At 43.2% G+C, this 115,343-nt stretch carries 71 protein-coding genes (2 of these 71 running past the window's edge); 52 read left to right on the forward strand and 19 right to left on the reverse strand.

The genetic code is table 11. The features are described 5' to 3' along the window. The 8 genes from AC3WS5_RS03420 to AC3WS5_RS03455 form a co-directional block, all read left to right on the forward strand. Positions 1-2,136 carry the 3' portion of a glycoside hydrolase family 95 protein gene (locus AC3WS5_RS03420; protein WP_492465811.1) on the forward strand. The gene continues 426 nt to the left of window position 1, outside the view, so 2,136 of the gene's 2,562 nt are visible here — the last part of the coding sequence; the start codon falls outside the window, past its left edge; it ends in the stop codon at positions 2,134-2,136. Positions 2,137-2,142: 6 nt separating this feature from the next. Continuing rightward, a complete protein-coding gene (locus AC3WS5_RS03425; RefSeq protein ID WP_492465812.1) occupies positions 2,143-4,287 on the forward strand; it encodes a glycoside hydrolase family 31 protein in 2,145 nt (714 codons plus the stop codon). Between the two features lie 8 nt (positions 4,288-4,295). Continuing rightward, positions 4,296-5,474 (forward strand): alginate lyase family protein, encoded by a 1,179-nt coding sequence (locus AC3WS5_RS03430; protein ID WP_492465813.1) that lies wholly within the window; start codon positions 4,296-4,298, stop codon positions 5,472-5,474. Between the two features lie 34 nt (positions 5,475-5,508). Further along, positions 5,509-5,721, forward strand: coding sequence for a hypothetical protein (locus AC3WS5_RS03435; protein ID WP_492465814.1), 213 nt, complete (start codon positions 5,509-5,511; stop codon positions 5,719-5,721). Then, entirely contained in the window at positions 5,718-6,917 is a 1,200-nt protein-coding gene (locus tag AC3WS5_RS03440) for a glycoside hydrolase family 88 protein (RefSeq protein WP_492465815.1), read from the forward strand. The genes AC3WS5_RS03435 and AC3WS5_RS03440 overlap by 4 nt, the downstream gene beginning before the upstream one ends. A 206-nt stretch (positions 6,918-7,123) precedes the next feature. After that, the gene (locus AC3WS5_RS03445; protein WP_492465816.1) at positions 7,124-8,548 is read left to right on the forward strand and encodes an alpha-L-fucosidase; all 1,425 of its coding nucleotides are present in this window, start codon (positions 7,124-7,126) and stop codon (positions 8,546-8,548) included. Positions 8,549-8,825: 277 nt separating this feature from the next. Further along, positions 8,826-10,865, forward strand: a complete 2,040-nt coding sequence (locus AC3WS5_RS03450; protein WP_492465817.1) for a glucosidase family protein — start codon at positions 8,826-8,828, stop codon at positions 10,863-10,865. 348 nt (positions 10,866-11,213) lie between these two features. Continuing rightward, on the forward strand, positions 11,214-13,478 hold the full coding sequence (locus tag AC3WS5_RS03455; protein ID WP_492465818.1) for a DUF2961 domain-containing protein: 2,265 nt from the start codon (positions 11,214-11,216) through the stop codon (positions 13,476-13,478). A 148-nt stretch (positions 13,479-13,626) separates the two neighbouring features. On the opposite strand, the gene AC3WS5_RS03460 is transcribed toward AC3WS5_RS03455, so the two are convergent. The 4 genes from AC3WS5_RS03460 to AC3WS5_RS03475 form a co-directional block, all read right to left on the reverse strand. Beyond that, entirely contained in the window at positions 13,627-14,322 is a 696-nt protein-coding gene (locus AC3WS5_RS03460) for a VIT1/CCC1 transporter family protein (RefSeq protein WP_492465820.1), read from the reverse strand. Positions 14,323-14,619: 297 nt separating this feature from the next. Next, positions 14,620-15,600: an MlaD family protein gene (locus tag AC3WS5_RS03465; RefSeq protein WP_492465821.1), complete on the reverse strand. Its 981-nt coding sequence runs from the start codon at positions 15,598-15,600 to the stop codon at positions 14,620-14,622. Beyond that, a complete protein-coding gene (locus AC3WS5_RS03470; protein WP_492465822.1) occupies positions 15,601-16,374 on the reverse strand; it encodes an ABC transporter ATP-binding protein in 774 nt (257 codons plus the stop codon). Next, positions 16,374-17,159 carry an MlaE family ABC transporter permease gene (locus AC3WS5_RS03475; RefSeq protein ID WP_492465824.1) on the reverse strand — a complete coding sequence of 262 codons (786 nt, stop codon included), beginning with the start codon at positions 17,157-17,159 and terminating at the stop codon, positions 16,374-16,376. The genes AC3WS5_RS03470 and AC3WS5_RS03475 overlap by 1 nt, the downstream gene beginning before the upstream one ends. 448 nt (positions 17,160-17,607) lie before the next feature. On the opposite strand from AC3WS5_RS03475, the gene AC3WS5_RS03480 reads away from it, so the two are divergent. From AC3WS5_RS03480 to AC3WS5_RS03510, 7 genes are all read left to right on the forward strand, one after another. After that, a complete protein-coding gene (locus tag AC3WS5_RS03480) occupies positions 17,608-18,036 on the forward strand; it encodes a hypothetical protein (RefSeq protein WP_492465825.1) in 429 nt (142 codons plus the stop codon). Next, on the forward strand, positions 18,020-18,709 hold the full coding sequence (locus tag AC3WS5_RS03485) for a sigma-70 family RNA polymerase sigma factor (protein ID WP_492465826.1): 690 nt from the start codon (positions 18,020-18,022) through the stop codon (positions 18,707-18,709). Before AC3WS5_RS03480 ends, AC3WS5_RS03485 begins: the two co-directional genes overlap by 17 nt. A gap of 106 nt (positions 18,710-18,815) precedes the next feature. After that, positions 18,816-19,529: a GTP cyclohydrolase I FolE gene (gene folE / locus AC3WS5_RS03490; RefSeq protein ID WP_492465828.1), complete on the forward strand. Its 714-nt coding sequence runs from the start codon at positions 18,816-18,818 to the stop codon at positions 19,527-19,529. Then, positions 19,483-20,151, forward strand: coding sequence for a ferredoxin reductase domain-containing protein (locus AC3WS5_RS03495; protein ID WP_492465829.1), 669 nt, complete (start codon positions 19,483-19,485; stop codon positions 20,149-20,151). Before folE ends, AC3WS5_RS03495 begins: the two co-directional genes overlap by 47 nt. Positions 20,152-20,199: 48 nt before the next feature. After that, positions 20,200-20,337, forward strand: a complete 138-nt coding sequence (locus tag AC3WS5_RS03500; protein ID WP_492465830.1) for a hypothetical protein — start codon at positions 20,200-20,202, stop codon at positions 20,335-20,337. 203 nt (positions 20,338-20,540) lie between these two features. Further along, positions 20,541-23,834, forward strand: a complete 3,294-nt coding sequence (locus tag AC3WS5_RS03505; RefSeq protein WP_492465832.1) for a SusC/RagA family TonB-linked outer membrane protein — start codon at positions 20,541-20,543, stop codon at positions 23,832-23,834. Positions 23,835-23,869: 35 nt separating this feature from the next. Then, a complete protein-coding gene (locus tag AC3WS5_RS03510; RefSeq protein WP_492465833.1) occupies positions 23,870-25,405 on the forward strand; it encodes a RagB/SusD family nutrient uptake outer membrane protein in 1,536 nt (511 codons plus the stop codon). 137 nt (positions 25,406-25,542) lie between these two features. Here AC3WS5_RS03510 and AC3WS5_RS03515 read toward each other — a convergent pair whose 3' ends face one another. The 3 genes from AC3WS5_RS03515 to AC3WS5_RS03525 form a co-directional block, all read right to left on the reverse strand. Next, positions 25,543-26,754 (reverse strand): vitamin K epoxide reductase family protein, encoded by a 1,212-nt coding sequence (locus AC3WS5_RS03515; RefSeq protein ID WP_492465834.1) that lies wholly within the window; start codon positions 26,752-26,754, stop codon positions 25,543-25,545. Between the two features lie 166 nt (positions 26,755-26,920). Then, positions 26,921-27,262 carry a hypothetical protein gene (locus AC3WS5_RS03520; RefSeq protein WP_492465835.1) on the reverse strand — a complete coding sequence of 114 codons (342 nt, stop codon included), beginning with the start codon at positions 27,260-27,262 and terminating at the stop codon, positions 26,921-26,923. A gap of 328 nt (positions 27,263-27,590) precedes the next feature. Continuing rightward, a complete protein-coding gene (locus AC3WS5_RS03525) occupies positions 27,591-28,250 on the reverse strand; it encodes a phosphoglycerate mutase family protein (protein WP_492465836.1) in 660 nt (219 codons plus the stop codon). A 345-nt stretch (positions 28,251-28,595) separates the two neighbouring features. Between AC3WS5_RS03525 and AC3WS5_RS03530 the strand changes: the two genes are divergently transcribed. The 4 genes from AC3WS5_RS03530 to AC3WS5_RS03545 are packed head-to-tail and all read left to right on the forward strand — an operon-like array spanning position 28,596 to position 34,621. Continuing rightward, entirely contained in the window at positions 28,596-29,966 is a 1,371-nt protein-coding gene (locus tag AC3WS5_RS03530) for an adenylate/guanylate cyclase domain-containing protein (RefSeq protein ID WP_492465837.1), read from the forward strand. After that, on the forward strand, positions 29,963-31,132 hold the full coding sequence (locus AC3WS5_RS03535) for a Pycsar system effector family protein (protein WP_492465838.1): 1,170 nt from the start codon (positions 29,963-29,965) through the stop codon (positions 31,130-31,132). Before AC3WS5_RS03530 ends, AC3WS5_RS03535 begins: the two co-directional genes overlap by 4 nt. 11 nt (positions 31,133-31,143) lie before the next feature. Beyond that, positions 31,144-32,001: an SdiA-regulated domain-containing protein gene (locus AC3WS5_RS03540; RefSeq protein WP_492465839.1), complete on the forward strand. Its 858-nt coding sequence runs from the start codon at positions 31,144-31,146 to the stop codon at positions 31,999-32,001. 19 nt (positions 32,002-32,020) lie between these two features. Further along, a complete protein-coding gene (locus AC3WS5_RS03545; RefSeq protein WP_492465840.1) occupies positions 32,021-34,621 on the forward strand; it encodes a BamA/TamA family outer membrane protein in 2,601 nt (866 codons plus the stop codon). A gap of 8 nt (positions 34,622-34,629) precedes the next feature. Here AC3WS5_RS03545 and AC3WS5_RS03550 read toward each other — a convergent pair whose 3' ends face one another. The 4 genes from AC3WS5_RS03550 to AC3WS5_RS03565 form a co-directional block, all read right to left on the reverse strand. Next, positions 34,630-35,937, reverse strand: a complete 1,308-nt coding sequence (locus AC3WS5_RS03550) for a sialidase family protein (protein ID WP_492465841.1) — start codon at positions 35,935-35,937, stop codon at positions 34,630-34,632. 19 nt (positions 35,938-35,956) lie between these two features. Next, positions 35,957-38,263 carry a TonB-dependent receptor gene (locus AC3WS5_RS03555; protein WP_492465843.1) on the reverse strand — a complete coding sequence of 769 codons (2,307 nt, stop codon included), beginning with the start codon at positions 38,261-38,263 and terminating at the stop codon, positions 35,957-35,959. A 162-nt stretch (positions 38,264-38,425) separates the two neighbouring features. Next, a complete protein-coding gene (locus tag AC3WS5_RS03560; protein WP_492465844.1) occupies positions 38,426-38,731 on the reverse strand; it encodes a hypothetical protein in 306 nt (101 codons plus the stop codon). A 183-nt stretch (positions 38,732-38,914) separates the two neighbouring features. Further along, positions 38,915-39,226: a hypothetical protein gene (locus tag AC3WS5_RS03565; protein ID WP_492465845.1), complete on the reverse strand. Its 312-nt coding sequence runs from the start codon at positions 39,224-39,226 to the stop codon at positions 38,915-38,917. Positions 39,227-39,614: 388 nt separating this feature from the next. Here AC3WS5_RS03565 and AC3WS5_RS03570 point away from each other — a divergent pair, with 388 nt between their 5' ends. From AC3WS5_RS03570 to AC3WS5_RS03605, 8 genes are all read left to right on the forward strand, one after another. Then, positions 39,615-41,255 (forward strand): DUF3863 domain-containing protein, encoded by a 1,641-nt coding sequence (locus AC3WS5_RS03570; RefSeq protein ID WP_492465846.1) that lies wholly within the window; start codon positions 39,615-39,617, stop codon positions 41,253-41,255. A 189-nt stretch (positions 41,256-41,444) separates the two neighbouring features. After that, positions 41,445-42,029, forward strand: coding sequence for an RNA polymerase sigma factor (locus tag AC3WS5_RS03575; protein WP_492465847.1), 585 nt, complete (start codon positions 41,445-41,447; stop codon positions 42,027-42,029). Positions 42,030-42,205: 176 nt separating this feature from the next. Beyond that, positions 42,206-43,306: a FecR family protein gene (locus tag AC3WS5_RS03580; protein ID WP_492465849.1), complete on the forward strand. Its 1,101-nt coding sequence runs from the start codon at positions 42,206-42,208 to the stop codon at positions 43,304-43,306. 500 nt (positions 43,307-43,806) lie between these two features. Then, a complete protein-coding gene (locus tag AC3WS5_RS03585) occupies positions 43,807-47,208 on the forward strand; it encodes a TonB-dependent receptor (protein WP_492465850.1) in 3,402 nt (1,133 codons plus the stop codon). A gap of 22 nt (positions 47,209-47,230) precedes the next feature. Continuing rightward, positions 47,231-49,168 carry a RagB/SusD family nutrient uptake outer membrane protein gene (locus tag AC3WS5_RS03590; protein ID WP_492465851.1) on the forward strand — a complete coding sequence of 646 codons (1,938 nt, stop codon included), beginning with the start codon at positions 47,231-47,233 and terminating at the stop codon, positions 49,166-49,168. 38 nt (positions 49,169-49,206) lie between these two features. Continuing rightward, positions 49,207-50,421 carry a DUF5000 domain-containing lipoprotein gene (locus tag AC3WS5_RS03595; RefSeq protein WP_492465852.1) on the forward strand — a complete coding sequence of 405 codons (1,215 nt, stop codon included), beginning with the start codon at positions 49,207-49,209 and terminating at the stop codon, positions 50,419-50,421. 47 nt (positions 50,422-50,468) lie between these two features. Next, positions 50,469-51,593: a DUF4998 domain-containing protein gene (locus tag AC3WS5_RS03600; RefSeq protein ID WP_492465853.1), complete on the forward strand. Its 1,125-nt coding sequence runs from the start codon at positions 50,469-50,471 to the stop codon at positions 51,591-51,593. 130 nt (positions 51,594-51,723) lie between these two features. After that, positions 51,724-54,399: an alpha-L-rhamnosidase gene (locus AC3WS5_RS03605; protein ID WP_492465854.1), complete on the forward strand. Its 2,676-nt coding sequence runs from the start codon at positions 51,724-51,726 to the stop codon at positions 54,397-54,399. A 63-nt stretch (positions 54,400-54,462) separates the two neighbouring features. On the opposite strand, the gene AC3WS5_RS03610 is transcribed toward AC3WS5_RS03605, so the two are convergent. The 6 genes from AC3WS5_RS03610 to AC3WS5_RS03635 form a co-directional block, all read right to left on the reverse strand. Continuing rightward, a complete protein-coding gene (locus tag AC3WS5_RS03610) occupies positions 54,463-56,178 on the reverse strand; it encodes a hypothetical protein (protein WP_492465855.1) in 1,716 nt (571 codons plus the stop codon). Positions 56,179-56,195: 17 nt separating this feature from the next. Continuing rightward, positions 56,196-57,485 carry an MFS transporter gene (locus AC3WS5_RS03615; RefSeq protein ID WP_492465856.1) on the reverse strand — a complete coding sequence of 430 codons (1,290 nt, stop codon included), beginning with the start codon at positions 57,483-57,485 and terminating at the stop codon, positions 56,196-56,198. Then, on the reverse strand, positions 57,478-58,542 hold the full coding sequence (locus AC3WS5_RS03620; protein WP_492465857.1) for a glycoside hydrolase family 130 protein: 1,065 nt from the start codon (positions 58,540-58,542) through the stop codon (positions 57,478-57,480). The genes AC3WS5_RS03615 and AC3WS5_RS03620 overlap by 8 nt, the downstream gene beginning before the upstream one ends. 68 nt (positions 58,543-58,610) lie before the next feature. Continuing rightward, positions 58,611-60,089: a RagB/SusD family nutrient uptake outer membrane protein gene (locus AC3WS5_RS03625; RefSeq protein ID WP_492465858.1), complete on the reverse strand. Its 1,479-nt coding sequence runs from the start codon at positions 60,087-60,089 to the stop codon at positions 58,611-58,613. Positions 60,090-60,119: 30 nt separating this feature from the next. Next, positions 60,120-63,251, reverse strand: a complete 3,132-nt coding sequence (locus AC3WS5_RS03630) for a SusC/RagA family TonB-linked outer membrane protein (RefSeq protein ID WP_492465859.1) — start codon at positions 63,249-63,251, stop codon at positions 60,120-60,122. 316 nt (positions 63,252-63,567) lie between these two features. Continuing rightward, positions 63,568-67,674 (reverse strand): hybrid sensor histidine kinase/response regulator transcription factor, encoded by a 4,107-nt coding sequence (locus AC3WS5_RS03635; RefSeq protein WP_492465860.1) that lies wholly within the window; start codon positions 67,672-67,674, stop codon positions 63,568-63,570. A gap of 293 nt (positions 67,675-67,967) precedes the next feature. On the opposite strand from AC3WS5_RS03635, the gene AC3WS5_RS03640 reads away from it, so the two are divergent. The 12 genes from AC3WS5_RS03640 (at position 67,968) to AC3WS5_RS03695 (ending at position 90,771) form a co-directional block, all read left to right on the forward strand. Next, positions 67,968-68,540 carry an RNA polymerase sigma factor gene (locus tag AC3WS5_RS03640; protein ID WP_492465862.1) on the forward strand — a complete coding sequence of 191 codons (573 nt, stop codon included), beginning with the start codon at positions 67,968-67,970 and terminating at the stop codon, positions 68,538-68,540. A gap of 69 nt (positions 68,541-68,609) precedes the next feature. Beyond that, the gene (locus tag AC3WS5_RS03645; RefSeq protein ID WP_492465863.1) at positions 68,610-69,545 is read left to right on the forward strand and encodes a FecR family protein; all 936 of its coding nucleotides are present in this window, start codon (positions 68,610-68,612) and stop codon (positions 69,543-69,545) included. An 18-nt stretch (positions 69,546-69,563) separates the two neighbouring features. Continuing rightward, positions 69,564-72,695 (forward strand): SusC/RagA family TonB-linked outer membrane protein, encoded by a 3,132-nt coding sequence (locus tag AC3WS5_RS03650; protein WP_492465864.1) that lies wholly within the window; start codon positions 69,564-69,566, stop codon positions 72,693-72,695. A 145-nt stretch (positions 72,696-72,840) separates the two neighbouring features. Further along, on the forward strand, positions 72,841-74,298 hold the full coding sequence (locus AC3WS5_RS03655) for a SusD/RagB family nutrient-binding outer membrane lipoprotein (protein WP_492465865.1): 1,458 nt from the start codon (positions 72,841-72,843) through the stop codon (positions 74,296-74,298). Positions 74,299-74,310: 12 nt separating this feature from the next. Further along, a complete protein-coding gene (locus AC3WS5_RS03660; RefSeq protein WP_492465866.1) occupies positions 74,311-75,555 on the forward strand; it encodes a hypothetical protein in 1,245 nt (414 codons plus the stop codon). Positions 75,556-75,596: 41 nt separating this feature from the next. Beyond that, a complete protein-coding gene (locus tag AC3WS5_RS03665; RefSeq protein ID WP_492465867.1) occupies positions 75,597-78,209 on the forward strand; it encodes a bifunctional YncE family protein/alkaline phosphatase family protein in 2,613 nt (870 codons plus the stop codon). Between the two features lie 262 nt (positions 78,210-78,471). Further along, positions 78,472-80,079, forward strand: coding sequence for a glycoside hydrolase (locus AC3WS5_RS03670; protein ID WP_492465868.1), 1,608 nt, complete (start codon positions 78,472-78,474; stop codon positions 80,077-80,079). Positions 80,080-80,122: 43 nt separating this feature from the next. Then, the gene (locus tag AC3WS5_RS03675) at positions 80,123-82,903 is read left to right on the forward strand and encodes a DUF8487 domain-containing protein (protein WP_492465869.1); all 2,781 of its coding nucleotides are present in this window, start codon (positions 80,123-80,125) and stop codon (positions 82,901-82,903) included. Between the two features lie 175 nt (positions 82,904-83,078). Beyond that, entirely contained in the window at positions 83,079-84,506 is a 1,428-nt protein-coding gene (locus tag AC3WS5_RS03680; RefSeq protein WP_492465870.1) for a hypothetical protein, read from the forward strand. A 16-nt stretch (positions 84,507-84,522) separates the two neighbouring features. Continuing rightward, entirely contained in the window at positions 84,523-87,555 is a 3,033-nt protein-coding gene (locus AC3WS5_RS03685) for a SusC/RagA family TonB-linked outer membrane protein (RefSeq protein WP_492465871.1), read from the forward strand. A gap of 10 nt (positions 87,556-87,565) precedes the next feature. Continuing rightward, positions 87,566-89,143 carry a RagB/SusD family nutrient uptake outer membrane protein gene (locus AC3WS5_RS03690; protein ID WP_492465872.1) on the forward strand — a complete coding sequence of 526 codons (1,578 nt, stop codon included), beginning with the start codon at positions 87,566-87,568 and terminating at the stop codon, positions 89,141-89,143. Between the two features lie 23 nt (positions 89,144-89,166). Then, a complete protein-coding gene (locus AC3WS5_RS03695; protein ID WP_492465873.1) occupies positions 89,167-90,771 on the forward strand; it encodes a glycoside hydrolase in 1,605 nt (534 codons plus the stop codon). 55 nt (positions 90,772-90,826) lie between these two features. Here the strand turns inward: AC3WS5_RS03695 and AC3WS5_RS03700 are convergent, their stop codons facing one another. Further along, positions 90,827-92,887 carry a right-handed parallel beta-helix repeat-containing protein gene (locus tag AC3WS5_RS03700; RefSeq protein ID WP_492465874.1) on the reverse strand — a complete coding sequence of 687 codons (2,061 nt, stop codon included), beginning with the start codon at positions 92,885-92,887 and terminating at the stop codon, positions 90,827-90,829. Between the two features lie 480 nt (positions 92,888-93,367). Here AC3WS5_RS03700 and AC3WS5_RS03705 point away from each other — a divergent pair, with 480 nt between their 5' ends. The 10 genes from AC3WS5_RS03705 (at position 93,368) to AC3WS5_RS03750 (ending at position 111,029) form a co-directional block, all read left to right on the forward strand. Further along, the gene (locus AC3WS5_RS03705; RefSeq protein WP_492465875.1) at positions 93,368-93,967 is read left to right on the forward strand and encodes an RNA polymerase sigma-70 factor; all 600 of its coding nucleotides are present in this window, start codon (positions 93,368-93,370) and stop codon (positions 93,965-93,967) included. 124 nt (positions 93,968-94,091) lie between these two features. Continuing rightward, positions 94,092-95,120, forward strand: coding sequence for a FecR family protein (locus tag AC3WS5_RS03710; RefSeq protein ID WP_492465876.1), 1,029 nt, complete (start codon positions 94,092-94,094; stop codon positions 95,118-95,120). A gap of 177 nt (positions 95,121-95,297) precedes the next feature. Beyond that, entirely contained in the window at positions 95,298-98,702 is a 3,405-nt protein-coding gene (locus tag AC3WS5_RS03715) for a SusC/RagA family TonB-linked outer membrane protein (protein ID WP_492465878.1), read from the forward strand. A 54-nt stretch (positions 98,703-98,756) separates the two neighbouring features. Further along, complete coding sequence (locus AC3WS5_RS03720; protein ID WP_492465879.1) at positions 98,757-100,649, forward strand: RagB/SusD family nutrient uptake outer membrane protein; 1,893 nt, start codon at positions 98,757-98,759, stop codon at positions 100,647-100,649. 26 nt (positions 100,650-100,675) lie between these two features. Continuing rightward, the gene (locus AC3WS5_RS03725; RefSeq protein WP_492465880.1) at positions 100,676-101,914 is read left to right on the forward strand and encodes a DUF4959 domain-containing protein; all 1,239 of its coding nucleotides are present in this window, start codon (positions 100,676-100,678) and stop codon (positions 101,912-101,914) included. A gap of 35 nt (positions 101,915-101,949) precedes the next feature. Next, entirely contained in the window at positions 101,950-103,131 is a 1,182-nt protein-coding gene (locus AC3WS5_RS03730) for a DUF4998 domain-containing protein (RefSeq protein WP_492465881.1), read from the forward strand. Positions 103,132-103,141: 10 nt separating this feature from the next. Beyond that, on the forward strand, positions 103,142-105,052 hold the full coding sequence (locus tag AC3WS5_RS03735) for a glycoside hydrolase family 20 protein (RefSeq protein WP_492465882.1): 1,911 nt from the start codon (positions 103,142-103,144) through the stop codon (positions 105,050-105,052). 41 nt (positions 105,053-105,093) lie between these two features. Further along, entirely contained in the window at positions 105,094-106,011 is a 918-nt protein-coding gene (locus AC3WS5_RS03740; protein ID WP_492465883.1) for an alpha/beta hydrolase, read from the forward strand. A gap of 75 nt (positions 106,012-106,086) precedes the next feature. Next, positions 106,087-108,882, forward strand: a complete 2,796-nt coding sequence (locus AC3WS5_RS03745) for a family 78 glycoside hydrolase catalytic domain (RefSeq protein WP_492465884.1) — start codon at positions 106,087-106,089, stop codon at positions 108,880-108,882. Positions 108,883-109,013: 131 nt separating this feature from the next. Next, a complete protein-coding gene (locus AC3WS5_RS03750; RefSeq protein WP_492465885.1) occupies positions 109,014-111,029 on the forward strand; it encodes a beta-L-arabinofuranosidase domain-containing protein in 2,016 nt (671 codons plus the stop codon). A 77-nt stretch (positions 111,030-111,106) separates the two neighbouring features. Here AC3WS5_RS03750 and AC3WS5_RS03755 read toward each other — a convergent pair whose 3' ends face one another. After that, positions 111,107-113,926: a family 78 glycoside hydrolase catalytic domain gene (locus AC3WS5_RS03755; RefSeq protein WP_492465887.1), complete on the reverse strand. Its 2,820-nt coding sequence runs from the start codon at positions 113,924-113,926 to the stop codon at positions 111,107-111,109. A gap of 412 nt (positions 113,927-114,338) precedes the next feature. Here AC3WS5_RS03755 and AC3WS5_RS03760 point away from each other — a divergent pair, with 412 nt between their 5' ends. The 3 genes from AC3WS5_RS03760 to AC3WS5_RS03770 all read left to right on the forward strand — a co-directional run. After that, positions 114,339-114,569 carry a transposase gene (locus tag AC3WS5_RS03760; protein ID WP_492466466.1) on the forward strand — a complete coding sequence of 77 codons (231 nt, stop codon included), beginning with the start codon at positions 114,339-114,341 and terminating at the stop codon, positions 114,567-114,569. A gap of 6 nt (positions 114,570-114,575) precedes the next feature. Beyond that, positions 114,576-114,752 carry a hypothetical protein gene (locus AC3WS5_RS03765; protein WP_492465888.1) on the forward strand — a complete coding sequence of 59 codons (177 nt, stop codon included), beginning with the start codon at positions 114,576-114,578 and terminating at the stop codon, positions 114,750-114,752. 262 nt (positions 114,753-115,014) lie between these two features. Continuing rightward, positions 115,015-115,343 carry the 5' end (the start) of a TlpA family protein disulfide reductase gene (locus tag AC3WS5_RS03770; RefSeq protein WP_492465889.1) on the forward strand. The gene runs 826 nt beyond the window's last position, so only the first 329 of its 1,155 coding nucleotides appear in the window; its start codon is at positions 115,015-115,017; its stop codon lies beyond the right edge, outside the window.

Here is a 115,343-nt window from a genome sequence, read left to right on the forward strand (position 1 = left end):
AGCCGGGCTATCAGCACCGTTACCTACATACTAAATGGCGTGAGTTACAAGCGGGAAACCTTTATCAGCTACCCCGACCGGGTGATGGTGGTACGCATCACGACCAATAAAAAAAACGCGATCCATGCATCTCTGTCCCTGACCAGCAAATTAAAATTCGTGACTTCAGGAGCTGGAAAAAACATGCTGGTGCTGAAAGGCAAGGCCCCAAAATTTGTAGCTAACCGCGCTTATGAACCGCAGCAAATTGTCTATGACGACTGGAAGGGGGAGGGAACAAATTTCGAAGTGCAGCTTAAAGCTGTGGCATCAGGCGGAACTGTGAACATAAAGAACAATACGTTGGAAATTTCCGGCGCCAATGAAGTTACGCTGTATCTTACGAATGCCACAAGTTTCAATGGATTCAACCGTTCGCCCGGGTTCGATGGTAAGGACCCTCATGCAGAGGCCAGCCGCAACATGCAGGCAGTTTCGGTAAAAACGTATCAGCAACTCAGAGATAATCATATTCGCGATTATCAGCAACTGTTTAATCGGGTACATTTTCAAATTGCGTCCGATTCCAAAAATCAATTTCTGCCAACCGATACCCGCCTGCGCGCTTTTGCAAAAAGTCCGGATGACTTTGGTCTGCAGACCCTTTACTATCAGTTTGGCCGTTACCTGATGATCGCCGCTTCCCGGCCGGGTTCCAGGCCTACCAACCTTCAGGGGATATGGAATGATCATGTGCAACCACCCTGGGGAAGTAACTACACCACCAACATCAATACAGAAATGAATTACTGGCCGGCCGAGAATACCAATCTGTCGGAATGCCATCAGCCGCTTTTTGATTTCATGAGAGAATTGGCTGTTAACGGAGCAGTCACAGCAAAAGTGAATTATGGCATCGAAGGCGGTTGGACGGCTCATCATAATTCAGATATCTGGGCAAAAACATCACCACCCGGTGGCAAAGGCTGGAACGATCCGTCGGCCCAGCCCCGCTGGTCCTGCTGGCCGATGGCGAGTGGTTGGTTCAGCACGCATTTGTGGGAACATTATCTCTATACAGGGAATTTTTCTTTTTTGAAGGATACAGCCTATCCGCTGATGCGGGGGGCTGCCAACTTCTTGTTGCAATGGCTGGTAAAAAATCCTGTTTCGGGTTACCTGGTTACTAATCCTTCGACTTCGCCGGAGAATACCATCAAAATTGACGGGAAAGAATATCAGCTTACGATGGCCAGCACCATGGATATGTCTATTATCCGGGAATTGTTTACCGCGGTGATCAAGGCCGGCAAGGTTCTTGGGACGGATGCGGCTTTTGTCCGTTCGCTAGAGAATGCGAAAGAAAAACTGTATCCCTATCATATTGGACAGCATGGTCAGTTGCAGGAGTGGTTTAAAGACTGGGATGATCCGAAGGACAAGCACCGGCATCTGTCGCATTTGTTCGGGTTATACCCCGGTAGTCAGATTACCCTGAGTGAGACCCCCGACCTGGCTGCGGCAGCAAAAAAATCGCTTTTCTTCAGAGGCGACGTCAGCACAGGCTGGTCCATGGCCTGGAAAGTAAACTGGTGGGCACGTTTGCGTGACGGTGATCATGCCTACAAAATACTTAGCGACGCCTTTACGTATATCGATCCGCGGGAGCAAAGGGCAACCATGGGCGGAGGAGGAACGTATCCCAATTTATTCGATGCGCATCCGCCTTTTCAGATCGATGGTAATTTTGGTGCTACGGCAGGCATTACGGAAATGCTGATGCAAAGCCATGAAGGCTATATCTTCCTGTTGCCGGCATTGCCCACTGTATGGACGCAGGGCGCCATCAAAGGGATAAAGGCCCGCGGGAATTTCACCATTGATCTGGAATGGGAGAAAAATAAATTAAAGAAAGCGAGTATATATTCCGTCCTTGGCGGCCCATGTCGAATTCACACCCTGCAACCGGTGAAGGTTGTGGAAACAGGTTCGATGGTTTCAAAAGGGGAAGCCTTGAATCGTTTATTGACGCATTACGGTCAGGTCAAATTTCAGAATAACAACAAAGAAAGCCTGCCGGAGATCTCGCGGGTGAAGGGTTACACGCTGAATTTCAATACAAAGAAAGATAAAACTTATACCATCATTCCATTATAATCAGTTATGTTATACAGAGTGTTTTTGTCGTTTGTCCTGTTGGGAATATTTATGAAGTCTTATGCGCAGGAACTGTCCTGGCAGCAGGTCGCGCCAGGTGTTTGGAAAGGAGTGGCCGGAGCGCCGGAGTCTTACAACCTGCTAAGCGCTTCAGGTGCACAGCCAAACCGTGATGCCCTGGAAAAGATGGGACAGGCAACCTTTCCGCTGGACCGTGCGGATATCGTTGGTTCGATTCAGGGAGGGAAAACAGCCCTGCGTTTCCCTTTGATTAAAGGAGAACAACTTTTTGGATTGGGATTGAATTTTCAAACGGTACATCAGCGGGGTAAAATTCTGCAATTGCACATGGACCACTACGGTGGAAAGGATAACGGCCGGACCCACGCGCCGGTTCCTTTTTATGTATCCACCTCGGGCTATGGTGTGTTTATTAATTCAGCCAGGTATATCACTGTTTATGCGGGTACTGCCGTCCGGAAAGACAGTAAGCACCCGCCGGTTGAAAAGGACCGGAATACAGATAAGACCTGGAGCTCCCGGCCTTATTCCGACGCCGTGGAGATCCTGGTACCGGCAGCAGGCGTCGAAGTGTACGTGTTTGCAGGCCCGACGGCCCTGAATGCAGTTCGGAGATTTAACCTGTTTAATGGCGGTGGCGTCCTCCCGCCCCGGTGGGGACTGGGATTCACCCAGCGTGTAAGGTCATTGTTTACTTCCGACCAGGTGAAAGCGGAAGCTGATTCATTCAGGTTGAAGGGTTATCCCCTGGATTATATCGGCCTGGAACCCGGATGGCAAAGTCGCGCCTACCCGGGAACTTTCGAATGGGATAAATCACGCTACCCGCAACCTGCACAATTTGTAAAGGAAATGCTCGACAAAAACATCCGCTTAAATTTATGGATCAATCCCTATGTGTCAAAATCGGCTTCTTTCTATCATCAAATCAAACCATATACTGGTTCACATACCGTGTGGGTGGGTGAAGTTCCGGATTTCAATTTGCCAGAAGCAAGAAATATTTTCTTCGGGCAATTGAAAAAGGATCAGGTGGACCCTGGCGTAAGCGGGTACAAGATTGATGAGGTGGATGGCTATGATTATTACCTGTGGCCGGATATGGCAACTTTTCCATCCGGTTTGGACGGGGAGCAAATGCGGCAAACCTATGCGGTGCTGGCCATGCGTTATAGTCTGGATATGTTCAGGCAACACAATCGCAGGACCTATGGTTTAGTCAGGGGATCCAATGCTGGCGCCAGTGCCTTCCCTTATGTGTTGTATAACGATTATTATAATCATGAAGATTTTATAACGGCGCTGATTAACAGCGGTTATATTGGCGTATTATGGACTCCGGAAGTCAGGGCGTCAAAGTCTGCTGAGGAATGGCTGCGCCGCTTTCAAACGGTGATCTTTTCGCCGATGGCCATGATCAATGCCTGGTCCAGTGGCACCAAACCCGGGTCGTATCCCGAAGTGGCCGATCAGGTGAAGGAATTGTCGCTGCTCCGAATGAGAATGATGCCCTATTGGTATTCCGAATTTGCCAAATATCATTTTGAGGGAACACCCGTTTTTCGCGGAATGAGTTTGGAAAGCGGTTACGAGATGAACGTCAGCGGCACAATTAAAAATAATCTCGAAGACAACCCGTACCTGGAAGCGACTACCAAAGAAGCGAAAGACCAGTACATGGCGGGTGAGTACCTCCTTGTGGCGCCGGTTTTTGCGGGACAAACAACCCGTAAAGTCATCCTTCCTAAAGGCAAATGGTATGATTTTTATACAGGCGCATATGCTGGAAGCGGTGAGATCATTACGGTAACACCGGGCCTGGATAAGATTCCGGTTTATGTCAAAGATGGTGGTATCATTCCCATGATGCCTGCTGTGTTACATGCACCAAAGGCCGGTGAGAAAGTGGATCTGGAAATCAGGGTTTATGGTGATAAACCAGGAACTTATAGGCTGTATGATGATGATGGCGAGACGTTGAATTATGAAAAAGGTCAGTTCGACTGGCGGGCCATCAAAGTGGAAAAAGACAGAAAAGGAAATTTGAAAGGCAGCATCGAGGCGCCACATAAAAAGGAACTGAATTCTTATGGTAAGATCTCCTGGAAATTTATGAGTGCACAAAAATAATTGGTAGTATGAAAGTCGGATTTACAATTTTGTCTGTGTTTTTGTTGGTAAGTGCTCATGCACAGCAAGGCAAAGCGCGTCTCAATTATTACCAGTCCATTAAGGGAGTTCTGGGAAAAGCGGTAGTGGCGTGGGCGGAAAGAGCGATGAGCGAAAAGCCTGTGACGGTAACGGCGCAAACCTGTTCACGTAGCGCTGGCGGCAAACATGATTTTTACAGTGAGGGTGATTACTGGTGGCCAAACCCGACGAGTCCGGATAGCCCCTATATCCAGCGCGATGGCATGACCAACCCCAATAATTTTGTAGCCCATCGGCACGCTATGATCCGTCTGAGCCGGATCGTGGGCACCCTGGCCTCTGCTTACAGGGTCACTGGTAATGAAAAATACGTGGGTAAAGCCCTACAACATTGCAGGGCCTGGTTTACGGATACCGCAACCATGATGAATCCAAACCTTCTTTATGCCCAGGCAATCAAAGGGAGAGTGACTGGGCGAGGCGTTGGTATCATTGACGCGATTCATTTCATGGAAGTGGTGCAGGGTCTGACTGTGATGGAGAAAGCCCGCACCATGGACCGGAAAACCCTGGCCGGCGTTAAACAGTGGTTTGCCAGTTTTGTAGATTGGCTCACCACCCATCCCTATGGCAAAGACGAAATGAACGCCACTAACAATCACGCGACTTGTTGGGCTATGCAGGTGGCCTGTTTCGCAAAGTTTACAGGTAACCAAAAGGTGATGAATTTCTGCAGGGACAGGTTCAAAACGGTACTGCTGCCCAACCAAATAGCGGTGGATGGGAGTTTCCCGCGGGAATTGGGCAGAACCAAACCCTACGGCTATTCTTTGTTTAACCTGGACGCCATGACAACCCTGGCCCAGATCTTGTCCAGCTCAAAGGATAACCTCTGGACTTTTCAGTTGTCCGATGGGCGTTCTTTAAAGAAAGGTATTGAGTTCTTATATCCCTATATCGAAAATAAAAGCAAGTGGCCCTTTAAACAGGATGTGATGTATTGGAACGAATGGCCGGTAGCTCAGCCAGCGCTGGTATTCGGTGCTGTGGCATATAATAATTTGAATTGGTTTACTACCTGGAAAGGTCTCAATCAGTTTCCGGAGGTGGAAGAAGTCATCAGGAACCTGCCGATACGAAATCCTTTGTTATGGATCGGGCAATAATGCTCGTCGATTATTGAGTGAAAATCATGATTAGATGAAGAGAATAATTGGCATAGCGTTGATTTGTATGTTAGTTACCAGTGCATCAGCTCAGACAAGAGGTGATGAGAATAAGGATATGTACAACCGGGCGCAGCAGCGTGATCAGAAAGTAATTGATGAAGCGGTGAGCGGTTGGTGGGAAGGAACTCATGAAATTATTAGAAATCCAATTGATCAGACAATAGGTTTAAATAAACGATTATGATTAGACAAATCTCTCTCATTGTGTTGGCCTCGTGGCTGACCACGACCGCGGGCGCACAGAAGCTGTTTCTCCCGAAAATATTCGGGGACGTTGAAAAACAAACGAGCGTCATGCTTGGCGAAGTTGAGAAGATCAGGGATAGGAAACCTGAGCTGGTCGCGCCGAGAACGATCGAAAATAACCAGTTGAAACTCGTCAAATCGGGTGACTGGACCAGCGGCTTTTTTGCCGGTGAGTTATGGTTTATCTATGAATATACGAAAAAAGAAAATTGGAAACAAATAGCCCGACAGTTTACAAATTATATCGAGAAGGAAAAATATAATGGGACCACCCACGATATGGGCTTCAAGATCAACAACAGTTTTGGGAACGGCTACAGGCTCACAAAAGACCCGCACTACCGCGAAGTGATGATACTAGCAGCAAAAACGCTAAGCGGGCGGTTTAACGCTACTGCCGGCGTGATCCGTTCATGGGATCACAACAAACAGAATTGGGACTTTCCGGTGATCATCGATAACATGATGAACCTGGAACTGCTGTTTGAGGCATCGAAGCTGACCGGCGACAGAAAGTTTTATGATATAGCTGTGAGTCACGCTAACAAGACCATGCAAAATCATTTCCGTAAAGATTTCAGCTCCTGGCACGTGGTGGATTATGACACAACGCGGGCCGGAAAGATCAATAAGAAGACAACCCACCAGGGATATTCCGATGAATCTGCCTGGGCGCGCGGACAGGCCTGGGGATTATATGGGTTCACGATGTGCTATCGCGAAACCAAAAATCCGGCTTATTTGAAATTGGCAGAGAACATTGCCGGATTCATTCTCCATCACCCCAACCTGCCGGCTGATCTGATTCCGTATTGGGACTTTAACGCGCCAGGGATACCCAATGAGCCGAGGGACGCCTCGGCGGCAGCCATCATCGCTTCATCGCTCTTTGAGTTAAGTACATACAGCAAGAATGGCAAGATGTATAAAGATATAGCGGTTAAGATGCTGACGAATCTGACCAATCATTACCGGGCGCCGATTGGCTCAGACTATGGTTTTATCCTGTTGCACAGCACCGGATCCAAACCCGCAAATAGTGAAGTGGATGTACCGTTGAATTATGCGGATTATTATTACCTGGAGGCCTTGCTGCGAATGAAGAAGCTGAGTGAGGGAAAGAAACTCTTTTGAGTTTGCAGGTAAAACTGGATGTGCCTAACTTGTTCTAAAAGAAATCGTTATTGGTTGATTCCGTAAATGAAAGCATAAAGGAAAATGGGATATTGGAGCTGATCAGTTCAATGAAAAGCCATCAATGGTTCACCCGTTAAATGCGCAGGAGTGGGTGCCAGAAAAAAGTAGAAAACAGATTTCTTAAAAAAATAAAATAAATAACGATGAAGAAATTACTGTCTTTGGCATTAGTTTGCCTCCTGATCAGCACAGCAAATGCACAGCCTTTAAGCAAGGATGCACGCATGGAATGGTGGCGCGCCGCACGTTTCGGCATGTTCATTCACTGGGGCGTTTATTCCCAATGGGGCGGCGTATATCACGGGCATGAGCAGGCCCGGGGCGGCGCTGAATGGATCATGAACCGTTGCAAGATACCTGTGCTGGAATACCAGGATCGCGCAAAATCATTCAACCCAGTGAAGTATGATCCGGACGCCTGGGTGAGGCTGGCAAAAGAAGCAGGTATGAAATACATCATCATCACTTCCAAACACCATGACGGTTTTGCGCTCTTCAAATCCAATGCGAGCAAGTGGAATGTTGCTGACGCAACGGCGTATGGTAAGGACCTGCTTAAACCCCTCGCAGAAGCCTGCAGGAAATATGGGATGAAACTTGGTTTTTATTACTCGCAGGCTCAGGACTGGAATAACCCGGGTGGATCGGTGGCCAGAAAGGAAATGAGGGAAGGCTGGCCCAACCCCGACTCTACGAAAATAGATGCCTATACCGCCGCGCATAAAGGTCATTGGGACCCGTTGCAGGAAACCAAAACCTTTGATCAATATATTGATGATGTATCAGTACCTCAGGTAAAAGAAATATTGAGTAATTACGGGGATATTGCTGTGCTGTGGTGGGATACGCCGACGAATATGACGGATGAAGCCGCTCAGAAATTGCAGGCCGTGCTGAAGTTGCAACCCCGCATCATCACAAACGACCGGTTGAAGCGCCCCAATTTTCCCGGCGATACAAAAACACCTGAACAAAAAATCCCAACCCAGGCAGAGCTGGATGGTACCGATTGGGAAACCTGCATGACGATGAACGGAAGCTGGGGATATAAGAGCTGGGATCATAACTGGAAATCTACGGAAACGCTGATCCACAACCTGGTGGATATTGCTTCCAAGGGAGGAAACTATCTGCTGAATATCGGACCAAAGGACGACGGCACCATGCCCATCGAAAGTATTGAACGGTTAAAAGAGATTGGTAAATGGATGAAGGTAAATAGTGTGGCCGTGTATGGTACCATGGCTAGCCCACTGGCAGATCTGCCCTGGGGTCGTTGCACGGTGAAAGAATCGGGTAAGAACACTATGCTGAACTTGTTTGTCTTCGATTGGCCGGCAGATGGTAAACTGGTCGTACCCGGATTAGGTAACAAGTTGATCAGCGCGAAATTACTCGCTAATAATAAAGCGCTGAAAGGAAGGAAAAGCGGCTCAGACCTCGTTCTTGAACTGCCAGCTACGGCGCCGGACAAGATCGCGTCTGTTGTGCAGGTTCAGGTCGTTGGACGAGTGGCTAATATAAATGTTCAGGGTAGTAAGAGAATGAAAAGCGGGGCGCTGGATTAACACGCTTGTCTTACAATATCTCTAAGCCCGGTGCAAGATTAGTTAACGATACCCTCATCAAAGGCTTCAAGAAAACTAATTGATCATCACAAAACAAAAAAATTAACACATGAAACGAAGCATGAAAAATTATTTTCACACAGGCGAATTTAAATGCGAAGTTCCCCGCCCCCACTCGAATCGTCCGCCGCGGCGGACGGGCGTACCGAACGGTACGTTCGGGCAGGCATTCGACAAAGTCATTGACTGCCCAAGGCGGTGAACTAAAAATAAACGAATGAAATATTTTCTATTGTTAGTGACATTATCCGTTATCGGGTCTGTTTCATACGCGCAGGCGTCGGGCAGCCTGACCGCCAGATGGGCAATACAACCCGACGGCAGCATTCAGTGGAACATGAACGGTACCCTGCCGCATGAAGACCATATTGAAATGGCGGGACAAAAAGTTGCTTTATGGATGCAATATGCCGTGGATGCAAACAGGACGCCTTCTTACATTCGCACGTTCGTGTTCCCCACATTCAGGTTGCTACCTGCCACAACCATAGCGCACATGACGTACAGCATCGATGATAACAACTTACCCAGGATCCTGATCAACGACCGGTTGTATAAAGCGGGAGTCTATAACGCTACTGTTATGCAGTCAATGCCCGAGAAGACGCAGTACATCAACCACAAGGGCATCATGGAGATTGTCAGCCTGCTGGGTACAGATGAGAAGCTGAAGTTAAAACACTTCTTTTTTCCATCGGTGGATAAGCCGCTGGCTATAGAACAAATGGTATTCGTGAATGAGGGAGCCAAGCCCATAAAAGTTGAAATGGAGTACATGCGCCGAGAAGTGAGACCCGCCCCCGAAAGGGTAAGTGATGGGCCACATAAATTTATAATGTCCACAGTCAATGATGGTTTGAAAACACTTAACCCTGGCGATTCCGTCGTGTTTGGCATCAGTTATCAGGCCGTTGATAATCCCGCTGACTTTGTAGCCGCAAATATTTCGGGGGAAGAAACCGCGAGACAAAACAGGGTTTCTCAAATACTTTCATTACTCCGACTGGAAACACCTGATCCGGTGATCAATACGATGTTTGCATTTGCAAAGATCAGGGGTACAGAAAGCATCTACAATACCCGGGGCGGGTTGATGCATGGTCCAGGAGGTCTCAGGTATTACGCGGCTATTTGGGCCAATGACCAGGCCGAATACATCAACCCGTTTTTCGCTTTTCTCGGCGATGACCTCGGTCTGAAATCCTCCATGAATGCCTACCGCTTATTTGCCGATTACATGAACCCGGCATACAAACCAATTCCCAGTTCTATCATCAACGAGGGAAGGGGCACCTGGCAGGGAGCTGGAGATCGCGGCGACATGGCGATGATCGCGTACGGGGCATCGAGGTTCGCGCTGGCTTATGGTAATGCAGATTCGGCCAGGGTTTTATGGCCTTTGATTGAATGGTGCCTGGAGTACTGCAAGCGCAAGATCAACAGTGAGGGGGTGGTGTGGAGTAATAAAGATGAACTCGAAGGCCGCTTCCCCGCAGGGAACGCAAACCTGAACACCAGCTCGCTGTATTATGATGCACTGGTATCCGCAGCCTATCTGGGCAAGTCGCTGAACAAGCCGGCTTCACAGATAAGCGCCTATGAAAAAGAAGCGAAGACCATGCGTGCGAATATCGAAAAATATTTCGGGGCCACTGTGGAAGGGTTTAAGACTTATAAATATTACAAAGAAAATGATACCCTGCGTGCCTGGATCGCCACGCCGTTGGTCATGGATATATTCGACCGGAAAGAAGGAACTATTGCCGCACTGTTTTCCCCGCGGTTATGGACAGCCGATGGCCTCGCGAGCCTGGCGGGAAATAATACGTTTTGGGACAGGGCTACGCTCTATGGTTTACGTGGTGCTTTTGCTGCGGGCGCGACAGAGAAAGCATATCATTTTTTAAAATATTATTCCGAGCGGCGTTTGCTGGGTGAACATGTGCCTTATGCCGTTGAAGCTTACCCCGAGGGGAACCAGCGGCATCTGTCTGCCGAAAGTGGTTTGTATTGCCGGATTTTTACCGAAGGCGTTTTGGGAATGCGGCCAACCGGGTTCAAGTCTTTCAATTTGACGCCCAACCTGCCGGCAGGTTGGAATTATATGCGGCTGAAAAATATTCACGCTTTTGAAACGGTTTTTGATTTAGATCTGAAACGCATCAACAAGACCGATGTTGAGGTCAGCATCATCAGAAATGACGCCACGAAGACATACCGCACGAAAGCGGGGAAGACTATTTCAGTGAAACTATAAAAGACCGGGGATCAATGTCTGGCTGAAAGTCGAACATTTTTTTGCATCGACTTAGCACTTACCAAATTCGAGGGTTGGAAGGGCTTCGTTAAAAATTGTTGGGTGATGGCATTGCGTATCAGCCAGGAGCAAGGAGTTTTGTAAAAATGAAAGGGCTCTCAGTTGCAGACTTTAGATAATAATAGAAAAATTTATTAGAGGTATTGTCTGCGACTGCAAAAATCTACTTGCCAGGTCTATAAAGAACTGCGCAGGTGATTTTGTTGAAAGAGAAATGGATATATTTGGTTATCCATACCGCAACGGGTATTCATCACTGGAAATAATTCTAAAAAAGTAATAACGATTATGTCTACTATCCGGATCATTTTTCTTTTGTCGTCTTTGGTAATCTCTTCTTTGTGTGATGCACAGCAAACTTCCAAAAAGCAGCCCCAGGTTGATCAGCCTGTAATCCCCGTGGGTTATGACGCTTACCGCATGTGGGATAAATGGCCGCAACAACGATTGGGAATGCGTGCTTACATGCGAAGCACCTATGATCGCAGGGGAGCGAACGAGGGTGCAGATGCAAGCCATTTTCTGTTCGCCGGTAAGGAAGATGAGAATGTCTCGCTGGATGTCAAAGGGAACGGTGTCCTGTATTTTTTCAGGGCGAATCACTGGCATGGCAGTCCCTGGCATTTTATAGTAGATGGGAAAGATAATATTGTCCGGGAAAATGGTACAGAGGATCCGGTAAATGCAAAAACGAAACTAACCAATACAACCTTTATCCCTGAGAAAGCTTTTCCGCAGCCGCTCAACTGGACCTGGGCTACGACGCGCGGGGCAGACCTGATCTGGACGCCGATTCCTTTCAGTCAGTCGATGCGCATTGCCTACTCGCGCACGCATTACGGGACCGGATATTATATCTATCACCTGTTTGGAAATGAAAAAAATCTGTCGAGGCCTATCCGTCCGTGGGATATCAGCCAGGTACCTGACCAGGATGTGCTAGCATTGATTGGCCGCGCAGGAACAGATATAGCCCCACAAAATATTAAAAAGATTTCGGGGAAAGTCAAACTGAATAAAAGCAGTTTAACGCTGGCGAGGATCATGGCATCTAACAGTTCGGTGCGAGCGTTTAAACTGACGCTTCCGCTGGCAAAAGCGCTGGATCTGGAACGTGTGGGATTGCGCATTACCTGGGATGGTGCCAAGTATCCTTCGGTTGATGCGCCCCTATGCCTGTTCTTTGGCGCGGGGACGCTCTACAACCGCGATCAGCAGGAGTTCCTGGTGAAAGGCTTTCCTATCAATATCCGTTTTGATTATGAAAAGCAACAAGTGGAGCTGGCCTGTTATTACCCGATGCCGTTTTTTAAAGAAGGCAGGTTTGAACTGACGGGTATAAAACCTGATCAGACAGAAATCGGTTTTGAGATCCGATATGAGCCACTGCGAATGTTGCCCAATCAAAGCAGCTATTTCCATGCAACTTACAAAGACTTCCCTACGCCGGAGCCGGGGAAAGATATGGTCTTCCTGGACACGCGCGGTATGGAGGGACATTCGGCCTGGTCGGGCAGTTTTGTCGGCACCTCCTTTATATTTTCACATGATGCCTACCTCGGTACTTTGGAGGGAGACCCCCGGTTCTTTTTTGATGATAGTCAAACCCCTCAGGCTTATGGTACAGGTACTGAGGAATGGGGCGGCGGTGGTGATTACTGGGGTGGCAGGAATATGACACTGCCCTTTGCAGGTCACCCTTGCGGCGCACCAAAAAAGAATGAAGTACGCCATGAGAAAGATTTGATCCAATCTGCTTACAGGTTTTTGCTGGCAGATATGATGCCCTTTGGACGCAGGGCTCAGATCCAATTTGAACATGGTGGCGAAAATCTCTCTACTGAGCATTATGAGTCGGTGGCTTATTGGTACGGTCTCCCAGCGGCTTCGTTGATCCTGACGGACTCTTTGAATATCGGCGATCTGGCCAGTGAGAAAAGCCACCGTTACCAATCCCCTGAGGCTTCTGAGGTGCAAAGGATCTTATCGCGCTACGAGTGGGGTATTGATAGTTTCCCGAAAAAACACAATGCCGCCTCGGGAACACCTGCCTGGACACCTGGTGCAGAAGTTTATCCGGCACACGAGGAAACCGGCCGTTTTACAATGGGTGTTTCTGAGTTCACCGTAAAGTTGGATCCATCGAACCAGGGCGCTTTATTGCGCAGGACGCTCGATTATAGTTTTCCTAATCAGACCGCGGAGGTCTTTATCAGCGATGCCAGTGGTGGCAAGGGCAGGGAACAGGCTAAATGGGAACGCGTAGGTATTTGGTATCTGGCGGGTTCAAACACCTGTATCTATTCAAATCCCGGTGGCGAACTGGATCCAAGAAAGTTGGTTGTCCAGACTTCCAACCGAAGGTTCCGGGACGATGAGTTTTTGATTCAGGCTGAACTAACCAAAGGCCGCTCGGCAGTGCACGTGGGCGTCCGCTTCATTCCCGATACGCAGGAATTATTCCCCGGTTATCCCTTCCCGCAAAAAAGCGCCTGGAGTGAATTGCGGTACAAGGTGTATAGTTATATTTTGCCTCGGTTTAAAGAGTTGTAAAGGGTTGATGAGATCTTCCAGACGCAAGTGTCTCAATTACGAATGTTCAATGACGAATTACGAACGGACCTGTAAAGAAGGTTACCTTATTTAAAGATGTCGCCCTCGTAATTTGTAATTCCCGTAATTCGTAATTCAATCGTCTAATTTAGGCGCTGATCATTCGGGCGATGAGATACGCGCAGCCGGCCGCTATGATGCCCACGAAGGCCGTTTTAACTGCTCCATAATAAGGATTTTTGTCTGACGTGAATTTAGCTTTGAAATATCCGAAGACGAGCAGGCAGACAATAGTAATCATTGCCGACAGAATCAGGCCCTGATGCGGCGTAGCCGTAACGAAATATCCCAACAAAGGGATAATTCCCCCTACTACATACGCTAACCCTATATTCAGTGCGCTTTTTGTGGCTCTACGTTCATCGGGTTTTTCCAGTCCCAGTTCAAAACGCATCATAAAGCTGACCCATTTATCTTTATCTTTTGCGAGCTCTTCCGATATCTCGTGCTGCAATCGCTCATCAAATCCATATCCCCCAAAGAAATCCCGGATCTCTTCCTTTTCCCGCTCCGGGACCGTTTCTACCTCAGAATATTCCCTTTTCAACTCGGCCTGGTAATGTTCAATTTCAGTCTTCCCCGCCAGGTATCCCCCAAGTCCCATGGCAATAGAGCCCGCTACAATCTCCGCAACACCTGCGGTTATAACCAATCCGTTGCTGGTAACAGCTCCGCTTAGCCCTGCGGCTAAGGCAAAGGGTACAGTCAGGCCATCGGACATACCAATGACAATATCTTTAACAAGATCCGAGGATGTGAAATGTTTTTCGAGATGTTGATCCATAATCCTATTTTAAATAATATTAATAACCTGAGCCACTTTCATCTGGCCTTGGGCTTTCTCCAGAAAGTTATTTCCAATAACCTCAGAGGGACTATTACCTTGTGCACGGTCGATTGCTATCCCTTATTACCCGCCAGACTAAAAACTGCTGAGGGCCGTTAATAAATACATTCTTTGTTGTTACCCCCCACATCCGGAGGTTCAAATATACGCGGGTAGTCGAGCCTTACACAAATCTACTGCTAGCTCCAACCAATTGCTAAATAAAATAAGCGCTATAAACTGTTCCCATCCACACTATTTGTTGCTACCCTGCTTTTCCTTTTCCCGGCGCTTGAAATATCCCCTCAACAGGAAATTATCTTTCAAAGCGTCCATATTTTCATCCAGCTTTTCCGAGGCGGATTGCAGGTTCCTGAGGGTTGAACGGATCTCCCTGGCCGTCCCGGGGTCTTGTAATATCAATCCTGCCGTATTAGTTGTGTCCGACAGCTTGTCGGCTACGACTTTTAATTTTTGAAGTATTTGTCTGGATGAGATCGTTAAATCGTCTATCTGCCGTGCACCGGAACGAAGGCGTGCAAAGATCACCGTATCCTTCAGCAGGTCATAAGTCATCGTGCCTGGTTGCCGCATTTGCGCTGTGTACTGACTCAGGTCGGCGGAGAATTTATCAGCATGTGTACCCGCCGATTTGAGCACGCCAAGGGTTTGTTGTACTTCCGTATAAAGCGCCGGATCATTGATCATTTTCCCAATCGCTCCTTCGCCGTTAACCAGCTTATGACTGATTTGTTTCAGGTCGCTGGTAAGCTGTACCAGGTTTTTGTTGGTCTCCCCAAAACTGCCGATCAGATCTTCCAGCGACTCCGTACTCTCCGTTTTGAATACATGACCTTTTTTCACCGGGTGGTTATAATCCTTTCCCCCATACAATTGCAGAACCTTGCTCCCGATCAATCCGTCGTTGCCCACTTTTGCCATTGCATCCTGCGGGATGAATTTGGCTGATGCCTCTTCGATGGACAGCAATAATTCAACTGATCCGCCGGGCACAAACACAATGTCACGGATAATGCCCACTTTAACGCCTGAATACCTGATATTATCTCCTGTCTTTAATCCCGCGATATCGGCAAAAACAGCTTTGGCCGTTAGTGTTCTCCCAAAAGTGCGTTGTTTTTTGGCCATAGTTAGCAGGCCAAGGGCAAGAATGACAATGCCCACGGTAATAAAAATTCCCAGCAGTACAGGTCTGTGTGTAGAAGTAGTTCTCATCTATTGTATAAAGTTATAATCGTAAAACTTCTGGGTTCTTGGATCTTCCCCGTTAAATATTTCCGAAAAACTCCCTTGTCGAATGAACGTTCCATCCATCAACATCAGTATCCGGTCACCCGTTGCCCGCGCGCAGGCTAAATCATGCGTGATGATGATAGAACTTGTCCTGTATTGTTCCTGCACCTGGTTGATCAGCTCATTGATTTCCGTGCAAGTGATCGGATCCAGTCCGGCCGTGGGCTCATCATACAGCATGATCGCCGGTTGCATGATCAGGGTACGCGCGATTCCGATTCGTTTTTTTTGTCCGCCTGAAAGCTCTGCCGGGCTTTTGTCGATGGCTTCCAGAAGACCCACATCTTCCAGCGTTTTGCGGATGGCGCTTTCCCGTTGCCTGCTGCTCAGGTCCTTCCTGTGCCGGAGCAGAGGAAATTCAAGATTCTCCCTTACTGTCATGCTATCATACAACGCACTGTTTTGAAACAGGAATCCGATGCGCAACCTGAGCGCACGCAGTTCACGTGGATCTAATTCGGCGACCTCCTCTCCTAAAACCCTGACGGACCCGGCATCTTTTTTTAGAAGACCTGCAATGATCCGGATCAAAACTGATTTTCCCGATCCGGAGCGTCCCAACACAACAACATTTTCGCCTTCATGCAGCGTCAGGTTAATGCCATTGAGGACTACCTGGCTTCCAAAGGCCTTATGTAGGTCTTCTATCTGAATCACTGTTGGAGTTGCATGGCTATGGTAAATCTGTTTGCGCATCAGTTATTGATCAAATGAATGGAAGCTACGATCAGCATCTCTTCCAGGAACAGGAGGTACATGGCTATTACCACAGATTTATTGGCGGCCCTGCCCACACCTTCCGTTCCATGTTGGGTATGATATCCAAAAAAGCTGCCAATGATACCGATCGTAAAACCGAAAACAAGTGCCCTGAATAAAGCAGAGCCAATGTCGAAGAAATTGACTTTTTGAAAAAACCCTTCCACGAATGCCTGGAAGGAAATACTCTCCGCCTGGTAAATATCCACATAAGCTCCCAGCATACATACGAACCCGAAATAGATGGTCAGAACCGGAATCATGATGGACGTGGAGACCACACGGGTTACCACCAGGTACTTGAATGGGTTTACCGCAGATACTTCCATGGCATCTATCTGCTCGGTGACCCGCATCGAGCCCAGTTCAGCGCCGATACCAGAACCCACCTTGCCTGCACAGATCAGCGCGGTTACCAGCGGGGCCAGGGAGCGGATGACGGCAATAGCCACAATGGCCGGTAAAACCGAAGTGGCGCCAAAATCAACCAATGGCTGCCGGGACTGGCTCGTAAACACTATACCGGTGATGAATCCGGTGATCGTGATCAGCCCCACGGATTTATATCCCGTGATGTAACATTGCTTGATCAGTTCTTTAGTTTCAAACGGCGGGCGCCAGAATTCATTGAGGAATCGCGCCAGAAAACCTGTCATTTTTGCGATATCGGCAAAAAATGCATCAGCTTTTGCTGAAATGAGATAATCCTTTTTTGAAGACATGTTGTAAGCCTGGACCGCCTAGTTGTTTAACTGGCTAAAAATAAACAATATAATGGAAAACACCGTTATTCAAAGTGAAGCGCGAGATAATCAGGTGACAGAAGATCCGCGCCCGCGGAGAGTAAATCTGTAGGCGGATTCAGGGAAAAGCCCTGGTACGTTGCGGGTATAGTGCTTGATTGCGATTCGTTGAAAAGCGAAAGGTATTTTTAAAAAATTCTGACAGATGTTCTTCCGATTCTATCAGAGATTTACCGGAATTGTGCTTTCGAATGATGTCCTTCGCTTGTTTAATCTGCTGTCGGATTCAACTATAGCCTTAGAAAGTAAAAACACCCGGAAAATCGATTTACGAAGGATCTTTCAAAAAAATTTCGAAAAAATTGTAACCTTTTCGGCACTGACCTACTCCAATATGGTAAATCGTTCAAAATAAAATCAATTTGAAATGGAAACCATTCAAGCTAAATCAGGAATCAGGCCGGTGTACCAGTTGATGCACCTGACCTTTGTCGTTGTTCCAATCGTTGCTGGGCTGGACAAATTCACGGATTTGCTCACCCAATGGGAACAGTATCTTCACCCCACATTGGTGGCATTACTGCCTTTTCCGTCCCACACGTTCATGATGATTGTGGGGGTCATAGAAATTATTGCTGGGTTGCTCGTATTAGCCAAACCTCACCTGGGTGGCCTGATTGTTGCGGCCTGGCTTGCAGGTATTGCATTAAATCTGTTACTGGCGGGTCATTTCCTGGATGTTGCCGTAAGAGATCTGGTTATGTGTATTAGTGCATATTCAATGGCAAGGATCTCAGTAATGTATTCAACAAAAGAATCTAAAGAAGCTAAAAAATCTTATGAACTTAGTGTCTGAGAAAAATGCTGACAGCGAGCTGATCAGCCAAGTATTGAGAGGAGAAACCCCAAGGTTTGAAATTTTGATCCGGCGCTACAATCCACTCTTGTATAAAATAGGCAGGAGTTATGGATTTGGTCATCAGGATACGGAAGACCTGATGCAGGATACCTTCATCGATGCCTACACCAATTTATCAAAGTTTGAAGGACGATCGGCATTTAAAACATGGCTGACCGGCATCATGCTGCATAATTGTTACAGACGAAGACATAAGAAAAGTTTTACGAATGAAATTGACGGAGAAACACTCATCAAATCGAGCGCTATGACGGAAGGAAATCAAATGGAAAATCCGGTGGGACGAATCCTCAACAGGGAACTTGGCACCGTGATTGAGAAGGCTTTGGAGCAGATTCCCTTTAATTACCGGATCGTGTTCGCGCTTCGTGAAATGAACGGGTTGAGTGTCGGGGACACTGCGGGTCTGCTACACCTTACGCCGGTAAACGTAAAGACACGGCTGAATCGTGCCAGGGTGATGTTGCGAAAAGAAGTGGAAAAATTTTACAGTGTGGAGGAGATTTATGAGTTTAACCTGATCTATTGCGACGGAATCGTTGCAAGGGTTATGGAAAAAATCAACGCCATGAAGCGAAGCATGGAAAGTGATTCTAACACAGGAGAATGAATATGCGGAGATCCCTGTCTGCCTGCCTGCGGCAGGTAAACCGACAGGCAGATATTCGGCAAAAACATCAACTGCCAAAAGGCGCGAACTAAAAAATAACGAATGAATGAAGGAGGAATACATGAGCAATAGTTACAACGGTGGGGTTATAAATATGGCGCCACTCGCAAAATCGGACGATACACTAAAGGAGGATGAGAGCCTCAAAATAGGACAAATAGCCGGGCACTTCCGGGAGATCATGAGGATTCTGGAGTTGGATCTGAATGATGATAGCCTTAAGCGAACACCACAGCGCGTGGCAAAAATGATGGTAAAAGAAGCCTTCGCGGGTCTGAACCCCGGGAATAAACCTGAAGCCAGGTTGTTTGAAAATAAGTACCGGTATGATCAGATGCTGATCGAGAAGGATATAACCTTGTTTTCATATTGTGAACATCATTTCGTACCTTTCATTGGCAAAGTTCATATAGGGTATTTTTCAGATGGGCATATTATTGGTCTATCGAAGATCAATCGGCTTGTTGATTTCTATGCAAAACGACCGCAAGTACAGGAAAGGCTGACCGTGCAGATTGCATCAGGCCTGAAGGAAATGCTGGGTCACGAGAATGTGGCGGTTATTGTGGACGCTGTTCATCTGTGCGTGGCATCCCGGGGTGTGAAGGATACGAACAGTAGCACACTTACGTCTAACTACTCCGGCCGGTTCAGGGACGCTGACACCCGGGCGGAATTTATATCACTCCTTTACGGAACTAAAAATCTGAACAATGGCATATCCGGTAAAAATAACTTCGCTGTCACACCTCACCCATGATGTATTAAGAATCGTAACTGAAAAGCCGCCGCAGATACAGTATGTACCCGGTCAGGCCGTTGACGTAACCATTGACAAAGAACCCTGGCGCGAGGAAAAGAGGCCTTTTACTTTTACGTCGCTGCCCACTGAAAGTTTTTTGGAGTTCACCATCAAGACTTATCCCTCGCATCAGGGAGTCACAAACCAGTTGCTGGGACTGGTGCCGGGCGACCGGTTGATCCTGCATGACGTGTTTGGCGATATTCACTACAAGGGAACGGGTATCTTTATTGCTGGCGGCGCCGGGATTACGCCTTTTTTAGCCATCCTGCGTTCCCTGCAGGCACAACACAAGGTCGATGGTAACAAACTTTTATTTGCTAATAAAACAAAAGACGACATTATTCATAAGGAGGAGTTCGAAAAGTTATTAGGCGATCATTTCGTCAATGTACTTTCAGGGGATGACTCCCCAGGCTTTGAACATGGGTTTATAACTGCGGCTTTGATACAAAAGCACATCACTCCGCAAACAAAGTACTTTTATATATGCGGCCCGGATCCGATGATGGATGCCATGGAAAAGCAATTAGCGACCCTGGGCGTCAGCGCGGATTCAATTGTTCGGGAATCTTTTTAGGGTAACCAGGTCGGGACCTATGTTTTTATCCCATTACCATTTTGATGAATGAGAAGATATATTTTATTTGCGTTGATGTTCCTGCCGATTGCCGTTCTTGCTCAGTTGCCATTCAGCAAAAAAGAACAGATTGTTGCGAATAAGAATTTCTTTTGCACCATGCAATTGATGGAGTTGGTCCTGTAAATTGTATGTCGAATACGAATCACTACTGATAAGGCTTTCGAGCTCGAACGGATTACCCTAAATAAAGATAGGAACAGTAGGACAGCGGTTTCCTCCGAAATAAATAATATATTTTATCGTAATATTATCTGTTAACAGTTCAGTAACTGTTCGCTAACCTGCCGTTAACATTCGGAAAATACTTTTGCCGCAAATTCAGAAACATGGGGAAAGTAAAGGGAAGGCCATTGCTGCTGCTTTTTATCGGGATATTCATTTTTTCATTTGTGGGAGCAAGTTCGGGAAGTAGTATAGAGAAGATACAGGTGAGTGGTTATGTGTACGACAACCAGAACACGCCCCTTGCAGGCGTAAGCGTTATACAGAAAGGGTCGGTAAAGGGTACCAGTACCGATACTACAGGTTTTTATTCTATCGAAGTAGAGCGTGGTTCCACGATCGTTTTTTCGGCTGTTGGATTCGAGAGCCGTGAGATGCTTATGTCAGCGTCTGCGAGGCTGACGGTCGTGCTGCAAAGGATCAGCGGAACACTGGAAGAAATAGTGGCTATAGGGTATACCCGGGTGAAGAGGGCCGAGTTTTCGGGGGCAGTTAGTAGCGTTCAGGCGAAGGATCTGAATATATCAACCCCAACAGTTGGCCAGGCTTTGGTGGGCAAGGTGGCGGGTGTTCAAGTATTGCAGGTTAGCGGAGCACCGTATGTAAGTACCAAGATCAGGGTGAGGGGCATAGGTTCAATAAACGCGAGTTCGGATCCGTTATATGTGATCGATGGGTATCCGGCGGGAACGAATATTTTTATTAATCCAGAAGATATTGAAACAATCGATATATTAAAAGACGCTGCATCCGCAGCAATTTATGGTTCCAGAGCTTCCGGCGGCGTAGTGTTGATAACAACAAAGAGAGGGAAGGCAGGGAAAGGATCATTGGTTTACGACTACCAGGTTGGTATCAATCAATTGGCAAAAAAAGTGAAGCTGTTGAACTCGAACCAATTTGCGCAGCTGATGATCGATGCCAGGAATAACACCTATCGCGATCTGATCCTGGCAAAAGGGTTGTCATGGAACGATGCGATGTATTCCGACGATAACGCCACCAGGGTGCGAAAGGTTGGAAACTCTGGTGGTGTGAGTATACTGGAATCGATATACGATTTTGCTAACCAAAAGCTTGTGCCACCAACCATAAATACCGACTGGCAGAATGAGTTGTACAGAAATGCTGTAACGCAGCGGCATAATATTTCATTTACAGGAGGGGAGAAATCAGTGCGATATGCCCTCAGTGGAGGCTATTTAAATCAACCGGGTATCATGAAGGGCACGAAGCAGGATAGAATTAATTTCAGGGCTAATATTGATGCTGATGTAACGACCAGGCTCAAAGTGGGTACCAATCTTTCACTCACCGATTTTAATAACGATGAGGCCCGGGAGGGACGCTTTCATCAGGGCCCTATTTTGGGTGCTTTGATATATATGCCCATTTTCAAAGCTTATAACGAGGATGGCTCACTGAGAAAGTTTGAGGCATCTTCATTAAACGCCTACGGATTTCAGACCATTGAGAACCCCGTTGCACTGGCTACAGAAACTAAAATGAATCGTAAGGGAGTAAGAAACACTTACAACGGGTTCGCTACTTACGACATTTTGAAAGAGTTGCAGTTCAAGGTAAATCTGGGTTATCAAACGTATAATGAGAAATACGAATTTCATAATCCGACTTCCCTGAGTGCGGGTAATTACCCGCCCTATTCAGCCCAGGCTATCGCCGCAGCGTATTCAACCGCCAGGACTATTGCACAGAAGGATCTGCTGGCAGAATACACTCTCACGTACAACAAACGTATCGGCGATCATAAGATAGACGGACTTTTGGGCTATACAACGCAGCAAACGTCGAACGATATTATCAGTGTAAACGCTTCGGGGTACACTAAAGATGCGATCCGGGAAATCACTGCCAAGGGGTCAGACCCCAGCAACTTCACCCTGAATGCCGAAACCGGCAAAGCAACCTGGTCGCTGATTTCTTACCTGGCGCGGTTGGGATACAGTTATCAGGGTAAATATTTCTTAACCGGTGCGTTCAGAACAGATGGCTCCTCCCGGTTTGGAAATGCGAATAAGTATGGCGCTTTCCCATCTGTGGCGGGAAGCTGGATTGTTTCAAAAGAATCATTTTATAACAACTGGTTCGGCTCGAAATCTTCATTCAGACTGAGAGCAAGTTGGGGCCTATCCGGAAACAACAACATCGGTAACTATAACTCCGAGCAGGTGATGGCAGATCCGCGGGGTGTTATTTTTGGGGGTAATGTGATTGCAACGGCCTACTTCCCGGGAGCAATAAAAGATTCATCTATTGGCTGGGAGTCTACAAAGCAGGTGAATATAGGGTTTGATATTGGCCTGCTGAACGAGCGGATTTCGCTTACAGCAAACTACTACAACAGTAATTCATTCAACTTGTTGTTTTATCAGTCGTTGCCTGGTATCTCCGGAGCCCAGCAATACCTTACCAATTTGCGTAATTCTAAAGTGCAGAACAAAGGCTTTGATGTTCAATTGAACGCGCTGGTCATCAACCAGGACGATTATACGCTGGGCTTCAACGGAAATTTTTCTTTAAACCGGAACAAGGTATTGAATATGGGAGGTGCCAGCACTATTTATTCAAGGGGAGCTGAACGTTCATATATCACGCATGTTACGCAGGAAGGATATCCGGTTGGCATGTTTTATGGATTTAAGGTGAAGGGGATGGTGCGCCAGAGTGATATGGCCAACATCGCTGAAGACAACAGGAATTATAACCCATCCACAAAATCTTTCCCACAGGGATATGTTTTGAAGGGCCCGCCGAGATCGCTGGCATCAACAAATCCTCTGGCGCCCGGGGATTTGTATTTTGAGGATGTGAATGGTGATGGAGTTGTGGACGACAATGATAAAACGGTTATTGGAACGCCTTATCCGAAGTTTACCTATGGTTTTGGTCTTCGCGCCAGCTATAAATTTGTGGACCTGTCTGCTTCTTTCAACGGCTCCCACGGTAATCAGGTTTTAGATGGGCAAGACTATTACCTCTTCAATATGGAGGCATCAGGAAACCAGTATAGTGTTGTTGCAGACCGGTACAGATCAGAAGCAGAGCCGGGAAATGGCTGGGTTTACCGGGCTTCACGTGGCGGGACGCAAAGCAACAGCACCCGGCTATCTACTTTTTATCTGCAGGATGGTTCCTATTTCAGATGTACAAATATAACCCTGGGTGTTAATGTACCGGGTATTTCCAAAGTAGCTAATAATACATTTAAGGCCCTCAGGATCTATGTTGCTGGCGACAATCCTTTCACTATAACCAGATACAAGGGATATAATCCTGAAGTGGACTATAATGATGGCGCCAACCTTACGCCAGGTGTGGATTACGGGAAGTATCCACTAATGCGGGCTTATAATTTTGGAATTAAGGCAACATTTTAAACTGCCGCAGAAAGTTTATCTTAAAAATAGAAGCGATGAACAGGAATATTTACATAGTTATTATTTGTTTAATGGGTTTGATGACCTTGGGATGTTCCAAATCATTTTTGGAGCAGCATGATCCCAATGCAATACCAACGAAAGACTTTTTTCAAACGGAGAATGACGTATTGCTCGCGCTTAACGGCGCTTATGAGGCATTGAGAAGCGGCAGTGGCGTGGGTGAGGGCAGCACTCTGTACAATGAGGAACGCTCCGATAACGCAGGCAGGAATGATAACCAGTCCAATGCCGGTGAGCCCTTCCAGTTCAATGATTTTTCATTGCTGCCCTCCAACACTTACATCAAAACGCACTGGTTCGCACTCTATTCAATTATCACCCGTGCGAATTTTGTGATTGATGGTGCAGACAAAGTTACCTATGCCAGCGAAGCTACCAGGAACAACTATATTGCTGAAGCAAAATTCATCAGGGCATTTATATACTTTAACCTGGTCATGAAATGGGGGGATGTACCGCTGACACTTCATCCTATTACCAGCGCTGCACGGGCAAATGAACAGAATTTCCGCGTGAAAAAATCCATCGTCTATGATTCAATCGTAGCTGATCTTAAGTATGGCGCTGAAAACAGCACGCTTCCAAATTCCAGGATCGCATCGGAGAAAGGAAGGGTGTCCAGGGCAGCGATCAACGGATTTTTGGGCAAGGTCTATCTGACCATGGCACTGACGCTTGACGCAGGAAAACGAAACGAATACTTAGCCCAGGCGAGAAAATACCTGGATGCATGTTATGCCATGAAGAGCTTCAATACCCTGAGCGATATACCTTATGCCGAGGTGTTCAATGTTGAAAGGAAACTTACGAACCCGGAGATCTTGTTTCAGATAGAATACAAACAGGGAGATCTGAATTTTTACTCATCAATCGCTGCAAGTTACCAGGCTAAAGGCGAAAAGATCAACTCTAAGAAATCGGGAACAGGAGCTGGCGGCGTAACCAAACTGGATCTCATCAAAGATTATGAACCCGGCGATTTGAGAAAAGATTTTTCGGTGAAGTTCGCGAATGACAAAACCGTCAACGACTGGTTTATAACCAAATTCAGGGATACGTCCGCTGCAGCCGGCCCCAATGGTTATGGAGGCAACGACTGGATTGTGTTACGATACGCCGATGTGGTATTGATGCTGGCCGAGGTGAACAACTATCTGGGGAACACCGATATTGCTATCAGCTTCCTAAACCAGGCGAGAACCCGGGCAGGCCTGGCGGATTATAATACCGCGATGCTGAATGCAGGTTATGTAGCGAAGTATCCTAATCTGAAACTTGCCATTTTGCACGAGAGGAGAGTCGAACTTGCGTTTGAAAACCAGCGGTTGTTTGACCTGCTGAGGACCTTTACGGCGCAGGAATTTGCCGACTATTTCAGATCTAAAAATCAGGTGGATTACGGGATAGCCAAGCTGTCCAATATTGGTGTAAAGGACTATTATTATCCTATTCCAGTGGATGAATACAAACTGGACCCTAACAAAATGTATCAGAATCCGGGGTATTAAGTCTAGCAGGTCCCGAATCCTTTTGTACATTGTGGTAATTCGGTTCTAATTTATTGGGAGGAAAGTGATAACTCCAGATATTTGATGATTGATTTATTGAAGGAAAGAATGCTGTGGAATGGTATTGTTTAAGTGTCTTAGTTCGTTTTGCTTTGTTCACTCTCTTTTCTGAGTAATTCTCTTATTAAAACCATTGTTACCACATCCTTTCTGATGTCTTTAATTTGTCGGCCATTTAAGAAAACAGTCGGCGTGCTGGTTATGTTTAATCCTTTTGCTTCCTGTATATTTTTTTGGAGGATGGATGCGGCTTCGGGGCTGTTACGAAAGTTTTCAAAAGCCGGCAGATCGAGACCGATGTTTGTGGCTATATTCGTGAGATTTGCTTTTCCTCCTGTTTTGAAAATCTCGTGATGGAAAGTGAAAAACTTTCCTTGTTGTGCTGCGGCCAATGAGGCTTTGGCGGCATCGCAGGAACCGGGGTGCAGGTTTTTTTCTAAGGCAGGGTTACATGATGTACTTAACGGGAACTGTTTAAAAACAATCGCACATTCTTTACTGAATTTCTTAATGATGCTATCCGTTTCAGCAGAGAAAAATCGGCAGGCGGGGCAGAGAAAGTCGCTAAAAATAGTGATTAGCATATGGCTGGAGGTATCACCCAGTACAGCATCGCCGGCGTTTATGTGAATTTTCCTAACAGGTTCTTTGTCGAAATCTGCAAAAACCGTGTTGAAATCGACTTTTTGCGCTGCCGCTGCTTTAAGCGCCATTACCCGCAAACCGAAAAATCCGGAGAGGGCAAAAAGCCCAACGATCAACAGGCTGAAAGCTTTCCAAAAAACTGGTGCGGAGAATATTTTTCTGATGGAGGCGGTCTGAAAAAATAGTTTTACATCATTAAAAAATTCTCTAACGTTATACTTGTTGATTTTTTCGAACAGAAAGAAGAGAATAAAATTGCATATATGAATGACCGTGCAAAATGGGCAAAAGAGTTGTGGTTGTGCTGTCATGAGGCTGATAAAGAAAATGCCCGCTAATAAAGCACACAGACTGAAGAGGAAAATTAAGAAATGCGAAACTCTTTGAAATTCTTTGCCGAACATCAGCGGCGCAAGGAACAGCAGGCCCATTCCAAGATAATATAGCAAACCCCAGCCACCGAGCGGCAGACCCAGAAACTCAGACCAAGGGCTGTTAAGTGCCCCATCGCAAGTGCTGCCGAATATTGTTGAACACACATCCGGTCCCCCTGCATGGAGGTGTTTCAAAAAAAGGAATGAGGAAGCCGTCGCTGAAGTCAACGCCAGAGAAATGGAAATAATTTTTGGTACTCCTTTCTTCATAATTTATTTTGAAAACTAAACAAGCACCCTCAAGCTAATCAGGTGCTTGTTTTTAACGGCGATCATTTAATCTTCTGCTTTGCCGGCATCATTGGGTACACCCCTATCCGGCTAAGAAAACGTTAGCTACAAGAACTTTTGATAACGCCATTAGCTGTCTGCGTTTCTATGGTCTTACTTTAACAGAAACGCTTGCATTACCACTGGCACTTACGACTATGCGTCCAACGCCCGGGCCATTTGGGGTTGAGTATGGTACATCAGCCCAAATCACTGCGCTACCCGTGGGATTGGCCACGTCTTTAACGCTACAAGTGTAGTTACCATTGCCAGATGGAGTGATTACAGCATGGCTTTGGTCTGCCCAAACCAAGTTATGATTCCCATCAAATAAACCACAGCCAAAATCGTTTAAAACAACGGCTCCGTTGTTGCTACTGGCTACCCAGCTAACCAATAACGTTGATACAGCAAATACTGCCGCCAAAAGAATGCTAGTTTTCTTCATTTTTAGTGTTTTTAAGGTAAAAAATAGGTGAAACAATCTCGCCGGTATTTGCACAATGCTATAGCATGGTAGTACTCTTGTGTTTTACACCGGTTAAATGAATTGCGAATATAGCATATCTGATTTGAGGTATCCAAATTTAACACATCGCTTATTTAAGTGATGGATGTTATTTGTTGAAATGATAGTTGTCACTGATATAACGGATAGTCATAGCTATTTCAAATTATCGCTATCACTATTTAAGAGACAATTATTGCCATCTCAAATGATAGTTTAACAAATAAGTCTTTTTGAAGCTAGCCTATGGCGGCGAACATCCTGGACTTTATTCTTTCGTATCAATGGGTTTTTCAAGACAGTTAACCGACAGATTACCGTTTCCATCCCTGGTTTTCAATTTCCATCCCTTTTTCTTAAGTATTTTTATCAGTTCACGATTAACTATGCCGTGCGCAACGACTATAGTTTTTCCATGCTCCTCCGCATACCTGATTAACTCATCTGAATAAACCTCAATACATTGTTTCCTTTGTCGATAGGTCGGTAAGGAGTCAGCGTTATTGCCTGCCTTCCATGCTATAAAGGAAGTAGCAAGCCATGCTCTCACAGGCATTTGTACAAGAGGCCATCGTACAACTTTATATTGAAATTCCATAAGGTTATTATTAGTTCTCAAAATGGCATTATGTCCGAAAAGTATGGAGGCCGTTTGAATGGCTCGCGCTTGTGGACTGGTAAAGATCGTATCGATTGAGGAAAGGTCGCCGACTTTTTTCAGTGTTGCCGCCGGGTCGAAATCCCTTATTGGCGCTTTGTTATAACGCACTCTGTAAGCATAGGCACCCTTGGACCCGGACCACCCGGGTGATTCAATATTTACTGCTCCATGTCTGATCAGGTAGATTCTCGGGCCTTCAAGCGCCATTCCGGTTGAAGGTACAAACAGGAAAACTATAAAACTTAATCTAAATATCAAATGCATCATGGGAAAGTTCAAGTTTATTTGCATCAGCCAGCCTCGGAAGGAGCAGTTGCTTTTTCTTCTGAAAGAATTGCATTCTCTTCAGGATATTATCAATCATTTTCGATATTCTGGATGAACCTTCTCAATGAGTTCCGAGTAACTGTCTGCGAGTTCATTTGCTTTTTCGATTATTCCCGTAATCTGATTTACCAGGCCTGTGAGTTTTGAAGAAGTCATAATAATTTTTGAAGTTAGTGAATATTCGCTAACTTTGTAGCGGTTTTTCCGTTAGAAAGTTTAGAAATAAGTCTTTGTAGTTATAAGGGATTTATATTCAATTAGTTATAATATGCGGCATCGAAAATCATGAAAAGTTCAAAAAATAAGATCGATTTAGCTGATCCGTTTCACCAGGAAATCGACTCGAGTGCGCGGTTGAGGACGAATATTCTTATTAAATTGCTGGCGCTAGAAGGTTTTCTTTTTCTTTTAGTGTACCTCTTCTACCAGGCTGAATATTTGCGGCTATTCAATTCGAGCCTGGCCATACATGCCGTTTTGATTTTCCTGGTGATCATCGTTATTTATGAGCTAATACTTCATTTTTACAGGCTTGGTCGCAGGGGTCCGCTCAAACATTCCCGGGTTGTACCCCGTTACGCCAATGCCTTTTTTGAAGTGACCCTGTTAAGCCTGCTGCTGGCATTTATTGTAGAAGATTCCGGTCAGGTTACCATTCTACACTCGCCCGTTGCATTAACATATTTAATATTCATCATTCTTTCCACACTGAAACTTGACTTTAAGCTTTCACTCTTTACAGGGGTTTTGTCCGCTGCAGAGTATATTCTTATTTCATTTGTCTTTGACAGCTACTCAACCCAGACGGACACTCTAGAACGGTTTTTCTTTGAGGGCTACTCAATTCAGACGGACACCTCAGAGCAATTTCAGACGAAAGTTCAGATTTTCGGGTTGGGCATTATGCTGATTATCACCGCTGTCTCTTCCGGGTTCGTTGCACGCCTGATCAGGAAAACGATGATTATTTCCCTCAATTCAGTCAGAGAAAAGAACGACGTCATTGACTTGTTCGGTCAGCAGATCTCCCCCCAGATAGCGCAGGAAATCCTGAACGACAGGACAGGATTATCGGGAAGAAGAAAAAATGTTACGGTCATGTTCCTTGACATAAGAAATTTTACTTCTTTTTCAGAGCACAGGAGTCCGGGGGAGGTGGTGGCATACCTGAACAAGCTTTTCGGTTTTATGATTGAAATTGTTCAGGAGAACCAGGGCATCATCAATCAGTTTCTTGGGGATGGCTTTATGGCAACTTTTGGGGCGCCTGTCACGGATCCCGATAGTAGTTTCAATGCAGTGAAGGCCTCATTGGAGATACTTAAACGTAAAGATTTTGAAATCAGCAAGGGAAACGTATCCGCCACAAGGATTGGGATCGGGCTCCATCATGGGGAAGCAGTAACGGGTAATATTGGTTCAGAAATGCGAAAGCAATACTCCATAACCGGGAGCGTCGTAATCATTGCCTCGCGGATCGAGGGACTTACCAAAAATTTTGATACAGAACTGCTCGTGTCTGAGGAAGTCATCTCCAGGTTGCCCGAAGACATGCGAACAGAATTTAATGCCCTCGGAGAAGTGAGCGTTAAAGGAAGCGAAAAAATGATCTCCATATATAATTATATCTCAATTAATCAACTAAAGAAGCAATGAAAAATCTAAAAGACTTAAGAGTCGAGACCGAAAAATATGTAACCCGGCTTCTTACAGAAAACCTGCCTGATGGATTGTTTTACCATGATATCAGCCATACACGGCGCGTGGCAGAACAGGCAGACATGATCGGAAGACATGAAAACCTCAGTACGGATGAGCTTGACATCGTGGTGATTGCCGCATGGTTCCATGATGTGGGATACATTCAGAAATATGAAGGCCACGAAGAAGTTAGTATCAGCATCGCCACCGAGTTTCTCAGGGATCAGGGGCTGGATGCTGATTTGATTAAAACGATAACTGAATGCATTTCCGCGACCCGTATTCCCCATGATCCAAAAAATAAGCTTGAGGCAGTTTTATGCGATGCCGATATGATGCACATGGGATTGGAATCGTATCCGGATATTATTAAAAATCTTCGTAAGGAGTGGAATTACCTCGGTTTCAAAACCCATTCTAAAAATAAGTTCAGAAAAGAATCGATCAGGGTTATGCAGGAACATCAGTTCTATACAGACTATTGCCGTAACGAATTGTCAGGTATCAAGGAAAAAAATCTGACGGCCTTAAAGTCGGCGATCCAAAAGACAGAGCAGGAGACGAAAATTGTTCTTCCTCAAAAGAATGCCGCCGGTAAAATCAAAACCTATTCACGCGGGGCGGATTCCATGCTCAGGCTCACCGCCAGGAATCAGATTAACCTCAGCTCAATTGCCGATAAAAAATCAAACATACTGATTTCAATAAATGGCATAATTATCTCACTTGGATTGGCCTTTATGGTTGGGAATTTCGGAGAGAGGCCTGGTTTCATCCTGCCCGTACTTTTATTCCTGGGTTTCAGTTTGGCAACCATTATTCTGGCAATACTTTCCACCCGCCCGAATATTTCCAAAGGAAGACCAAACGAAAAACAGACAAACAGCAATCTTTTGTTTTTTGGAAATTTTTATAAGATGGATCCCGATGATTATGAAAGATCAATCAACGAACTGATTAACGATGATCCCAGTCTTTACTCTGCGATGATCAGAGATCAATACCATCTTGGGAAAGTGTTGGCGCGGAAGTACAAGCTTCTGAGTATTTCCTATGGAGTCTTTATGGCCGGATTGATCATTTCGGTGATCTCATTTATCCTCGTTTACCTTCCTCTGTAAAACTTGTTTTTATGAAGCTCGTTTCCATAACCGGCATCGTAAGTTTATGCTTCTGCTATCTGTTCGTGTCCTGTCAACCGGGCTCGGGAAAAGCCCAGGAACCAGATGCAGCGGGGTTCTATTACAATTTAAACAAACCGGATGAGGTATTTAAGATGGATAAAAAACTCCGGGAGATATCAGGGATATCCTGGCTCGGGAATGATCGGTTGGCATGCATTGAAGATGAAAATGGAATTATATATGTGTTTGACATGAAGCAACAAAAGCTGTCGGCTATGTATAAGTTCGGTGGTCCTGGTGATTATGAGGACATTGCCGTTAAAGGGGATATCGCATGGGTACTCGCCAGCAACGGTGTCCTTTACAAGGTTAACGATTTTAAGAGTGATGCGCGGGAGACGATTAAAATAAAAACTCCCCTCAAATCGAAAAATAACACCGAGGGATTGGCATTCGATAAAAGCGGGAATAGTCTCCTCATTGCATGTAAAGATGTGCCATCGATCAAAGCAGAGAAACCTCTGGACAACATGAGGGCAGTTTACCGGTTTGATGTACAAACCCTGAGATTGCAGGAAGATCCTGCATTTGTAGTTGACCGCCGGCAGGCCAATACTGAATTCAGGCCGTCAGGGATCGCAGTGAATCCGATCGATCATGAAATATATATTATTTCAGCCAGCAAAGGAATGCTGATAACAATCGACGAAAGTGGTAAGGTCCGGCATGTACGTACTTTAAGCAGAAAAGTATTCAGCCAGCCTGAAGGAATTTGTTTTTCACCAGTTGGTGACCTGTATATTTCCAATGAGGGCAGGACCGGTCGGGGGACAATCATGAAGTTTAAATACAAAACCAATGAATAGGTTGCTACCAAAAATCGTTATGGCTGTAATAATCAGTGCTGCGATCCCTGGAGCTGAAGGCCAGGAGAATAGGAACCCGGTTTTTGAGAGTACTGATAGTTCTCGTCACGACGACACTGTTATTGTTGCGCCCGGGCAGGAAATATACAGGGCAAATAAATTCAGGAAATTCTGGTTAGGAAATAATTATCGCGAAGAATGGCTTACGCCGGTTGAAGCGCCGGTTTTTGATTTCAGGAATGGTAAAAGAAAGCTCGAAATCACCGGTATGGGAGGGGGCTTTCAAACCCGAAGCCTCCGCTTAAAGGACGACCTGGGGAAGGAATGGGTACTACGCTCGGTGGATAAAGATCCATCATCGTCCATCCCTGGCATGCTCAGAACTGAGTTTGCCGAAGACATTGTTCAGGATCAGATATCTGCCTCCCACCCCTTTGGAGCGTTGGGCGTCTCTGCGATTGCCGAAGCTGCACGGGTCTTTCATACTAACCCCCGACTTGTCTATCTTTCCAGGGATTCTGTGCCGGTGAAATATGGTGGCAAATGGGAGGGCTTATATCTTCTGGAGGAAAGGCCCGATGGCAATCGTGATGATGTAGCCAGTTTTGGATACTCAAAAAAAATTATCGGCACATTGAAAATGCTTGAAGAAATAAGTAATGATCACAAGTCGCGTGTAGATCAATTTCAATACCTGAGGTCGAGGCTGGTCGACATACTCATCAGCGACTGGGACAGACATGAAGATCAGTGGAGGTGGGCGGCATTTAAAGAAAATGGCGCGACCATATACAGGCCGGTACCGCGTGACAGGGATATGGCCTTTTTCGTTGTCGAGGGTATCGTACCCTGGTTCTCAACGCGCCCATTTCTGTTGCGGAAGATACAGGGACTGGATTATAAAATAAAAGATCTGAAAGGGCTGAATAGCCAGGCAAGGCATCTCGACCGGCGGCTCCTCAATGAACTGTCACGGGATGATTGGAATACCACCATCCTGGCGTTGAAATCTGCGGTTACCGATGAAGTCATCGATCAGGCGCTGAATAATATGCCAAAGGAGTCAACCAATGAAAGCCGGGATCAGATCGCAGCTAAATTAAGGGCAAGGCGAGATGGTCTTGATAGGTTTGCTCTAGATTACTACGAAATACTCTCTGAAAAAGTTGATGTTGTAGGAACTAATAAATCCGATTTCTTCACAGTCGATCGTATTAGCAATTCAGAAACAAAGGTGACGATTTTTAATATGAGCAAAAAACAGAAGCCGGGAAAACCATATTATGAACGGGTATTTAACACGGCTGAGACCAAAGAAATAATGCTCTACGGACTAGACGGTGATGACGTCTTTCAGCTTGAAGGAAGTGTTGAAAAGGGGCCGAGGATCCATATCGTCAGTGGAAAGGGTAGGGATGTCATTGACGATAACTCAGTAGTTAAAGGAATTAGCAGGAAGACGATTATTTACGATGACAATTCCAAAACCAGGGTTACGAATTCGGGAGAAGCCAGGATGGTAACATCAGCCGATCCGGGAAAATTTACCTACAATTACAACCAGTTCAACTATAATAAGTTAATACCAATGGTATATCCCGGGTATAGCATCGACGAGGGCGTTTTTCTGGCTGCAGGATTTGATCTGACAACGTTTGATTTCCGTAGAAAACCATTTGCTTCAAGGCATCAGGTTTTGTTTAATTATTCAACGGCAACGAGGGCGAAGGAGTTTAAGTACACTGGAAAATATACCGATATCTTCAGTAATATCGACTTGAGTTTAAAATTTCATTTTCGCGATCCCAAATTTACACGGAATTATTTCGGCACAGGAAATGAAACAAAGAAGACTGTGCTGAACAAAGATTATAACAGGGTTCGCATTGGTGAGTTATTTATAAGTCCTGAATTAAGCCATAGGTTTCACTCCGGAATAGATATTTCGGGTGGCGCATTTTATCAGAACACACGCATTGAACAAACGCCCGGTCGGTATATTGCTGATCTGCAGGTGAACGGCCTGGATCCCCAAATCTTTGAGAGAAAAGAATTCATCGGGCTCAATGCCGGCCTGACGCTTGACAAAAGAGACAGTATCATTTATCCTACGAAAGGGGTTTACCTGGCTGCCCGGAACACGTTCTATTATGGATTGTCAGGGATTAATAGCAGGTTCAATCGTATGCAAGGAGAAGCAAAATTATTCCTTAAGCCATTGAAATCAGCCGGGCATGTTGTGGCATTCAGGGCTGGCGGCGCCCTCAATGCGGGTGATTACGATTTTTACCAGTTAAATACAGTGGGCGGTCGTGACAACCTGCGTGGATTCCGTTATTCGCGTTACTCGGGATTTGCCTCCGTTTATCAGAACACCGATCTGAGGATCAGATTGAGCCGTGTGAAAAGTTATCTTACAAAAGGATATTTAGGGTTGATCGGTTTTAACGATGTTGGTAGAGTCTGGAGTAAAGGGGAGACCTCATATAAGTGGCATCATGGCTATGGGGGTGGCATCTGGGTATCGCCCTATGAGATGGCCATAATCAGCGCCCAGATGGAATTTTCGCAGGATGAGAAAAAGGGACTTTTTTCCGTCAGGTTTGGGTTCTTGTTTTAGCGGCGTGATTACTTCCGACTTTCTTTTTGCAGCTCACCCGGGAGACACGCCGTTACTTCGTCCTTTTCTACGCGTAGAAAAGGTGATTTTATTCCTTTTGCGACATCAGTAATAGCATTTGTACTCATCAGGGTGTAAAAAATTTTATCATTCTCAGACCATGCGATGATTACATGCTGCGCTCCTGCGGCTAGCACTACCGGATAAGATGCATGTATGCGAGGTCGCGTAACTTCTTTTTCAAAGAAATCGTTTCCATTTATCTTGTTTACGATAATTTTACTGCGCGTGGAATCTCCTTGCCGGTAGCTTACATTATACGCAACAATCGGGGTTCCATCCGGCATAAGACATAGTTGCGCAAACCGGCCGTTCGGGTTAAGTTGCCGCTTTAACAGCATGTTGTTGTTTTTATCCAACACTGCATAAAAAACACCCTTTTGTTTAGATCCGGTAAACCAGGTTACATATGTTTTCTCATCGCTGCTTGCAACTGATGGCCCGTTATGAGGGCACCCGTCTATGACCCAATGATCATTGCTGAAAGGCACAGTCTTACCGAAAGTGCGGCCATTATCGGCAGAGCTACCAATGGAAATATCCCTTACGGAGCCGGAGAGCAAATTCCGGAATGCAACACTTACATTACCCCGCCCATCGCTGCTGATAGCTGTCCGACAACACTGGCAGGCAGTAGGTTCTATGACCACAGCACTTCCAAAGCCTTCATTCCCCTGCGTTTTCGAGAATTTGACGGGACGCCCGCTATTTGTATCGTCCGGATCCGTATCCAGCCACGAAACGCCAATTTCTCCATCATCCAGCCGTATCATATTGCCAAAGGAGCGTGAACCTGTTTGTGTGGTGCGGGGTTGAATAGATTTATGGGCGGTCCACGTCTTCCCTTTGTCAAAGGACATCACATACTGAATATCACTTAACCCAAACCTGCTTTTTTCTGAGGGAACAGATGTCTCGTATGTGGCTACTATTGTACCATCGCCTTTAAACGCAATCTTAGGCATCCCTTCTTCATGAATACTCGTATTGGGTTCAATAGGTATGGCAATACCAGGCGTAAATTTCTGCGACCGTGCATCCCAGTTTGCGAAATAGACATGTTTATTTCCCGCCCTGTCTACCTCTGCCCAGCTAATAACAGGATTGTTCTTTTGATCTTTGGTAAGGAATACACAGGACGCTTTGTTACCTACATTGGAGAGCATGATTGGAGCTTGCTCTTTACTGTTGCCGCTATCGCTGCAAGATTGCAGCAGGGGAAGTGATACGATATATAAAATGAATAACTTTTTCATTTCGATTAAAATTAAATGTTTAAAAAATGTATTTGACGTTAAAGCCACCATATCCGTTCCGCGCGGGTGAAGGCCCAAAATAAGCTGGTGACCCTCCGCCATAGGCAACGGCGTTCAGAGAGGTCAGGGAACTATAACGACTATTGGTCATATTGTCGAGGCCGGCATAAACGTTAATTCCAAAGTGTTTGGACAGGCCTCTTTTGAAACCTATTTTGGCATTCAAAACCTGGTAAGAAGGGTTGTAGGCAGTATTGGCATCGTCTAAAGGAAAACGGTCATTAAAAAAATAATTTCCATCGAAGTAGATTCCTCTTTTTGTTTCTATATTAAGCCCTGCACTTACTACCCAGGGAGCAATACCGGTAAGCTGATTTCCGTCATATACAGCTTTTACCTGATTCTTAGCATCCAGTATCTTGTAATCATCAAACCGGAAATGCGAGTAGGTTACCGCTGCATGCGGTCTGAGCAAGGAGATTTCTTTACCATCCTTTTCTTTTATGGCCAGATATGACATTGCCAACTCGATACCATTATGGCTGGTGCGACCGGAATTGTTATAAATGGTAATCCCCTGCTGCACTGACTGCGCAATCAGTTCGCCGTTCATATCCATTTTAAAAAGAGCGAGGTCGTAAGCTAAACGGGACCGAAACAAATTACCTTTTGCGTTTATCTCATAATTAATGCCTTTTTCCGCCTGAAGTCTGGTATTGATGCTGCCGTCAACGTTATTTATCTCTGAACTTGAAGGGGGGGAGAAGCCGGAACTAATACTTCCATGCAAAGAAAGTGCGTTACTAAAATTGTGGCTTAAAGCTATACGCGGCGAAGCTTGTGGCTTAAATTTCTTAATGCCACTTTTTCCAGGAACCAGGTAATCGCTAACATCATAAGTGAGACCATTATAGCTAAGTCCTGCTGCCAGGGTTGTTTTCGGACTGATGGAAGTTTCTGATTGGTAAAAAAGGGAGTAAAGCGTGTTTTTATAATCGGTATTGCTTTTCACTGCGCCCTCGTGGCCATGTTCATTCACATACTGGGCTCCTTTGGTATTAGCCTGGTTAAATTCTGCACCCACGGTAAATTTAGTTGGGAACACCATAAAGGCCGGATCAAACGTGAATCGCGTTCGGCCGCCATAACTTTGATAGTAATTCCGAATATAGGCATACGGCAAAGGGTGATCTAAATCATAGAAATACGTAAAAATACTGGTTGAGTTAGAAAGCTTGTCGTTGAATAGATATTGTTGCCCAATTCCAATACGGGTCCAATTCTGATAGCGCCCCGCGTGTTTATCCAGGTTAGTTGCATTGGCCTGCCTCGGGTTTTCTTCCACCTGCTGCCGTGTAAGCGATCCCGGAATCTGGGCATGCTGGGTTGTTCTGTTCAACAAGAGGGTAATCGTTTGCTTTTCAGACGGAAAAAACTGAAAGTTGCCAGCAAGGAAACGCCTCAGGTCATGGCTATGCACTCTGAATCCGTCATATTGCTGCCAGCCATAAGAAATATAGCTGTTCATTTTATTTCCACCATTGCGATAAGTCGTGGCCAGGCGCCTCAGCCCGTAAGAACCGGCAAGGCTTGAGACTTCTACACTTTGTTCCTGGTAGGGAGAACGCTGCAGTTGGAAATTGATGACGCCGCCCGTCCCGCTACCATAAATACTGGATGCCGGGCCTTTTATGATTTCTGCCTTTCCTATGTCGTTTACATCCAGCGCCTCAATGCGGGTAGTGCCATCAGCTTCTGTTACAGGAATATCATTTACATAAATCTTTATATTACGAATTCCCCACTGCGCCCTAACGCCATTTCCCCTGATAGAAATGCGAGATTCAGAAAGTGTGCTTTGGTCCATTTTAACACCGGGGACGCTGTTAAGGGCTGATTGTAATGATACGCCATTCCCCTGCCGTAGCTGACTGCCGCTGAGACTGGCAATTGAGCCGGGTGTTTCTTTATTTGTTTTGTTGCTGCTATATGCGGTTACACGTACTTCATTTAAAGAAATCGCATCAGCTTCCAGTTGAATATTTAAATCCTCGTCCTGATGGTTATAGCGCACGGTTTGTGTCCGGTAACCTATCATGGACAACCGGAGCGTCCCTTGGGGTTGATTGGTATTTATTTCAAAATATCCGGTACTGTTCGAAAGAGTACTGACGTGAATGTCAGCGGATTCTATGGTGACACCACTGAGCACCTGATGGCTCTGAAGATCATAAATATGACCTTTGATAGTATATTGTTTAGCATCTGCTTTAGTACTGAGAAGAATAGAAATTGCAGGTACTAAAAAATATTTTATTAGTTTCATTGAATACAATTTTTAGGAAAGGTTGAATGACCCTCCTTTCATTGAAATTGGGGGCATGTGTTCGTGCACATGCTTTTTTATAGGAAAATGAAAGATGTATCCACAGGAGTATAACCTAATTCATTTTCGGAAAAGGCAATCCTGTGATACGCTGATGAGTTATCAGGCGGCAGGTGGTTTGAAAACGGAGTGAGGACGATTGATGGTTTCGGGATCAGGTAGCAACGGAAAATTTTGCTTCTCGCGGTAAGAAGCTAAGAGCGGTAGTGTAACAAGATATTGATTGAAAAAATAAAAGTCGTTTTTGTTACCTCCCCTACTTTCGGGATTTTGTTGGTCTTTCTTTTCTTGTTTCGCTAGTTTTTTCGCCATTTGACACTTACCATTGCAGTGCAACATCGGGCGTGCCTTGTTTTCACATTTAGCGGCATAACTTTGTGTGTTTAGGTAATAATCACTTATAATCAACACCCTGTTTAGTAATTGTAGAAGCAGCGCAATCAACAGAATGATGACTCCCAGCTGTTTATATGTGATTAAGCATGTCAATGTTCGGCAAAGGTAATATTTGTAACTTACTAAATGGAGCACAATCTCAGGCGATTTATGGGACTTTCAGCGTTTTGCCTGAAAATAATTTGGGCAAATACCCTATAACCCTATTTCATTCGTTATAAAGTCCTTTATCCCATCTTCGCCGGTAATAATAAGCCACAGCTTATTATCTTCCACGGAGATTTTGAAGTTAAAGAAATCGCAGCAGATACGTTCTGTTTTTATAAAAGTGATTACCTCATCAATATTTGCATCTGTAGATTCAAACAGGTAAGAAAATCCGTTGGGTAATTCCTCACGCTTTTCCACCTTTTCTTTTAGTGAAGTAATTACTTCCGATTTTCTCTTTTGCAGCTCGGGAGTGGTCAGCTTACAAGCAATTGCTTTCTTTATAGTGCTGTCTGTCATGCTAAAATTTGTTGGTTTGCTTTGAGCGGCCTGTTTTGGTAAATACCATTCTGCGCGCCAATAAGCTATTTGTTATTAGTAAAGTTGTGAAACATCCTCTTCCGGAGTTTATTATTTTTACAAAGATAGACAGTGGCGTATAGTTCTTGGTGTATTTTTGTGGCCGGAGGATGTCTTAATCCTGTATTCAGAACATAGCGCAGAACAGCCTGTATTCTGAAGTGGCGTTAAGGCGCCACCTGTTTCTATAGGAGCGTATTTAAGCGTAACGGCGGCCATTGGTTTTGGATTGGATCATATCAAAGATGTAGCTGTACCATAGGCGGGACCTTGCTTTACATGGATATTGCCTGAAAAATGGAATACTTTAATAAAATAGTGATAGTTTATGAGGAAGATTCTTGCATTTTTTATTGTTAGCATTGTCATATGTAATTGGAGTTGGGCACAATCTCCCCGCGTTGTAAACATCATCAATTTCATCCGGGATATTGAACCGCGGGACCCTGATCATATTACAAAAGAGGTTTTGTACCAGACAGTGGTAAAGCAAATTGAGCTGATGAATAAGTATCAATTAGGAGGCTCCTTTTTGTTACAATACGATGCATTGATGGATGAACGATACCAGGATTTATTAAAAAAGCTACCGAAAGATATTTTTGAAATTGGCGCCTGGTGGGAGATCCCGCAACCGCTGGTGGAAAAAGCCGGGATGAAATGGCGGGGACGCTACCCCTGGGACTGGCATGCTGACGTAGGATTTTCTACCGGCTATACGCCTGCAGAAAGAGAAAAACTGATTGATGTGTATATGGCAGATTTCAAAAACATATTTGGATATTACCCCAAGTCTGTCGCTTCCTGGTTCATAGATGAGCACAGTTTAAATTACATGTACGAGAAGTACCACATCGTAGCATCAGCGAATTGTAAAGACCAGTATGGGACAGATGGGTACACCTTATGGGGCGGCTACTGGAACCAGGCTTATTACCCCAGCAAAAGAAATGCTTATATGCCTGCACAGAATAAAGAGCAACAGATACCTGTCCCGGTTTTCAGGATGCTTGGCAGCGATCCCATACACCAGTACGATGATGGGGTGGAGCGCACAAGGCAGGGCGTTATAACCTTAGAGCCGGTTTATCCGAAAGCGGGTGGTGACTCAACCTGGGTGCATTGGTTTTTCGACCAGTTGATCAAGGGACCTTCCATGGCTTTTAATTATACCCAGACGGGGCAGGAAAATTCATTCACCTGGAGTGCCATGTCAAAGGGGCTGGAGATGCAGCTCCCGTTGATTGCAACATTGAGAGATGAAAAAAAGATCCGCGTGGAAACCTTAGCCGAATCGGGTGAGTGGTTTAAAAAGCAGTTTCCGGTTACGCCACCCACGTCGTTTACCGCTTTGGAAGATGTACGCGATGGAAATAAAAAGACGGTGTGGTTCAACAGCCGTTACTACCGGGCAAATCTTTTATGGGAAGGGAATACGTTGCGTTTCAGGGACATTCATATGTTTGATGAAGCGCTGGCGTCCCGCTATGAGAAGACGCCTGTCACGTCTAATGAATGTGTGTTCTTTACGTTGCCCGTTATGGATGGGTACCTGTGGAGCAAAGAGGGGAGCTATGCCGGAGGCTGGTTTAAAGTGATGCGGAATGGTAAAGAAGAATTGTTGACGGGCGGCACACCTGTTGTGGATGATAAAGAAAAGGGTAAATTGAAAATAGCCTGGCCGCTGGAAAATATCAGCGGAACATTGCATGTAGAGTTTACCGAAAGAGAGCTATTAGTATATTTGAAAACAAGCAGTAATGCAAAGTGGTTTATAGACATGCGGAAAGGTAAAGATATTACCTTGCCTTTTGTTGCCGTTCAGCGGAGAACTGTTCAGGGGAATTTTGAGAACCATACATATAGTATTAAGGCCTTAACCGGAAATTTTGTGGGGGGTGAGGATTTCATATTCAGAATGACGCCCGAACACCAGCGGATAAAATTATTGCTTACCAACGGGAAGTGAGTAAAATAGCATTGTATACTGTAACCACCTAATATTACATAAGCCATTGAGAAATGAATAAAAGTAATCCGAATAATCGGGTGGGGCCTATAGTACAGGATGGCAGCATAATATCTTTTAGTTAGTTTTGATCCGGTGACATTCTAGCTTTGGTAATTATTTAGCAGAATAACTTGTCATATAAGTTAAATGAAAAAGGAAGAAGCTGCATTAATCGAGGAATTGAAGGATGGCGATATACGGGCTTTTACCCGAATCTATGATCTGTACCATACGCGGTTGTATGCCTTTATATTTCGCTTCGTAAAAATTCCTGAGCTTACTGAAGATATTCTACAGGAAGTGTTTCTAACTTTATGGAGAGTGAGGGCAAAAATCGACAGTGCGCAGTCATTTCAGGCTTATTTGTATAAAATATCCAGGAACTGCGTTTTTAAAGCGCTGAAAAAGAACGCCAGACAGCAGGCATTTTTAGAACGCATACAATCGATACCATACTCACATGCCGAACCAAGTGAGGATAAGTTGCGATGGAAGGAATATGAGAAAATTCTATCAAGAGCCATTGAACATCTCCCCCCACAACGAAAAAAGGTTTTTCAGCTTTGCCGGGAAACGGGAAAAAGCTACGATTCTGTGGCTGAAGAATTAGGGATTTCAAAGAACACGGTAAAAGAACATATGATATTGGCTATGAAAGCCATTAAATTGTACTTAAATAAATATACCGATTTTCAATTACTGCTATTGTTGGCGTTACTGCCAATATGTTAGTTGCTGCATATCAAAAAAGAAAAAATAAAGCAGACCCACCCTATTTTCTACCGGAAAGATATTATATTATAACGGCAAAACAATTATTTTCAATGGAGAGGGATATTCAATACTATACAGATTTACTTAGGAAATATACTAACGATGCGTGCTCACCGGAGGAAATAGCTGTTTTAATGAAATTTTTCAGCGGTAATGAATCGAACCGATTGTTGCTACATGAAATTCACACTCGTTATTTTGATAGCGAAGATAATGACAAGGGCGTCGTGATAACAGCGCATCAGAGTGATCGGATCAAGAGGCTTTTAGTGGATGCCTTGGTTACGGAAACAAATGTCCACGTCGTATTCTGGAAACGAAGATGGTTTCATGTTGCGGCAGCCCTTCTGTTGATCTGCTTTGGCCTTTTTTGGTTGTATCCTCAAACCCGCTCTGTGAAACAACAAAGCGTTCAAAAAGAAATGGCTGTAGTGCCTGGTACCGAAAAGGCCTCCATCAAGTTGTCAGATGGTACTAGCATTAACCTGGGGGTTGGTTCAAACGAAGTTCTTTATAATAAAAATGGGCTTCTGATTTCACGTACTGCCGATGGTACAATTAAGTATGAGGTGCCTGCGGCTACGCAAAACGCTGTGCCACTGCAAAGTACCCTTACAACGCCTGTTGGTGGTGAGTGCAAGGTAGCACTGCCGGATGGCTCAAAACTCTGGCTGAACGCTCGTTCCTCGGTGGAATTTGAGGTAGCGTTTGGGAAAAGGGAGCGCCAGGTATCGGCTCGCGGAGAGGTGTATTTTGAAGTAGCCAAGGATGCAAAACGGCCGTTTAAAGTATTCTCTGGTGGGCAATCTATCGAGGTACTGGGGACCCATTTTGTGGTAAGTACCAATGCTGACAATACTCAGGTGAAGACCACGCTGATTGAAGGAAGTATACGGCTATCCAATGGAAGAGTAACGAAGGTATTAAAGCCGGGGCAGGAGTCGTACTTAAAGGCTGACAAAGATGAAATAGTTGTAGCACAAAAACAAAATCCGGAAGCGACTGCTGCCTGGAAAGATGGGTATTTTGTGTTTGACAATGCTGATTTTGGAACTGTTGAAGAGCAGATCAGCAAGTGGTATGACGTAGAATTTGTCTATGACCGCTTACCTGGCAACCTCTTTTATGGCAAAGTCGAAAGGAAAATATCATTGGAAAAAATGTTACAAATGCTGGAGATTGTTGGTAATATTCATTTTAGAACAGAAGGGAGAAAAATATACGTTATAGAGTGAGCCTCGGAATTTTAATACAATAAAGAATATAGCGACCAATTCACCCCTGAAGCCATTCAAATATTATTGCGAGTCTATCGACTATACTGAAAGACATCTTTGGTAATTTAATTTTTTTCGATTAATTCTCTGTGCGTGAAGCGCCTAGCCGAAAGTAATTTTTTATGACGAGAATGAACAGGTGCTGAAATAAAAAATGATATCCGACCCACCCTCCTTTAAACCAGGAGGATATTATTATATATTGGCGGTTGAAAACTGCTTGTCTTAGACAATACAATAAACTGATCCTTTTTAGAAAAACAAAGCCGGAAGTGCAGGCACACTTCCGGAAGAGTTAGGTCAGGATAAGCGAATGCAGGACACATTGATTATCTAATAACCATAACAAATACAAATGTATGAAATTTAATTTTCGTAATGACAGTAATAATATATTGCGAAAAGTTACCTATTTGCCTTTTCCATGTACTAGAACTAAGTCTAAAATTTTTCTAGCAATGAAATTGACTGTTTTGCTGATGACGGTATTCTGCTTGAAAATGAGCGCTGCCGTGTGGTCCCAGCAAATAAATATTAAGACCAGGAATGAGCCCTTTAAGAATGTGATAGAGCTGATAGGTCAACAAAGTGGTTACTCGATACTGGCTGATGGTAAAGAGATAAATAGTTCCCGCAACGTTTCGCTCAATCTTAAAAATGTTTCATTGAAACAGGCATTGGATGCTTGTTTCGAAGGTCAGCCGTTTGCCTATCAATTAATGGATAAAGCAATCCTGATTACAGCAAGGAGACAACAGCCGGTGGTGCCTCTCTCATGGGTGTTGAACGGTAAGGTAGTGAATAAGACGGGTGAGCCAATTGCGGGAGCTTCGGTTTTTATTAAAGGAACCAGGCGGGGCGCCTCTACTGATCTAAACGGAAAGTTTATGATAGAAATAGATGCGGCGACAGATTCGTTATTGGTTACTTCAGTAGGATACAAAGAAAAAACAATAGCCGCGGGAAACGCCCGGGAAATCACAATTATACTGGAACTGGATCTGGAGCGGCAAAAGATTGAGGAGATCGTGATCGTGGGGTTTGGCCAACAAAAGAAGCAAAATGTGGTTGGAGCGATTACAACAGTTAACGTAAAAGAGATAAAAGGCCCGACCAGTAACCTTACAACAATGCTTGCCGGCCGCATTGCCGGCATCATTTCATACCAACGAAGCGGAGAACCCGGTCAGGATAATGCACAGTTTTTTGTAAGGGGGTTGGGTTCTTTTGGAGGAGGGAAGGTGGATCCGCTAATTTTAATAGACGGTATTGAATCATCGGGTACCGATCTGGCCCGTCTGCAGCCTGATGACATCGCTAACTTTTCTGTTCTCAAAGATGCTACGGCGGCAGCCGTATACGGGGCCAGGGGCGCTAATGGGGTATTGCTTGTGAACACAAAACAGGGAGTCACTGAAAAAACCAAGTTTACTTTTCGTGCAGAAAATTCTTTATCCAGCAATACCCAAAACTTTCGCATGGCAGATAATATTACCTATATGAAGGCCGCCAACGAAGGTGCGTTGACAAGGAACCCGCTTGCGCCCATTCCTTACTCCTTAAGCAAAATCGATTTTACCGAGGCAGGGGCCGACCCTTTATTATATCCCAATAATGATTGGATGAAGTTGATGATTCGCGATTATACGATGAATCAGCGCTTTAATACGAGTATAAGCGGAGGGGGGCGTATTGCGAAATATTATATCGCAGGCACCTTTAACACCGATAAGGGTATTTTAAAAAACGATGAAATGAATAATTTTAAAAGTAATATTAAACTTCGGAATTATTCAATCCGGTCCAACAACACTTTAAGCTTAACAAAATCGACCGAAGCAATTATACGCGTATACGGCCAGTTTGACGATTACAGCGGACCTATAGGCGGCGGCTGGGGCGTTTTCAATTCTGTGCTTAAAGCAAATCCTGTCGCTTTCCCTATCTTGTTTCCTGCGGAGCTCTCCCCTTATACCAGTCACTTGATGTTTGGCAGTGAGCTTGTACCAGGTAGCACTTCCACCCTATATACTAATCCTTACGCAAATATGGTTTCGGGATATCAGCAGCATACTTCTTCTACCATCAACGCTCAGGTGGAGGTCAGGCAGGATTTGAGTTCCCTGCTGCCCGGCCTTTCAGTAAGAGCAATGAGTTACGTGCGCCGCTACGCCCGCTTTTCTTCCCAACGCCGTTATGTACCATTCTATTACCGTGCTTCTTCAATAGACAATGTCATCACTCTTACACCCCTTAACGATGGAAACGCCGGATCGGTGGGTGAAACCGGACGAGAATACCTGGACTACTCTTCAGGAGATAAAGAGCAGACAAACAATTTCTATACGGAAGTCGCGACGAACTACGCCCGCACCTTTCATGAAAAACATGATGTATCGGGAATGCTGATAGGTATTGTTCAGAATTCTATTGTCAGCAATACCAGGAATGATGGTCTGGAGCAATCCTTGCCAAGACGAAACATGGGCCTGTCCGGACGGATGTCCTATATTTTTGATACGCGGTATCTTTTAGAGTTCAACTTTGGCTACAACGGCTCAGAACGGTTTTCAAAAAACAACCGTTGGGGTTTTTTCCCTTCACTGGGAGCCGCATGGGTAGTGTCGAAGGAGTCGTTCTTTAAGGTTGATGGTATTTCAAACCTCAAACTTCGCGCTTCTTATGGTTTAGTCGGAAATGATGCTATCGGAGACGCCAACGCCCGATTCTTTTATATGTCCGACGTAAACCTGAACAATGGCAATTATGGCGCGAGCTTTGGAACAAACTGGGGATACAGCCGGCCAGGGGTATCTATATCACGCTACTCCAATGACAAAATAGGCTGGGAGGAATCACGCCAGTTAAATTTTGGCCTTGACGTCACTGCCTTTGGAGTAAATGTAATTGTTGATGCTTACAGGCAAAAGCGGAGCAACATATTAATGACCCGGTCATATGTTCCCGGGACCATGGGCTTGCAAGCTAGTATGCAGGCCAATGTCGGCAAGGCTGAATCCGAAGGTGTCGATGTGGGTATAAATTATAATAAGGCTTTCAAAAAAAGTATGTGGACCCAGCTAAGGGGCAACTTTACTTTTGCGCGGAATAAGGCTACGGTGTACGACGAACCGACTTATAAGGATAACGAGTGGTATAGAACGCACGTGGGTTATTCAATACAGCAGCAGTGGGGTTATATAGCAGAGAGATTATTTGTGGATGATAACGAAGTTGCCAACTCTCCTACACAGTTCTTTGGATCAGGAAGGGAAGCTCAATATGGCGCCGGCGATATCAAATATCGGGATGTAAATGGCGATGGCGTCATCAATGAAGCGGATGCGGTACCCATTGGGCTGCCAACGACACCCGAAATTATATACGGTTTTGGAGGCAGTTTCGGTTATAAGAGTTTTGATGTAAGTGCCTTTCTTCAAGGTTCAACCCGATCCTCATTTTTTATTAGCCCTTCTGATATCTCCCCTTTTGTTACTAACGGGGGCCAACAGAACGGGTTACTGCGCGTGATTGCAGAAAATCATTGGTCCGAAGATAACAGAAATCTGTATGCTTTTTGGCCGAGGCTTAGCAATATTCAAAATAACAATAATAACCAACGATCGACCTGGTGGATGCGCGACGGCTCTTTTCTGCGGGTTAAGAACGTGGAATTGGGGTATACGCTTATTTCCAGGCAACTGACTCGTTGGGGCTTGTCCAATTGTCGGATTTATCTAAATGCCAGCAACTTGTTTGTTATAAGCAAGTTCAAGACCTGGGACCCTGAAATGGGAGGAAACGGTTTAGGATATCCAGTACAAAGGGTCTATAACATAGGAATCAATTTGGGGTTATAAGCATTAAAAAAGAGATCAAACAATGAACAAAATAAAACAGTTCGGTTTAAGGAACAGTAGTTTAGTAACGATAATGATCGTATGTACCTTCTTTGGTGTGTCTTGTAAAAAGTTTCTGGATATTGTTCCTGATAATGTGGCGACCATCAATCACGCATTCGCGAATACTGTAGAGGCAGAGAAATACCTGTTTACCTGTTATAACTATTTACCGGGGAGCGGTTCAACCAATGGCAATGTCGGTCTATTGGCCGGTGATGAGCTTTGGATACCGGATTATCGGCAGTATTTCCAGGCGGCTACATGGACGGTGATTGCGCGCGGCCTGCAAAACGCCGGAGACCCAGCGGCAAATTATTGGGATGGCATGCAGGAAGGCAAAGACTTGTACGAGGCCATCCGGCATTGTAATATCTTCCTGGAGAACGTAAGCAATTTGGAAAAAGTAAGAGACTTGCGACTGGATAAGCGCAACAGGTGGCTTGCTGAGGTGAAGTTTCTGAAAGCATATTATCATTTTTTTCTTTTGCGTATGTACGGTCCTATTCCTATCATAAGGGAAAATATTGCTATTTCCGCTCCTCCCGAAGCGGTTCGGATAAAGCGCAGGCCCGTGGATGAATGTGTTAAATACATATCGGAACTGCTGGACGAATCGTACCAGGATCTACCGCTGGTCATCACCAACAAGAATGATGAGCTTGGACGGATTACCAAGCCCATCAACCGGGCCGTAAAAGCAAAGTTGTTGCTGATGGCGGCAAGTCCACTATTTAATGGTAATTCGGATTATGCGTCTTTCGAAAATAAGGATGGAGAGCAGCTTTTTAACCTTCAATATGATCCCGGAAAATGGCAATTAGCGGCGAGTGCAGCAAAGGAAGCCATCGATGATGCCGAAGCAGCGGGTCATAGATTATATTATTATACTGCCATACCCGGATTTGAAATGTCAGAAAACACTATGACCCAAATGAGTATACGCGGTGCTATTACCGAACGGTGGAATGACGAGGTGATCTGGGGCCTGTCGAATAGTCGCGCAAATACTCTGCAGCGGGCAGGACAGCCGCTACTTTATGCAGATATGAGCATTAATGCGGCTTACGCCTCCTTAGCAGCACCGTTAAAAATTGTTCGGCAATTTTACACAAAAAACGGTGTGCCAATAGAGGAAGATAAGACGCAGGACTTTAGTGAGATAAGTAACTTGCGCATGGCTGCCCCTGAAGAAAGTGTAAACTTTGAAGTAAGATATAAGACGGCGAGGATCAATTTTGACCGGGAAAACCGTTTTTATGCAGACTTAGGGTTTGATGGTGGTAAGTGGCTGACAGCCGATTTGCCTGCCCGAAAAGATCTTGAGGCCTATGTGGTAAAAGCAAAGATGGGTCAAATTAGCGCTGGCTCTGCTTTTGGCCTCTACTCTGAAACCGGCTATTTTACGAAAAAACTAGTAAACTGGGAATCAAGATTTGCCGCAAATACTTCCGTCAGGGAATACCCCTGGCCCGAGATTCGATTAGCGGACGTGTACCTCATGTACGCGGAGGCGCTTAATGAAGTATCCGGACCGGTACCCGATGTGCACCGTTACCTGAACTTAATTCGTGCCCGTGCAGGTTTGGAACCTGTAGCAGATGCCTGGCAAAAATATTCGACCAACCCCGCGAAACCTAATACGAAAGAAGGAATGCGAGCCATCATACGCCGCGAACGATTGATAGAAATGGCCTTTGAGGGAAATCGCTTTTGGGACCTAAGGCGATGGAAAGAGTCTGCCAGAGAGCTTAATGGGCCTATTCTCGGATGGGATATTAACCAAAAAGATGCCGAAGCCTATTATCGGGTAAGGACTGTATATCAACAGCAGTTCATTGCACCGCGTGATTATTTCTGGCCTATACGGTTGGCCGAAATGACCGTGAACTCAAATTTAGTACAGAATCCTGGGTGGTAATCCATTTAATTAATAGAGATCAATTTAATTCGTAGAATATGAAAACAAGTAGTAATAAATATCCCTGTTTATCCGTATTAATTGCAGCACTTTTTCTGTTGGCTGGATGTAAGGAGGACCTGATTATTCCTTTGGAAAAAAATAGCAATCCACCTGATCAGGTAAGTAACATTACTGTTGAAAATCAACCAGGGAAAGCCAAAGTTACCTATGTGCTACCCCGTAACCAGGACCTGCTCTATATTAAAGCGGTGTACGAGATCCGCCCGGGGGTGGTACGAGAGGTCAAGTCTTCTTATTACGGAAATACTATGGAGCTGGATGGCTTTGCAGATACCAACGAGCATGAGGTGAAGCTATATTCTGTAAATCGAAGTGAAACAGCTTCCCAACCCGTATTAGTAACGGTTAAGCCGCTGGAAAATCCAATATGGGAAGTCTTAAAAAGCGTGAAGATACTTCCCGATTTCGCAGGCGTAAGAATAACCGCGAAAAACCCTAATCAGGCTAACGTAGCATTGGAGATCATAAAAAAGGACTCTTTGGGAAAATGGGTGCCTTATCCTCCCTTTATTTACTCTTCGCAAAGCAGTATCAGCTATACCTCGCGCGGATTAGACACGTTTGCGAAGCAATTTGGCGTTACGGTAAGAGATCGGTTTCTCAATTACACTGATACGCTTTTTACTACGATTAACCCCCTGTTTGAAGAAGCATTAAGTAAGTCTTTATTTAGTGAAGTTCGCCTGCCTGGTGATGCCAAAATACAAAAAGTAACACCCGGAATTCCATTATTGTGGGATGGGGATGTCAGTTGGGCCGGAAGCAACCGCATGCTCACCGATATGGCCGATCTCAATCCGCAATGGATCACCATAGATTTAGGTCAGCTCGCAAAACTCAGTCGTATTAAAATTTGGAATTATGCAGAATTCATGAGTAATGGCCAGCATCAGTTCTACTATCGTGGGCAATTGCGCTTTTTTGAGATTTGGGGATCAGTCAGTCCCAATCCGGACGGAAGCTGGGACAGTTGGGTCAGGCTTGGATCTTTCGAGAATATAAAACCTTCGGGAAGCCCTTATGGTACAACAACGCAGGAAGACTGGAGTAAGGCCGTGCCGGGTTTCGATTATGATTTTGATCCCAACGCCCCCAAGGTAAGATATCTCCGATTTAAAAGCCTGCAAAACTGGATGGGAACTACTTGGTTCGAGATTAAAGAAATTTCTTTGTATGGGGACAGGCGTTAAAATAATTCTAATAAGTATTGATGGGTATAAAAATAAAATATAATCAAATGAGCAGATATAACAGCAATATAAAGTGGCTATTCCCCGTGTTGTTTTTCCATCTTTTTATCGCGTCATGTTCCAAAATGAGCGATTATAAAAAATTCGTAGAAGGCGGGGAGATCTCTTATCCCGGGAAGATAGATTCTGTGGTCGTTTTTTCGGGAGATGGCCGTGTACTTATCCAGGGACTGTTTAAATCAGATCCCAAAGTTGCCAGCTGTAGGATCTATTGGAACAATATGCATGATTCTTTGGAAGTCCCTGTAACAAGAACCGCTAACACTGATACACTTAGGCAATTCATTACACTGACCGAAAACCTTTATAATTTCCGGATTCATACATTTGATGCGCTGGGTAATAAATCCGTACCGGTATATGCCACCGGAAGGGTATATGGCAACGCCTATAAGGAGTCGATAAACAACCGCCTTATCCTTCGCCAAATGGCGGATGATCGGGATAACGTGCTCATTGCCTGGCGGGATATTGATAAAACATTGGGAGCATTTGCCACAGAAGTACGCTATGGGTCAACCACCGGGTCACAAAAGACAGCCCGTTTCCCGATTAGTGAGAAAGAATCGACCATACCCGATTACGAGCGGGGCACACCTATTGAGTATCGAACCTTGTATCGGCCGGATACGCTGTCCATCGATACGTTTTATACGGCTTACTCACCTCTTGTTGGAGATTTTTATTTCAAAAAGCAAACTTGGACAATAGTAGATTTTTCGTCAAACCATGGCGGAAATGATAACAAGGTGCAGAATGTTATCGATGGGACTTACACAACAAGATGGCATACATTGGTTGGACGAAGGTACCCTCACTTTGTAGTGGTTGATATGCAGAAGAAAAGAAACATTACCAATTTTAGTGTTGAAAGAACTACGTATGATAGCCCGGGTGGCGATTCGCGGGCTCCAACTACTTTCCAGCTCCTTGTCAGTGAGGATAATATTGTGTGGAGAGATCTTGGCGTTTATAAGTTCAACAATCTATTAAATGGGGAACAGTTCTATCCAATGTCGCCTGCAGTGATAGCACGGTACTTTAAATTTATTGGTTTGACCGGCACGGATAATAATATGGTACTGGGAGAAATAAGTGTATATGGCTATTGAATGAAATAGACAACCTTGAGGATACCCCTCGAAGAGCAGAAAATTAAATTATTACTTATCATAGGAAGTAAGAAAAATAATTGTAAACTTTAGCCCGCGAACACTCTAATAGGACAATAAATACGGAGAATTGAAAAAAGTACATCTGATTTTACTAATTGCCGGGTTTGCCGTAATAAGTACCGGCATGAATACGGCTTCGGCACAACAAGCAACTGTTATAAATCTAAGAACCGAGCATCTGCAAAATCCTATTGGTGTTGATAACCCTAACCCTCGCTTTACCTGGCAGATTAGTGCGAATAGCGCGACTGTTGTGCCATCTGATTGCCAGGTTATTGTTGGGACGGATTCAGCCGCGGTATCGGACGGAAATGGAAACATGTGGGAAGCCGGGAAATCAAAGGCGGCTATTCAACTTGTGGAATACGCCGGCAAGCCGTTACAACCGTTTACTACCTATTACTGGAAAGTGAATGTGAAGGATGAGAAAGGGCATGTTTTATTATCCCGCATCGCAACTTTCGAGACCGGGATGATGGAGAAGCACAACTGGCAGGGAGCCTGGATCAGCGATCATCATGACATTCAATACAGACCCGCGCCTTATTTTCGGAAAGCATTCAGGCTAAGCAAGTCTGTCCGGTCTGCAAGAGCTTACATTGCCGCGGCAGGTTTGTATGAATTGTCTCTGAACGGGGAAAAAATTGGAGACCATTTCCTGGATCCCATGTACACCCGCTTTGACAGAAGAGTATTGTATGTAACGTATGACGTTACTAACCAACTGCAGCAAGGCACCAATGCCGTCGGCGTTATTTTAGGTAATGGCTGGTACAATCATCAATCACTGGCTGTATGGGATTTTGATAAAGCGCCCTGGAGGGGCCGCCCGGCATTCTGTCTGGATCTGAGAATTGTGTATACTGACGGATCGGTGGAGGTTGTCCGCTCAGAACGTGATTGGAAAACCTCTTCGGGACCGATTATTTCAAACAGCATTTATACCGGAGAGCATTACGATACCCGGCTAGAACAGGAAGGGTGGAATAAACCAGGATTTGATGATTCCAAATGGCAGGGAGTACGTTACCGAAGCGCACCTGCCGCTAAAATTATTTCACAGCAACTGGTCCCCATCCGGTTAACGCAAGCTTTTGAACCTATCAAGGTCAATAAGATCAATGATACCACGTATGTGTTTGACATGGGACAGAATATGGCGGGGGTAACGAAGATCCGGGTAAAGGGGAAGGAAGGAACCGTTTTAAAGGTCAGGCACGGCGAGCGGCTTTACGACAACGGAAGGGTGAATATGTCCAATATTGATGTGTATTACCGGGGGGACAAAGATGCCGATCCTTTCCAGACCGATATTTTAATTTTAAGTGGCAAAGAAGATGAAGTCATGCCGAAGTTTAACTACAAAGGTTTCCGGTATGTGGAGGTGACCAGTAGCGCTCCGGTTGATCTGAATAAGAATAGTGTAACGTCATATTTTGTACATAGCGACGTAAAACCGATAGGCTCCATTGGAACTTCTTCTACGTTGATCACAAAACTTTGGAAAGCGACAAATAATGCCTACCTGTCTAACCTGATGGGTTATCCTACGGATTGTCCCCAACGTGAAAAGAACGGCTGGACAGGAGATGCACACTTAGCGATAGAAACTGCTCTGTACAATTTTGATGGGATCACGGTATATGAGAAGTGGCTGGCAGATCATCGTGACGAGCAGCAGCCGAATGGTGTGTTGCCGGATATTATTCCAACGGGAGGATGGGGATATGGAACGGCAAACGGATTGGACTGGACCAGTACCATCGCGATCATTCCATGGCAGTTATACATGTTTTATGGCGACAGTCGCGCGTTGCGCGATAACTATGAAAATATCAAACGCTATATAAATTACGTAGATCGCATCAGCCCGACGGGGTTGACAAGTTTTGGCAGAGGAGATTGGGTACCGGTGAAATCAACCTCCAATCTGGAGCTCACCTCTTCGATCTATTTTTATGTGGATGCGGATATATTGGCCAAGACCTCAAAACTTTTTGGAAAAACAGCAGATTATGAAAAGTATGATGCCTTACGTAAAAAGATAAAAGATGCTATTAATGATAAATTTCTGAACCGGCAAAGCGGTATCTATGCCAGTGGCACACAAACAGAACTGAGCATGGCGCTGCACTGGAAAATTGTACCGGAAGATATGATCGCTAAAGTTGCAGCCAACCTGAACAAGAAGGTCGAAGAAACAAACTTTCACCTGGATGTCGGCGTGCTGGGTGCCAAGGCGCTTTTGAATGCGCTTAATGATAATGGCTATAAGGAGTCGGCTTACAAGGTTGCTGTACAGGACACTTATCCGTCCTGGGGTTGGTGGATCGTGAATGGCGCTACCACATTACTGGAAAACTGGGATCTTAAAGCGACGAGGGATATTTCGGATAATCACATGATGTTTGGTGAGATCGGCGGTTGGTTCTTCAAAGGTATCGGCGGTATCAGGCCGGATGAAAATGCACCCGGCTTTAAAAATGTGGTTTTGTCTCCCGCTTTCCCCCAGGCATTAAAAGATTTTACAGCAACACATGAAGGCCCCTACGGAAAAATTGTTTCGTCCTGGAAACGGGTTAAGAATAAAATTGAATATGAAGTAGTGGTGCCGCCTAATTCAACCGCAACCATTACTTTTCCTCCATTAAAAGGCAAAGCCGTTTACGGGAACAACGGGCAAATAATAAATACGACATCGGTTCAGGTAACATCAGGTAAACATGTATTTACCATCCGGTAAATAAACCATAGCAACTTGCAACCTCTTGTCGAATCATAGCCTTTAACTTCGTACCGGTCGCTTTCATTTTTTGATGTTGAAATCAATGATGACATTATTGGCTAACATCTTTCCATTCTCATGCCTTATAACAGAGCCGCAAGGGACTAATACCAATACAGCAGCAGCGCCTGGTTCTAATTTTAATATCGCCCTTTTTGCAACATTTTTTGCAATAAACCTGCCGGTTACTGTGTTATATAAATCAATCTTGTGTTTCTGCGGGTTATTTATAACAACGGGTTTTTTCTCCCTATGCGGATTAAAATAAAGAAATGTAGGAAACGCTTTCTCGTGAAAGAAATCAGTAGCCAATGCATCCAACTGAAGAATTCCCGGAACATTGGTTTTTCTAATTATGCTTCCAAAGATACCTACATGACCACTTCCATACACACTAAACTGCGACTCCTGCGGGTTCTTCCCCTCCACCCATAATGGTCCATCGCCCTGGGCCACCGGAGCTTTCAAGTGCTCAAAACCCTTGTAGGAAGACTTCTTTATAAAACCCTCATAAGCGATTACCCCTTTGGTTACTGCTGACAGGTTTGGCAAGGTTTGATGATCTTTTGGCATATACTGCGGATAAAAAAGCCTGGCGGCATTTGCAGCATTCAACATCCATTTCCCGATTGCGGCAGCATAAGACTGATCATACCTGACCATGGGCACCATGGGCCATGCAAGATCGTAGGTGTTCATCAAGAAAGCATAACCACCCCGGTCAACCGTGCTTCCGACCGTTCCCGAGATATCGAATCCACTCCATGTTCCCACCAGTACACCCCAGCCCTCGCGACATTTAGCTGTCCCGTCGAAACTCCAGTGAAGCATTTTCTGCGTATCAAAATTCTTCCCAAGCTCTGCATTTATTCTGGCTGCTAAATAAGCGCCGAATGGCATTAACACCTCGTAAGTGGGGTTAGCCGTCAATTTGTTCAAGGCTGCTAAAGCACTAATCGCACCGTTTAAATACCTGGGATCTTTGAAATGTTTATAAGCTGCATACAATACCCAGGCATGGCCGGCTGCTGCATCCGGTTGCGCACATATTGCGTTCTTCTGGGGAAGCATCTTGCCATAATCAAAATAAGAGTAGTCATAACTGCCGTTCAATATGGAGTCCGCTGCATAAAACTTATCGGCTATGCTCCTTGCTATTTCATCAAACCCCTTTTCATGCGGGTACAAATCATAGACTGCATAAAACAGAACATTCGGATACACGTCATACCACCAATCCCTACCATAACCTCCACCGAGTAAAGCCACCTCCGGGGCGGTATTGTTCATCACAATATTCCATCCTGTTTCCCTATTGAAATAGTTCTTTAGCATCGCCACATAATTGTATGGCTGTTTTGACTTGTCGATGCCAACTAACGAAGCGCCTAGCACGGCGCCTATATTTGCCAGGGCTTCATGAAACATACCATGGTTGACGTACGGTCCTTGTCTTACATCCCCAAGGGCAGTATATATCACAGCGATATTCTGATTAAAATTTTTTTTCGACTTGTCCATCCATATCAATGGCCAATACTTTCCTTTTGCGTTGAAATCATAAACAGTTTTGTCAAAATCCTTTGCGAGTTTGTTATAATCAATTATATTGAAAGGTTTTGGCAGATCCGGCATTTGATCAATCCTTTCGATGCTTCGCTGTGGTACTTGTCCAAACGAACTCGTTGAAACCAGTACCAGAGATCCTACGATTAAAGATTTTACAATCCTGTACATTTTCATACTATTTAAGTTTAAGCAATTTTTTCATCAGCACCGTGATCAATTTTATCCGCGACTTCGCTCTCTTCACCAGGAAGTCTCCTGCCATCCGCTATAATAACCCTGGCCACGAAAATCGAGCTTAGTTGCAAAAGTGCAATAATTATGATAGCATAACGCAATGCCGCCTCATTCGATACCAAATAGGCGATCAACAAAAACGTACCTGCGCCCACAAATCGGCCTATATATAGCCCGGCTTCGTGATTAAGAATATAAGAAAACTCGCTCCTACCTTCAATTTTAGAAACGATATCAATCACCCTGAACTGAATGGGGAAATAAGCCAGGTCCATCAATGGCTTTGCAATAAGTAGTAAAAGAATAAATATAACCACCCCGGTTTTATTAAATAGAACACCGTTAAAAATAGCACCAAGGGCAAACAACGAAAGGCCCACAGCAAATATCTTTACCCTATCGGATGGCTTTGATAAACGGCCAACAATATACATGATGAATGCGGCTAAAACAGCGCCAATAGATTGTGCGGTACCTAAAGCCCCCTCTTTTCCCAACAACAACATGATTAACATTGCGGGCGCTGTTACCAGAAAACCCTGAGCCAGGCCTTTAAGCGACGCAAGAGCCAATAATTTATACCAAAGCGGATGAAATTTGAAATAGATATACTTTTTTTCAACTGGGTTTTGAAAAGTACCTCTAAAGCATATAATCGAAGCAATGATCGTTATAGCAAAAACGATTCCAGTTATAATAAGATAAGCGTTCTTTACTTTTACGCTGCTACCCTGTGACTCAATAAACCATCCTATAGCCACCGGAATGACAACGGCAATAATAGTGTAAAAAAAAGTCTCGAGGCCGTAATAGTAATTTCTATTTTTATCGTTTGTAATTGACAGTGCCAAATAATCCCGGTTAGCCCAGTAAAATCCAAAAGACAATCCCATAGTGAGACCCGCTATCGCAATGCCGACCAGATCTATTGATTTTAAAGACATCATGATTATCATCGACACACCGCTAAGCATCATGCCTGCAGAATACAGTTTCCGGATACTAAAATGCCTCAATAAAACCCCATTTAACAAAAAAGTTAACGGAATACCGGTGTAAATTGTAAGTTGATATATTACTACTTTATTTGGATCGTTAGAACTACGCATTACATAAGCGGCAACAAATATGTCGATAACCGGCAGCACAAAGGCATAAACCAAATTAGTTAACACCAGTATTTTAAAATTATGCGGCTGTTGCTTAAAATGCTGAACCTCCCTCATTAACTTTCTAAACATCCTTAAATCTTAAAAGTGAATAAATTTCCTTTATTGAAAAATCCGCTTTACATATATATTCATCAGAGGCTCCGTAGTACACATGCAGCGTATCGCCATCTTCATCAACAATGTGGCCGTTAGTAAAGACCACATTGCCAAAGAAACCACTTAACTCATACGACGTTGAGGGTATCATAATTGGATCGTCTGTTCTCGCCAAAACAATGGCAGGATTATTTAGATCAAGCAAAAAAGCCCCAAGGCAATACTGGTGACTTTCATTCGCGCCATGATATATCTCCAGCCAGCCTTTTTCAGTTTTAATTGGGGCCGCTCCCGCGCCCACTCGAGCACTGTCCCACGATTTCTTTCTTGTCTTTACAATACATTGATGGTTGCCCCAATGCAGTCCGTCTGGCGAGGAGGCCAGCCAAATATAATTACCGCCTATTTCCACACTGCTTGGCCGGTGTAATGCGTAATAAAGACCATTAATCTTTTCTTCGAAAATGGCACAGTCTTTATTATGCGGCGGGATGATCATGCCGTGCGATTCAAACGTTTTCCAGTCCTTTGTAACTCTCAATCCCACACCCACCCCGTTTTCAGAAACCGCAGTGTAAGTGAGAAAAAAGGAGTCACCGATATGCGTTACTCGACAGTCTTCAATACCGTAGGCCTCGAGATTAGATTCGCCAACAAGTTTCGGGTAGCCTTCCGGCTCATAGAAATGAATGCCGTCCTCACTGCATACCAGCCGGAGATGCGAAAGAGTAGTCAGGTAATCGGCGCCTTTGTAATTAATGACCCTTGCATCAGAGGCATCTAAATAGGGGTCCGACATATCAATTTCTATTATTTGCATTGCCCCATCGCCCGTGAGAATTGGAAAAGAAATAATACCCTCCTTTTGCGTTGGCCTTTCCGCTACACGAATCAGCATCCATATTTTATTTTCAAAACTGAATACGCCAGGATTCAAGAGAGATGTGATTTCGAGTCCATCTAAGCTAGGTTTAAGGTCCGCAGGAAACAATATGGGGTTCTGAGCTAATCTTTTAGCTATATCTTGCATCAGTAGAATCTATTTTTATTTAGAGAAATAAAAGGGCTAATCAGTCTATAGCCCTTTTGAGTATAATGTTAGTATCCGGGGTTTTGCGTAAGCGTTCCTGCAGAAGCATCAATTTCGCTTTGTGGAATGGGATACAAATAGTGCTTAGCCTGAAAGTTCTTTCCAAGCGCATTCATCACCGCCTTAGCAGTTCCCCAGCGCTTTAAATCCGGCATTCTTTGGTTCTCGAAACCAAGTTCTGCGCGACGTTCAGATACCAGCCATGCCTTAACCGTAGTTTTATCGGTTGACGCCGCCCTATCCGGCAGCGTACCGGCAGGTGGTTGCGTACCTAAAGCAGTAACGGTATTCCTTGCCCTTGTTCTTATTTTGTTAATGTATGAAACTGCAGTTGTAAAGTCTCCAGTTTCCAGGGCAGCTTCGGCTTTCCAAAGAAGTACATCAGCATAACGAATTAAAATCTTATTGTTCGGGGCATCGTCGTTCCCTTTATTTGTCCCGTCTATAGAACCTAATAACTTATTTGGATTTTGGCTTGCCACATTTACGGTATATAGTTTTCTTGGGTCATTGGGCTCAAAAGAGTTCAGAAAATCCGTACTGGGAGCAAAGAACCCCCAGCCTGCAACAGCGCAAATCCCATTTCCGTTCGAGGGATTTTGCAGGCTTGTGTGATTATAAGCAAAGATCACCTCATTGTCGGTAAATTCAGTGTTGAAACTGCTAAAGTAATTGGTGTTGAGACTGTAAAATCCTGTGTTTTCCAACTGGGTGACTAAGGATAATACCTCACTCCATTTTTGTGTGTATAAAGCCGCTTTTGCCTGCAATGCTATGGCTGCCCCTTTTGAAACCCGCCAAGGCTCAGTAGCAGAGCTGTATTTGGCATTAGGAAGCAAGCCGATTGCCGTAGTAAGATCCGATTTTATCTGGTTCCAAATAGTATCTTTCCCTACTCTTACGGCAACTTTGAAAGCCTCCTGGTAGGACTCAACTGAGGATGTAATAAGAGGTACGTCCCCAAAATTTGTAACCAGTGAAAAGTAATAATAGGACCTTAAAAAATAGGATTCTCCCAGCAACTGATTTTTGCGGGCTGTGGTGATACCGGTTAATTTTTCCAGATCAGGATTCTTTAAAAAGCCAATAGCTATATTCAGCCTTTTAATGCCTTCGTAGTCATATTTCCACAAACCATTCGGGCCTCCGTTTGACGCTGTAAAAGTAAAATTATTGATATCATCCATCCAGGGCTGGTCGCCATCAACCGCCCATTTTTTTTCCATGTCGTCAGATTCGATATCGGATATTACAATGTCATTTTGAAACACTAAACCGCCTGCCCAATCCCAGTTGCCCAAAATATTCAGTGTATTTGATAACAATCTATACGACGATTTCACCGAAGTTTCAACCGTCGTGATTGTCGGCGCAGCATTTACCTGGTCCTGCGTTAACAACCCAATTGATTCAGATGTCAACTGTTTCTTACATCCAGCCACGAGCGCGACGAAAAACAGTATGAATAAGGTATATTTATATTTCATTTTTTATAGCATTAGATTATTAAGAAACAATTATAAACTGATTTTAGCCCCAACCATAAAGGCCTTCATTTGCGGATAGGTCCCCTGATCTTTAAGTGATGTCGATTCGGGATCTAATCCTGAATAATCAGTAACCGTTAACAGGTTTTGAGCGGACGCATAAAGTCTAAGCCCCTTTATCCCAATCTTCGACACGTCAATAGCATATCCCAGCTCTACATTTTTTAACCGTAGGTAAGATGCATTCTCCACAAATATGCTTGAGACTTTACTGCCGCCATTATCATTAAATGTGAGTCTGGGCGTTGTGTTAGAGGTCCCCTCGCCGTGCCAGGCACCTAATACTGCTGTGGTAGAATTAAATGGTCTGGTATCATAGTTCAGGATCTGTTTCAAATCATTATATCGATCCACGCCCTGAACCCCCTGAAACAGAAACGAAAAATCCAATCTCTTGAAAGAAGAAAAGAAAGAAAGACCATAATTGAATCTGGGGACAGGGTTACCTATAAATGTCCGGTCGTTATCGTCAATTTGCCCATCTCCGTTAATGTCTTTAAACTTAATATCACCGGGTTTGGCACCATTAGTATTCGTGAAAAGCGCTTTGGAAATCTCTGCCTGATTTTGATAAATACCATCGAACTGATATCCGTAGTAAGCGTTTATCGGGTGTCCAACCTGCGTTTTAGTGTGGTTCGTGTTATTAATAATAGAAGGGACAAACGTATAAAGCTTAGTTACTTCGTTTTTTAATGTAGCACCATTTGCATTAATACTGTATTTGAATGCATGATCGAAGTTCTGGTACTTTAAAGCAAACTCAAACCCTTTATTATTCACAGATCCTGCATTTATGTAAGTGCTTTGAATTACACCAACTGATACAGCAGGTAGCGGAACGGCAAGGAGTATGTCATTCGTTGTCTTATCAAAATAATCTGCCGATAAAGAAATCCTGTTTTTAAGAACACCAAGATCTAACCCAATGTTAGTTTGGGTTGTGGCCTCCCATTTCAGGTTGGGATTGCCATATCGGGTGATATTTACCACCCCACCTACCTGCGAGACAACGGTTTGATATGCATCATTAGGTAATTCCTGATTGCCCGAAACACCCCAGCTTGCCCTTAACTTCAGGTTTGATATCCAATCTGCATTTCGCATAAAGTTTTCCTGCGAAATAAGCCAGCCCGCTGCAATGGATGGGAAAAAGCCCCATTTATGGTTTTCCCCAAACTTCGAGGACCCATCTTCTCTGGCTGTGGCCGTTAGGAAATATTTATTGTCAAACCCGTACGTGGCCGATGCGAAAAACGACATTAATTTCCAGTTATTGGGTTGCGTACCACCGTTCCACAACAAAGTGGTGCCGCCATAATCCAAAAATTGAAAAGAGCGAGAAGTATTGTCGTAACCCTGACGGCTCGCATTTATGAAATCATATTTATTCTCGATTGATTCCTGCCCCAACAAAACGTTCAGATTATGCTTCTCATGAAGCGTTTTGATATAATTTAAAGTATTTGTAAAAGTGAAAGTGTTTGTTTGCCCCCTCAGTTCAGCAAGGCTTGTTGGTCTGTTTTGCCTCCCCATGCCGGCATATAATGAACCTCCTCCTCCATCATTATCTCCGAAGTTTTGCGCAAAGTTTTTTTGGTAATTAAAATTTATATCAACCCCCAAACTGGATCTCAATTTTAAAGATTTATCCTTAAGAAAGGCATATTCTGCGAATGCATTTCCAAACGTCCTGAAATTGGTTATTTTATCATTGGTAAAATGCACAATAGCCATTGGGTTAGAAGTAAATTCAAGAAAGTTTTGCGCTCCATTCCACTTACCTCCGTTTGCAGCTAAGTTATCGGCATAAAAGGGTAAGTCAGTATACGGATTTGCTGCTGAATAGGATGGATCGGTTGTGCTTTTGTAAACAGGTATAACAGGAGGGCGCAACATCGCATGGCGAATGATACCGGGAGCATCACCGCTTGATGACAGTTTATCCTGAACAGCATTTGTTACTTGCAAATTGGTACCCACCCTAAGCCTGTCTGAAAGATCAGCATTGATATTGGCCCTAAAATTTACCCTTTTATACTGATCATTATGCTCTTTGATAATTCCGTCCTGACCAAAATATCCGCCCGATAAAAGGTATTGAACTTTATCGGAACCACCACTGGCGGAAACCTGTACATTATGAGAAATTCCTGTGTTAAACAGTTCTTTCTGCCAATCTGTGTTTGCCAAACCGCTGCGGTTACGCAATTGCGCATACGGGCTCGTGGCGCTGGCGCTGTTACCGGCCGTATTGTGCCAGGCAAGATCCTTAGCGGTAAGATATTGATTGGCATCGAGCATTTTCATCAGGTTAGTAGCGCGATAGAAGCCTGCATTATAATCAACATTAATATTGGCTTTGCCTTTTGCTCCGCTATTTGTTGTTATAACAACAACGCCGCTTGCCGCTCTTGAACCATAAATTGCCGTCGCAGATGCATCTTTTAGAACAGACATCGATTTAATATCTGCCTGGCTTAGAAACGAAATGTCTCTTGTGGGCACTCCATCAACAATATATAAAACATCATTATTGCCTAGTGTGCCTTCACCCCTGATTCGTATTTGAATCCCGTCTCCGGGGGCGCCGGTATTTGCAGCTACAAAAACACCGGGTATCTGTCCCTGCAATGCCTGTGACACATCTGCAATCCTTGTTTTAGATAAGCTGTTCATATCAACAGTAGCAACTGACCCTGTAATAGATCTTTTCTGTTGTGAGGTATAACCCACAATCACAACATCGCCCAAAGAGTTTTCAGCCTGCACCAGGCTGAAATCATAGTTTTGCAAATTGGTCGTATTTACCTCATGGCTGTTATAGCCCACAAAACTAATGACGACCGTGGCATTCTCGGCGATCCTAAGGCTATAGCTACCCGTTGCATCGGTAGCGGTGCTGTTGGTAGTGTTTTTCTCAGTGACAGTGGCTCCAACAAGCGGCTCGCCGGAGGGTGAAGTAATTTTACCATTAATTACTTTAGTGCCAACCTGGGTATTACCAACAAACGACCAGAGAATTACAATCAGGCTTAAGGCAATTTTTAAGCCCCATTGCAGTTTCTGATCCAACAAATCCCCTTTTAGTTGTTTTTCCATATCTGTTTATTTTAAATAGTGTGAAAAGACTTTGAGTATATTAAAAACGACAGTTTCGTCGAGGAAATGAATCTATAGTCACGGATGGAAATCCGACAAACTGAAATCCTGGTCTAAAACCAAAATCAGCGGCCGGTAAATCAACGCACGTATGGACTCATGACTGGCTGTTAAGGAAATCGTTTTGACATGCAAGAGCATTAGAATAGTTTTCACCAAAACTACATTCGAACGATTCCGTTTAGGTGCACTATTGTATCAATTAACTATACTCCGGTGACATTTACAAACTACAGTAGATATATCTAGTTGATAATCAATTAGTTTGTAATTTCTGCTGATCCCGGTATTCACCGGGGGCACTATTGTACTTTTTCTTAAACTCTCTAAAAAAATAGGATTGGTTATTAAATCCGGTAGTGTAAAAAACCTCTATGATCGGCAGGTCCGAGGATGAAAGCAGGCTGGCAGCTTTTTGCAGACGGATATTTTTAATGAACTCATTCGGCGTCATTCCGGTGAGCGATTTCAGCTTCCTGTAGAGCTGCATTTTACTTATAAATAACTCCTTCTCCAACTTTCCGGCGTTCAATTCCGGACTTGAAAGTTCTTCTTCGATGATCCTATAAATCTTTTCAAGAAATTCTTTATCATTATTATTAATAGTGCCGCTTCCTATTGCGCTGACGATTTTATCGCCTTGAAACAGGTTTTGCAGGTTCTGCTGGTACTGGATGAGCTTTTTAACCCTCATCTTTAGATACCTTGCATTGAATGGCTTGGATATATAAGCGTCCGCCCCAGCTTCATAACCTTCAATATGCTGGTCTTCGGCACTTCTTGCCGATAACAGCAAGACCGGTATATGGCAAGTGCTTGTCGTAGATTTGATCCGGTTACACAATTCCAACCCATCCATATTAGGCATCAGAACGTCTGAAATAACCAGTTGCGGCATATATTGATTAATAAGACCGATCGCTTTAACCCCATCTCCTGCCTCGTAAACGACGTAGTCTTTAGATAAAATATCCCTTAATAAAAATCTAAGATCGTGATCATCTTCAACGATGACAATAACATCCCGATTTTCACCGGCAATTTGATCGATAACTGTGTTCTTATTATTTATGATGGCAGAAGATGAAGTTTGAGCTTCGGTAAAATCGGTAATTGCCCTGTATAAATGGGAGGGCTCATCACTTATTTCGCCGGTCTTACTTTCTACAGGTAGTTCATTATTTTTCCAGATCGGAAGTTCCACCCTGAAACAAACACCCTCGCTAGTATTAAATACACCTATTTTTCCACGCAGCAACGAAACGAGCTGTGCGGTAAACGCAAGTCCAATACCTGTGCCATATTTACCAAAACTGGCAGGACTATTTACCGTATAAAATTTCTCAAAAAGATTTTGTATCTCATTGTCTTCAAGCAAGACTCCTGAATTAAAGACTTCAATCTCAATAGCAGCTTTATTCTCCCTGGCTGAAAAAATTATTTTTTCGCGCTTAGGCGTATATTTGAATGCATTCGACAGCAAGTTGAAAACAATTTTTTCAATTTTATCCTTATCTATCCATCCGGCAATATTTCCCAAAATCTTCACCCGGTATGAAATTTCTTCCTTACGACTCAATGCTTCAAACGGTTCAGCAAGATTTTTAAGAAAACCGCTTATATCGACATAACTAAACCGATTCTTAAGGTACCCTGTGTCAGCTCGTCTGAATTCAAATAGCTGGTGCAATAGATAGGTAAGTTTTGCGGCTTGCTGCCTGATCATGGAAAAGTAATAATTGCTTTCGCCCTTTGCTTTCACGGTAATATTACTCTTCTCCATAAATTGATCAAAACTCCCCATAACCAAGGTCAAAGGCGTTTGCAATTCATGCGCGATATTTGTGAAAAAACTGATCCTGTTTTGATGAATTTCCTCTTCTTTAGTACGCAACACTTTTTCCATTTCCAGCCTCTGGTTAATTTCCCGTCTGTTTTTCCGGTACCGGAAATAAAAATAGCCCAATATTGCTAACAACAAAAAGTATAACGATTTCATATAGACTGACAGTAAAAAGTATGGCTGCACCTCAAAATGCATCAATCTGGTTTCCGGTGACCACTGTCCCTCGCCATTACTCCATTTCACTTTTAGCAGATAAGCTCCCGGTGCAAGATTATTGTATGCTATTTTACCATCATTTTTTGTGTAATGCCAATCGTTATCGGCGCCCTCAAGAAAGTAGGAGTATTCACATTTATCTGCATTAATAAAATTGATTACACTAGCCTCTATTTCGAAATAATTACTATTCCTTTTTACCGAAAAGTTCGGGATATCATTTTTCACGCCCGGATTCACAACCATTAAACTACTCGCGTTTTCAGCACTACCGCCTATTGAGACGACGGAAATGAGCAGATTATAGATCTTCTCACTATTTTTAATATTTCCGGGATAAAAATGATTGAACCCCGAAATGCCACCGAAAAACATACGCCCATTGTAGTCCTTGAATACCGCCCCGTCGCTAAATTCATTGTTTTGCAATCCGTCTGCCAATTGATAGTATGTAACCTTAAAATCGCCTGGGCTTATTTTTGCGATGCCCTTATTTGTACTAACCCATATATCACCGTTATTGTCCTCTGATATGCCATGGATGGTATTATTCGGAAGGCCATTTTGCATGGTTATTCTTCTGAATACGGGGTTGGTCTTAAGCGCATCAACTTCAGATAGTATATTTAATCCATAACTCGTACCCACCCAAAGGCGCTTTTTACTATCGGAAAAAGTATAGAGCACATCATTGTTAGAAAGACTCCCTTTGTAAGTGAACGCTTTGAAATTTTTTACCCTTTCAGTTCGCTTATTAAACAAACTCAATCCACCATAACGGCATCCAACCCAAAGGTTATTATCATCCGAAGCGGAAATAGTGTAAATAATATCACTGGGTAATCCTGTTGTTGATGATTTGTATTGCTTAACATATAATAGAGACAGGCTATTGTTGCTTTTACGTATAATCTTCATGTGTAGCAACCCAAAACCGCTTGTGCCTAGCCAAATCGAGCTGTCTTTATCCTGAAAAAAGGCATAGACCGAGCTAAACTCAAGGCTTTTTGAATAGCCATCAACCTGGTTCCATTTGAAAAACTTTCCCGACTTTATATCATACACCGAAATCCCACTGCCATCGCTGCCTATATACAAAAGATTATCAATACCCCATTTCATGGAGTACACCGCATTGTTGTCTATAGAGCCCGGCGAAGTGTACAAGTGTTTCGCCTGACTTCTTTCCAAGTTGCCATAGTTGGCGATACCACCTCCTTTTGTGGCAACCCATAAATCGTTATTTACTTTTGCGAAAGCCCTGACGGAGTAATTAAATTTATTTTCACCCCCGGATACGTGAACAACATCAAAAAAGTTTGTTTTGGGATACATTTTGAGTAAGCCGTTCCCATCGGTACCAATCCATAAGATATCGTTGTCGCTCATCGCCAGAGATGAAATTTTTGTATTATAAAACTTATCTTTTATCCCTGTTAAAAAGGTGGAAGGGGTAAAGTCGTTATCATAAACTTCAAGACCTCCTCCCTCCATGGCCAGCAAATAATTCGACTTATATAATAGAATAGCATTTACATTACCGCGTAATTTACATAATTGGGTAAGTTTAGTATGGTCAACTCTTAAGAGGAGCTTGTTGGTTGTTGTTATGAAAAGCTCCTTATTGCACAGAAAAAGATCGACAACATCTCTGCTCACGGTCTTCTGACGAATCAGGCGATTATTTTGTATTATATATACCGAAAGTGTCTTGTCTTTTCCCAGGACAAACAACCTGTTTTCCTGGTCAAACCCGATCTTTATCGGCCACTCTTTAAAATTAAACCCCGCTCTTTTAAATATATTAGCTCTTGCATCATAATACTGAAGCCCGAGATGGCCGCTGTAGCAATATATTTTGCCTGAAGTGTCAATTGCCAACTGGTATTCGTGTTCACTCACAACGCCTTTCTGGATGTTATCACTAAAAAAGTTACTGATCACCCCCGATTTTTTATCATACCTCGAAACGCCGTCGACCGTGGTGATCCATATACTTCCTCTTTTATCTTCAGAAAGATTCTGTATCACATTACCCCTTAATCCCTCACCCTTTTGGTTAATATCCTGAGTTAAAACGTGAAAGGCGCTACCACTATAAATATTTAAGCCATCCCATGTTGCAATCCATAAAAGCCCTTTCGAATCCGTAATCAAATCATTGATCGAACTATTAGACAACCCGTTTGTATTATTATATTGCTGCAGATAGAAAGAATCTACTGCAGATTGTGCGCAGAGAATATTATTTATAACAATTGTAACTACTAACGCAATTAGCAATCTATTGATATTACCCATTTTAATCTTTTAAAGATATCCGTATCCTAAAAAAATTTTGACTCGAAAATGGCCTAAGCTTTCACTGCAAGGTAAGCATAGAAAATCAATATATTTGCTCTGTGTCTCAATCTCTTATAGATTGAACTGAGGTATCAATTTAGCTTGCCCTTTATTATTGAATAACCCAGTGCATCAGGCGATCACCCTGGATTTAGCGCATTTCCCATGCCAATAGTCTATTTGATTGAAGCGAAGCAATTTCACGATTGCTTAATATACGGACCATAATTTTGGAGCCAAACCCTATTTAAATGAAAGCATGGTTTGACAACGTTTATTCCTTATATAGTGCCCCCATCTACAAAAATATAGTGAAGATTATTTCAGACAAACATGCCTCAGAAGATATTTTGCAGGAAGTATTTTTGGCGCTATATTGTAATAAGGAAAAAATTGACATTTCAAACGTGGCTTCCTGGCTCTTTGTTGTCAGTTTCAACAAGTCCATTACTTATCTTAAACGAAACCATATCAAGGATATTATCTGCATCGAAGATTTGCCAGAACTTAACAATTTGGAAGTGGACAAATTTGATACCGAAGAAATTACTAACTGGCAACTAAAGGTCATCAGGGAAGCTATAGATAATTTGTCAGCACGTAAAAAGCAGATTTTCACGCTCGTAAAGGTCGAGAATAAATCCATCGATGAAGTAGCTTCCATCACGGGTATTTCTACGAAGTCAGTTACAAGTTGTCTCAGCCAATCAATACATGATATCAAGAGCTATATACTCCGAAGGTATCCTAACAGTGCAGTCCCACTTTCCTATATATTAATTGTAGCATCGGCTCACTATTTTTCTCAGCTTACAATTTCGTAACCTTTCGCTTACATTTATTTAACTAATAGATCGGTCTTTCTGAGTGTTTATTTAGTAGAAGGCCCTATTATGAGAATTAATTTTTTCGAACTTTTTGAACAATATTTTACCAGCATTGGAAACGAAGTTGAGGATGACTTGCAAGAAAAGCTTGAAAACATTCATGGATCGTTAGGGATAAAGATAGATGGAATCAAATACAGGAAAAGGCAAAAGACTATCCGAATCGTATTTTCGATTGCGGCTAGTTTCATTCTCCTTCTGTCGGCTGCGCTATTCTATATCGTTGCCGGGGACAAACCTGGCGAGTCGCTAAATGGCGCCAGCGTTTATTCATACAACATTCGCAATAATACAACTAATACGCAATCCGCAGTGCTATCTGATAGTTCCGTCGTCAATCTGTGGCCGGGTAGCGAGATCCAAATAGACTCAAATTACAACCAAAAAAACAGGAGCCTTGTGCTGATAAGAGGCCGTGCGATGTTTTATGTTAAGAAAGGAAGGCTCCCGTTTATTGTTGATGCGCAAGGTATTCAAACTGTGGCTTTAGGCACCAAATTTTCGGTCAACATGGACGGAAACCATTTAATAACTGTACATCTTGTTGAGGGCAGGATAAAGGTTATTAACAGTATTCGAAATCCCTCTGAAGAAGTTTACTTACTGCCCGGAAAGACAATCGAGTTTAATACAAGTCAAACGGGAGCAAAAAAAAAGGCGGGGGCTGACATGGAGCTGGCCAAGGTCTTTGACGAAAACAGTGTTTCATCAAAGGATATTTTATTCGAACAGACACCCGTCGGCAAAGTTCTGGATGACATCGGCGAGGAGTATCGGGTAATAATTGAGGTTGAGAAAAAACTGGTGGACTCATTGACTTTTTCGGGGGCAATAAAAAAGGGCACTCGCTTCAAAGATGCTATCAATAGTGTATGCTTACTCAATGATTTGAAATTTTCTAACAAAAAAGGCACCATTACAGTGATCAAAAGAGTTGAATAAAATTTAAATATGATCAGGATGAGAAAAGGAATCAAATTAAAGCGATTTTTGGTATTGATGTTTATGTTCTTCACGGCGATCCCACTATTCAGCCAGGATATAGGACGATTGAGGGGTATGGTAAAAGGGGAAGAAGGTGAACCCCTGGCGGGCGTCACAGTTGTGGCAACTCCGCTGGATCAATCCAATACTGCAAAAACTACGGTAACGGGAAAAGATGGTTTGTTTTTGATAAGTGAGCTGGTTGTAGACGCGACCTACAATGTTGAATTTTCTTCGATTGGCTACCGAAACAAGTCTATAGCCGATTTTAAGATCAAGCCGAACGACAACAATTCTCTGGTAGTGGATATGATAAAACAGGCAAATACTTTGGAGGACGTGGTCGTTACGGCACTCAATATCAAAAGAGACCTGAGGAAAACCGGATATCTTGTTGAAACTTTAAAAGGGAATGACGTAAGTGATATTAAATCCGTTAATATACAAAACTCTTTAGCAGGAAAAATACCAGGAGTGGATGTCAGTAATACTGCGAACGGCGCAGCAGGCTCAAAGCGAATTATTATAAGAGGTATTTCTTCTATTTCAGGCAATAACCAGCCGCTCTGGGTGGTTGATGGTATTCCTGTAAACTCAGCAATCATAGGAGATGCGGTACCCAGTGGGGGCGGAGGTGTCGATTACGGGGACGGACTCACTTACATCAATCCCGATGACATCGCAGAGATAACGGTCTTAAAAGGAAATGCAGCGGCTGCACTTTATGGATCGAGGGCTTCTACGGGCGTAATACTTGTTACTACCAAGTCGGGCAATCACCTAGGGAAAAATACGATGGAAGTAGCTTATAACGCGAGCTATACGGTTGACGAGGTGCGTGACTTCACAAACTGGCAATATGAATATGGGCAAGGCAATAACGGTAAGCCTCCGACCTCAAAAGAAAATGCATTGTCTTCTATTTCATCCTGGGGAGGTAAATTAGACGGAAGTTCTGTTGTTCAATTTGATGGGCAAATGAGGCCTTATATTGCTCAGCGAAACAATATGAACAACTTTTATAAAAATGGAAGTACTTTTTCCAATACGCTTTCGTTGATGGGGCGCAATGAGCACTCCAACTTCAGGTTATCATCATCTTATCTGACAAATAGTGACATTGTCCCTAATTCCGGCTTTAAGAGAATGGGTTTATCCTTTAACTCCAATACCGTATATAAACGATTGAGCGTAAATACTTCCATCGGATATAGCGTAGAGAACGCTAAAAACAGGCAACGCATTGGGGGAAACTATTCAAACGTTCACTATACCATGTTGTATCTGCCAACAAATGTGAACGTTTTGGATCTTCAGCCTGGCTATGATTCGACCATGAGGGAAATTGGTTTGAATAATCAGGGCATTCCCACTAACCCTTATTTCGTGATCAACCGGATTCACCAGGAAGATCAGCGCCGAAGAGTGAATCTCGCTGTAGAAGTAAAGTATGATTTCACCAAATGGCTCTACGGAAAAGGCAGGATACTTGAAGATTACTTCAATTATGCTGAAATGGACTATACTCCTTCCGGTGTTATCTGGTCACCAAAAGGCGGCGGGATGAGTCAAACCGAGATCAGGAATGCCGAGGAAAATTATGAATTGATATTTGGGACAAATTCCCGCAGAATCGCCAAAGATTTTACAGTTGGTGCTTTTGTTGGAGGCAATATCTATAACAGACTGTACAAAAGTTCAAATATCAACGGGACAGTTTTTGTTCTGCCAGATATTTATACGATTAATAACCTGAGCGTAAAATACCCATCGACAGGATTTTCGAGGAGTAGGATCAATTCTCTGTTTTTTAATACTGAATTGGCATATAGATCTCTATATGTTACACTTACGGGAAGAAAAGACTGGTTCTCTACGTTGCCCTTGAATAATAATAGCCTTTTTTATCCGTCAGCTTCTGTTAGCTATGTGCTGAATAAGGACTTATATCCTCAATGGTTATCATTTGCTAAAGTCAGGGGTTCCGTCGCTCAGGTGAGCGGTGGTGCCTCACCCTACTCTTTAAACCTTTCCTACAGGCTTGACAGGGACGTTTATGATGGAGTGAGCCTGCAGAGGATCGGTGTAAGCACGGTCCCCAATGCCAACCTTGTACCCCTGATTTCAACGGAGTATGAAACAGGGACGGACCTTAGTTTCCTCAAAAACAGGATCGTGTGGAATTTTACCTATTATAACCGAAGAACAAGGCAGGACATCGTTACGACGAATATATCCATTACTTCAGGGTACAACAATGCGATTTTGAATGTTGGTGAAATTTCAAATAACGGTATTGAGACTTCGTTAACCTACAATATTATCCGAAATGATAATCTCAATTGGAACGTCATAGGCGTTTTTTCATACAATAAGAATAAGGTTACGAGCATGGGCTCGGGGATTACTAAAATTCAGTTGGCAGAATCAAAAACAGGAAACGCTTTTGTTAACGTGGAACAGGGGAAACCTTACGGGCAAATATTTGGATACCGATATAAATTTGGCGCCAACGGCCAGATAACTTATGATAAAAACGGATTCCCGTTGAATAGCGGTGAGTTGTTCAACCTGGGAACTGGATACTATGATAAAATAGCTTCGATACGCAGCGGGCTTAGTTGGAAAAACTGGCTGTTGAATTTTATGATCGATTCAAAATTCGGAGCCCAAATTTATTCGGAAATCAATGCTCTTGCAATGGGCATGGGCAAGAATATCCTTACCCTGGAAGGTCGCGAAAATGGTCTGACCGTAAATGGGATCGATAAGGATGGCAACCCCCTTGGAGTTCAGATTCCAGTGACTAATATTCCTTCGTATTACAGCAGGGTAGCGAGTTTCACAGGTAATTTCGTATATGACGCCAGTTTTATAAAATTTAGAGAACTTTCAATAGGGTACAGGCTTCCGCAGAATCTTGTACAAAGAGCGAGGATCAAGAGTGCTTCTCTAAATCTTATTGGTCGCAACCTGTTTATTCTTTATAAGAAGACCCCGAACATTGATCCTGAAAGCAATACTGTGAGCGGCAACGCTCAGGGCATTGCGGCAACAGTTTATCCGTCTGTTCGCAATTATGGATTAAGTCTAAACGTAACCCTTTAATAATAAATTAAGATAAAGCATGAAATAGCCTTGAACGAGGGCTTATTTGAAAACAACGGATTATTATTTGGCGTATTCTCTGCCGATAGGCAGGTAAGTTTACCTCCCGAAGGAAGGTGATTAAGAAAAAAATAAAACTAAGCGCATGAAAAGGAAAGTGTCTTTAATTATATTGTCAGCCTTGTTATTTTCAGGCTGTTCTAAAAATTTTGAGTCGATAAACAAAAGCCCGGATCTAGCCGAGACTCCAACTTTGGATAATTATTTGCCGACCATAGAGTTAACGATGATCGATTGGGCCTATTATACCAGCCTCACTATTATCGGCCAGGTAATGTACCAGGTTGGAAATTACGGTACAAATTTCAACAACCTTACTATTGGTACAAGTAAAGACTATCACTTCACAACACAGTATTCCAACGCTGTGAAGAGCCTGGTTGACTTCACTGACCGTACGAAGGATTCAAAAGACCTTATAAATTACAATTGTGTCGGACGGATTTTAAAGGCATATGCATTTCATCAGTTAACCGATGTGTACGGCGATATTCCCTACTTCAATGCGGGAAAGGGGTTTATTGATAGGAATTTTCAGCCTGAATATGACGATCAGAAACTGATCTATCAGGATATGCTCAAGGAACTCAAAGATGCCGCTGAGAAACTCGATAAAACAAAGCCATTGAATGCAAAAGCAGATGTCGTTTATAAAGGTGATACGGACAAGTGGAAAAAGTTTGCGTATAGTTTTATGCTTCGTCTTGCTTTACGCATCTATAAAGCCGATCCAGCTAATTCTGCAAAATGGATAAGTACTGCTATAAACGGTGGTTTGTTTAGGGGCAATGCGGATAATTTTGTGGTTTTCTATAAGCCCAATACCTATTATGCTACGATTTCTAACGGATGGCCCACACCTTTCATATATTACGATTCATGGAAACTTTCAGAACCTTTTGTTGCGAATCTGAAAACCAATAATGATCCCAGGATATATATCTACTCCGTACTCCCCAACGGGGACACTACTGCCTCCAAACAGCTCGGAGTACCTGCTTTCTCGCCAACAAATGACGTTCCCAGGCCGTTGAAGGAATACTCTGTATCGCCCAAGGCCACATTCGGTAAATACGATGCGCCGTATATGCACCTGAGCTATGCCCAGGTTTTGTTTATGCTTTCCGAGATAGCGCTGAAGGGGATCGTACCGGAATTAAAAAAAGAAGATGCATCAAAATATTACGCTGACGGAATTCGCTCGGCAATGAAGCAATTGGAAATTTATGGGGGCAATTATAAAATTCCAAACGAAGCTATGGAGAAATATGTCAGTGAGCAGGCCCTCAACACTTCGAATACCCAGAAGGCTTTGGAACAAATCAACACGCAATACTGGATTGAGAGTCATTACAATTTTTATGAAACGTACGCTAACTGGAGGCGCTCAGGTTATCCGAAGTTTGATGAGTCCGTTAACGTAATACCCCGAAGATTGCCCTATCCCAATACGGAAGCGAATATCAATGGGGATCATATTAAAAAGGCTATAGAAAGACAAGGGCCAGATTTGACGACAACAAAAATTTGGTGGGATAAATAAAAATTAAGTATCGTGCAAACAAGAAGAAAATTCATTAGTAATATTTCAAAAGCGGCCGTTATCCTTAATTTCCCAATAATTGGAGCTGCTAAAAGTGGAACGATCGATAACCCATATGAAGGGATCAATTGGGAAACGGTTTTACCTGTTCCTTCAACTTCGCACATTCATATCGGTAGTCAAAGTAAGCTGGATAAGGTTTATAATCAGTTTGGGTTAAGGCATATCCCAATTTCAAATTATTACCCTTCCGCTCCGTATTACCCAGCGGGATCCATCCGGGAAAACCAATTTAGAGTAGGCCAGGATTTTGCGATTATGAGAGGGGGGGATTTTAGTAGAAGTGGGAAGCAAAAGTGGCAGGATGCCAAACTGCAGAACGGCCGGTTCGACTGGAACAAGATAATTATGAGTGATCCTGAATGGCTCAATGGCTTAGCGGAAGAAGAAAAAAGACAACTGCCTTTTAAATTAGGCGAAAAAGTGTTCACAAATATTCCATCTAATCTTATTATTTCTCCAAATGCCGAACATCACGGATTCACGAACTCATCACTCCATGCTAACGGGGTTGGTTCGCGTTACAGTAGCGGGACTTTTGATGCCCATAGCAGGTTTAAAACGCTGGAACACGGATATTTTTATGGGACAGGGCTCCCGTGGGAGAGTGCATTTAAGGAAATGCTGGACCAGTTGCTTTTCAAGGATGGGGGTGGTGTGACGATCAATCACCCTGTTTGGTCTTATTTGGATTTTAATGAAGTGTGCAGTATGCTGGATTTTGACAAGCGTGTTCTTGGAATTGAGATATTTAATGATACTTGTGCAACAGGTTATGGTGATCCCGGAAAAGGATGGGCCTTAAAAATGTGGGATGAAGTGTTGAGTAGCAACAGAAGATGCCTGGGTTTTTTTGTCCCCGATCACGCGCTTGGCAGAGGCAGAAATATTCTGTTGGTACCCAGGTTTACTGAACACGAATGTTTAAAAGCTTACAGGTCAGGTGCTTTTTGGGGTGCGATAAATGGCACAGGCCTGGCGTTTACTGGGATCGTATTATCTGACGGTAAATTGGTAGCGACAGTAAATAAGGAAAGCCAGCTAATAATCATTACCAATAAAGGGGTTGAAAAAAAAGCTTATGGAAAAGAAATAGCGTACGATATACCAGCAGATCAGGCGATTAAATTTGTTCGGGTGGAAGCTGTTGATGAAATCAGTGAACAAATTTTTAGTCAACCCATCAGATTTTTATAATTTTAAATATCCCATTTGTTTTAAGCGATTAAATAACACAGATGCAGAAGATTTTTTCAGGCTTGATGTTGATTTTGGTTACCATCACTTTAACTCATTGTTCAGAGTCGACTTACCCGCGGAAAAGTGGTGCGGAACCAAGCGAGAATACTTTAGTTGGGCCAACTCCAGACAGTTCATTTTTTGTAGCGACTTCACAATTAATAGATCCCGAAGGAAAAACAATAACTTTCCCCGGGAGGCCGCTGGATGTATGTTTCAATAAAGATGAGTCGCTGATTGCTGTAAAGAATATGAACACACTCGTTTTTTTTGATGCGGTGAAAAAGGATATTATACAAACCCTGAGGTTACCTTCAGGAGGTAATACTTTTTTAGGATTAAGTTGGACGGGCAGCGGGCAAAACGAAAAAGTTTGGGTCACGGATACAAGGGGATTTCTAATGGGTGCAGCACGATCCTCTGATAATGTGTTCAGATGGACGGACAGCATCAACCTTCCAAAGTTGCTGGTCGAAGATAAGGGAGGATTGGACCCTGGCGGACTGACGGTCATTGATAAGAAAGGCCCTTATCCAGGGGGATTCTTTATCGATGAGTCATCCGGATATTGTTACGTTGCCCTTAACAGGAATAATTCCATCTGCATCGTAAACATGCGGACAAAAAAAGTGGAAAAAGAAATAGCCGTTGGTGTAGCGCCATTTACGGTCGTGAAAAAAGGAAACAAATTATATGTTTCAAACTTCGGTGGCCGACGGCCGTTGACCAGCGACAAGATCGCCACTTCTTCAGGGAGTCCGATTGTTGTGAGCTCAAGGACAGGAGTCGCTTCTTCGGGGACCGTTTCTGTTATCGATCTAAACAGGTATAAAGTTGTAAAAGAGATTTCAGTTGGTTTACATCCCGGGTGCATGGTCCTTTCCAACGATCAAAAGAAGTTGTATGTAGCAAATTCGAATAGTGATAATATATCTGTGATTGATACGTATAATGATCAGTTTCTGACATACATTAGTGCAAAGCCTGCCGATGGCTTGCCATTGGGTAGTAGCCCCAACGCGATTGCAATTTCCCCTAATGACAGCGTCCTATACATTTGCAACGGAGGTAATAATGCCATAGGAGTCTTCGATCTTAAGGAAAATATTTTATCTGGTTTTATTCCAGCCGGCTGGTACCCGGGGGCTATTTTGATCAACAGGGCAGGAGATCAACTGGTCGTGGCGAATATCAAAGGTATAGGTGGCAGGAATCAGCGGCCAGACAGAAAAGGTTTGAATTCTCACGATCATATGGGATCTATTACCTTTCTTAGTGTTCCTGGTCCTGATAAATTAAAGGGATACAATGAAAAAGCCTATCGGACGATGAGGGTCCGACATATGGAGACCCTTTTGTCCGCAGCAAAGAAAAATATTAAGCCGGTACCAGTTCCTGTTAATCTCGGCGAACCGTCAGTATTCAAGCATGTGCTTTATATTATAAAGGAAAACCGAACTTACGACCAGGTTTTTGGAGATATAAAACGTGGGAACGGCGATTCTTCGTTGTGCTTATTCGGCAGCGAGGTAACTCCCAACGCACATGCGCTGGCCGAAGAATTTGTACTTCTGGACAATACGTATTGCAATGGTGTAAACAGCGCAGACGGGCATCAGTGGACAAATGAGGGAATTGCGACAGATTATATTGAAAGAAGCTTCGGGGGGTTCGTTAGAAGTTATCCATGCTGCGCGGGGGAAGACCCACTTGCCTATGCTTCTTCCGGGTTTATTTGGGATAAGGTTTTGCAGGGGGGGTATAGTTTCAGAGATTATGGCGAATTCGTGGATGCGGAGATTGAGCCCAAAGGATTGAAATGGACCGACCATTATAATAATTTTGTGAATGGCAGGCCAATGGCCCAAATAAAAGCGAAAACAGAGCTGACTACCCTGGCGCCTTACATTTGCAAGGATTTTATAGGTTTTCCAGAGACAGTACCGGATATTTACCGCGCTGATGTTTTCATTAAAGAGCTTAAAGCGTTTGAAAAAAATAATAATCTCCCTAACCTGATGATGATGTTATTGCCTAATGACCATACGGCGGGAACGAATGAAAATTATCCGACTCCCAGGGCAATGGTGGCTGATAATGATTTGGCACTTGGGCGAATAGTGGAAGCTGTAAGCAACAGTAAATTTTGGAAGGAAACCGTAATTTTTGTTATAGAAGACGATGCACAAGCGGGACTAGACCATGTAGATGGAAGAAGAACCGTGGCGTTTTGTATAAGTCCTTATACCAAGCGTAATTCCGTAATTAGCACCATGTACAACCAGAACAGCATTTTAAGGACCATTCAACTAATTTTTGGTCTTACGCCCATGACACAATTCGACCTTCTTGCAAATCCTATGTATGATTGTTTTACCGGCAGGCCTGACTTCACTCCTTACAAAGCCAGACCCAATAGAATACCGCTTAATGAAATGAATCCTAAATTGACGACTTTAAAAGGCAAGCAAAGCTACTGGGCTAAAAAATCGATGGAAATACCACTGGAGGATTATGACCTCAGCGATGGGGGCCTGTTGAGCCGGATATTATGGTACTCTGTAAAAGGATATGACAGCCATTATCCTGAACATCTGGAGTTAAAAAAATAGATATTTAGATATTTTCACTCGGGTTGCGTTGTTATTTCTTTTAGCTCTTTGAGAGTTTTGTCCTCATTGGGTTTACGAGAAATGTCGTTTTGCAGCACTTTAAACCAGCCATCGGCATAGCTCCCCTCTTTGCTCCAAAGGTACCCGTCCAAAACAGGCTACACCTACATAATAGTATAATCCATAAGATTCATAAGAATGTCTAGGGCATTAAAACCTAGAAAGTCGAATTTTGGGCCCGGTAGAACTCAAAACGGTGCTGATGAAAAATATGCTTCTTGTTATATTGTTTATTTGCTCTTTTGTTAGCAGTTTTGAACAAAAAGCAACAACCAGGGAACCGAGACGTTCAAGTAGCAGTCCCGTTAATATTATTACACGCATTATTCTAGATCCGGATAACGAGAAACAAACTATTCACTCATTTGGAGCTTCAGATTGCTGGACTACAAAGTTTATTGGCAAATGGCAAGACACAGAGAAGAAGAACCAAATAGCCGATTTGCTTTTCAGTTTGGAGAAATACCCGGATGGCTCTCCAAAAGGGATCGGATTGTCCCTTTGGAGGTTTAACATAGGCGCGGGCAGCTTTGAACAAGGAGACTCAAGTGGCATCAAGACCGATTGGCGCCGCGAAGAATGTTTTCTGGATGAAAAAGGTGACTATAACTGGGCCAAGCAAGCTGGTCAACAATGGTTTTTACAAGCTGCCAGAAAAAGAGGTGTTCCTTTCACGCTCGGCTTTTCATTGTCTGCTCCTGTCTTTATGACAAAAAATCAAAGAGCCTATAATCCTTTCGGTACCCCACATATGAATATCGCGGATGGGAAGTGGGATGATTATGCCAGGTTCCTGGCCGATGTAACAACTCATTTTCAATTTGATTTTTTGAGCCCAATTAATGAACCCCAATGGAGCTGGGGACGACCCGAAGGGGCAAGCCAGGAAGGTACCCAAGTAACGAATCACGAAGCGTCGAAACTTGTAAGATTGATTGCTCCTCATTTAAAAGGCCAGAAAGCTGATGTCGTTATTGGGGAAGCGGGACAAATTGATTATCTGACGGGGAACAATAAGGACGATCGGGGTGACCAGATCCAGGAATTTTTTTCTCCGAAGTCTGATAATTATATAGGTGATCTGCCAAATGTTGCACCTGTCATTTCGACGCACAGTTATTTCTCCACATGCCCTGACAGTATCATGATTAATAAGAGGCTTAAAGTAGCTGAAAAAATTAAAGACCTGCTGCAACCAATACATGTTTGGCAAACCGAATTTGGTATTTTGGGAAATATCTGCGATCAATATAATGGGAGCCCCAGGAATACGGGAATTGATTATGGACTGTATGTTGCCAAGGTCATCCATCATGACCTTACATTTATGAACGCGGCTTCCTGGCAGTGGTGGCTTGCTGTGAGTCCGTATGATTACAGCGATGCATTGGTTTATATTAATGCACCTTCCGGAAAAATAAACGTGAACGAATGTAAGAAGGATGGAATTGTTGTGGATTCAAAACAATTGTGGTGCCTGGGAAATTTCTCTCGGTTTATCCGCCCGGGAATGAAAAGGATAGAACTTTCAAATGAATCATTCGGGTCTAACGAGTCTTCACGCTCATCCTTACTAGCATCCGCCTATAAAGATTCTCATTCAGGAAAGCTTGTTGTTGTAATTGTAAATCTGGAAAATAGTGAAACGACCTTGAGTCTTGATGTTAAAAAGAATATCGGTAAACTAAAGAGACGGGTTGAGGTCTATACCACATCAGCTTCAAACAACTTGAAGAGGTCGGTAGCGAGTGTGGAAAAAATAAAAATTCCGGCTATGTCCGTAGTTACTGTTGTAAGTAATTACAAATAAATCGTCATAAAAACCATTTTATTGAAAACGTGAAATAATTTTTATGAATCGTAAGAATCGTTTTCTGCTTCTCATAGCGAAATTTATATTGCTGTTTGCCCTTTGCTTTTTGGGATTAGTAAGCATGTCTCAAAATACGATTTCCCTGGCGGGTAAATGGTCCGTTGATCTTGATTCGGCTGACGTAGGTATTAGGCAGCAATGGTACAAAAAGACTTTCTCCTCTATACTTAATTTGCCTGGAACGCTCGACGATGCTGGGATAGGGACTCCAACTACGCTTAATGCTGACAAACTCACAGAAGAAATCTTGTTACATCTAACGAGAAAGCATTCCTACATCGGGCCTGCGTGGTATTCCCGGACGATTAATATTCCTAAAGATTGGAAAGGGAGAGATATCGAACTAGAGCTGGAAAGAGTTATTTGGAAAACGAGGTTATGGATTGACGGAAAAGAAGTTGGCTCACAGGAAAGCCTTAGTGTGCCGCAGCGGTTTGAATTGGGGACTTTATTGGCGCCTGGCAAACATACCCTGGTATTTCGGATCGATAACACCAAACAATATGATATCAGTATCAGAAATCTCGCCCACGCTTATACAGACGGGACTCAGATTATCTGGAATGGAGTGATCGGGCAAATGAAATTAACCGCCAGGGATAAAGTTCAGATATCTTCGTTACAGGTGTACCCTAATGTTAAAAACCGTTCAATCAGCGTCATTACTTATCTCCTGAACAAAGCAGACAGAAACCAGCGGGGGACCATCCATTTTCAGGTTTTGGATCAAAAGAATCGCGTTATAAGCCGGAAAATAGTTGATATCACAATTGAGAATCCCGGGTCGAAGAATTTTTCAGAAATTTCACTGGGCAAAAATGCGCCATTATGGGACGAGTTCGATCCAAACCTTTATACCCTGCGTGCAAAACTAGACCTAAGGACCGGACCGGCTTCCGATGTCGCGTCAACCAGATTTGGGCTTCGGGAAATTACGGCTGATAACGGATTAATTCAACTAAACGGAAGGAGAATCTTCCTTCGTGGGACGCTCGAGTGTAGCATTTTCCCACTAACTGGTCACCCCCCTATGGATAAGGAAGGGTGGATTAAAGTATTCTCATCGGCAAAAAATTATGGTCTGAATCATTTGCGTTTTCATTCGTGGTGCCCTCCCGGAGCGGCTTTTGAAGTTGCTGATTCAATGGGGTTTTATCTCCAGGTTGAATTGCCACTATGGAATTTAAACGTAGGGAAAGACACTGCCACAAATCGTTTCATAACGGAGGAGGCATTGCGCATCAGCCAAGAATATGGGAACCATCCATCCTTTTGCCTTTGGTCGTTGGGGAATGAGCTGGAAGGCGACTTCGGATTTCTTTCAAGTCTTTTAAATGAACTAAAACGTTTGGATGATCGGCATTTGTATACCACTACCTCATTTTCTTTTCAAAAGGGGCACGGTACATGGCCCGAACCTAATGATGATTTTCTTATCACTCAATATACTAAGAAGGGCTGGGTGAGAGGTCAGGGGATATTTAATTCTTACGCGCCGGATTTTTCACTTGACTATAAAGAGGCCACAGATAGTTTACCCGTTCCGCTTATAACTCATGAAATTGGTCAGTATTCCGTGTATCCAAACATGCATGAAATAAAGAAATATACAGGTGTGCTGGATCCTCTTAACTTTAAAGCCATTCACAATGACCTAAAGCGGAAAAACCTGCTATCATTAGCCGACTCGTTTACATTGGCCAGCGGCAGGTTTTCCGCGAACCTGTATAAAGAAGAAATAGAAAGAGCGCTAAAAACAAAAAATATTAGTGGATTTCAGTTATTGGATCTTCATGATTTTCCCGGGCAAGGTACCGCACTCGTTGGTATTCTTGATGCGTTTTGGGACTCAAAAGGACTGATAGCTCCAGATGCCCATCGTATGTATTGCGCCCCGGTTGTACCTCTTATCCGGTTCAAAAAAGCTGTGTATACTAATGATGAAATCTTGGACCTAACGGTGGAAGTCGCCAATTTTTCAAAACAGATTCTCAGGAAAGTAACTTCTGTAGTGACTGTAAAAGATCAATCCGGCAAAGTCTTCTTCAAACGGGCATTATCGACCGTTGATATTGGGATAGGCAATAATTGGAGCATGGGCAAATTACGTATACCACTAAATACTTTTATAGAGGCGAAAGCATTAACTATAGAAGTCGAATTGAAAGGCACTTCTTACAAAAATTCCTGGAAAATTTGGGTATATCCTTCAAGAACGGATACCTCGGACAGTAATGTCATCTTTACTACTTCACCTGCTGACGCAATTAGGTTTCTGGACGAAGGAAAGAAGGTTCTTCTCAACCCGGATACTTCCATCGTGGCGGGAGTGGCGGGCCGCTTTGCCCCTGTGTTCTGGAGCCCAGTACATTTTCCCAATCAGCCAGGCACAATGGGCATTCTTTGTAACCCACGTCATCCGGTATTTAATAGTTTTCCGACGGATTTTTATACAGACTGGCAATGGTGGGATCTAATTGCCAGTTCGAAAACCATGCTGATCGATTCGCTACCTGCCATAGACCCTATTGTACGAGTGATTGATAATTTTTTTAAAAACCGCAAAATGGCGAATATTATTGAAGCCAGAGTTGGTAAGGGAAAGGTCATCCTCACTTCCCTTGACCTGACAAAAAACCTGGACAAAAGGCCGGCCGCACGACAACTGCGACTTAGTATTATCAGGTATATGGAAGGGGATAGCTTCTCACCTTCTACGGCATTGCGGCCGGGGGATTTGGAGAAGATCTTAAATAAGTAATTGGCGGGCTTACACCCGGGTTTTGTGTCATAAGATAGTCCATATTTTTAAAAAATTTGTCTATTTTTTTGTCACCGGGGCGTCGCTAATTTTATGATCGTTAATTACCTTATGGTTGATTTTTGACTTTATCGGCTTTTGAGTTTCTTTCATCATTTATATTAAATTTCATTATATGAAAAAGGTCTTGCATGTATTTCTGGTGCTTCTTATTATTTACGGATGCAGCAAAAAGAATGAATCAGTTGACCCTAACGCACAACCTCCAAGCTTTACGTTGAGTACTGCCCATATAAAAACCGAACAGGGGCGGCTTTTGAACATAAAAGGCGTCGTTCAGGATAATGCGGGAATAAAATCAATACAACTTACAAGTCCCGATGCCTTTCTTGATAAGGTGATCACTTTTTCATCTGACTCAGTGGTCAAAGCCTACAATTTGGACTATAATCTGTTAACTCCAAAGGATTTTACGGGTGATAAGTACTCGGTTACGATAACAGCCACTAATCTTGCGGGCAAAATGACGAAGCAAACAGTTTTGGTTACGATGGATGGGGACTTTGTAAGTCCGGTTTTTACCGTAGTGCCAGACAATAACGTGACCGTTTTATTGAAAATAAATACTAGATTAAATCTGAGATTCACAGCGACGGACGACAAGGCTCTTGATTCAGTCATTGTAAAAATTCCTGAACTAAACTACTCAACGGTTGCTACCGTGTTTACTAATTCAGGCAGGACTTTGACTTTTAATAGTCCGATCGATCTGCCTTCTCAGGTCGCTACTTATCATTTGACACTTACGGCGATTGACAAAGCAGGGTTGCGAACCGTTCAAAACTCTGTAATTTCTGTATCAGAAATGCCTGATTTTCCAAAAATGTATCTTACTGATGTTGCAAATGCTGCACAGTTGAACAGTGATCTCTTTGGGATACCAATGTTGATCAGCAGAACAGCGCCATATACCTATAGTGCTCAGTATTACTCAGAAGCGGCCGGCACTCCCGTAAGATTTGTTCCTCAAAAAACAGACTTTTCACCAATATGTTTTGGGATGGATCCTTTAAATAATACTATTCTTACAGACGATCCAGACGTTTCTCTTCCGATAGTTCTGCCCTCAAAGGGGTATTATCAAATTGATTTTAATGTGAAGACTGGCAATTATACGGTGCAGGCATTTACACCCAATGCTACCCCGGTACCAATTGGCACGCCCATGTATCTGGACGCAACCAGACCGGCCGAAGGTACAATTCCTCTACAAATTGGTCTGGTTGGTTCGGGTATCCCGGGTGCGGGGAACTGGAGCCCTGCCAGCCCTTTAATTCTTAATCAGGATAGCGAAAACAAGTTTTTGTTCTCGGTACGAATGGACCTGGAGGCTGGAAAAACTATACAGTTCATCATCCAGACAAAACATTCCTGGGGTTGGTGGCCTGAACCGTTTTGGCGCTGGGACCGGCCCAATGATCCGGAAGCGAATGTCGCCAACGGTGGTGAAAATCCTGGAAGCTGGACTATTAAAGCAACGGGTAAGTATATGTTCAAGTTTGATAGTTATTTGAAACGCTCAAGGTTTTATCCCATTAATTAACCAATAACTGTATTATATGAAAAAGATAATTTTTACGTTATTCCTTGTCGCGCCCGTCATCCTTTTCGCTCAGGAAAGGGTTACGATAACCGGTACTGTTATTTCGGCCGTAAATAACGGCCCCGTGGTTGGAGCGACAATAATGGAAAAGAATACTCGAAATGGTGCGGTCACAGATAATAATGGGCATTACCGGATAATCATAAATAACGGTGCTGTGTTGACTTTTTCTGCTGTTGGATTTAATTCATCAGAAGAAAATACCATTGGCAAAAATGTAGTTGATGTGGCGCTGACAGAAAGTAGCAGCAATATTTTAAATGAAGTTGTTGTTGTTGGGTATGGGGTGATAAAAAAGAGTGATCTTACCAGCTCGATCACTTCTGTTAAAGGTGATGAGTTGAAAAGTAACGTTACGGGTAACGCTCTCTACTCACTTCAGGGTAAGGCAAATGGAGTACAGATTACCGGTGGCGGTGGTCCGGGGTCTGTACCACGCGTTATTATCAGAGGTGTTACCACTATTAATGGCTCCGATCCGCTCTATGTTGTTGATGGAGTACCAATGGGCACTAATATCAATTTCTTAAACCAGGAAGACATAGAGAGCATCGAGGTTTTGAAAGATGCCTCTGCAGCAGCAATTTATGGAACCCGGGGGTCGAACGGGGTTATAATGGTGACAACCAGGAAAGGCAGAAAGGGCAAGACACAATTTCAGTTCAGCGCTTCGGGTGGAGTTCAGACTTTACATAAGCCGAAAATGGCTGGTGCTTCCGTATATGAGAAAGTATTTAAGACCCGGTACACTAATGATGGCAATGTACCGGTGTGGAACGGAAAGAATAACGTAACCGATGCAGCGGGAACTGATTGGTGGGATCAGACAGTAAATAAATTTGCTTATTTACAAACATACAATATCGGTTTTCAGGGGGGAAATGAAAAATCTATTTATAGTGGTAGCATTGGCTACTTCAGGCAAGGATCTCAATATGATATTGGAAGCTGGGAAAGATTGACCGGTCGGTTCAATTCTGAATACACATTTAGTAGTAAAGTAAAAGCGGGAGTTGATTTTGTGCCGAGAATGGAATCCTGGCAAAACACTCCAAACCTATTCTCGGATGCTATGAGGATGGATCCTACCACTCCGGTGTTCAGAGATTCCACACTGTGGTCGGCAAATCCACTCAATAATTATGCAAGATCAAATAATAATCAGGTGTGGAACCCGGTAGCTTCCCTTGCGCGGCAAAACAATCGTACTACAGAATATGGTTTGTTGATGGATCCGTACTTAAGTTTTGAACCGATTAAAGGATTAATCGCCAAGACTCAATTCAGTGTAAACGGGCGTTTCCAGATTGGACGATCTTTCTCACCAAAATTCTTCATCGATAACCTGGAAAAAAACGACAACAGTCTAGTAAGCCAAAGTTCAAATAGTTGGATTGACTGGAACTGGACCAACACGCTTAACTATTTAAAGACTATAAGTCTGAAGCACAATCTCAATTTGATGGCTGGTTATACGATGGAACGGTTTGCAAATTATCAGCTTTCCGGGTCCAGAGAAAATGTTCCCAGCAATTACCCCGATCTCCAATACATTAACGCAGGGACATTAAATCCAAAATCATACGGGACCAATATTTATACGGCTTTGTTGTCCTACTTAGGACGGGTAATGTACAATTATGACGGGCGATATTATTTGACAGCTTCACTCCGGGTGGACGGTTCTTCAATGTTCCCCAAAAGCAACAAATATGCCTCGTTCCCATCTGTTTCCGGTGCCTGGCGTATTTCTCGGGAGAATTTTATGAAGGAGCAGAGATTGTTTTCTGAGCTAAAACTTCGAACAGGCTGGGGCAGGGTAGGTAATCAAAATATTGATCCGAACAGTTATTTGAATCTGATTGGAGCGTCTGATTATGTTTTTGGCAGTAACGCTCAGAGGTTTGTTGGTACATCTATCAGCATGGTGGGTAATCAGCTATTGAAATGGGAAACGGTGGAAGATTACAATTTAGGACTGGACATGGCCTTCCTAAAGAATCGCCTCATCGTTACCGCTGATGTGTATCAAAAAGAGTCAAATGGCATGTTAATGAAGAAGAATAACCTCTTGGTACTTGGGTATCCAATGTGGGACGGGCAAATGTGGACGAATATTGGCAGTATGAGTGCTAAAGGATGGGAGCTCTCTCTAAATTGGGCCGATAAGGCAAGAAAGGTCGGATACGAAATTGGAATTAATCTTTCGGGGGTAAAAAACAAAGCAAGGAAATTTGTAGCTGACGCTCCATTATGGAGGGGCGGGTTCTTTAATGATTATATAATACGGAATGAAGCTGGCGGAGAAATCAGCAGGTTCTATGGTTATGTTGCCGACGGTATTTTCCAGAATCGTACGGAAGTAAATAGCTATACCAATGAACATGGCGATTTACTTCAACCCAATGCGCAGCCGGGAGATATACGATTTAAGGATTTAGACAATGACGGCGTCTTGGACGAGAAAGATAAAACCTTTATTGGAAATGCCTTTCCGAAGTTAATGCTCGGTCAAAACACGCATCTCTATTATCGGAATATTGACTTCATCGCAAATTTTTACGGGACCTTCGGCAATGATGTCTATAATAGCGCTAAAGCCGGTTTGTATGCTGGTACAGACGGGATAAATGTTTTTGCCGACGCCTATAACAAAGCATGGCATGGAGAGGGAACAAGCAATCTCTATCCAAGACTTTCCGTAGCAGATAAGAATATGAATTTCAGGCGCGTTTCTTCCTTCTTTGTCGAAGATGGATCTTACTTCCGTTGCAAACTCTTACAGTTGGGATACACATTCCCTGAAGCGCTAACAAAAAACCTGAAAGTAAGGTTATCGGCGGCGGCTCAAAACCTGTTTACGATCACTAAATATTCGGGAATGGATCCCGAAAGGGCGGCAATGGGCAGTGTCATTGAATCAGGAATAGACAATATTGGCTATCCTAATCCGCGAACATTTTTGTTGGGGTTAAATGTAAACTTTTAAAAAAAGAGGTATGAAAAATATATTCAAAGTATTTTTAGCTATCGCAATCATTGGCCAATTTTCAGCCTGCTCTAAATTCCTTGACCGACCGGTTTTGGGACAGGAGAATCTTGACACGTATTTTCAATCGGAGGAGGAATGCCTCAAGCAACTGACTGGATGCTATCAATCTGTATTTTGGGATGATTGGTGGCAGGTTTCCAGTTTTTACGTGGCTGCCGACATGAGCAGCGATGATTTATGGATGGGAAATACTACCCAATCTCAAAGTGATTGGATCCGGATGACGCATTATGGCAACCCCAAGCAGGACGGCAAGCTCAAGGATTTCTGGCAATTTCGTTATAAAGGTATTTTAAGGAGCAATATTGTAATCAATAGGGTAGCAAAGGCGCCAATAAATAACGAATCGTTACGCCGGAGAATCATTGCAGAAGCTAAATTCTTAAGGGCGTTCCATTACTTTGAGTTAGCAAAGAACTTCGGAGGGGTACCCATCGTTCTTGAGATGAAGATGCCATCAGAAGTGGTGGGAATTAAACGCGCGACATTGGCGGAAACCTACGCTCAGGTTGAAAAGGATTTGAAGGAAGCAATTCCTGATTTGCCGCTTCGAAGTGAATATTCTGCTGCGGATTTGGGACGGGTAACCAAGGGAGCCGCCATGGGCTATTTAGGTCGGGCGTATTTGTACCAGGAGAAATATGCAGAAGCGAAAGCAATTTTGGGAGATGTAATTAGCAGCAACCAATATCGTTTACTTTCGAATTTTAAGGACGTCTGGTCAATAGGATTTAATAATAGCAGCGAATCATTGTTTGAAGTTCAATATAATTCCGACATCAGTTACAATCTTGGTGGTCGCCTGCCGGTTGTTACCGGCTCCCGAGACGATGCCGGTTGGTCGTGGGGCCTACCGACCAGTAACCTGGAAAAGGCATTTCTGGATGCCGGAGATAATGAAAGGTTAACATGGACAATTGTAAAGGACGGACAGAATGTTCCGGGGGACACAACTGCCCTTGGAAAGAATTACCCAATCTCGCCCGCAAAACACAAATCTGCAAGGATCATCCGCAAATTATACATACCGCACAATTTGCGCCCGATTCCTTACGATGCGAACCACAATAATTTGAATTTTAGGTTATTACGGTATGCGGATATATTGTTAATGTATGCCGAGGCGTCAAACGCCTTGGGTGATGATGCAACCGCCCGTACAGCACTAAATACAGTAAGAAGGAGAGTTCATTTGAGTGAGGTTACCGCATCCGGTAAAAATCTCCGCGACGCGATCAGACTGGAAAGGAGGCTGGAGTTTGCGTGCGAAGGGCAAAGGTTGTACGACTTACGCAGATGGACAGATGACAACGGAAAAAAGGCGCTTAGTAATGTGATGGGACCCAGTGGGAGTTTTGTTCATTACAATCTGGTAGAATCTACGGATACTTACGAGATCACTAATCAGAAAGAAAATAGTAATAAAGGAATTACCTTCATGGAAAATCGAGATCTTCTTTTTCCGATTCCGAATACTGAAGTTTTATTATCGAATGGAAGCATAGAGCAAAATCCAAATTTCTAAGCTTCAAAAAAAGGACGGCTATAATGGGGAATCTAATAAGATTGGTTGGAGGCTTTTGTCTGTTGCTGCTGACAGTTTCGTGTAACAAGAAGGTGGAGCCGACCGTTGCGCCGCCTCCTGGTGGCGGTGGTAACGAAATCAGCACAACCATTAATCTGAGTAAAACATATCAAACTATTGAAAGTTTTAGTGCTTCTGATTGCTGGGCACCCAATTATGTTGGTAAGTATTGGACTGAGAGCGAAAAAGCAGATATTGCCAAATTACTTTTCTCCAGTAACATTAATAATGGACAACCCGAAGGAATCGGACTTTCAGGTTGGCGGTTTAACCTTGGTGGGGGAACTGCTAATCAGGGAGCAGCGAGTGATATTACAGATGTAACAAGACGTGCAGAATCGTTTATGGATCCTGTTACCGGTCAGCTCGACTGGACAAAAGCCGCTGGTCAGCAATACTTTTTGGAAAAGGCAAAAAATTACGGGTGCCAGCAGTTTGTTTTATTTAGCAATACACCTCCGGTATATCTTACCCGCAATGGAAAAGGATATTCGGGTAGCGGAGCTTATGCAAATCTAAAGGATGGCGCGTCGGTCGATTTTGCTAACTATATCGCAAATGTGTTAAGCTATTTTAAGACAACTAAGAATATTGAATTTTCACTTATTAGCCCGGTAAACGAACCACAATACGACTGGAAAGACCCGACTCAGGAAGGCAGCGGGTGGCAAAATAGCGAAATAAAAACTTTGACAGCAGCAATAGACAACGCTTTGGAAGCAAAAGGTCTCAATACAAAAATTTTGTTAGCTGAAGCCGGAAATTGGACCTATTTGTACAGTGGTGAGGGAGATAATAACAGACGAAATGTAATTAATAGCTTATTTAATCAGGCATCAGGAAATTACGTAGGAAACTTGAAACACGTAGCAAAAATCGTTGCAGGGCACAGCTATTGGACGGATAATAACTGGAGCAACCTGACAACCTCCAGGCAAAATGTAGCAAATGCCGCCTCGGCTGCAGGCCTGGGTGTGTATCAAACAGAATGGAGTATGTTGGGCGACAACTATGATAAGAATGACTTTGTGGGGTTTGATAAAGCGACTGAAATGGATATTGCGCTTTATATGTCAAAAGTAATCCACAGTGATCTTGTATATGCAAACGCGGCTTCATGGTCGTTCTGGACAAGCATGGACATGGAAAGGTGGGGGCATAAAAATAGATTCCTGCTCATAAAGATAACGCCAGCGGGCGGTGTTTATGGTGATATTACCCAAAGTGGTTCTCATGAGGCTGCCAAAACACTATGGGCACTCGGAAATTACAGTCTCTTTGTTAGGCCGGGCTACAAAAGAGTGGATATGACTATTGATGGCATGGCGAACAAGTTGTTGGGAAGTGCCTATTTGTCTGCTGATAATAAAAAATTGGTATGCATCTATTCAAATTTGACAGATAAGGACTATGCAATTAAGTCAAATCTGGATGCAAGCAATATACAATCCGCTAATTCATATATTACTAATTCAGTAAATAATTTAAAGCTCGAAAGTCTTGATTTCAAATCACCCATTAATATTAAAGCCAAATCTGTCACTACCGCGGTGTATAGTTTGAAGTAATATTCTAAATAACATTAATTGTATTTCGATACTATGAAACATGATTTTAGTTTTTCTAATCTGTTTCCTTCCCATCGACTAGAACCTGATTCTTTGTAGAAATTTTACCTTTAAAAGGGCCGTTTCCAATTCCGGTATTTTTTATCAGTTGCAGGCCTTGCACACGCTCGCTTTGTAATGCATAACCGCCATTAAATTGGATATTGTTTCCCGAAATAGTGGCCTTATTTGACGTATTATAAAAAAAAGAAAAATAAATACCGCTTGAATCGTTCCCCTCAATCCGGTTGTTCTTAACTACAATGTTGTCGCTACCTATAATTGTTACCCCATTCAATGCATTGCGGGCCAGCTCATTTTGATCTACCATTATATCCTTGCATTTATCCAAATAGACCCCGGAGCCCTCCGGGGAAGTGTCCAGGCGGCTGTTCTTAATGACTATATCGGCGCAGTGAGTCAGCAGTAAGTTATGCTGTAATTTAGGACCGGGAATAACGCCCGCACCGTTTTCATCAAAATTGCAATACGAGAATAATAAATTTTTGGCGCCGCTGACGAACACCCCATTATAAGTGCAGTTTCGGACGGTAAGATTGATAAAGCGTAAATCGTGCATAAGATTCACTTGCTGACTTCGGAAAATAATGCCGCCACGAGTACCCTTATTTCGAAAGGATCTTGATCCGTTTGGATCATCTCCTGGCTTAGGCTGCAAAGCTCCTTCCACGACGAAATTACGCAGCGTGACATCGTGCAAATTATCAGCGCTGTTAATAATCATATCGCGTCCTCCTTCGGGCTTTAAAAACAGTACCGACTCCGAACCTACTCCTGATAAGACAATATTATTGGGTATTTTCAATGCTGAGTCCAGGATATGAAGACCTTTTGCCAACACCACCCAATTTCCACTTCCTGCCGCCTTATCCAGCGCCTTCTGAACTGACTGGCTGGGTTGTACCCAGATTGAATTTTCAGGAATCGAAGGAATATCGTGATCAGCACCCGAAATATAAGTAACAGGATCGGCGATAAAAGTCTTTACTGGTAATGTATTATTACCAAATGACGCTCTGACTGCCGCGAGTGTTTTCGCGGGAACCACGACTCGCATAGAGTCCGCCGCTTTTGTGATAAATGGGAAAGCAATACCCTTAGCTTTGTAATGGCGATAAACATATTCAAAATCCCCGCCAAGACGCATGGCCCTGGGCGAAATTTCACAATAGCAATGAGGAGTGTGCCCGAGCAAATACCCCGCTGTATATTCAAATCCCCGACCAATCCGGTTTTCCCCTATCGAAAAAAGGTCCACCCCCTGCGTGAAGGCAACTTGTGCGGCGCCTGCAAATTCACCTAATCCAAGTTGAACATGTGCCTGATCTCTGGCGGATTCCTGGCACTGTCCACTTGGATAAATATACTTAAAGAGACTTCCATTGACAGGCCCATGTAGAAAGTGATCAACTGCATCATTAAATAAGGAACGGTTATCAGTAAAAATGCCAATTGCCATCAAGCAGTGAATAATCGCCCCATCCCAATTCCCGTTTGCCGTAGGATAGTAATATCTTAACAAAGGGTAATAAACGGTCATGAGCATCTCAGTAAACCGATCGATATTCTCTTTTTTCCAGCCGGCTTTTGTATATCGCAGGATTTCAGCAGCATTAATAAAAGCATGTCCGGTCCAGCCGGCTAATAGTTTGGCGTCATTATAATCAAAGTCCCAGAGTGATGCCGACCAACTGTCAATGGTCCTGATAGCTGTGCTAGCATAATTCTTATCGCCGGTCAGGTACCACAGCAACGCGCAATTATAGGATAGGTTTGCGCTTTTGGACAATTCATCTCCGCCGATATTAGGTTTGGCGTAGGGGCCTCTCATCACATGGGCGTATGGCCTGGCTATAAAGGTGGTATCTGTGTCTTTTACTAATTTATCAAAGGCGTTTTTCCATGGTTCCTGGCCTTTATCCACTAATTTCTTCATATAAGCCAGATCTTCTGCCGACTGGTTTATTCCCGGATGGACAAATTTCTGTCCGAAACCAAGAAGCGAAAAACACAATAATTCAATAGTAAGCAGGATCGTTCCAAGATATTTTCTCATCATTTTGTTTTGAATAAATTAAAGGGGTCAAGACGCTTAATTTTCATTCCGACATGGCGCCATTAAAAGTACAAAGATTTCGGGGATCTAAAAGCAAGATTCGTGTTTCAATTCCGGTGCGGGGTGATTGAAAGGGCGCAATTGGTGACGGACTTGGTGAGCAAAGGGATTTCAATTCCAGTATGGTGCGATTAAAATTCGTTAACTTACTTAGTAATCATTTCCCTGGCGTTTGCAAAATAGTTGAGGAAAAATAGATTATTCCTGGCAGGCCTGCCTTGGACCTTTATTAAATATCCAGATCTCGGTCCTGTCTTTATTGGTTTCTTTTGAACAGGAAAGTACAGGATAGTTTTGTGAAAGGAAGTTCATAGATTGCGGTTGGGTTTGCATTGCGCATTGTAATTTAAACGAATGATTTTTCTTGCTTCTTAAGGCTGTTTGCTTATTTAGTAAGTAATAATTGCAGAAATAAACCAAATGTTTGCCAGGAAAATTCTTAATTTATGTATTTCGGTTGCCGAAAACGGTGATAAGCAATCATTCAGGCAGCTTTTTGACATTTTTTCACCAGGATTGTTTGCATATGTGCGTTCCATTATTCACGATTCGGACGCGTCAAAAGATATCGTTGCTGACATATTCATAAATATCTGGAAGAATAAGAACGAATTACGCGCAATTAATAGTTTACCTTATTACTTATATGCTGCAGCGAAAAACAGGGCCTTTAATTTTCTCCGAAATAAAAAGGGAAATGTTAGTATTCATAATCTCAGCGTGGAAATGCTTACAGATGATATTGCAGTTTCGTACAATAACCCGGAAAATGAGCGTATTTCATCTGAAAATCTGAATATTATCATTAGTGCCATCGACGCTTTACCTCCAAAATGCCGGTTAATTTTCAAGTTAAGCAAAGAGGACGCAATGACTTACAAAGAGATAGCTCTGTTGTTGAATATCTCCGTTAAGACGGTAGAAAGCCATATGAATGCTGCATTCCGGAAAATTTTTGAGCATATAAGATCCAGGGCTCCAGAGTTTGCTTACCTAGTGAAAGAAAAATTCAGAAAATAAATTCCCGGCAGCTAGGGGTATGACAGAAAACGAGTGTCTTTATTACTCGTAAGGTATGCATCATATGAAGGATTCTCGTCTTATTGAGCTGTTGACAAAGAGTAAATCTGGAGAATTTTCGTTATTGGAAAGAAAGGAATTGCAGGACCTGATTCGTAGCAGGCAGGATTACGCGATGTTTAGCGATCTGCTGGATGAAGTGTACAAAGGTTCGGTCAGTTTTAACTATAAGGAAGATTTTCATAGGTATATTGCGGAGGCCTGGGAGATGGTAAAGGCTGGGACGGATGATTATGACGACACCAAGAGTTTTCGCAGGCCAAGGTTTCAGTGGGGTACGGTCGGCTGGCTGGCTATTGCGGCTTCATTCCTGGTAGCAGTTATTTTTCTCGCTTTGACGCTAAACAAGAAGGAGAATAATTCGGGTAAAACAAATATTGTATCTACAAAAGCAGCTTCAAAATCCAATTTAGTTCTGCCGGATGGCACAAAAATTTGGCTTAATGACGATACTAAAATTTTTTATAATGAAAATTTTAGTAAACAGAACCGGGAGATAACGTTGATCGGTGAGGCTTATTTTGATGTGGTCAGGGATGTTAATCATCCATTTATTATTCACACGTCAACAATGGATATAAAAGTATTGGGTACCAAATTTAATGTAAGGGCTTATGAGAACGAAAAGGAAAATGAAACTTTGCTGATAAAAGGATCGGTTGAAGTTACCCTAAGGAATTACAACAATAAAAAAGTAATGCTTGAGCCACTTGAAAAACTTTCTGTTCAGAATATACCTTCTACCGAAAAATCAGTTCAAAATAACAGTCAACAATTAAGAGACGCCTTTTATAAGTTATCAAAAGTTAATGCCACTACAGACGATTCGCTGATTCTTGAGACAGAGTGGATTAATCATAAATTGGTATTTGATCATGCAAGACTTGAAGATATGATACCTCAATTGGAACGATGGTATGGCGTTAAGATCATTATCAACAATCAAGAACTAAAGCAGAAAGAATTTAGCGGGATATATAAAGATAGACCCATCGAGGAAGTATTAGAATCCCTGAGATTAGCCGGGAATTTTATGTATAAGGTAGAAAATGATTCTGTTACAATATATAAGGGTCAGGCTTATTCGAATTAACAACTAAGTATTATATAAAAAAAATGAGGGAGTGCTTCAAACGACCCCCGCGAAAAAAACGAAAAAATGCTTGGTAAAAGCATATTCTTTTAATTAAAAGTTTTCAAAGTCATGAAAAAAACTGAACGATTGATTAATTCAGTTCCTTGCCGCAAACTTGTTAAATTTCCGCTTGCAATGAAACTATCAATTGCCGCGATACTTATGTTTTCTATTCAAAGCTTTGCTGTCAACAGCTTTGCACAGAACAGAATAACTCTGAATTTAAGGAATGTGTCCCTGGAAACGGTCCTAAAAACTATAGAATTGCAGGGAGAATATAACTTCGTTTATAAAATCGAGGCACTTCCGAAACAAAAGAATATTAATATTTTAGTACGTAACGAGAAGTTGGATATCGTAATGAGCGCGATATTGAAAAATACCACCCTTACGTATAAAGAGATGCGGAAGAACCTGATTGTGATAGTTGATAAGTCGCAATCGGGTGGCTCTGTTGTTTCGAGGATTTTGAATGGGACCGTGGTAAACGAAAAGGGAGAGCCTGTTATAGGCGCATCCGTTTCACTTAAAGGTACAACAAAGGGAACATCTACCAATAACGATGGGAAATTTGCGATTGAGGTTGACTCGGAAGCTGACTCAATTATCGTGTCTTTTATAAATTATCAGACGCAGGTACTAGCAGTTGCGAACAGACGGGATATAACGGTCGTTTTGATGCCAGACTCCAAGAATCAGCAAATGGCGGAAGTTATAGTTGTGGGATATGAGGCAAGAAAAAAAGAGGAAGTTGTGGGAGCTGTAACTACGATAAAGCCGGAAGAATTAAGGATCCCATCGAGCGATCTTGCTACGGCACTTGCGGGTCGGGCTGCTGGTGTTATTGCGTTCCAGCGCTCAGGAGAGCCGGGAGCAGACAACGTTAATTTCTTTGTCAGGGGCGTTACTACGCTAGGGTATAAGAGTGGTCCGTTGATTTTAATTGATGGGATAGAATCTTCGCAGACTGACCTTTCCAGGCTGGTTGTAGATGACATTGCTTCATTTTCAATATTAAAGGATGCTACTTCTACTGCAGTCTACGGAGCAAGAGGAGCGAACGGTGTTATATTAGTTAATACAAAAAAAGGAAAGGTTGGGAAGGCAAAAATAATGTTTCGTGTCGAAAATAGTACCTCTGCTCCTACCCATAATGTGGAACTAGCTGATCCGATTACTTATATGAAAATGGCCAATGAAGCGGTGTTAACCCGCGATCCAATTGGAAGGCTACCATATCTGGAGGACAAAATCAACAGAACCGGCACACCGGGCGCGAGTCCTTATATCTATCCTGCAAATGATTGGAAAAAGATTCTGACCAAAGATTTTGTAAACAATCAAAAATACCATTTGAATGTAAGTGGTGGTGGTGGGGTTGCAAAATACTTTATCTCCGGGTCGTTGGCGCAGGATAATGGTTTGTTGAAAGTGGACAAGATCAATAATTTTAATAATAATATTGACCTTAAATCCTACTCTTTAAGGTCTAACATAGATATAGATCTCACCTCGAGCACAGTAATAAGCGTACAACTATATGGTTTATTTGACGACTACAGCGGGCCGCTTCGTGATGGAGACGATATGTATAATTTAATTATGCACTCAAACCCTGTACAATTCCCGGCTGTTTTTCCCAAGGATTCTGCGCACCAGTTTGTTAATCACGTAATGTTTGGCAATCAGATCAATCCATTCAGTGGTGGTTTGTATGAGAACCCTTATGCAGAAATGGTTAAGGGTTACAGGCAATGGAATCGTTCAAAAATGATGGCGACACTTCAATTAAACCAGAACCTGAATAAATGGGTAAAAGGTCTGAAAATCCGAGGATTGATAAACATTGACCGGATGGCAAGAACAGGTATTAACCGGTTTTACAATCCTTTCTTTTATAGGATATCATCCTATGATCCATTTACACAAGATTATACTTATTATGTGATGAATTCTACCTCTTCCCGAAATCCCATCGGAACCGTAGGCACAGAGTACCTGGGTTATAACAGTGAAGGCACCAGCGCTATTTCGTTTTTACATGGTGAAGCTGCAGTAAATTATGATAACCGTTTTGGCGATCATTATTTAAGCGGAATGGTGGTTTCAAATATCCAGCAAAGAGTTAATTCTGCCAATAGCACCTTTCAACTTTCTCTTCCTTTCAGAAATGCAGGAGTTTCGGGGCGCCTAAGTTACGGTTATGACAACCGCTATAATTTTGATTTTAACTTCGGGTATAATGGTTCAGAGCGTTTTTACAAAGACCAAAAGTTTGGATTTTTTCCTTCTGCAGGTGTAGCTTGGAGTATTCATAATGAGAAATTCTTCGCAAATGCCCGAGATGTCATGAATATATTCAGGATCAAGTATACCTACGGCTTAATTGGTAATGATGCTATAGGCCGTGATCAAGACAGGTTCTTTTATCTTTCTGAGGTGTTTATGGATGCGGGATCCAGAGGTGCACAATTTGGACGTGGGGATGCCGGCAATACCCGCTGGCTGAGTGGTGTGCTGGTCAATCGATATGCCAATGAAGATATTACATGGGAAACATCTCTGCAGCAAAACCTTGGATTTGAATTAGGCTTCTTTAAAAACCTCAAAATAAATGCTGATCTTTTTAATCAAATGAGAAATAATATCTTATTACAGAGAGTTAACATTCCCTCAACAATGGGGTTATACCAGCCGGGCTGGGCAAATGTGGGGAAGGCATCTTCCAAAGGGTTTGAAGTACAGTTGGCATATGACAAAACACTTGCTGGTGGCGCATGGTTGTCTGGGTTAGGTAATTTCACTTACGCTACAAATAAAATTCTCGTGAATGAGGAACCACAATATAAGGAGGCTTACAGATACAGAGTGGGTCATAACATTAACCAGGTATTTGGTCTTATAGCTGAAAGACTTTTTGTAGATGATAAGGAAGCGCAGAACTCTCCAAATCAAAACTCAGTTAATGCGGTAATGGGGGGCGATATCAAATACCAGGATATGAACGGAGATGGTCAAATAACTAATGCGGACGTTGTACCTATTGGTTATCCTTCCGTTCCGGAAATTATTTATGGCTTTGGATTATCAGGCGGATTTAAAGGCGTTGATCTATCGTTTTTCTTTCAGGGTTTAGCGAATGAGTCTTTTTGGATCAACTACGCCGGAATTTCTCCTTTCGTTAATGAAGCCCAGGTTTTGAAAGTAATCGCTAATGATTACTGGAGTGAAAAGAATCAGAATACTCAGGCATTTTGGCCAAGGTTAAGCAATTTCGTTCATTCTAACAATAACAGGACCAGTACTTGGTTTATGCGTGATGGATCGTTCCTGAGGCTAAAACAGATAGAGTTAGGATATACCATCCCCCGCAGAATTACCGAAAAATTCAAATCCAGCGGGCTTCGAGTCTATTTTAGCGGTACTAACCTGCTTACTTTCAGTAAGTTCAAACTATGGGATCCTGAAATGGCGGGCAATGGACTGGGGTACCCTATTCAAAAAGTATTTAATGTTGGATTGAGTCTGAATTTTAATTGAGAAGAATTTCCTTCAACACGCAAACTTACGAGTATCCAAAAAAATAAAAAGTACATGAAAAAATATATCTATTTTTTATCCGTTAGTTTCCTCATAGCTTCTTGTTTTTTTTCCTGCCAAAAATATTTGGATGTAGTCCCGGATAACATCGCAACCCTGAAACACGCGTTTGCGATGCGAAATGAAGCAGAAAAATATTTATTTACCTGTTATTCTTATATGCCCAAAACGGGAGATTACAATGGCACACCTGCTATGCTGGGTGGTGATGAGATTTGGGAGATTGATGTTCAGCAGTTTCAGAGTATTTATAAAGATCTTGCGAAAAATCAGCAGAATATCGTAAATCCTATTGGGGGGGGCTTTTGGCCCAATATATATCTGGCCCTCCGGGATTGCAATATCTTTCTTGAAAATATTGAACACGTTCCAGATATAATGCCTTATGAAAGACAACAGTGGATAGCAGAAGTAAAGTTTTTGAAAGCTTATTATCATTTTTGGTTAGTTCGTATGTACGGACCTATTCCACTTATAAAAACAAATCTCCCATTAGGATCAGCTGTTGAAAAGGTGAGGGTAAGTAGAGACCCGGTTGATTCGTGTTTCAATTATATTGTGCAGTTGTTAGATGAAGCAAAAGATCATTTGCCTCTGCAAATAAATGACCCGCTATATTATGGGAAAATTACCAAACCTATAGCTTATACCTTGAAAGCTAAGGTCCTGGCATATGCGGCCAGCCCGTTGTTTAATGGTAACACCGAGCAGGCAGGCTTGGTAAACCGCGACGGTACTCATTTATTTCCTCAAACCTATTCGCCGGAAAAATGGGTCGTTGCAGCAGAAGCCTGTAAACGAGCGATTAACGTATGTGATAGTGCGGGAATCAAGCTCTTTTATCATCCGGCAAATATTAGTCAGGTTACGCTCAGCGACACAATCAGAACCCAGATGAGTTTGAGAATGGCAGTAACCAAACCCTGGAATGACGAAATTATCTGGGCAAATACACAGAGCTGGGTCGACTGGACTCAAAGAGTAGGATCCCCTGCGCTGCAGCCCGCTGTCCAAACCCGAATATGGGCTGACCAACGGTACGATGCTCCATTAAAAATCGTAGAAAGCTTTTATACGAAAAATGGTGTTCCCATCAACGAAGATAAAACGTGGAATTATGCACAAAGGTATGAAACAAAAGTCGGCACACCCGCATACAAGTTATATATCCGAAGCGGATATACAACGGCTAATATGAACTTCGACAGGGAGCCCAGATTTTACGCATATCTTGGCTTTGACGGAGGCATCTGGTATGGTCAAGGTCGGTGGGATGATAAAAATGTAGGGAATTTATTTTACCTCCAAAATAGGTTAGGTCAGGAAAACGGAAAAGCTTCGGAATACCAGGGGCCAAATACAGGATACCCGGTTAAGAAAATTGTGCATCCGGAAAATGCCCAAAGCCCAACGGCATACACGGTTGTACCGTATCCTTATCCGCTATTGAGATTGTCCGATCTTTATTTATTATATGCTGAGTGTGCGAATGAAGCCAACGGGCCGGTCGGAGACGCGTTAACTTATATCAACCTGGTTAGACAAAGAGCCGGAATTCCCGATGTGCAGGTAGCCTGGCAGACTTTTTCGTCGAATCCAACAAAATATGCAACCAAAGAGGGTTTCAGAAATATCGTACATAACGAAAGACAAAATGAATTGTGTTTTGAGCAACAACGATTTTGGGATATCAGAAGATGGAAAACGGCAATTATCGAAGTCAACAAGCCAATCCAGGGATGGAATGTTTTTGGTTCCTCAATATCAGATTACTATAGAGTAACCAATAAATTCTCTCAAAAGTTTACTTTAAAGGACTATTTCTGGCCCATATCAGAAAACGATCTTACAATCAACCCCAACCTGGTTCAGAACCTGGGGTGGTAATTTAATAATTATAAATAATTATACATATGAAAAAGAGTAGACTAATTCTTTTTACTGTTTTCTCAATCCTGATTATCATGAGTTGTAACAGGCGTGATAATTTTACTAACTACACTGATCCAAATCTTCCGGCGCCAGCTCAAATTACAAATCCGAGGGTAACGCCTTTACCTGGAGGGGCCTACATTTTGTATAATCTTCCAAAAGATACTAATTTGAGATACGTGAAGGCTGTCTATGAAACAACTCCGGGACAAGTCTGGCAGGTGAAATCTTCAGTATACAGCGATACGCTGAAGATTGAAGGATTTGGTGATACCAATCCCCGGGACATAAAAGTTTACAGCGTGGGAAGAAATGAAAAAATGTCTGAGCCTCTTATTGTCACGATAAGGCCCCTTCCTCCCTCTATTTTGGATGTATATAAAACGCTGACAGTGTCGCCAACCTTTGGCGGGATAAATGTTAAATTCAAGAACCCGACACGCTCCAGTCTTGCAATTGTGATTATGATGGACTCATTAGGTAATGGGGATTATAGAGATTTACATACGTTTTATTCTTCAAGTGCCAACGGTAATTTCTCACTGCGGGGTATGGATACTACAAATAAAAAAATTGCGGTTTATATTCGGGATCGCTGGAATTATAAGACAGATACTACTTTATCTACTATTAAGCCATTGTATGAAAAACTACTTTCGAAATCCGATTGGAAACCGATGTACTTCAAAGGTGATGCTTATGGATATGTGGAGTGGTTTGAATTATGGCATTTATGGGATAATGGCCCGTTAAATAACTACTGTTGTATTTTTGCCAGTAAGAAATATAATTTGCCTCATACAATTACGATTGACCTTGGCAAAAAAGTGGTATTGAGCCGCATGAAGACCTGGCATCACCCCGAAAGCCCATATGCAGGTGCAAGTGTAAAAAGCTTCGAAATTTGGGGGGCAAATACGGTTGGTCCCCTAAACGGAAATGAATATGTTGATTGGGAAACGGACAACAGCATTTATACTTCGAACTGGCAGTTCCTACAAGCTTTTAAGTCGTTTAAGCCATCAGGCGCCCCTTATGGCACAGTAACAGCAGAAGACTATGCCTATTCAAACGTGGCCGGAGAAGATTTTGAATTTGAACCAGGGTTACCGGCGATTCGCTATCTCCGTTTCAGGACCACTGAAACATATGGGCAATCAAGTGGCCTGGCGCAAGTGGTAATACAGGAACTCACTTTATGGGGCCAGGAAGTTGAATAAATAGGGAGTAGTGTTTTATTATTAAAAAATATACAATGCAAAAAGCAATTTTATATACCTGTATTCTTCTGATTATTATTTCCTGTTCCAAAATGGACAGAGAATATAAAAAATACGTGATACCCAACGGAATAACATATGGTGAAAAAGTTCGGGATATTCAGGTTCAGACCGGCTTGAACAAAGTGCGATTTAAATTTCCGCAGTTCGTCGATCCGAAGGTCGTAAAAGCAAGGATCTATTGGAATAATTACTCAGATTCAGTTGATTTTGCAATACCGAGGAACGTAGATACCATATATTATATATTACCAGTTCCTGAAGGTTATTATACTTTTATTATTAAAACCTTTGATGAACAGAAGAACTCGTCTGTTGCGGTCCCCGCTAATGGACGTTCTCTGGGGGCGTTGTTCACATCAAATATGACCAGCAGGCCCTATAGCCAGCCGTTTGTGGATAACGCTGATGGCAAACTGAATTTGAAATGGGGAACTGCAGATGTGTATAACGGAAGCATAGGCCAGAAATTAACCTATACAACAAAAAATGATAATATTAATACATTATTTTTGCCCGCCACCCAAAACACCACATTAATTTCGGATTATAAGCCAGGAACTGATTTAATATATAGTACGCTATATCTGGCTGACACTGCTTCTTTTGATACATTAAAAACAAATAATACGACGATCGTCGCGAATAGTATTGTTTATAAACTGAATAAGGCTTTATTCCGGGAAGTTGTTTTGGATAACGATGCGCGCTCTCAATATGATTACTGGGGATGGTATTTACATAATATCTGGGACGGCAGAACGAATGATGACCCGGGATTCCATACACTGGAGTTGCCAAAACCATTGCACATTACTGTTGATTTGGGTACCAATTTATATTCTTTGTATTCATTTAGGACCTGGCAGCGTACGGCCTGGGGGACGGCTTTTGAAGGGGGTGGGAATATGTTAGACTTTGCCTTGTGGGGAAGCAACAATCCCACCCAGGATGGTGATTGGGCTTCCTGGACGAAACTGGGTGTTTTTAAGGCTTCTAAAAACCAGGTAATTTCGGAGGGAGAATTATTTATTATACCTCCAGGCAACGGAGGATACAGATATTTAAGGATTCAGTGTTTGTCGCTTTTTAATGGTAAACCGAATGGTGCATGGCAACTAATGGAAATTGAATTGATGGGAAAGCTTGCTAATTAGAAATTGTTTTATGCATTTTTCTGAAATTCAGTATGAGCTTTTGAAACAGACGATTAAAATTATGAACCGACATTTCAATAAAACGCTGAAAATTAGACAAATATTTTTTTTATGTAGTGCTATTTGCACAGCATTACTATTTACGGCGTGTTCCGTATCAAAAACACTGACTTTATCTGGTCCCGGGAAGGCAAAATATTTAATAGTCACCCCCAATGCGCCTACACTTGTGGAACAAACCGCAGCATTAGCGCTTAAAAAACATCTTGGCGAAATTACTGGTACAAGCTTTGATATCGTGAGAGAAAGCGAGGCAAACAAGGCACGACCCATGCTGATCGTGGGAAATACAAAGCTTACCAGATCTCTCCTCCCGGAAATTGACCCTTCAAAAATTCCTTACGATGGCATTGTAGTTGAAACCGTTGGGGATAATGTTATCATGATAGGTCATCCGGTTCGGGGTACGCTTTATGCGGTCAATACATTTCTGGAAGAAGCAACCGGCGTACGATGGTGGACATCGTCTGAATCTTTCATTCCCAAAACGAAAAACTTGAGAATCCCTAAGTTGCACATTAAACATAACCCGCAGCTAATATACAGGGAATCTTTCTACAAAGATGCTTTTAAAGATGAAGCTTTTGCAGTACAGATGAAATGTAATGGTGACTTCTCAAAAATTACACCGGCATATGGAGGGCATCACAAATTTCAGTTTTTTGTACATTCTTTCTATCCCATTTTATCTCCGCACAAATATTTTGATACGCACCCAGAGTGGTACAGTTTAATTGATGGTAAACGGGCGCGGGAGGCCGCGCAGCTGTGCCTGTCAAATAAAGCTATGCGGAAAGAGTTTACTAAAAATGCCCTTGATTCTCTTCGGCGTCACCCGGGTATGGGCTTTATTTCAATTAGTCAGAATGACTGTTATGGTGCTTGCCAATGTGATAATTGTCAGGCTATCGTAAGAGAGGAGGGAAGCGAGTCGGGACCACTTATTAGGTTCGTGAACGCAGTTGCGGAAGAGATAGAAAAAGAATTTCCTGAAATCTGGGTTGAAACGCTTGCCTACCAATATACTCGTAAGGCACCGTTGAAGGTAAAGCCAAGAAAGAATGTTGTTATCCGTCTTTGTACCATTGAATGCTCTTTTTCACAACCTTTAGCAGAAGGTGATCAAAATAAACCCTTGCGAGATGATATTGAAGCCTGGAGTAAAATATCAGATCATCTTTTTGTGTGGAATTACGTAACTAATTTTACTTCCTACATGTTACCACACCCCAATATTCATACCCTTGCTCCGGATATTCGATTCTTTGTAAAAAATAATACGATTGGTCTGTTTGAACAGGGTGATTATTATTGTGATGCGGGAGACTTTGTAAGAATGCGAAATTGGGTGATTTCTAAACTTATGTGGGATCCGGGTCTCGATGAAGAAAAATTAATTGATGAGTTCCTAAACGGATATTATGGTGCAAAGGCAGCTCCCTACCTGCGAAGGTACTGGGATTTGTTAACTAAAAGGATAAAAGACTCAAATATCTACCTTCGGTGTTATATGGGAAGTACTACCGATTGGTTCACCGTTCCGGTTTATGCGGAAGCAAGCTCGCTTATAAAAAAGGCAATAGAAGTTACAAAAGATGAGGCTTTAAGGACACGCCTTAGACGTGAAGAAATTCCGCTTAAATTCGTTCTTTTGTCTGAGTATAATCGATTTAAATCTTACAACCAGCAAAACCTCAATTCACCCATCATCCTACCCGATCCCGATAGAGCGCTTAATGAGTTCATGGATCTGCTCAAGGAGTTTAATGTATCAATGGTTAGGGAGGATTTTAGCCCAAACGCGAACCATATTCAGTGGGTTGAACAGCTACTGCGCGCCAGGCTTTTCCCTAAAGATTAAAAAATGGTTACTCAGGTTTTATTTTTATTATTTTATCTCTGATGATTATGTTCAAGCATATTGTTTTTCTCTCGCTCATTTTTTTTCCTATCATTATTTCGGCACAACGGGTGTGGGAAGTCAATTTGTACGATTCGCTATCGGACCCAATCGAAAAGAAAAAAGAACAGGTTTGGTTTGATCCCGCCATGGATACCCTCGTAAGAAATATTGTCAACCCCAGCCTCACTGTTTTTCTGCCTTCCTCAAAAAAGAAACCCAAAATCGGCGTGATTATTTGCCCGGGCGGTGGCTATCATGTGGAACTGATTGAAAGGGAAGGGAACCGCGTGGCCCGGGCGTTTAATGAAAAGGGGATAGCAGCTTTTGTTTTAAAATACCGGCTTCCAAGCATGAAGAGCGGTGAAGACAAACCTTTGGCTACCATTCAGGATGCACAGCGCGCATTGGAGCTGGTAAGAAAAATGAACAGAAAATGGGGGATGAGAATAAAGAAGCTAGGTATCATGGGTTTCTCTGCCGGAGGGCACCTCGCAGCATTTACGGGTACCCACTATCAGTATAATTTTATCAATGCCAGGCGAACATCGGTGTTGCGTCCCGATTTCATGCTGCTTATTAACCCGGTAATCAGTTTTACAGACAGTATTGGGCACACTGGTTCCAGGACAAATTTCATTGGCAGTAGTCCTTCCGGGGAAAGAATAAGGTTTTACTCGAGTGAATTTTTTGTAAATAAATCTACCCCTCCAACCTATCTCAATCACGCAAAGGACGATGTTGTAGTTCCAGTAAAAAACAGTCTTGTTTTTCAGCGGGAACTGGAAAAATATAACATTCCAAATCGTCTTACCTTATTTGAACAAGGAGGGCATGGGTATTTGAAAGAGCCAGCTTTTGATAGGTGGTTTTCAGATTGTTACAACTGGATCGGTGATACATTCAGAAAGTGGTTGTAATATATCCTTAGGATGACTAACTGGCGTGTAAACAAGTCATCAGTACGTGTAAATAGCTTTAACCAGTAAAGTAGTATGCAAAATATCATAATAAGGTTCTACTACCTTTTATTCATATTTTTTATCTCATTGCAGCTTGCTGCAAGAGATACGCCCTTTCACTTAACTTGCGAGTACAAGGAAAATCCTGCCGGAATTGAAGTGCAACAACCACGCTTCGGCTGGTGGATTCATTCAAAAAAGATGGAAATGAAACAAACTGCTTATGAAATAGTGCTCGCTTCCTCGTTAAAAAACCTCTATTCGACCAAAGCAGCGACCTGGAAATCCGGAAAAATTTCATCAGGCGACAATTTTTCGGTCTTTTATAACGGACCCAAATTGCAGGCTGCAAGCCTGTATTACTGGAAAGTTCGCACCTGGGATCAGAAAGGTATGGTTTCGGACTGGAGTAAGCCAGCTTCATTTATTACCGGCTTATTTGAAGAGAAAAATTGGAGAAACAGTAAATGGATAAGTTACGACATTTTACCCTCATCCGAGAAAGTAGTGCCGGCAGCGCATGGTAGTGGCGATGGTCTGGGTGAAAAATTATTAAAGCGTACTGTTGTTCCCTATTTCAGAAAAACGTTTCAGACAAGGAAAGCAGTTGATAACGCATTTGTATTTGTTTCGGGTCTGGGGCAATACGAGCTTTACGTGAATGGTAAAAAGATCGGCAATGACTTTCTTGCGCCTGCCTGGAGCGATTATGAGAAAGCGATTTTTTATAATACCTATGAAGTGACCAATGAAATCAGGACTGGTGATAATGCTATCGGGAGCATTGCCGGGCCCGGCTTTTTCTATATCAACAGGGAGCGTTACCGCAAAATTACGGGCGCCTATGGTTATCCCATGTTCCGGATGATTTTAATGATTCGGTATAAAGACGGAACCACAGAGGAAGTAGTTACCGATGATTCCTGGCGCACATCCGCTTCTCCGATAGTATTTTCCGGATTTTATGGTGGTGAAGATTATGATGCACGCCTTGAACAACCCAACTGGTGCAATGTTTCTTTTAATGATGCTTCGTGGGCGGGCGTAAAATTACCTCAACCCCCGCCAGGTATATTAAAAGCAGAACCTGCTTACCCGGTAAAAATAATGGATTCCTTTGTGGGTGGGCTAAAGTCATCGCTTCCGGGGGGAAAACAGATCGTGGATTTTGGCCAGAATGCGTCGGGAATTATCCGCTTAAAAGTGAGTGGAAATAGAGGGGATAGGGTGCGAATAACACCCTCGGAAATGCCTGATAAAAACGGGCAGATCAGCCAGCGAAGTTCAGGAGGCCCCTTTTATTTTGAATATATACTAAAAGGAGAAGGAGTGGAAGAATGGCAGCCGCGATTTACGTATTACGGTTTCAGGTATGCCCTTGTTGAGGGCGCTGCCTTTAGAAATGGCAATAAAACAGGCGGGCCAAGACTTATTTCAATTGACTTATTACATACCAGGAATAGCGCTCCTGCAGTAGGTTCGTTTTCCTGTTCCAGCGAATTGTTTAATAAAACATTTGATCTAATTAACTGGGCGATAAAAAGTAATATTTCGAGTGTGTCAACCGATTGCCCCCATCGGGAGAAATTGGGCTGGATAGAACAGGCGCATTTAATGGGCCCAGCCGCTCATTACAATTTTGATATTGCGGCATTTTATACCAAAATCGTAAAGGATTTGCAGGATGCGCAATTGCCTAATGGCATGGTGCCCTCCATCGCCCCCGAATATGTGGAGTTCGACGGGCCTTTCAGGAATGATCCGGGATATGGGGTTGCCGCTACTGTATTGCCGTTTGACGTTTTTAGGTGGTATGGCGATAAAAAAACGCTTGAAGAAGCATATCCGATGATGAAAAAATATGTGGATTATCTTCAGTCGCAAAGCAAATCGAATATCCTTGATTATGGTTTGGGTGACTGGCTGGATTTGGGAAACGCATCACCTGGTTTTGCCCAGTTGACCCCTGTTTCCCTAACGGCTACCGCCTTTTATTTTCAGGCGGTGCAGATAATGGCTGAGACAGCCGGTATCCTTAACAGAACAACAGATGCGGGATTCTACAGGAAACTGGCTGAACAAATTAAATCTTCATTTAATAGATCGTTTTATAATCCCGCAACGCATACTTATGGAACTGGCAGTCAAACTTCTTATGCCATGCCATTATTCTTTGATCTCGTTGAGGAAGGTAAGGAACAGTTTGTCGTTAAGAATCTATCCGACTCTTTAAAAAAGTATAATTACAAAGTAACTGCGGGGGATATAGGGCACCGCTTTCTGATACAGGCCCTCACAAAAACGGGGCAATCTGAATTAATATACAAAATACACCACCGAGATGATATGCCCGGTTATGGCTTCCAGATCAAATCCGGGGCCACTGCATTAGCCGAACACTGGTCGGGGCCAGCCGTTGACTGGTTGTCACAAAACCATATGATATTCGGGCATTTGATGGAATGGTTTTACAATGGCCTCGCAGGAATTAAACAACAGACAGGAAGTATAGGGTATAGAAAATTGTTAATAGAACCGCAGTTCCTGGAAAATATTTCGTGGGTAAAAACCACCTTTAACTCGGTAAACGGACCGGTATCGGTTCACTATAATAAAAATGACAGAGCAACTGTTCTGAATGTAGGTATTCCCCCCAACTGTGATGCAATCGTTGTGTTGCCAAACGTTACGTCCGGGGAAGTATTTGTAAACAGCAGACTTTTGAACTTGCAGAAGCAGCCTGTGAGCTCAGAAATCAAAAATGGGAAGCTGTACCTACACCTGGCGGCAGGCAATTATAAAATAGATCTCAATCGGAGGACTTTCTGATCAGAACCGGAATTAAGAGATACAAGAAAAGTTTCAGAAAATTATAGATAGATTTGAATCTCCTCATTATTTTACTGATTGGGAGCGAAGTCCGGCGCCATCGAAATTATCATATTCTTAAAACCTGCAACATGTCAAAAAAGTATTTCTTTCTCGCCGCTGTATTAGCTGCTAACATCTTCATTTGCGGTGATTGTCTGTCTCAAATGAAAACCAAAAAAGTAGCGGATGCGCTGATTCCCATCAACAGCGGCGAGATAAACATAAAGGGTTATTTGGGGGCAAAGATTGACTCGTGTATAAAAAATGGTATCATGGGGAAAGAATACAACCTTTACATCAAACCCTACAGCCTACGAAATGATGACCCCCAGGGATTCCAGGGAGAGTTTTGGGGAAAATGGTTTACTTCTGCGGCAATGGCATACGGATACAAACCAACGAATCAATACAGACAGATCATTGATGATGCAGTGAAGGGACTAAAGGAAACACAATCGCCTGACGGTCGCCTTAGCAGTTATAAAAATGATTTTGGTGAATGGGATATCTGGGGTAGAAAGTATGCGCTGTTAGGCCTGGTCGCTCACTATGATCGAACAGGTGATTTTTCCTCGCTTGAAGCAGCCAAAAGATCGCTCGATAACCTTATTTCGGTTACAGGACCCGGGAAAACCAAAATTACAGAAACAGGAGTCACCGTTTTAGATGGTTTGTCCTCAGCATCAATACTTGAGCCGATCGTATTGATCTATCAAAGAACAGGAGAAAGAAGATATCTGGATTTCGCCAAGTACCTGGTTAAACTTTGGAGCGAGCCGGGAACTCACAGCAAAACAGGAATCAGGTTAATCGAGGATGGGTTGAATAATACGCATCCCATGCGAATTTCCGCTGCAAAAGGATATGAAGAAACTTCATGTTATGAAGGTTTATGCGAATTATACAGGGTCACTGGAGAGAAGAAGTATTTGAATGCGGCCATCAATTATGGTAAGAAGGTGATCGAAAAAGAAATTATGATTGTTGGTTCAGGATCCAGTGCAGAGTTGTGGTGCGATGGTGTCATGCGACAAACCGAGTTGATCGAAGAGCCAATGGAGACTTGCGTAACTGCTACATGGATAAAGTTCTGTTATCAATTATTACGTCTTACAGGCGACCCACGATGGGCCGACCAGATGGAAATATCACTTTACAACGCTTTGCTCGGCGCCATGGCAAACAATGGACATTGGTGGGCGTACTTCTCAGGGTTACAGGGTGAACGCGTCCCAAGTACCGTCCAGGTTGGATCTTGTAAATCCAGTTGCTGCGTAACAAATGGGGCGAGAGGCATGATGACTGTACCCGGCTGGTCGGTTATGAGAAGTAATGTCGGACCTGTTATTAATTTATACAGCAATGGAGAATGGAAGAATCGGCTTCCTTCCGGAAACCTTTTAAGGATAGAACAAAAAACGTCTTATCCGCAGAATGGCGATGTGGAAATTAGGCTAAGCCAACAGAAAACAGAGAACTACACATTGCAATTGAGAATGCCCGCATGGAGCGATTCTAACAGGGTTTGGATAAATGGAAACTTAGTTTCTCAGAATGCGAAGGGTTATGTAAAACTGAAACGGCTTTGGAGAGATGGGGATATTGTCAAAATCAATTTTAAGATGAAAGGGAAAGTTGTTAAAGCACCAGGCAATCCAAATCAAATGGCAGTGACATGGGGGCCGGTTGTTTTAGCGCTGGATAGTCGCTTTGTTAAGGAAGAGAAATATAATGTTTGGTTGTTGCACGATGGATACAGATGGAAGCATGATAAAAATTGGAATCTAAATTATGCACTATTAAAAGAAGTCGATTCGGTTCCAAAAGAAAGCTATATTGACTTAAAGCCCATCATTCCCGCACCCGAGGGTGTCTGGCTCGCCTTCGAAGTGCCGTTTCTTTACAAGCCCACCCACTTTTTTGAACATAAAAAAATAAATTTGACGATGTGCGATTACGCTTCAGCCGGAAATAAATATACAGCAGATAACCTATTCAGAGTCTGGTTACCCCAACCAATTTATTTAGCGGATATTTTCCCCAAAGACACGTGGCGTACATTTTGGTGGTTTGGTGAACGTCCGGTGATGCCGACTTTTAATTAACCCAATTTTCCTTCTCTCATCAAATTAACGCTTAAATTTGATGAGGATTGTTTTCCCGGTGATATCAGGTATTATTATTATTGATCGCTAAAAACGTAGTTTCCGGACATAACGGAAAATATCGCTTTCCCGTTTTCTATTTTTTTCCGTATTGCCTGCCCGGATTTTTCCTGCACTTCCGACGGTTTATCCGAAGTGAAATATACAGTGGCGGACGTGTTCGGAGGTACAGTGAGCGACAAAGTTAACTTCCCATCAGCTTTTTTCCATTCGGTTTTGATCATTCCTGCTGGTGAGTTAAAACTTGTTTTTGCACCATTGATCTTTTTTTCCGGAATATTGGGAGTCGTTACAATAAAGTTTTGAAAGCCAGGTTTTGAGGGATCTTTTTTGATCCCGCCGACACCATCAATGTACCATGCTCCGGGATACAAATACGAGCTGTGTAACAATGAATGTCCGGGCAGATCTTTTTCCCACATTTCCCAGATTGTGGTTGCGTCATTGTTCTTCATATGCCCCCAACTGGGGTAAGTTGTCTGGGAAGTCATCGAGTAAATCAGGTCGTCCCGGTTGGCGTCTCTTAAAACTTTGAACAGCATTGCCCCGGCAGTAATGCCCACGTGGATATGTCCTTTTTTATTGATCAGGATTTCTTTCTCCAGTCTTTCCATCACTTTAGGCCGTAAGTCTTGTGGCATCACATCACCGTATAATGATGCAGCCAAATTCGCCATGGAGCTGTCTGAGTAACTATGATCATCCGTGTTATAATATTTCGCATGAATAGCTTTACTTGACCGTTCTGCCTGATTCTCCCACTTTTCAGCTTCTTTCAATTTCCCCAAAACGCGGGCTATTTTAGCGGCTGTACGCAAGTTGTACACACGATAGCAATTATTAAAACACAAAGTTTGCGGCTTGTCATTATTCATGCCTTCTGCAGTAGCATTAGGCCATAGCCAATCTCCTAGAAAATCCCAAACGCCTCCAAAACGTTTTAAAAGATTATTCTCCGTGAAGCTATCCAGGTATCCCAGCCAACCTTCAATCAATTGAAAATTCTCTTCCAATACTCTTGTATCACCGTATTGTTGATAAAGTAACCATGGCAATGTCACAACTATACCGCCGTATACCGGGCCACCGCCACCGTGATAAGTAGGCGCTGAATGGGGTAACGATCCGTTTCCTATCCATCTCCCGCTTCCAGGTTTTTTCCGCGCCCATGATGTATCATTCATATCTCCTACCATCGATTCAGAACCTTGTACATCCCTCCAGTCCTGCAACCACTTTGTGTAAAAGGCCCCCAGGTCATAATTGAACATACCTGTCTCGGAAGTTGCATGAGCATCACCGCCATATCCAAAGCGCTCCCTTTGGGGGCAGTCAACGATATAACCACCGATCGACAGATTCTCATAAGTCCATTTCACCCGCTCGTATATCCAGTTCTGTAAAGAATCAGAACATACAAATGAAGATGCATTTTCAAAGTCGGTCCGTATCATCCACCCTTTGATATCTGAAAGTTTTGGTTTTGATTTTAATCCTTTAATGGTGATCCATCTTCCCGATGAATAATTGAAGCGGTTCTTAAAGATTCCTTCTCCCGATTTTCCTATGACGTAAGCATTATGAATACGAAATGTCATATCGTCCTGGTGTCTTTCAGAAAACAGGAAACGAACAGTATCTCCCGCAGTGCCGTTTACTTTTATATTCGTCCAGCCGGCAAAGTTTACACCCATATCGACCCTGTACGTTCCATCGGGCCTGGCTTCGATCGAAACCGGGTGAATCTCTTTTAATTTTCTGTTTGGTTCAACATTTTGTGCGGACATCTTCAATACGGGATTATATTCAACCGCGTTAGCCCAGCCATCATCATTATAATTTAACGTATTCCAGTCGCTGATATCCTTATTAGCATCCCAAATTTCTCCCCCGTAATTTCCAAAACTCCAATTACCCAAAAGTTTATTTGGGCTTCCGAGTGTTTTCCAGGACCTGTCTGTTTCTGCATGCGTGAGGAGTTTATTCTGATTGTCATAAATAGCGGCTTGCGCCCGTACAATAGGTGTTCTGGGCTTATCAGCAGTTGCATAGGGTGCAAAAATGGACCAGGATGCACCTAACCATATGCCGACTACATTTTTGCCTGACCGTAAGTACGGGGCGATATCGTATGCGATATAACGTGCCCGCTTGGTATGGTCGGTAGCAACTGGTGCAAGGACGTGATCCCCGACTTTCTTGCCATTCACATACAATTCGTGATATCCTACGGAAGCCAGAAATAGTACGGCCTTTGCTGGTTTCAACTTTAGGGAAATAGTTTTTCTTAGCCAGGGGTCATAAATATTACAGTCGCTTTTTGTAGCGTCAAAAACCTGACTGGATCCAATCCATTTTGCCTGCCATTCCTCAGGGTCAAACAATCCGGTACTCCAATGTTCAATCGCGCTGTTGGAAATTCTTCCATGCTCATCCCTGGTCTGCACTTTCCAGTAATAAGTTTGATCGGACTGCAGTGCTTTACCACGATACCCGACCAGTTGCATATTATCAGAATTGATCCATTTTGAATCCCATACCTCTCCTGTGTTTTTCTGTAACCCCGATCTCTTTGAACCTACCAAAATACGGTAAGCTGTTTGCTTTTGACCGAAATTATGCTGATTGGCTGCAATGAATTTCCAACTAAAGCGAGGCTCTTTTACATCCAAACCTGATGGGCTCTTCATGTACTCAACACACAGATCTACCGGCGTTATTGAAGATTGAGAAAATCCGGCGCAAGAAAGGGAAACTGATATTAACAACAAAACGCTTTGTTGCAGGATTTCATTTCTTACTTTGTATCTCAATTTATAAGAATGTTCGCTACTCATATACCTTAAAATAATTGAAACTGGTTATCTGTGGGAAGTTTGTCAATAATCGGAGAATTTGCATATTACAATCGCTAGCTCTTTCGCTAAGTTAGGCGATTTTTTGCAAGAAGTGCGAGGTAATTCAATTTTTCTCAGGACGGCGAGATAGTAAGGGAAATCGCCTTTTAGAATCTGAAAATTGAAGAAGATCGATTGTTGGTGCGGGAAAAGTCCTGATCTGGAATTTGAGTCCAGGATGTTCAATATTGCGGGATTATACATTAACTCACCACAGAACGCCCTCGTGCTGTGTGTAGATGAAAAGACCCGGGTTCAAGCTTTGGATCGTATTCAGTTCCCGTTACCCTTAAAGGAAAAGGCCCCCATACGTCTTACCTCTACCTACCAAAGAAATTGACCAGGCTCTCTGATTGCTGCACTGGCTGTTCACAGTGCGGGAGTGACCGCAAAGTCAATTAAGCAAAGTGCTGTGGATAATTTTCTGGCGTTTCTAAGAAAATCAGACGGAACTTACAGGAATAAAACGCTACAAATAATAGTAGACAACCTTCCACTACATAAAAATCATGAGGTGGGGGAATGGATTGCCTGTAAGAGTAAGATCAAAATCCAGTGCACCCCAGCGTATTCATCCTGGTAAAACCAGGTGGAGATCTGGCTCAATATGCTGACCAGCGATGTATTAAAAGGCGGTGTGCGGAAGTCGGTAGAGCAACTAAGCTCACAACTCCTTGAATACATCGATACCTACAGCCGGACAAGTGCAAAGCCTTTCGCCTGGACTTATACCGATAGTATACTTATTATTAATCAGCTTTCGTAAAAATCGATACACTGGTAAATCACCAATACTCGCTACGTCTTCTATTTCAATTCCTAAAAAGTTTGGTTTCACTGCACTCAAATAGTGCAAATCAGTTTAAAAGTTGCACTTTGACAGTGCATTTATTAAATTTGCGATATCATATGTAATTAAATGTATATGAGGCAAATTTTATTTGCCCATCAGATAAACGATCTGTAATTTTAGACAGGCACAACGTCCGCAGTCGGCAATGTCACTGGACTATGCAAACATGAGGGGCATGATTTTTATATTGCTTTTCTTACAATCAACAGGTGGTTTTGCAAATCACAGGCCTTCTATTGATCCAGATCAACTAATAAGTAAAGTGTCTCAAAAGCTAGCGGCATTTAAGTTTATTACTTATAATTATCAAAGATCGACACATTATTATTCTGAGGATTATCACAGTGACGTTTTTGACACTGTATATATAGAGTTTGCCGATGAGTCGCCAGGTGTGTCAAGATTTCAAGTTGCCACTCCTCAATCGAAAATAATTTACAATGGCAAAGAGAACTTTTTCATCGACAGAAAATCTCAAAGCATAAGGATTGAGCAAAAACGTTT

The organism is Niabella sp. CPT15-335-S11 (genome assembly GCF_058792415.1).

Bases quoted from the DNA above. Each gene is read 5' to 3' on its own strand.
- AC3WS5_RS03445 (WP_492465816.1), top strand. From the start codon at position 7,124: ATGAAGAAATTACTGTCTTTGGCATTAGTTTGCCTCCTGATCAGCACA.
- AC3WS5_RS03655 (WP_492465865.1), top strand. From the start codon at position 72,841: ATGAAAAGGAAAGTGTCTTTAATTATATTGTCAGCCTTGTTATTTTCA.
- AC3WS5_RS03680 (WP_492465870.1), top strand. From the start codon at position 83,079: ATGAAAAAGGTCTTGCATGTATTTCTGGTGCTTCTTATTATTTACGGA.
- AC3WS5_RS03500 (WP_492465830.1), top strand. From the start codon at position 20,200: ATGAGAAGATATATTTTATTTGCGTTGATGTTCCTGCCGATTGCCGTT.
- AC3WS5_RS03460 (WP_492465820.1), bottom strand. From the start codon at position 14,322: ATGGATCAACATCTCGAAAAACATTTCACATCCTCGGATCTTGTTAAA.
- AC3WS5_RS03695 (WP_492465873.1), top strand. From the start codon at position 89,167: ATGGGGAATCTAATAAGATTGGTTGGAGGCTTTTGTCTGTTGCTGCTG.
- AC3WS5_RS03600 (WP_492465853.1), top strand. From the start codon at position 50,469: ATGAGCAGATATAACAGCAATATAAAGTGGCTATTCCCCGTGTTGTTT.
- AC3WS5_RS03570 (WP_492465846.1), top strand. From the start codon at position 39,615: ATGAGGAAGATTCTTGCATTTTTTATTGTTAGCATTGTCATATGTAAT.
- AC3WS5_RS03575 (WP_492465847.1), top strand. From the start codon at position 41,445: ATGAAAAAGGAAGAAGCTGCATTAATCGAGGAATTGAAGGATGGCGAT.
- AC3WS5_RS03565 (WP_492465845.1), bottom strand. From the start codon at position 39,226: ATGACAGACAGCACTATAAAGAAAGCAATTGCTTGTAAGCTGACCACT.
- AC3WS5_RS03525 (WP_492465836.1), bottom strand. From the start codon at position 28,250: ATGATGCATTTGATATTTAGATTAAGTTTTATAGTTTTCCTGTTTGTA.
- AC3WS5_RS03495 (WP_492465829.1), top strand. From the start codon at position 19,483: ATGGCATATCCGGTAAAAATAACTTCGCTGTCACACCTCACCCATGAT.
- AC3WS5_RS03735 (WP_492465882.1), top strand. From the start codon at position 103,142: ATGCATTTTTCTGAAATTCAGTATGAGCTTTTGAAACAGACGATTAAA.
- AC3WS5_RS03430 (WP_492465813.1), top strand. From the start codon at position 4,296: ATGAAAGTCGGATTTACAATTTTGTCTGTGTTTTTGTTGGTAAGTGCT.
- AC3WS5_RS03555 (WP_492465843.1), bottom strand. From the start codon at position 38,263: ATGAAACTAATAAAATATTTTTTAGTACCTGCAATTTCTATTCTTCTC.
- AC3WS5_RS03620 (WP_492465857.1), bottom strand. From the start codon at position 58,542: ATGCAAGATATAGCTAAAAGATTAGCTCAGAACCCCATATTGTTTCCT.
- AC3WS5_RS03580 (WP_492465849.1), top strand. From the start codon at position 42,206: ATGAAATTTTTCAGCGGTAATGAATCGAACCGATTGTTGCTACATGAA.
- AC3WS5_RS03425 (WP_492465812.1), top strand. From the start codon at position 2,143: ATGTTATACAGAGTGTTTTTGTCGTTTGTCCTGTTGGGAATATTTATG.
- AC3WS5_RS03475 (WP_492465824.1), bottom strand. From the start codon at position 17,159: ATGTCTTCAAAAAAGGATTATCTCATTTCAGCAAAAGCTGATGCATTT.
- folE (WP_492465828.1), top strand. From the start codon at position 18,816: ATGAAGGAGGAATACATGAGCAATAGTTACAACGGTGGGGTTATAAAT.
- AC3WS5_RS03755 (WP_492465887.1), bottom strand. From the start codon at position 113,926: ATGAGTAGCGAACATTCTTATAAATTGAGATACAAAGTAAGAAATGAA.
- AC3WS5_RS03705 (WP_492465875.1), top strand. From the start codon at position 93,368: ATGTTTGCCAGGAAAATTCTTAATTTATGTATTTCGGTTGCCGAAAAC.
- AC3WS5_RS03645 (WP_492465863.1), top strand. From the start codon at position 68,610: ATGAGAATTAATTTTTTCGAACTTTTTGAACAATATTTTACCAGCATT.
- AC3WS5_RS03595 (WP_492465852.1), top strand. From the start codon at position 49,207: ATGAAAACAAGTAGTAATAAATATCCCTGTTTATCCGTATTAATTGCA.
- AC3WS5_RS03510 (WP_492465833.1), top strand. From the start codon at position 23,870: ATGAACAGGAATATTTACATAGTTATTATTTGTTTAATGGGTTTGATG.
- AC3WS5_RS03725 (WP_492465880.1), top strand. From the start codon at position 100,676: ATGAAAAAGAGTAGACTAATTCTTTTTACTGTTTTCTCAATCCTGATT.
- AC3WS5_RS03515 (WP_492465834.1), bottom strand. From the start codon at position 26,754: ATGAAGAAAGGAGTACCAAAAATTATTTCCATTTCTCTGGCGTTGACT.
- AC3WS5_RS03685 (WP_492465871.1), top strand. From the start codon at position 84,523: ATGAAAAAGATAATTTTTACGTTATTCCTTGTCGCGCCCGTCATCCTT.
- AC3WS5_RS03630 (WP_492465859.1), bottom strand. From the start codon at position 63,251: ATGGAAAAACAACTAAAAGGGGATTTGTTGGATCAGAAACTGCAATGG.
- AC3WS5_RS03745 (WP_492465884.1), top strand. From the start codon at position 106,087: ATGCAAAATATCATAATAAGGTTCTACTACCTTTTATTCATATTTTTT.
- AC3WS5_RS03435 (WP_492465814.1), top strand. From the start codon at position 5,509: ATGAAGAGAATAATTGGCATAGCGTTGATTTGTATGTTAGTTACCAGT.
- AC3WS5_RS03520 (WP_492465835.1), bottom strand. From the start codon at position 27,262: ATGAAGAAAACTAGCATTCTTTTGGCGGCAGTATTTGCTGTATCAACG.
- AC3WS5_RS03610 (WP_492465855.1), bottom strand. From the start codon at position 56,178: ATGTACAGGATTGTAAAATCTTTAATCGTAGGATCTCTGGTACTGGTT.
- AC3WS5_RS03615 (WP_492465856.1), bottom strand. From the start codon at position 57,485: ATGTTTAGAAAGTTAATGAGGGAGGTTCAGCATTTTAAGCAACAGCCG.
- AC3WS5_RS03545 (WP_492465840.1), top strand. From the start codon at position 32,021: ATGGCTGTAATAATCAGTGCTGCGATCCCTGGAGCTGAAGGCCAGGAG.
- AC3WS5_RS03440 (WP_492465815.1), top strand. From the start codon at position 5,718: ATGATTAGACAAATCTCTCTCATTGTGTTGGCCTCGTGGCTGACCACG.
- AC3WS5_RS03585 (WP_492465850.1), top strand. From the start codon at position 43,807: ATGAAATTGACTGTTTTGCTGATGACGGTATTCTGCTTGAAAATGAGC.
- AC3WS5_RS03530 (WP_492465837.1), top strand. From the start codon at position 28,596: ATGAAAAGTTCAAAAAATAAGATCGATTTAGCTGATCCGTTTCACCAG.
- AC3WS5_RS03690 (WP_492465872.1), top strand. From the start codon at position 87,566: ATGAAAAATATATTCAAAGTATTTTTAGCTATCGCAATCATTGGCCAA.
- AC3WS5_RS03625 (WP_492465858.1), bottom strand. From the start codon at position 60,089: ATGAAATATAAATATACCTTATTCATACTGTTTTTCGTCGCGCTCGTG.
- AC3WS5_RS03590 (WP_492465851.1), top strand. From the start codon at position 47,231: ATGAACAAAATAAAACAGTTCGGTTTAAGGAACAGTAGTTTAGTAACG.
- AC3WS5_RS03455 (WP_492465818.1), top strand. From the start codon at position 11,214: ATGTCTACTATCCGGATCATTTTTCTTTTGTCGTCTTTGGTAATCTCT.
- AC3WS5_RS03715 (WP_492465878.1), top strand. From the start codon at position 95,298: ATGAAACTATCAATTGCCGCGATACTTATGTTTTCTATTCAAAGCTTT.
- AC3WS5_RS03640 (WP_492465862.1), top strand. From the start codon at position 67,968: ATGAAAGCATGGTTTGACAACGTTTATTCCTTATATAGTGCCCCCATC.
- AC3WS5_RS03535 (WP_492465838.1), top strand. From the start codon at position 29,963: ATGAAAAATCTAAAAGACTTAAGAGTCGAGACCGAAAAATATGTAACC.
- AC3WS5_RS03505 (WP_492465832.1), top strand. From the start codon at position 20,541: ATGGGGAAAGTAAAGGGAAGGCCATTGCTGCTGCTTTTTATCGGGATA.
- AC3WS5_RS03665 (WP_492465867.1), top strand. From the start codon at position 75,597: ATGCAGAAGATTTTTTCAGGCTTGATGTTGATTTTGGTTACCATCACT.
- AC3WS5_RS03670 (WP_492465868.1), top strand. From the start codon at position 78,472: ATGAAAAATATGCTTCTTGTTATATTGTTTATTTGCTCTTTTGTTAGC.
- AC3WS5_RS03650 (WP_492465864.1), top strand. From the start codon at position 69,564: ATGAGAAAAGGAATCAAATTAAAGCGATTTTTGGTATTGATGTTTATG.
- AC3WS5_RS03450 (WP_492465817.1), top strand. From the start codon at position 8,826: ATGAAATATTTTCTATTGTTAGTGACATTATCCGTTATCGGGTCTGTT.
- AC3WS5_RS03485 (WP_492465826.1), top strand. From the start codon at position 18,020: ATGAACTTAGTGTCTGAGAAAAATGCTGACAGCGAGCTGATCAGCCAA.
- AC3WS5_RS03720 (WP_492465879.1), top strand. From the start codon at position 98,757: ATGAAAAAATATATCTATTTTTTATCCGTTAGTTTCCTCATAGCTTCT.
- AC3WS5_RS03750 (WP_492465885.1), top strand. From the start codon at position 109,014: ATGTCAAAAAAGTATTTCTTTCTCGCCGCTGTATTAGCTGCTAACATC.
- AC3WS5_RS03470 (WP_492465822.1), bottom strand. From the start codon at position 16,374: ATGCGCAAACAGATTTACCATAGCCATGCAACTCCAACAGTGATTCAG.
- AC3WS5_RS03730 (WP_492465881.1), top strand. From the start codon at position 101,950: ATGCAAAAAGCAATTTTATATACCTGTATTCTTCTGATTATTATTTCC.
- AC3WS5_RS03675 (WP_492465869.1), top strand. From the start codon at position 80,123: ATGAATCGTAAGAATCGTTTTCTGCTTCTCATAGCGAAATTTATATTG.
- AC3WS5_RS03740 (WP_492465883.1), top strand. From the start codon at position 105,094: ATGATTATGTTCAAGCATATTGTTTTTCTCTCGCTCATTTTTTTTCCT.
- AC3WS5_RS03540 (WP_492465839.1), top strand. From the start codon at position 31,144: ATGAAGCTCGTTTCCATAACCGGCATCGTAAGTTTATGCTTCTGCTAT.
- AC3WS5_RS03480 (WP_492465825.1), top strand. From the start codon at position 17,608: ATGGAAACCATTCAAGCTAAATCAGGAATCAGGCCGGTGTACCAGTTG.
- AC3WS5_RS03700 (WP_492465874.1), bottom strand. From the start codon at position 92,887: ATGAGAAAATATCTTGGAACGATCCTGCTTACTATTGAATTATTGTGT.
- AC3WS5_RS03465 (WP_492465821.1), bottom strand. From the start codon at position 15,600: ATGAGAACTACTTCTACACACAGACCTGTACTGCTGGGAATTTTTATT.
- AC3WS5_RS03550 (WP_492465841.1), bottom strand. From the start codon at position 35,937: ATGAAAAAGTTATTCATTTTATATATCGTATCACTTCCCCTGCTGCAA.
- AC3WS5_RS03635 (WP_492465860.1), bottom strand. From the start codon at position 67,674: ATGGGTAATATCAATAGATTGCTAATTGCGTTAGTAGTTACAATTGTT.